We start from the raw sequence: 115,343 nt of genomic DNA, 5'->3' as shown, positions 1-115,343 counted from the left end.
GAGTCTTTGAGTCTATGCTGTGAACCTGCCTGTAGCCAAGCCCTGCTGCCCGCCATGTCTGTGAAGACCTTGTTGATCGTGTACCACTCGCTGACCGATGGCACCCGCCAGATGGCCGAGGCGGCGCGCGCGGGTGCGGCCGCGGAGGCCGAGGTGGCGGTGCGGATGCTGCATGCGTCGCAGGCGGGACCGGGCGATGTGCTGGCGGCCGACGGGCTGGTGTTCGCGACGCCGGAGAACCTGGCGGCCATCAGCGGGCAGTTGAAGGATTTTTTTGACCGCAGTTACTACCCGGTGCTCGATCGGGTCAATGGCCGGCCGTATGCCAGCCTGATCTGTGCGGGCAGTGACGGGCACAACGCGGCGCGTCAGATTGAGCGCATTGCCACGGGCTGGCGGTTGAAGGCAGTGGCCGCGCCAGTGATTGTGTGCACGCATGCGCAGACGCCGGAGGCCATTCTGGCGCCCAAGCAGATTGCGCCCGAGGAGCTGGAACGCTGCCGGGCGCTGGGTGAGGCGATGGCGGCCGGGCTGGCGCTGGGGGTGTTCTGAATCAGTCGGACAGCGTGTCGACGATGTCCAGGCTCAGGCGGCGGGGGCTTTCAAAGACGCGTTCCTGCCCGGTGATGGGGTCGGTGAAGGTCAGGGTGCGGGCCAGCAGTTGCAACGGGCGGCTGAAGTCGGGCGGCACCTCGGGTGGCAAGGCGGGCTGCAGTTCCGGGTAGATCTGGTCGTGCAGGATGGGGATGCCGAGCGCGTTCAGGTGGGCGCGCAACTGGTGTTTCTGGCCGGTGACGGGCAGCAGGCGGTAGTGCGCCCAGCAGCCCCGTGCTTCGATCAGCTCGATGGTGGTTTCGGCGTTGGGCTCGCCCTCGACCTCGTGCATGGCCATGAAGCGTTCGCTCTCGGCCAGGCGGCTGCGGTAGACGAGGGGCAGGTTCAGGTCGGCGCGCCAGGGGGCGATGGCCTCGTAGGTCTTGCGCACGGCCTTGTCGCGGAACAGGGCCTGGTAGGCGTGGCGGGTGTGGGGCTGGATGGTGAAGGCGACCAGACCCGCGGTTTCGCGGTCAATGCGGTGCATGGGCACCAGGGTGTCGATGCCCAGCTTGCGTTTCAGGCGCACCAGCAGCGTTTCTTGCAGGTAACGGCCCTTGGGCGTGACAGGCAGGAAGTGCGGCTTGTCGGCGATGACCAGGAAGTCGTCCTGGAACACCACGGTTTCGTCGAACGGCACCGGGTGCTCGAAGGGCAGGGCGCGCCAGTAGTAGAGCTTGGTCTGCGGGCGGTAAGGTGTGTCGGGGGGTACGGGCTGGCCCTGCAGGTCGAGCACCTCACCCTGGCTCATGCGCTGAGCCCAGTCTGCGCGAGAAACGGCCGGGATGCGCTCGCTCAGGAAGTCAAGCACTGTGGCCCAAGGGCCACTGGGCAGCGCCACGGTGCTGGGGCTGACACCGTTTCGCGTGGGCGGGGTGTAGTCAGACTTGGGGCGCGACATGCTCAAGGGTGTGCGCGTTGGCGTCGCACTGTTCGCGGAACGGGGGGCTGATGCGTGGGTCTGCCGCGGCGCTGCGCCAGAAGGCCAGCGCGGCCACACAGGCGGTTTGCCAGTGCGCGCGCTGATGAGGCAGGGGCCACTCAGGTTGATAAATACGCGGGGGCACCTCGCCGCCGGGCAAGGGGGCATACATCATGGGCAACATGTCGTAGGCGGGCGCCAGTTGCAGCGTGGGGCCGGGCACAAAGCTGAGGTTGCCCAGGTGCATGTCGGTGTTGCCGATCAGACGGCCGAACCACCACAGCACGGTGATGCGCTCGGCGTCTTGTTGGGACAGGAGCTTGAGCGCCACGAGGCGAGCGGCGAGCACGGGCCATTCCGTGCTGCGTTCGCCCAGGAGAGCGCCTTGCAGGCAGTCGAGGCTGCTCAGGCGGCTGCGGCCCCATTCGCCGTGGCGATCGAAGCGTTCTAGTTCCAGGAAGGTGCGACCGGCGTGTTGCACGATGCGGCTGCGTGCGCTGTGCAGGCCGGGCAACGTGGCTGCTTGGGCGAGGGCGAGGTGCTCGCACACCAGCAAATCAGACCAGCGGGTGACGGCGGGCGAGGTGTCGGCGCCCGAGAACTTCACCAGCACGTGCGGCGTGAGGCTGCACGGCAGGGTGCGGCGTGCGGCGAATTTCGGGAACTCACCGGCCGCGCTGGAGCCGGCCACGCCACTGGCGAGGGCGTCTTCGGCCAGCTGTGCATAGCTGGGCCCGATGGCGTCTTCGTCCAAAGGTGCGGTGATGTCTTGATGGGCCTGCTGCCACAGCGCGCAGGCCGTCTCACCCAGGATCAGGTTGCCGCTGAGGTCGTGGCCGCGTTGGCGCAGCACATGGAGGATGTCGTCGTCACTCCATTCGTTGGGCGCGGCGGGCACACCCAGGTGGCGGTGCTCGGCACGCGCGAACTGGCGGCCCATGTAGCCCTGAGGGCGCATGTCGTAGAGCGGGTAGGGCAGGCCGTCCCACCAGCCGTCGCGGGCCTCGTCGGGCAGGGGCCAGGGCGGGTGACCGGCCGGCAGGTTCAGGTGCAGGCAGCTGCCTTGGGGGTGCAGGGCGGCCAGGGTGCCGATTTGCTCGATGCGGCCGGCATAGTTGACCTCGTACAGCGGCAGATCTTGCAGGTCGCCGCGCAAGGGGCGACGCAGGGCGTAGCGGGTGCGACGGGCCTTGCCAGCGCTCACGATGTGCGAGGCGTATGTCAGCAGGACCCGGTGCAAGGTGGGCACACTTACGCCCAACTTCGCAGCCAGGTCGGGCGCGCTGATGCCGGGGTGTCGGCCGAGGACGCTGAGCAGTTGATCGCGTGCCGCTTGCAGTGGGGGAGGCATGGCCGGCGCCGTCAGGTAATGGTTGAAATGATCATTGAGAAGATTCTACGTCTTCTTGTTCAATCAAATCAATCACTTGTGAGGATTTGCTTTACTTTGTTGAGATCTTTCTGATCGACTTCGGATTGACCGAATCCAGTCGATGCGCTCGTTCCAGTCGCCAGGCTTCGTCTGGGCTGTCGTTGTAGACCTCGTCGGCGGTGGTGGGCGTTTCCCGCAGTTTCGTGTCGATGGCGATGCGGTTGTCGAACACGAAGCACTCGCCTTGCCAGTCGCGGTCGGCGTCGGGCAGGGACTGGAAGAAGTTGAGGATGCCGCCGTCCAGCTGGTACACGTCCAGGCCCAGGTTCTCCATCCACATGCCGGTTTTCTCGCAGCGGATGCCGCCGGTGCAGTACATGGCGACCTTCTTGCCTTCGGCCTTCCACTGCTCGGCGTGGGCCTGCACATAGCTGGGGAAGTCGCGGAAGTTGTCGACCTGAGGGTCGATGGCATCGCGAAAGCGGCCCAGGCGGTATTCGAAGCTGTTGCGGTTGTCGATGACGACGACGTTGTCCTGCGCCATCAGTTCGCGCCAGGCCTGAGGGCTGAGGTGGCGGCTGCGGTCGGGGTTGGGCGCAACCCCGGTGACGCCCGGTACGCCCAGGGCCACGATCTCGTCCTTCTTGTGCACGCGCACTTTCCAGAAAGGTGGCGTGTCGCAGGCGCTGTGCTTGAAGGTGATGTGCTGAAAGTGGCCGTCCAGGCGCGGGTCGGTGCGCAGGGCGTGTTCGAACGCGGCGATGCGGTCTGCCGGGGCGGCCAGGGCGCCGCTGATGCCTTCCCGCGCGACCAGCACGCTGCCCGTCAAGGGCTCGACCAATTCACGCACGATGGCGACCACCGCATCGGGGTCGGGCAGGTCGGCGAACTGGTAGAAGGAGGTGTGAACGAGGGCTTCGGCAGGCGTGTCGGGCATGGGCGCGATTATCAGGGCGTGTGCGGGGCTGCGCTGGGCGGCGGGCCTTTGCGGTCCAGGGGCCGCAGGCTGATCGCCACGGCCAGCGCCAAGAGCATCAACGCCCCACCCAGGGCGGCCACGCCGGGCCAATGGCCGTACTCCCAGAACCAGCCGCCCACCGAGCCCATGGTGCTGGAGCCGATGTAATAGGTGAGCAGGTACAGCGACGAGGCGTGTCCCTTGGCACCTTGCGCCAGCCGCCCGACCCAGGCGCTGGCCACGGCATGCGCAATGAAGAAGCCGGCCGTTAACACCACCACGCCCAGCAGCAGCACAGCCAGATTCGCGTGCAGGCTCAAGGCCAGGCCTAGAAGCATGCAGACGATGCCGACGATGAGCACCGGTGCGCGGCCGTGGCGGTCGGCCAGTCCGCCAGCGATGGACGAGGACACGATGCCAAAGATGTTGGCCATGAAGATGATGCCGATCTGCGTCTGGCTGAGCAGATAGGGCGCCTCCATGAGGTGAAAGCCCACGTAGTTGTAGATGGTGACGAAGCAGCCCATCACCGTGAAGCTCATGAGGAAGAGGCGGGGCAGACCAGGTTGGCGCAGGTGGGCGCCCCACAGTCCGAGGTGATGGCGCAGGCCCTGAGGCGGGCGCGGCGTGAAGTTGCGCGAACTGGGCAGCAGGGCGATGAAGCCCACGGCAGTCAGCAGGTTGACGATGCCGAGCACCAGCATGGCCGCGTGCCAGTCAAAGTACTCACTGAGGCCGGCGGCTGCCACCCGTCCGAACAGCCCCCCAACGCCGGTGCCGGCCACATACAGCCCCATGGCCATGCCCAGGCCACGGTGGTCGATTTCTTCGGCCAGGTAAGCCATGGCCACCGCGGGGACGCCGCCCAGCACCAGGCCGGTCAGGGCGCGTGAGGCCAGCAGCGTGTGCCAGTCGGGCACGAGGCCCGCCACGATGTTGAGCACCGAGGCCAGCACCATCGACGTGCCCATCAGCAGCCGGCGTTTGACGCTCGACGAGATGATGGCCGCGACCAGGATCGCAAAGGCCAGCAGGCTGGTGGACAAGGACATGGCCAGCGAACTTTCAGCCGGGCTGACCTGGAAGGTCCTGGCGAAGGCAGGCAGCAGGGGCTGGACGCAGTACAGCAGCGAGAAGGTGGCGAAGCCGGCGAGGAACAGCGCCAGGTTGGCGCGCAGAAAGGCCGGGGTGCCGCGTTGGATGGCAGAAGGCATGACGGACGACATTGTGCCGGGCTCACGGCCAGCTTGGGCATGTCGTCAATGACACCGTACAACGCGTCAGGGTGTAGGGCCTCGCGCTGTTGCGCTCACGCGGACCTTACGTGGCCACACGCAGGTGGTTCGTGCCGGCTTCTTGGGCGGCTTGCAAGGCGCCGCGTGCACGGGCGATCAACTCATCGGGCTCATCGCGCAAGTTGGGCACGCCACACCACAAGCCCACGCTGATGCTCACGGGCAAGACATCGGCGCCATCCGCCGGTGCAGGGGCGTCCAGCATGGACTCGCGCAAGGCATGCAAGACCTGACGCGCACCGGGCGTCGGGGTGTTGGGCAGGAGGAGCAGGAAGGTGTGCGCGCCGTGGTGCCCCAGGCTGTCGGAGCGACGGATGCGTTGCGCGAGGTGGGCGGCGGTGTGCTGCATGGCCTGTTCGGCGGCTTCCCGTCCGTGCTGGGATTGCAGGGCGGCCAGCTGGTCGATTTCGATGAGGGCGATGCCCAGCGGGGAGCCGGATCGGCGGGCGTGATCCACCTCGGCGGCGCAGCGTTCGACCATGGCCGTGTGGTTGGCGATGCCGGTGTTCGGGTCGCGCAAGGCCTGGCTTTGCAGTGCCAGGTCGCGGTCTTCACGAGACATCAGCAGCAAGGCCAGCGGGGGAAGGAAGGCCAGCACCCAATCGGCGAACAGGCGCAAACGTTCGTCCCAGGTGAGGCTCAGGGGCTCGGTCGTGGGGACGATGCCTTGCAGGACCAGCCAGCCGTGCAGCAGATGGGCCAGCATCCCCAGGGAGGTGCCCAGCATCAGCACCCGGTGCAGGCGACTGTCCGGCGTGGCCAGGCGCTGGGCCCAGATCAGCAGGACCAGGCATTGCACGATGAGCACCCCATCGAGCGACAGGGCGCGTGCCGTGGGCAGATCGGCCAGGAACACCATGAGCACGCCCATCAAGGCGGGCATGACGGTCAGGTTCTGCCAGGGGGCGACACGGGCGTGCAGGCGAAGCAGGCCCCAGGTGCAGAGCGACAAGGCCGTGGCCTGGGCCACCGGGGCGGCCACGTCCACCGACCAGTCTGGCCCGGTGCTCACCAGCGCCGCGCACCCGAACGCGATGGCGCTGGACAGCAGGCCCAAGGCGGCACCGGGCAAGGCGTCGCGCCGGGGGCGCAAACAGGCCAGCAAGGTGCCCAGAGCCCAAATCAGCGCGATCAGGGCAGCGGCGGCGGCCAGGCTGGGGGTGTGCAAAGGCATGTCCCCCAGTGTAGCGAACTGACCTGGGCTTGTGGGGGCAGCGGCCTGCGGTCAGCGCAGGAGGTCGAGCAGCGTGCGTGCCACCACCTTGGTGGCCTTGCGCAGGTCGTCCAGCACCAGGTGTTCGTCGGCCCGTTTGGCGTTGGACTCGAACACGGTGCGGGGGCCGGCACCGTAGATCACGGCGGGGATGCCCTGGGCGCAGTACAGGCGCACGTCGGTGTAGAGCGGGGTGCCGCAGGTGGGGATGGCTTGGCCGAACACCGCTTCCCCATGCTTCTGGATGGCCTGCACCAAGGGCGCGTTGCCGGGCAGGGGTTGCAGCGAGTGAGCCAGCAACAGCCGTTTGATGTCGATGCGGATGCCAGGCACGTTGGCCGCGGCTTCGGTGATGACGCGGCGGATGTCGGCTTCGACCTCGGTGGGGTTCTCTTCCGGGATCATGCGGCGGTCGAGCTTGAGGACGACCTTGCCGGGCACGACGTTGGTGTTGGTGCCGCCTTCGATGCGGCCCACGTTCAGGTAGGGGTGGGTGATGCCCGGCACCTGCGAGGTGATGCCCTGGTAGCGTATGTTCTGGGCATACAGCGCGTTGAGGATCGCGACGGCACCTTGCAAGGCATCGACCCCGGTGTGCGGGATGGCGGCGTGCGCCATCTGGCCGTGCACGGTGACTTCCATCTGTAGGCAGCCGTTGTGGGCGGTGACCACTTCGTAGCTGAAACCGGCCGCGATCAGCAGATCGGGTTTCGTCAGGCCTTGGCTGAGCAGCCAGCCGGGGCCCAGTTCGCCGCCGAATTCTTCGTCGTAGGTGAAGTGCAACTCGACCGCGCCGGTCAGCGCGGGGGCGTCCGGGCCTTGTTGCAGGGCTTCGAGCGCACGCAGGGCAAAGCTGTAGGTGGCGAAGTCGCTCTTGCTGACGGCGGCAGCCCGCCCGTAGAGCTTGCCATCGACCACTTCGCCACCATAGGGTGCGTGGGTCCAGCCTTCACCGGGGGGGACCACATCGCCGTGGGCGTTCAGGGCCACGGTGCGCCCGCCTTCGCCCAGGCGCCGCCGCACGATCAGGTTGGTGAGGCTTTGCAGGCCGTAGGCGTGGACCTGTTCGCTGGGCACGGCGTGCTTTTCGGCCTGCCAGCCAAAGGTGGACAGCAGCTCGGCGGTGCGCTCGGCGTGCGGTGCGTTGTTGCCAGGCGGGGTGTCGGTGGGCACCTGCACCAGCGCTTGCAGAAAGCGCACTTCTTCTTCGAAGTGGGCGTCGATCCATTGGTCGAGTGCGGCATAGGCGGCATCAAGGGTGCCGGAGGCGGGTTGCATGGCCATGGTCAGATTGCGTCGAGCAGGTGCATGAAGGCGTCCACACAGAGTTGGGCGTCGTCGTTGGTGATGGTTTCCAGCGGGTTGTGGCTGATGCCGTCATGCCCGCCGCGCACAAAGAGCATGGCCTGCGGCATCACCTGGTGCAGCTTCATGGCATCGTGGCCGGCGCCGCTGGGCAGGTGGAACACGGGCAGGCCCAGGCTGGTCACGGCGGCTTCCCAGCGGGCTCGCCATGCGGGGTCCGAGGGGGCGGCCGAAGCCTGCAGGTTCTGGATGAGCTCGATCTCCACCCCTCGGCGGCGTGCGACGGTGTAGACAAAGGCGTCCACGTCTTCCACCAGTTCGTCACGCTGACGGTTGGTGGGCGCGCGCAGGTCGAGGGTGAACTGGCAGCGACCTGGGACCACGTTGACCGAGCCTTGGGTCACCTGCATCACCCCCACGGTACCCACGGAGGGGCCGTGCGGCGAGTCTTGGTCCTGCAGGGCGCGGCGCTCGGTGTACAGCGCGATCTCGGCCACCGCGAGGGCGGCGTCCTGGCGCATCGCCATGGGCGTGGTCCCCGCATGGCAGGCCACGCCGGTGACTTCGCCGCTGAAGCGGGCGCTGCCATTGATGCCGGTGACGATGCCCAGCGGCAGGTCGCGCGCATTGAGCACGGGGCCTTGTTCGATGTGGACTTCAACGTAGCCCAGGTAGCGGGCCGGGTCGCGCTTGAGGGCCGCGATGTCGTCCATCTTGGCGCTCAGGCCGGCGTCTTTCATGGCTTGGCGCAGGCTGATGCCCTTGGCATCGACCAGGTCCAGCCAGCCGGGTTGGAAGTCGCCCACCAGGGCACTGGAGCCCAGGAAGGTGGCAGGGAAGCGCTGGCCTTCTTCTTCGGCAAAGGCGACCACTTCGATGCCGTAGCGCAGGCGGCGGCCTGCACGGGACAGGCTTTGCACGCACATCATGGGCACGAGGATGCCCAGGCGACCGTCGTAACGGCCGCCGTTGCGCACGGTGTCGTAGTGTGAGCCCGTGAGCAGCCGGGCGGCCGTGGGTTCGCTGCCGTGGTACACGCCCACGACATTGCCGACCGCATCGAGCTTGACCTCGTCAAAGCCACAGGCGCGCATCCAGATCTGCAACTGTGTGGCGGCCGATTGGTGGGCAGGCGTGAGGTAGGTGAGGGTCAGGGGCGGGCGCTCATCCACACCATTGCTGCCTTGGCCTTCGGTGTGTGCGGCCAGGGCGTCGGCCCAGTCGAGGATCTGGTTGCCCTCGGCCGGCAGCACGCCGAACTTGTCGTTCAGGCGGATTTCGGCGATGCGGTGAATTTGGCGCAGGCATTCGGCGCGCTCGGCATCGGGCTGGGCCTGCAGGCGGCGCGCGAAGGTGGCGATGATCTGGGTGCGACTCAAGCCAGTGCCACGGGGGCCGCGGACGGCCAGGATGAAGGGCCAGCCAAACCGCGCGTTGTACTCGGCGTTGAGCTGTTGCAGGCGGGCAAACTCAGCGGGGGTGCAGTGCGTGAGCCCGGCCTGGCTTTGCTCGTTCGTGGATTCGGCGGTGAGCTGACCCGCCACCGCGGCTTTGCCGGCCAGCTCCGGGTGGGCACGGATCAGGTCGAGCTGTTGGTCGACGCTGGCTTCGCGCACGGTCTGCGCCAGGGCGTGTTTCAGGTGCGCCAGGCTTTGAAAGGGCCGCTGTGCCCAGGCGGCTTCGGCAATCCAGGGCGAATGCTCGTAGATGCCGTCCAGCAGGGCGGTGAAGGCGGGCTGGTCGGCGGCGTTGAGCTGGGCCAGCGTGAGGTTGGGGATGACCAGCATGGGTGTCAGGCTTGGTAGGGGTGAACGGCTTGCCAGTGCCGGGCGATGTCGATGCGGCGGCACACCCAGACGTGTTCGTGGCGGGCCACGTGGTCCAGGAAGCGTTGGAAGGCGCGGAAGCGCCCGGGGCGGCCGAGCAGGCGGCAGTGCATGCCCACGCTCATCATCTTGGGGGCGTTGTCACCTTCGGGGTCGCCTTCGGCATAGAGCAGGTCGAAGGTGTCTTTCAGGTAGGTGAAGAAGTCTTCACCCTGGGCATAGCCCTGGGGTAGCGCAAAGCGCATGTCGTTGACGTCCAGCGTGTAGGGCACGATGAGGTGGGGGACGGTCTGGCCGTCGGTACGCTGCACAGTGGTCCAGAACGGCAGGTCATCGCCGTAGTAGTCGCTGTCGTACACGAAGCCGCCATCGTCGGCCACCAGGCGGCGCGTGTTGGGGCTGTCGCGGCCGGTGTACCACCCCAGGGGGCGCTGGCCGGTCAGCTCTTCGATGATCTGCATGCCGATGCGCATGTGCTCGCGCTCGGTCGCCTCGTCGAACTGCTGGTAGTGGATCCAGCGCCAACCATGGCAGGCGATTTCGTGGCCCAGCTCGACGAAGGCTCGGGTGAGTTCGGGGTGGCGTTGCAGGGCCATGCTCACGCCAAACACCGTCAGGGGCCAGCCGCGTTTCTCAAACTCGCGCAGGATGCGCCACACGCCCACGCGCGAGCCGTATTCGTAGATCGACTCCATGCTCAGGTGCCGGTCGGCGAAGGCGGGCGGGTTGGCCATTTCGCTGAGGAACTGTTCGCTGCCGGCATCGCCATGCAGCACGCAGTTCTCGCCGCCTTCTTCGTAGTTGAGCACGAACTGCACGGCGATGCGGGCGCCGTTCGGCCACTGCGCATGGGGCGGCGTGCGGCCGTAGCCGATCAGGTCGCGGGGGTAGGGGGCGTCGGTCATGGCCGGGTTCATGGCGTCAGGTCGGTGTGGTTTTGGCTCGCACGGGTGAGGCCGCTGTGCGCGGGTGCTCGGTCAGCTGGCGTTCCACGGTGGCCAGGTGCTCGTGCAGCAGCTGCACGGCGCGGTCGGCATCGCGGGCTTCGATGGCCTGGAGGATGTCCACGTGTTCGGCGTTCGAGGTTTCGGCGTCGTCGGCCGATTGGTACATCAGCGAGATCAGCGAGCAGCGCGACACCAGCTCCTGCATCAGGTCGGTCAACACCTGGTTGCCCAGGACGTGTGCGAGCTTGACGTGGAAGTCAAACAGCAGCTTGGTGCGCGTGGGCACGTCGATGCGTTGCACGGCCTCGCGTTCGGCCTGGATGTGGGCGTGGAGTTCACGCAGGTCGGCCTCGGTGATGCGGGCAATCAATTCACGCAGCATCTGCGACTCGACCATGCGGCGCACGGCGAAGACCTCGCGCGCTTCCTGGATGGAGGGCGCGGCGACGAAGGCACCCCGTGCGGGCTCAAGCTTGACCAACTTCAACTCGGACAGGCGGTACAGCGCCTGCCTCACGATGGTGCGTGACACCCCGAAACGGTCACCCAGCTTTTGCTCGACCAGCTTGGTGCCGGGCTGCAAGCGGTGCTCGACGATGGCGCGCGTCACCGACAGCACGATCTGCTCGGTGCTGGAGGTGTCGGCATCCAGATGCTCGGCCGTGTCCGCGACCACATCGGTCGGGATGGCGTCCACATCGACCTTGCGCTGTTTGGGCGCCCGGCGTGTTGGCACGACAGGTGCATCAGGTGGCTTGCGTGCGTCACTCATCATGGTTAAAGTGTATACAGTTTTGCAAATGCTGTGCAAGATGTCGATGCCGCACTGGCCATTCCTGTCGCACAGGGTTTCATCCTTGCCCCATCATGACCTCGTCCACCACGCTTGAACCCTCCACAGCGCCCACCAGCGGGCGCCTGACCACCCATGTGCTCGACACCGTGCATGGTGCCCCCGCCGCCGGCATGGCCATCGCCTTGTATATGCGCGACGACGCACCGGACGGCGTAGGCAGCTCCACCTGGCGTTTGCTGCGCGAGGTGGTGACCAATGCCGATGGCCGGGTCGACGGCCCCATGCTGGCCGGCGCGGACTTGCGTCCGGGCGTGTACCGCCTGGTGTTCGAGGTGGAACGCTATTTCCGTGCCAAGGGCGTGGCCTTGCCCACGCCGGCTTTTCTGAGTCAGGTACCGTTGGAGTTTGGCTTGGCTGATGCACACGCCCACTATCACGTGCCCTTGCTGGTCAGCCCCTGGGCCTATTCCACCTACCGCGGCAGCTGAAAGAGACCGACATGCTCGAAGCCAGCCCCTTGCTGACCTACGCCCTCGATTGGGTCAACCTGCTGCTGCGCTGGACGCATGTGATCGTGGCGATCGCATGGGCCGGTGCCTCGTTTTACTTTGTCTGGCTGGACAACCACCTGACCCCGCCCACCGACCCCAAGCTGAAAGAGCAGGGCGTGAGTGGCGAGCTGTGGGCCGTGCACGGTGGCGGTTTTTACAACCCGCAGAAGTATCTGGGCGCCCCAAAGGCGCTGCCCAAGCACCTGCACTGGTTCTATTGGGAGAGCTACTCCACCTGGCTCACGGGCTTTGCCCTGTTCACGGTGATGTACCTGTTCAACGCCGGCACCTTCCTGATCGACAAGAGCCGTTTTGACTGGTCGCCCGTGGCGGCGGCCCACACGGCGGTGGGCTTTCTGGTGGGGTTCTGGCTGATCTACGACGTGCTGTGTCGCACGGTGGGCCGACGCCCGGGCAGTGAGCGCCTGCTGGGGGCGCTGGTGGCCGTCGTGATCGTGGGCGCCAGCTGGCTGGCCTGCCAGCTGTTTGCCGGGCGAGCTGCCTTCTTGCTGGTGGGGGCCATGGTGGCCACGGCCATGAGCGCCAATGTGTTCTTCTGGATCATTCCGGGGCAGCGCAAGGTGGTGGCCGCCATGCAGGCCGGCCAGCCGGTGGACCCGGTGCACGGCCAGCGTGGCAAGCAGCGCAGTGTGCACAACACGTACTTCACGCTGCCGGTGCTGTTTGCGATGCTGAGCAACCACTACGGCTGGGCTTACAGCCATGATCACAACTGGCTGGTGCTGGCGCTGATCATGCTGGCCGGGGCCTTGATCCGTCAGTTCTTTGTGGCGCGCCACAAGACGGAAATGGCCGGAAAGCGTGCCCCGTGGGGCTGGGCGGTGGCCAGCGTGGCCATCTTGCTGGGTGTGGCGGTGTGGCTGGCGCCATCTCCCACGGCGTCTTCAAGTGTGGTGCCCGCTGCGGCCGTGGAGACACCTGCTCAGCGCCTGGCCCAGGTGCAGACCGTGGTGCAGCAGCGTTGTCTGATGTGTCACAACGCTCAACTCGCCAGCAAGGGTGTGCGTCTGGACAGTCCCGAGGCGCTGACCCAGCACGCGCAAGCCGTTTACCAGCAGGCGGTGGTGCTCAAGGCCATGCCGTTGAACAACGCCACGCAGATCACCGATGCCGAGCGCGCGGTGTTGGCGCGCTGGTTCACGTCCCTGTGATGCTGAGCCACTGCCGCCGAGCCGCCGCAGCCTGAATCGATACCCGCTTGGCTTGGGCGCTCATGCCTTTCCAGGAGCGGATGTCGTCGATGGTGCGCCCGCAGCCGCCGCACAACCGGGTGAGGGCATCGCTGTCATCCAGCGGCAGTTCAACAACCTTGCATTGCTTCTGGCAGGGGCTGGGGGGATCTTCGGCAGGCGTGGTCGGAGGCAGGGCAGACACGGGAGGGAAGGCAGCTCAGAAAAAAGAAAGCCCACTCATCTGCAGACGAGCGGGCGAATGTGCAGAAAACAAGATTGTGCTGCACACCGGCTCAGGGAGGAAAAAGCCGGGTCTCATTGCTGAGACACCTCAATCCTACACGTCACAAACAGATACATCCAGAGGGGCGACTTGGGGATGTGTCCGAAAAGCGGAACTCGTCACGGATTTGCCTTATTTTGAGGCAATCCAAGGTCCTCCTCTAGGGCGGACCTTGAAACCCCAAGCTTGCCAACAAGGTTGTCCACAGGAAGCGGGGATAAGTCAGGGCTGCCTTTCCTCTCGGTCTGCATCCTTGGTCTTGGACTTGTGGTGTGGGCCGTCACTGGCCTCACCATCTTCCGCCTCATCTTTCTCTTCCCACAGTTCGGTCAACGCCTTCAGGCGTGCCATCACGCGCTGGTTGAGGGTCCCCTCGGGGTACTCGCCTTGCGCATCCGGCGCACCGGCTGGCACGCCTGTGAGCAAGCTGGCGGCCTGGTCCACGTTCTCCACAGCCCAGACATGGAAGCGACCGGCCGCCACCGCGGCCACCACATCGTGGCGCAGCATCAAATGCTGCACATTGGACGCGGGGATCAGCACGCCTTGCTCACCGGTCAGGCCACGGGCGGCACAGGTATCAAAAAAGCCCTCGATCTTTTCGTTCACACCGCCAATCGCCTGCACCTGCCCCAACTGGTTGATCGAGCCGGTCACCGCCAGCGACTGCTTGATCGGCGCGGCAGCCAGGTCGGACAGCAGGGCGCACGTTTCGGCCAGGGAGGCGCTGTCGCCGTCCATATGCCCATAAGACTGCTCGAACACCAAGCTGGCCGACAGAGACAAGGGCTGGTTGCGGGCATAGCGTCCGGCCAGGAAGGACGACAGGATCAGCACCCCTTTGGAGTGCAGCGCCCCCGAGAGCTTGACCTCGCGCTCGATGTTGAGCACCTCGCCTTCGCCCATGCGCGTGATGGCGGTGATGCGGCTGGGCTGGCCGAACGCAAAGTCGCCCATGTCCAGCACCGACAGCCCATTGACCTGGCCCTGCACCGCGCCCTCGGTGTCGATGAGGATGATGTCGCGCTGGATCGCCTCCTGCAGTTCGGAGCGGATGCGATCGTGTCGGCGGATGTGGGCGTCCATGGCCTGTTGCACATGGGCAGCGGCCACGGTGCCGTGGCCAGAATGCCGCGCCCAGTAATCGGCCTCGCGCATCAGGTCGGCCACGCGGCCGATGTGGGTGCTCAGCCGGTGGGCGTCCTCGACCATGCGGGCGCTGAAGTCAATGACCCGGGCCACCGCACTGCGGTCGAACGGCAGCAGCTTGTCCTTGCGCGTGAGCGTGGCCACCATGCGGGCGTACAGCATGTGGGTGTCGGCATTGCGTTCGATGCGGTCTTCGAAATCGGCCGAGACCTTGAACAGTTCGCTGAAGTCAGGGTCGTACTCTTGCAGCAGGTAGTAAAACAGCCGGTCGCCAAACAGGATGACCTTCACGCGTAGCGGGATGGGCTCGGGCTCCAGCGAGACCGTGCTCACCAGGCTGTACATCTGCGCCAGCGACTCCAGCCGGATCTCGCGCGACTGCATGGCGCGCTTGAGGCTTTCCCAGGCGAAGGGCTGCATCAGCAGCTTGCGCACGTCCAGCAGCAGGTAGCCGCCGTTGGCGCGGTGCAGGGCACCGGCCTGGATCAGCGTGAAGTCGGTGACCAGGGCGCCGAACTGCTGCAGGTGTTCGATGCGCCCGATCAGGTTGCCGTAGGTGGGGTTGTCTTCGGTGACCACGGGGGCGCCGGTCCCCGCTTTCTGCGTCACCAGCACGTTCACCTGGTAGCGGTGGAAGGACTCGTGCGTCACGAAGGCCAGCCCGCCGCCCAACTGGGTCGTCTCCTCCGGGTTCTTGAAGTCGTCGGCGTGCTCGACCATGTCTTGCTGCACCACGTCCAGGTAGGCCAGCACGGCTGGCAGGTCGGTGAAGCGGGCGCGCACGTCGTCGATGACGTGCTTGACGGTCAGCAGGGTGTTGTCCTGTGTCAGTTGCTTGAGCTGTTCGGCGCGTTCCTTGCGCCAGCGCGGCAACTCTTCCAGGATCTTACCCAGTTTCTCTTGCAAGCCGCTGATGGCCGTGGCGATGTGGTGTTTTTCATCGTCGGGCAGCTTGCTGAACTCGTCGGGTGGGACCACCTCGCCGTTGCGGGTGGGCACGAAGGTGAAGCCGCTGGGCGTGCGCAGCAGAAAGATCTGCTGGCTTTCGGCCTCATCCCCCAAGGCCTTCAGGGCCGCCTCTTCGCGCTGGCTGAAGGCATGTTGGATGGCCTCGGCCTTGGCGCGGTACTCGTCGCTTTCGAACAGACCCGGAATGGCACTGCGCAGATAGTCCACCAGCTTGGCCATCTGGTCACGCAACTCGGCGCCACGACCCGGCGGCAGGCTCAGGGCCTGAGGCTTGTGCGGTTGTTTGAAGTTGTGCAGGTAGCACCACTCGGGGGGATCGGGTTCCGTCGGGGCCTGGCGGGCCAGCCATTGCCGCACCATGCTCCGCTTGCCCAGGCCCGACGGGCCTTGCACAAACAGGTTGTAGCCCTCGTGGCGCATGCCGGTGCCAAACTGAACCGCTTCCATGGCACGCATCTGGCCAATCAACTCTCCCAGGTCTTCCAGCTCGGCGGTGGTCTGAAAGTCGAACTGCTGCGGATCACAGGTGTGGTGCAGTTGTGCGGCAGACAGAGCGGGCAGGGCGGTCACCGAGGTCATGGCAGGTGGGGCCACTGCCGGAACAGTGGCTAAGCAGCGATGTGACCAGTTTGCACCAAGGTGGGCTCGACGCACACACGATCGCGTCCGCCGTTTTTGGCACAGTACAGCGCCTGGTCGGCCCGGGCCAGCAAGGCATCCGAGGTGTCTCCGGCAGCCCGCCACTGCGCCACGCCAATGCTGACGGTGCAACGCAGGTCTTCGCCACCCCAAGGGATGGGCAGCCTGCGCACGCCTTCACACAGCTTCTCGGCCAGGTGGCTGGCCTCCGCGCGTGACGTGGCAGGCAGCAACACCAGGAACTCCTCGCCCCCCCAGCGAGACACGACATCGGTGGCGCGCAGGTGCCGCCGCAGGTGTTGCGCCACCGTGCGCAAGGTGTGATCACCGGCAGCGTGCCCCAGGCGGTCGTTGACCTGCTTGAAGTGGTCGATGTCGACCATCAGCGCAGAAAAGGGGGGGGCCATTCGCCGCGCACGCTGTCGCTCCAGCGTCAGCACATCGTCCATGGCATGACGGTTGAGCAGACCGGTCAAACGGTCGTGGCGTGCCGCTCGGCGCAACTGCCCGCCCAGCTTGAAGATGACCAGCCCGAACAGCGTTAATTCCAGACTCAAAGACAGCAAGACCCACAGCATCGCCGAGGTCAGGCTGATGGAGGTGCCTGCCATGCTGGCCTGGATCAATCGCTCGGGCTCCAGCAGGGCCATCACCGCACGGTGGGCCAGCACCGCGGCACCCAGCAGGCTGGGCAGGGTGAACAAGGCCATCCAGCGGCTGCGCGCGATCTCGCGGCGCATGTAGCGGAAGATGACCATGGCCGTCCACAGACAGCACAGACACGACAGGGCGGAGATGGTGGCCACCCGCCATGGGGCGTCGGCATGGCTGGGCCACAGCCAGAGCGCGCCCATCAACAGTGCCATGGCCCCGATGGACAGTCGATCTTGCAGTGGCTGACGGGTGAACAGCAGCAAGCCGCGTGTTTGCAGCAAAAGCGCACCCATGAACAAGGTGTTGCCCAGCAGGCGCACGAGCTCCAGCTGCGCATGGGCGCTGACAACAAAGTTCAGGAACGATCCACCACTGAGCAAGGAAAAGCCGGCCCAGTGCAGGGCAGGGCGACGCACGTTATTGAGCAGCCAGCCCGTGGTCAGCCACCCCAGCGCAATCACCAGCTCTTGGAGAAAAGCCATGGCCAAGCCGATCTGCGCGGGTTGCCAGTCGTTCAAGGTGGGCATGTGAGGGGCCGGTAATGCGGGAGGGCGTCGGGAAAGGCCGCTGACCCACAGGCCATGTCAGACAAAGGAGGCATGACAGTCATCGCGGCGGCCAAACTTCGTTTGTACCAGATTGTTGTGAAGATTGGTACATGAGGGCGCAGCGCCATCCACGGCAGGACGGCTGCAAATGTCAGGCACGCACGGCGTGATCCGGCTGACTGTCGGTGTAACGGGCGTGGATGTCCGCCACGGCCGCACGTTGATTCACCAGTGCGTTGACGCAGTCTGCATCTAGCTTGCCTTGTGCGCTCAGTCTGTGCAGTTCAGCGAACGCATCGTCCAGCGACCATTCCTGCTTGTAGGGGCGATGGGCGGTCAGCGCATCAAAGATGTCGGCCACCGCGACCACGCGTGCCTCGATGGGGATGGCCTCTCCTGACAAGCCCTGTGGGTAACCGGAGCCATCGAGCATCTCATGGTGGCACTGCACGATGTTGCGCAGCAGTTCGCTCTCGGGGAAGTGGCGATCGCCCTCTTTGCCGATGATGCGCTCGATGATCTCGACCCCCTTGGCCACATGGCTGTCCATGATGACGCGCTCTTCGGGGTCCAGGCGGCCAGGCTTGAGCAGGATGCGGTCGGGGATGCCGATCTTGCCGATGTCGTGCATGGGCGCAAACAGGTAGACCCCTTCGACGAACTCGTCGTTGAGTCCGTGCAACGGGGCAATGGCCCGGGCGATGAGGCGCGAGTAGCGCGCCATGCGGTCCAGGTGGGCGCCGGTTTCGAAGTCGCGCAACCCGGTCAACTCGCGGGCGAGCTTGGTGGACTCGATCATGGCCCGGATGGTGGCGATCTCGCTGGAGATCATCATGCTGATCAGGCTGGTGTAGAGCACCAGGTCGCGTTGCACCTGGGGGGTGAACGCTGCCCGTAGGCAGGAGTCGAAAAAGATGAATCCGAGCAACTGCCCGTGATCGAACAAGGGCACCGTGAACGAGGACTGGTAGCCCTGGGCCTTGAGCCACTGACTGTGCGCCGTATCGGAATGGATGGCCGAGGCGATGTCGTCCAGAACCCGGAAATCACCACTTTGGGCCAACTGACTCAGGGCGTGGCTGTTGGACAGGGAGGCTTCATAGCCGGCGATGGCCTCACCTGTGCGAGTGCTGTTGATGAAGGTCTTGAGTTGGTCGTCCTTGGCTTCGTAGAGCGCACAGGCAATCCGGTCGACCATTGGCACGGTTTCAAGCAGGCGTGTGTGCAGGGCGCCCAGACGCTCGGTCAGGGTGCCTGAGTTGGCGATGACCGCCAGGGAAGCAAGGTTCATGGTGACTTTTCGGAAGAACGGGCGCGTTTATACAAGCATCCGAAAATCCAAGCCCGTGCGTCGGGGATGAGGGGCAAGTTGTCCCCCGAAGCTGTGGACAACCTTGTGAGGAACAGTTGTATGACTGGCACTGCCCCTGGGAAACCACCTGGATTGCTCAAAAAAAGGGCAGTGTAACGGTGCTCAGGCCGTGACGTGAGCTTGTCCATGCTGGCGTCGGTGGCGTCCCAGTCGGTTGAGCCACAGGGAGGTCAGGATCACCGCGCCACCTGCCGCCAGGCGTGGCAGGTCGGTGTCACGTTGCCAGATCAGCACATTGACCAGCAGTCCGGCAGGGACATGCAATTCGTTCATGACCGCCAGAGTGCCTGCGTCCACTCGCGTGCTGCCTCGCACCCACCAGTACATGCCCAGCGCGGTGGCAAAGACACCCATCCAGGCCAACACTCCCCATTGCATGGCGGTGTGGGGGAGTTTGTCGGGATCGCCCCAGATCAACCAGGCGGGCAGGGCCAGCGCCAGTGCGCCCAGGAAGAAATGTCCGAAGAAGCGGTGCAATGGGTAGACCGTGGGATGGCGAGCCAACAGATGTCGGCACAGCACCTGGCCCGCGGCAAAAGTCAGGTTGGCCACCTGCAGCATCACGAAGCCCCACAGATAGTCGCCCGTGAGGGGTTGAAAACGGATGATGATGCCGCCGCCAACGGCCACAGCCGCCGCCAGCAGGGCCCAAGGATTGAAGCGACGGACCAGGGCGTCGTCGATCAGCGTGACATAGATGGGCGTGAGCACCGTGAACAGCAGAACCTCCTGCACGGTCAATACTTCAAAACTGCGGTACAGGCACAGATAGGTGATGCCGAACTGCAGGGCCCCCGCCAACCAGAAGCCCCCGAGCAGGGCACGCGGCAGGCTGCGCCAGAGTGTGAAGGGGGCAAAGAGCAAGGCCGCAATGCCCACGCGAACCAACACCGCAAAGTCACTGTCCACCTGACCGGCCAGATATTGCCCAATCAGGCTGAAGGAGAAAGCCCACAGGGCGGTGACGATCAGAAGGTGAGACATGGACGCGGAGGATGCGCGCAAGGGCGCACGGTAAATGGATCAAATCGTGACAAAGATGGCAGGGTGCCATGGCCGATCTTGCATACACTGACGGGCGGCTCATTCCGCCCAACCGGGGGCGCATTCTTCATCATCTTTCCTGCTCATGGCGCGCCACCCCTTTGCTCAAGCGCTGCTGGTCTGCCTGCTGGGCTTGGTGATCACCTTCGGAGTTGACCGTTACGGTCACCAACGCGCCGAGCAGGCACTGTACCGTCAGGCTCAAGCCCAACTCGATGCAGCCAGCCATCGGCTGGCGCTGGAATTGGCCGACGTCTTGCAGGTCAACAAGGATTTCGCGGCGCGGGTGTCGGCCCAGTCCGGCGCGGGGCAGTTGGACGAGGCGCAATGGCAGCGTCTGGCGGCCGAAACCTTGACCCGACAGCGCCGGCTCAAGAACCTGGCCCTGACGCGCGGTCTGGTGGTCACCCACGTCTACCCGGTGCGCGGCAACGAGGTGGTGCTGGGCCTGGACTATCGTCAGCATCCCGATCAGTTGGCAGGCATTCAGGCCGCCATCGATGCCCGGCAGGGTGTACTCACCGGTCCGGTGATGTTGGCGCAAGGCGGTTTGGGGATGATCGGCCGTGTGCCCATGTTCGAGCCACCCCGCAACGGTCGCCCGGGGCCCATGGTGGGTGTGGTGTCGGCCGTGGTTCAGCTGGAAGGTTTGCTGCTTGATGTGGGGCTTGATCCTGCGCGCGTGCCCTTTGTTTACGCATTTGCCGCAGACGACGGCGGGCGTGCTTTTCGAGAGGCCTTTCAAGGTGATGCCCGCTTGTTTCGGTCGGGGCGTTTGAAGGCCGAGATCTCTTTGCCTCAAGGGCGCTGGCATGTGGCGGCAAACCTGAAGCCAGAGGCCTTGGCACGGGCGTGGCAGCCTTGGCCGGTGCGCATGGCGGGTCTGGGTCTATCGATCGGGTTGGCCGTGTTGGTCTTGGTGGTGGCGCGGTCCTTGCCTCAGCGCAAGGGGGCGGCTGTCATGGAAAGCCGTGGGCGCGGCATCGGATTGCAGCCCATCATCATCGGGGTGCTGCTTTTGATGGCGCTGCCCACCGTGGTCCTTCAGGGTTGGTTTGCCTACCGGGCTGCCTCCACGGCGGCCGAGCGCTTTCAGGAGGACCTTGCCAGCGAGGTGGGCGCTCGCGTGTACGACAAGGTGGTTCAGTTCTTCGAGGTGCCGCGCCGCGTGCTGGCGTTCAACGCAGAGCAGTTTCGCTCTGGTGCCATTGACCCCCGAAACACCGAAGCGGTCAGCCGCAACTTTCTGCTGCAGATCCGCCAACATCCTCTGCTGACTTTCCTGTCGATCGGGACCGCAGAGGGCGAGTACCTGTCTGCCAGTCGCCCCCCCGTGGGCCGAGACAAGGCTTTGCGTGTGCTGGAGGCACGCATCGATGCCGCGCGCGTCATGCACATCTATCGTGCCGATGAGGTGTACGTGCGTGGGGAGTTGCTCTCGCGTGGGAGACAGCACTTTGACACCCGTACGCGCCCGTGGTTCAAGGCGGCGGTCGAGGCCAATCGGCCGTCCTGGTATCCCGCCTATCGCTATGCGATCGAGGACGAGGCCGGCAACTACAACGCCGTCGGCGTTGGCATGTCCGCCCCCGTGGTGGATCGCCAGCACCGATTCGTCGGTGTGGTCACCGCCGATGTGGCCTTGTCACAGTTGAACCTGCTGCTGTCCGGCATCACCAAAGACATTGGTGGTGTGGCGTTCCTGGCCGAAAGCAATGGGCTGCTGTTGGCCGCCTCCACCGACGATCCGGTTTACCGCTTGTCGGGCAAGTCCATGCAGCGCATCGCGGTGCGGGCCAGCGACAACCCCTTGATCCGTGTGGCGGGTGAGGTGCTCGCTGAGCAGGGGCATGCCAGGGGACGGACGTTCCATGATGTCGACGGAGAACGACACCTGATTGACTGGTGGACTTATCAGTTGCCCGACGGGCCCAGTCTGACCATCGGTGTGGTGCTGCCACAAAGTCGCTTTGCCGCGCCCAGTGAGGGCTTGCTGGGGAATGCGGTGCTGGTGGCCTTGCTGCTGCTGGCAGCGTGTGTGGTGGCAGCCTGGGTGCTCAGTGAGCGCCTGGCGCGTCCTCTGGTCACTCTCAGCCAGTGGGCTGCGCGCCTGGGGCAGGGGGACTGGGCTCGCCCGCACCAGACCGGCAGCGCCATTGCCGAGGTGAGCACGCTGTCGCACGCCTTGGGCCAGATGGCCGCTCAGTTGCGCGATCACACCGAGGAACTGACGCGGCAGGTGGCCGAACGCACCACCGAGCTGGAGGAGGCCAATCGGGTTTTGTCCAAGCTGTCGCACACCGATGGCCTCACCGGGGTGGCCAACCGCCGCCGTTTTGACGAGTTGCTGAGCCTGGAATGGTCGCGTGCGATGCGGGCGGAGCAGGCCTTGGCCCTGATCATGCTGGACGTGGACCATTTCAAGCTCTTCAACGATCGCTATGGCCACTTGGCCGGCGATGACTGTTTGCGAAGCATAGCGCGGGTGCTGACCGAGCAGTGCCGCCGTGCGGGTGACCAGCCGGCACGCTATGGGGGTGAAGAGTTCGTCATCCTGGTCGCGGAGGACGATGTGGCCGGTGCAGTGCAACTGGCCGAACGGGTGCGCCTGGCCATCCAAGCGCTGGGCATCCCTCATGTGGACAGCGCCCACCACGTGGTCACCGTGAGCTTGGGCGTGGCGGTGGCGCACCCCGTGTTGGGAGAGCAGGCGCAAACGCTCATCAGCCGTGCTGATGCGGCCCTGTATCGGGCCAAACACAGTGGCCGCAACCAGACCAATCTGGCAGACGTCGAAGACGAGCACCCAACTGCAACCGAAGTCTGAGCGGCGTATGGCACCGCCGATGGGCGGTTGCAAGGATCAGGCAGCGTGGGCGGCCAGCAACTGCGCCACCACCGCGATGGCGATCACGGCCGGCTCCTTGCCTGGGATGTCGGGCAGGCCGATGGGGCAGGTCAGACGGGCCAGGGCCTCAGCAGGAATGCCTTGTTCTGCCAGTCGGTGCAGAAAGCGCGCCCGCTTGGTCTGTGAGCCGATCAGGCCCGCAAAACGGAAGTCGCCGCGGCGCAGCACGGCGTCGATGATCCTCAGGTCCAGATCGTGCCGATGCGTCAGCACCAGGTGACAGGCTTTCGGCGGGGCGTCAAGCACCTCGCGTTCGGCCGCCTCGGTGGGCAGCCACTGGATGTGGTCGGGCAGGGCAGCCAGCATTTCGGGCGCCGGCAGCCCAGCTTGGGCATCCCACTGCGGCAGATCGTCGGCACGCTCGTCAATCCAGCGCACGCTGCAATCCAGGTCACTCAGCAGCTTGACGATGGCCTGGCCCACATGGCCGGCGCCATGCAGTTCGACATGAAAGCGGGGCGGCGGCACCTGCCAGGCGGCCAGACTGGCCGTGCTCAGGGCTTCAAAGCGCAGGGTGACGACCCCACCGCAGCATTGGCCCAGGGTGGGGCCCAGGGGGAAGGTGTGGGTCCAGCTTGCTGCCGGCAGGCCTTCGCGCAGCGCCTGACGCGCCAGATCAACGGCCCGCCATTCCAGATGCCCGCCACCCACGGTGCCGCGCACCTCGTCGGGCGCGACCAGCATGCGGGCGTCCTGATCGCGTGGTGTCGAGCCCCGGATGGCGTCCACGCTGACGAGGCAGGCGGCGCGCCCGTCTCGCAACCAACGCGTGGCGCTGGCGTGCAGGCTGCGTGGCGTCAGGCGGTCGGGGGCGCTGGATGCGGTGAGGCTCATGCGCTGAGCGGGTCCAACGCTTGCGCCTGGCGTTGCACAGCCTGGATGGCATCCAGAATGGCCTCGGGCGTGGCCGGCGCCCGCAGCGGCGGATCGACCCGGTGGCCGCCCACACTGGAGATGGCATCGCGCAGCGCAAAGAACACCGAAAACGGCAGCAACAGTGGCGGCTCACCGACCGCCTTCGAGCGATAGATGGTGTCCTGCACATTGCGGTTCTGGAAGAGCTTCACGCGGAAGTCCACCGGGCAGTCATTGGCCGTCGGGATCTTGTAGGTGGACGGGGCGTGCGTCATCAGCTTGCCCGTATCGGGGTGCCACCACAGCTCTTCGCTGGTGAGCCAGCCCATGCCCTGCACGAAGGCACCTTCGATCTGGCCGATGTCCAGAGCCGGGTTGATCGACTGCCCCACGTCGTGCAGCACATCGGCGCGCAGCACGCGTGATTCGCCGGTGAGCGTGTCCAGCAGCACCTCGCTCACGGCCGCGCCGTAGGCGAAGTAGTAGAAGGGGTGGCCCTGCATGGTCTGGCGGTCCCAGCTCAGGCCGGGGGTGGCGTAAAACCCGTCTGACCAGAGCTGGATGCGGTTCAGATAGGCGTCGTTGACCACATCCTCGAAGCTCAGCGTGTGCTCACCTGCCGAGACCTGGTCATCGGCAAAACGCACCTCGCTGACGGACACGCCCAGGCGGGTGGCCGTGCGCTGGGCCAGTCGGTCCACGATCTGCTGGGCCGCGTTGGCGGCGGCCTTGCCGTTCAGGTCCGAGCCGGTGGAGGCGGCCGTGGCCGAGGTGTTGGCCACCTTGCTGGTGTCGGTGGCGGTCACGCGTACGCGGTGGGCGCTCACGCCCAGGGTGTGGGCCACCATCTGCACCACCTTGGTGTTGAGGCCCTGGCCCATCTCGGTGCCACCATGGTTCACCAGCACGCTGCCGTCGCTGTACACATGCACCAGCGCGCCGGCCTGGTTCAGGTGCACCACATTGAAGGAGATGCCGAACTTCAGCGGGGTCAGAGCCAGGCCCTTTTTCAGGACGGGACTGCTGGCGTTGAAGGCCGCCACGGCTTCGCGGCGGGCGTGGTAATCGCTGCTGGCCACCAGGTCGCGGATCAGGGTGGGCAGCACGTTGTCGACCACTTTCTGCCCATAAGGCGTGGTGTCGCGCTCACCCACGCCGTACAGATTGGCCAGGCGCACCTCCAGCGGGTCGCGCCCCACCTTGCGGGCCAGTGAATCCATGATCAGCTCAATGGCCATCGCGCCTTGGGGGCCGCCAAAGCCCCGGAAGGCCGTGTTGCTCTGGGTGTTGGTGCGGGCACAAAAGCCCTGGGCATCGACCGCGGGCAGCCAGTAGGCATTGTCGAAGTGGCACAGCGCGCGCGTCATCACCGGCGCCGACAGGTCGGCCGAGAATCCCGCTCGCGACACCATCTCGATGCGGGTGCCGAGGATGCGGCCGTGCTCGTCGTGGGCCACGTCGAAGTCGTGGACGAAACAGTGACGTCGCCCAGTGATCAGGATGTCGTCATCGCGGTCGGGGCGCAGCTTGACCGGGCGTTGCAGCGTGTGCGCGGCCAGGGCAGCCACGCAGGCGAACACGGCCGATTGCGACTCCTTGCCGCCAAAGCCACCGCCCATGCGGCGCGATTCCACCTGCACGTGGTGGGCGTGCAGGTTCAGCGCGTGCGCAATCGCGTGCTGCATCTCACTGGGATGCTGGGTGGAGCTGTGCACCAGCAGGCCGCGATCTTCGCGCGGGATGGCGTAGGCGATCTGGCCTTCAAGGTAGAAATGCTCTTGTCCGCCCAGGTGGAAGCGGCCTTGTAGCCGCTCGGGCGCTTGCGCGAAGGCGGCGTCCACATCCCCACGGCGCAGGCGCATGGGCGGCACCACATACTGGCCGGCCGCATGGGCCTCTTCCGGTGTCAGCAGGGCGGGCAGGGGTTCGATCTGAACAAAGTCCTTCGTGCGTGCAGCGGCCCGGCGGGCCAGCTCGCGCTGGCTGGACAGCACCACCAGCACCGGCTGCCCCAGATAGTGCACTTCACCTTGGGCCAGGATGGGGTCATCGTGGACCAGAGCGCCGCAATCATTGAGGCCAGGGATGTTGGCGGCGGTCAGCACGGCCACCACGCCAGGCAGGGCTTTCAGGCCGGCCACGTCGATGTGTGTCAGGCGGCCATGTGCCACGGGCGACAAGCCCAGCGCGGCATGCAGCGTACCGGCCAACTCGGGTAGGTCGTCAATGTAGGGCGCGCGCCCGGCCACATGCAGGTGGGCCGATTCGTGGGGCAGGGGCTGGCCCGCCACCCGGTCGGGGCTCACAGAGTTCGGTGTCATCAAAAGCCCTCCTTGTCACACAGGTGCCGGCCAGATCTGGGTCTGGGTCGATGGCAGGGGCGCGTCCGGACGGGTCTCCATCCAGAAACGCTTCAACAAATTCGCGGCCACGGTGTGGCGGTAGTCGCGGGTGGCGCGCAGATCGGTCAGCGGCTGAAAATCCTGCGCCAAAGCGACTTGGGCGGCCTGCAGCGTGGCCTCGGTCCAGGGTTGTCCCACCAAGGCTGCTTCGGTGAGCGTCGCCCGACGCGCCGTCGCCGCCATGCCGCCCCAGCCCAGTCGCGCTTCGGCAATGCGGCCATCTTCCAGGCGGATCATCAGCCCCGCGCACAGGGCCGAGATGTCGCTGTCACGCCGCTTGGACACCTTGTAGGCGCGCAGCACTTCACCCTGCGAAGCCTGAGGCAGCGGCACGCGCAACGCCTGCACGAACTCACCGGGCTGCAGCGCGTTCTGCATGTAGCCCAGGTAGAACGCGCTCAAGGGCAGCTCGCGGGTCTGCTCGCCCTGGCGCAGCACCAGCGAGGCATCCAGGGCCAGCAAGATGGGGGCGCCATCGCCAATGGGCGAGCTGTTGGCCACATTGCCGCCCAGCGTGCCGGCGTGGCGCACCGGCGGCGAGGCAAAGCGCAGCCAGATCTCGCGCAAGGCGGGCACATGGCGGCTCAAGGTGGACCAGGCTGCCTCCAGCGACACACCGGCGCCGATCTCCAATCCTTCAGGCTGTGCAGGATCGGCCCCCCAGGGGGTGACCTGCTGCAGCTCGCGCACGCGGCCGACATACAGGATGTCGCCCAGCGCCTTGAACTGCTTGTTCACCCACAAGGCCACGTCGGTGCCACCGGCCAGCACACGGGCCTGGGGCAGGGCCGCCCGCAGCCGCGCCAACTCGGCCAGCGTGGTGGGGGCAAAGAAACGGGTGGTCTGGCCGGGGGCGGCGGGGTCCGGACCTTCGTAGACCAGATCGGGTTGATCGGCCAGGGTGCTCAGGGCATGCAGGTAGGCCGAGGGGTCGAAGTCGACGCGCGGCGCATCGAACATCTGCTCCCCGGCATCCAGAATTGGCCGGTAGCCCGTGCAGCGGCACAGATTGCCCGTCAACGCATCCGCCAGGTCCGCACGTGGCGGCGCCTGCTCATGGTGCTCGTACAGGTTCCACAGCGACATCACGAAGCCCGGTGTGCAAAAGCCGCACTGCGAGCCGTGGCAGTCCACCAGGGCTTTCTGACACGGGTGCATCGGGGCATCCGCGCGGGGTTGCAGGTCTTCCACCGTCAGCAAGGCCTGTCCGTCCAGCGTGGGCAGGAACTGGATGCAGGCGTTCACCGTGCGCTGCTGCCAGGCGCCGGTGGTGTCGCGCTCGCCCAGCACCACGGTGCAGGCGCCACAGTCCCCCTCGGCGCAACCCTCTTTGGTGCCGGTGCAGTGCGCTGCTTCACGCAGCCACTGCAACACCGTGGTGGTGGCGGGCACGCCGCTGACCTCCTTCACCTCGCCTCGGTGAACGAAGCGAATGGGGCGGGAGGGCCGGGGCTCGGCAGGGGCGCTCATCAACAGGTCTCCTTTTGTACAGCTCATTATGGCGAGGATGGAATGCAAGCGGCGTGCCGACGCATTGACGCCAGGGTGGCAAAGTTGGCCCGATCAGTGCTTGTGCATGCTCTACCATCCACGATGCTCACCGGTCCGCTGTTCTTTGTCTTGTATGAATGCCCCTGATCCTGTGTCGCTGACAAGCGAAGCCCCTCAGACAGACGCTGCCTTGCGGCGCGTGCTGCGGGCGGACCTGCTCGACTTCACCGCCGACCCTGGCTTTGCCTTGCCCCAAGAGGCCACCGGGGTGCGCTGGCGCCCGGATCACCTGGTCCTGATCGAAGATGGCCGCATCCACGCCGTGCAGCCGGCCGACCAGCCTGTCCCCGCTGGCTGGCAGTCCGTGCCGCAGGAGGACCATGGCGGCCGCCTGTTGATGCCCGGCTTCATCGACACCCATGTGCACTGCCCGCAACTGGACGTGATCGCCAGCTTTGGCACGGCCTTGCTGGACTGGCTCAACACCTACACCTTCCCGGCCGAGAAGCGCTATGCCGACCCCGAGGTCTCCCGCCAGGGCGCCCAGCGCTTCCTGTCGGCCCTGTGGGCGCATGGCACCACCAGCGCGGTCGTGTTCCCCACTGTGCACAAAGTCAGTGCACAGGCCCTGTTCGAAGCCGCTCATGCACAAGGCATGCGCCTGATCACCGGCAAGGTGCTGATGGACCGCCATGCCCCCGATGGCCTGCGTGACGACGTGGTCCAGGCCGAGCGCGACTGCATTGATCTGATCGACCGCTGGCACGACCAGGGCCGTCAGGCCTTTGCCGTGACCGTGCGTTTTGCCCCCACCAGCACGCCTGCGCAACTGGCCATGGCCGGTCTGCTGTGCCAGACCTATCCCGGCACCTACATGCAGACCCATGTGGCCGAGAACCAGGACGAGATCCGCTGGGTAGCCGAGTTGTTCCCGGATGCCCGCAGCTATCTGGATGTGTACGACCGAGACGGCCTGCTCGGCCCGCGCGCCGTCTTGGCCCACGGCATCTGGCTGGACGCCAACGACCGCGCCGTGTTGCGCGAACGCGGCGCCCAGATCGCGCACAGCCCGTCGTCCAATCTCTTCCTGGGCAGTGGCCTGTTCGACTGGGCCCAGGCGCAGCGTGAAGGCGTGGCCGTCAGTCTGGCCAGCGACGTGGGGGGCGGCACCAGCCTGTCCATGCTGCGCAACATGCAGGACGCCTACAAGATCCAGGCGATGCTGGGCAACCGCCTGACTGCTTGGAAAGCCCTGCACGCCGCGACCCTGGGGGCCGCGCAAGCCCTGGGCCTCTCTCACGAAATCGGCCAGATCGAGCCCGGCCACATGGCTGACCTGGCGGTGTGGGACTGGGCCCACGGCCCTGTGGCCGAACACCGTGACCGCCTGGCACGCGACTCGCATGCATCCTTGCACGAACGCGCCTTCGTCTGGATGACCCTGGGTGACGAACGCAACCTCGTGGAAACCCTGATTCGGGGTCAAACGGTGTTCCAATCTCCGCTTTGACCGAGCGCCCCTGTTCTTTGGCTTGACCCATTTCTGACCACCAACCTCATGAGCTACCGTCTTGAACTGAGGCGCATCACCAAGCAGTACCCTGGCGTGCGCGCCAACGATGCGGTGAGCCTGAAAGTGCGACCCGGCGAGATCCACGCTGTGCTCGGCGAAAACGGCGCAGGCAAGTCCACGCTGATGAAGATCATCTTTGGCGCCGTCAAACCCGACGAAGGCGAGATCCTCTTCAACGGCCGCGAGGTGCACATCAAGTCACCGCAAGAGGCGCGTGCCTTGGGCATCAGCATGGTGTTCCAGCACTTCTCGCTGTTCGACACCCTCAGCGTGGCGGAAAACGTTTGGCTGGGCCTGGACAAGTCCATGAGCCTGGCCGAGGTCACCGCCCGCATCCGCGAGGTGGCCGGCGAATACGGCCTCGACATCGACCCCACCCGCACCGTGCACGACCTCAGCGTGGGCGAGCGCCAGCGCGTCGAGATCGTGCGTGCCCTGATGACGAACCCGCAGCTGCTGATCTTGGACGAGCCCACCTCGGTGCTCACGCCCCAGGCTGTCACCCGCCTGTTCGTCACCCTGCGCCACCTGGCCGAAAAGGGCTGTGCCATCCTCTACATCAGCCACAAGCTCGATGAGATCCGCGCCCTGTGCCACCACTGCACCGTGATGCGTGGCGGCAAGGTCACCGGTGAGGTGGACCCCACCAAGGAAAGCAACGCCAGCCTCTCGCGCCTGATGATCGGCGCCGAGCCGCCTGAGTTGCGCCGTGCCGCGCCCGTGCTGGGCGACGTCGCCTTGTCAGTGCGCCAGCTCAGCGTGTCGCGCAACGACCCCTTTGGTGTCGACCTGAAAGACCTGGCTTTCGAGCTGCGTGCCGGTGAAATCCTGGGCATTGCCGGCGTGTCGGGCAACGGACAGCAGGCCCTGATGGCGGCGCTCAGCGGAGAAGACCTGCGGGCCCAGCCGCGCAGCATCTTCCTGTTTGGCAAGGACATCAGCCGGATGTCGCCACGCCACCGTCGCCGCCTGGGTCTGAACAGCGTGCCAGAAGAACGCCTGGGCCGCGGCGCCGTGCCCACCATGTCGCTGGCCCAGAACACCTTGCTGACCCGCACCGATGCCATCGGCCCCGGCGGCTGGCTGCGCATGAACGGCGTGGTCGGCATGGCGTCCGAGCTGATCGAGCGCTTCAAGGTCAAGGCCGCCGGCCCGCAGGCGCCCGCACGCAGCCTGTCGGGGGGCAACTTGCAAAAGTTCATCATGGGCCGCGAGATCGAAGCCGAGCCCAAGGTGCTGCTGGTCTCCCAGCCCACCTGGGGCGTGGACGTGGGCGCGGCCGCCCAGATCCGGGGCGAATTGTTGAAGCTGCGCGATGCCGGCTGCGCCGTGCTGGTCGTCAGCGAGGAGTTGGACGAATTGTTTGAAGTCAGTGACCGCCTGATGGTGATGGCGCAAGGTCGCCTCTCGCCCAGCCTGCCCGTGGCCGAGGCCACCATCGAGCAGATCGGTGCCTGGATGAGCGGCCTGTGGGACGCCCCCGCCGCCGTGAACGAGGAGGGCGCCCATGTTCAAGCTTGAGCCCCGTCCCGTTCCCTCGAAGGCACTCACCTTCGCCTCGCCCCTCATCGCGCTGCTCATCACCGTGCTGATCGGCGTGGGCCTGTTCGTGGCCCTGGGCAAAGACCCGGTGGCGGGCCTGCGCATGTTCTTCATCGAGCCGCTCAAGAGCCCCTACGCCCTGTCCGAGCTCAGCCTGAAAGCCACCCCGCTGATCCTGATCGGGCTGGGGCTGGCTGCGTGTTTCCGCGCCAACCTGTGGAACATCGGCGCCGAAGGGCAGTTCGTCATGGGCGCCATCTTCGCCGGCGGCGTCGCCATGCAGGCCACGCCGGACACCGGACGTTGGATCGTCGTGGCCGTATTGGCCGCTGGCATGCTGGGCGGCATGGTCTGGGCCGGCATTGTGGCTGGCTTGCGTGACCGTTTCCACGCCAACGAAATCCTCGTCAGCCTGATGCTGGTCTACGTGGCCGAGATGCTGCTGAGTTACCTCGTCTACGGCCCCTGGAAGGACCCGGCCGGCTACAACTTCCCGCAAACCATCACCTTCCTGGAAGCCACGCGCGTGCCCAAGCTGATGACCGGACTGCGTATGAACATCGGCATCATCCTGGCACTGGTGGCGGTGGCGGGCTTTGCCATCTTCCTGTTCCGCACCTACGCGGGCTTCCAGTTGCAGGTGGGCGGCCTGGCACCCCAGGCGGCGCGTTATGCCGGCTTCTCGTCGCGCAAGGCGCTGTGGACGGCGCTGCTGCTGTCGGGCGGCATGGCCGGCCTGGCCGGGGCGCTGGACGTGGCCGGCCCCCAAGGCCAGCTCACGCCCTATGTGCCGCTGGGCTACGGCTTCGCGGCCATCATCGTCGCCTTCGTCGGCCGCCTGCACCCGGTCGGCATCGTCTTCTCGGCCATCCTGATGAGCATGTTCTTCATCGGTGGCGAGTTGGCGCAATCGCGCCTGGGCCTGCCCAAGGCCATGACCGGTGTCTTCCAGGGCCTGTTGCTGTTCACGCTGCTGGCGTGTGACACCTTCATCCACCAACGTCTGCGCTGGGCGAACGCCAAATGACCGAAGTCATCTCCTTCATCACTGCCGATTCGCTGGCGCTGCTGATCGCCGCGACCCTCAACGCGGGCACCGTGGTGGCCCTGGCCGCCCTGGGGCTCTTGCTCAACGAGCGGGCCGGCGTGCTCAACCTGGGGGCCGAGGGCATGATGCTCGTGGCCGCCATCGCCGGTTTTGCCACCGGCGTCTCCACGGGCAACGACTGGTTGGCCTTCGGTACGGGCGCCTTGGCCGGGGCCGTCATGGCGGCGGTCTTTGGTCTGCTGGTCATCTGGCTCAACACCAACCAGTACGCCACGGGGTTGGCGCTCAGTCTGTTCGGATCCGGCTTGAGCGCGTTCGTGGGCATCCGCTACACGCAAGAGCGCCTGCCCGAGCGCCCGCATTTCGACATCCCCTGGCTGTCTGACCTGCCGTTTGTGGGCACCGCCTTCTTCAAGCACCATCCGTTGGTCTACATCGCGGTGCTGCTGGCGCTGGGGATGACCTGGTTCCTGATGCGTTCGCGCCCCGGCTTGGTGCTGCGCGCGGTGGGCGAATCCCCCGAATCGGCGCATGCCCTGGGCTACGCCGTGCGTCCGATCCGCCTGCTGGCGGTCACCTTGGGCGGTGCGCTGTGCGGCCTGGCGGGCGCCTACATCTCGGTGGCCTACACACCCATGTGGGTCGAAGGCATGGTGGCCGGCAAGGGCTGGATCGCCCTGGCGCTGACCACCTTTGCCACTTGGCGCCCTGGGCGTGTGCTGCTGGGGGCCTACCTGTTTGGCGGCGTCACCATGCTGCAGTTCCAGATGCAAGGCCAGGGCGTGGCGATTCCCAGCCAGTTCCTGACCATGTTGCCGTATCTGGCGACCATCGTTGTGTTGGTCCTGATCTCGCGCAACCCGACCTGGATCCGCCTGAACATGCCAGCATCCTTGGGAAAGCCCTTCCATCCTGGGCACTAAAACGGCATCATCACCCGGCATGATCATTGCTGTATACAACTTTGTCATTGGCTTGGGTCGCCGTCCGGCCCGCTTTCACACCTGGAGATGAGATGACTACACCTTTGTCCAAGCGTTCTCTGCTGAAGATGGGCGGCTGGGCCGCCCTGGTTGCCACCGCTGCCTTGGTCGGCTGCAGCAAGTCCGAAACCGAACCTGCGGCCGGTGCCGCATCGGAGGCCGCTTCGGTCGCGGCCAAGTCTGAGCCCCTGCAAATCGCTTTCGCCTACGTCGGCCCGGTGGGTGACGCGGGCTGGACCTACGCCCACAACGAGGGTCGTCTGGCCGTCGAGAAGGAATTCGGCGACAAGGTTAAGACCAGCATCGTCGAGAAAGTGCCCGAGGGCCCCGAGGCCGAACGCGTGATCCGTGACCTGGTGGGGCAGGGCGCCAAGCTGGTGTTCGGCACCACCTTCGGCTACATGGAGCCCATGCTCAAGGTCGCCGCCGACCACCCCGACGTCAAGTTCGAGCATGCCACCGGCTACAAGACCGCCGCCAACATGCGTACCTACGACGCCCGTACCTACGAGGGCGCCTACATGGCCGGTGTGATCGCGGGTTCGATGACCAAGACCAACACCCTGGGTGTGGTGGGCTCCATCCCCATCCCCGAGGTGATCCGCAACATCAACTCCTTCACCCTGGGCGCCCAAAGCGTCAACCCCAAGATCAAGACCAAGGTCGTATGGGTGAACGCCTGGTTCGATCCTCCCAAGGAAACCGAAGGCGCGCAAAGCCTGCTGAACCAGGGCGCCGACGTGCTGTTCCAGAACACCGACTCGGCCGCTGTGCTGCAGACGGCTGAGAAGGCCGGCAAGTACGCCTTCGGCTGGGACTCCAACATGAGCCACTTCGGTCCGAAGGCTCACCTCGCCTCGGCGGTGATCAACTGGGGTCCGTACTACATCAAGGCCACCAAGGAGGCGCTGGAAGGCACCTGGTCCACCGGTGGCGTGTGGTGGGGCGTGAAGGAAGGCGCCATCGACCTGGTGGCGATGTCTGACGCCGTGCCTGCCGAGGTCAAGACCAAGGTTGAGACCATCAAGGCTGGCCTGAAGGACGGCAGTTTCACCATCTGGAAGGGTCCGATCGTGGGCACCGACGGCAAGGAAGTGCTGGCCGCTGGCGCCACAGCCGACGACAAGTTCCTCGGCGGCATCAACTTCTACGTCAAGGGCGTGGAAGGCTCGGTTCCCTCCAGCAAGTGATGACCCTGGGGTCGTGTGAAACACGGCCCCAAATCATGTCATTCACGCTATAACAGGCTGTCCCGTGCGGACGGCCTGTTGTTCTTTCCGTCTGCCGTTTTCGTCGAGCCCCCTCGGCTTGACGCCTTTGTTTCGATTCATCAGCCGCGACAGCGCGATACCGCCATGAGCCAGTCTGCCTTCACCATCTCTCATGACCAGTTGCCCGCCTTGGTGCAGGCCATGCCCAAGGCCGAGTTGCACATGCACATCGAGGGCTCACTGGAGCCTGAATTGATCTTCGCTCTGGCGCAGCGCAACGGCGTCACGCTGAGCTATCCCAGCGTCGAAGCCCTGCGTGCGGCTTACGCTTTCACCGACCTGCAAAGCTTCCTCGACATCTACTATGCGGGGGCTTCCGTCTTGCTGAAAGAGCAGGACTTCCACGACATGGCATGGGCCTATTTCCTCAAGGCCAAAGCGGACAACGTCGTGCATGCCGAGCTGTTCTTTGATCCGCAAACCCACACCGGCCGGGGTGTGCCCTTTGAGGTCGTGATCCAGGGCCTGCACAGCGCCTGTGAGCGCGCCCGCACCGAACTGGGCGTCAGCTCGGCCCTGATCATGTGCTTCCTGCGCCATCTGAGCGAAGAAGACGCCCTCAAGACGCTGGAGCAGTCGCTGCCCTATCGCCACCTGTTCATCGGCGTCGGTCTGGACTCCAGCGAGCGCGGCCATCCACCCGAAAAGTTCGCCCGCGTTTTCGCGCGCTGCAAGGAGTTGGGCCTGCACCTGGTTGCCCACGCTGGCGAAGAGGGCCCGCCCGAATACATCATCAACGCGCTGGACGTGCTGCACGTGGAACGCATCGACCACGGCGTGCGCTGCGTCGAAGATCCGGAATTGGTCAAACGTCTGGCTCGCCAGGGCACGGCGCTGACTGTCTGCCCGCTGTCCAACATCAAGCTGTGCGTGTTCAAGACCATGAAGGAGCACAACCTCAAGACCCTGCTGCAGCACGGCTTGAAGGTCACCATCAACTCCGATGACCCGGCGTATTTTGGCGGCTACATGAACCAGAACTTCCTGGCCACCTTTGCCGACCTGGACCTGGACGCCAACGACGCCTACACCTTGGCTTGCAACAGCTTCGAAGCCAGCTTCGTGAGCGACAGTGTCAAGGCCGGCTGGATCGCCCAACTTGACCAGACCTTTGCCCGCTTCAACGCTCAGAGTTGATACAGCCTGGTGAGATGGCCTGCACGCAGGCCTGTGCCTGATCCTGCGCGGCCTCAGGCCTGTTCGTCCACCGGCACGGGCAAGCGCTTGCCGGGGCGCGCGTCGGCGTTGCGATCTGGAATGAACTGCAGCGATGACAGTGCGGCCAGCACCAAGGCCGGCGGCACCGTGGCGATGTAGCCCAGGTGCTTGAACCCCAGCGCCCCCAGCAGCCCGCCCAGGAAGAACATCAGCACCAGGCTCAGGTGCAGGCGCAGGCGTTTCAGGTTGGCCCGAACGGCGGGGTGTTCCGGGCTGTCGGGCGTGCGGTTCCAGTAAAGCATCCGTCCCAACTCGATCCCGATGTCTGTCACCATCCCGGTGACGTGCGTGGTGCGGATCACCGAGTTCGACACCTTGGTGATCATGGCGTTTTGCAAGCCCATGATGAAGCACAGCAGCACCACGGTGAGGATCAGCGATGAGCCGATCACCCGGTGATAGGCGCCCAGCACCCCGAACACCAGCATCAGGATCGCCACCAGCAGCAAGGGCGCGGAATATTCGTGGCGTGAGCGCCGCCGCCGCGCCCAGTTGATCATGACGGCCGAGGTGGCCGCGCCCCCCAGGAACGACAGGACGGAAATCAGGGCGCCCTTGACCAATTCGAACTGACCCAGCGCGAGGTTGTCGGCCATCTCGGACACCAGCCCGGTCATGTGCGACGTGTACTGGCTCACCGCCAGAAAGCCGCCCGCATTGATGGCGCCAGCGTTGAAGGCCAGAAACAGTCCCAGGTGAACATCGGTACGCCGGGTGCGTTCCGGCGCGGTCAGGGTCCGCAGGTACTCGACGGGCATGGCTTGAGCAAACTTCCGCTAAAGCTGACATCATCGCTCAATTGCATGCGTTGCCGAGTACAAACCGACATGGCCGATCCGTTTTTCCACACCATTCCCGCCTGGCGATGGGCCCTGATTCAGACCCGTCGTGACCTGCGTGCCACCAGCATGCGCGTGCTGCTGGTGGCCGTGACCCTGGCTGTCGCCGCGCTCACCGCGGTGGCCTTCTTTGCCGACCGCATCGAGCGCGGCCTCAGCCGTGACGCGGCGCAGTTGCTCGGGGGGGACGCCGTGGTGGTGGCAGATCAACCTCTGCCTGACGACTTTGCGCGTCGAGCCCAGGCCAATCAGTTGCGCACTGCACGCACGGCCAGTTTCCCCAGCATGGCGCGGGCACCCGACGACCTCGGGGGGGAGGCTCGCCTCGCCAGCCTTAAGGCTGTCAGCGGCGGCTACCCCTTGCGTGGTCAGCTCACCCTGGGCGATCTGCTGGCCGATGGCCGTGTCCAGACCCGTGGCCCGGCCCCCATGGGGGGGCCGGCGGCTGGCGAAGTCTGGGTGGACCCTGGTTTGCTCCTTGCGCTCAACCTCAAGATGGGCGACGCCATCTGGCTGGGCGAGGCCACCTTCCGCATCAGTGCGGTCATTGTCAACGAGCCTGACCGCGGCTCGGGCTTCAGCACCTTCTCTCCCCGTGTGTTGATGCGCGAGGCCGACCTGCCGGCCACCGAACTCATCCAGCCAGCCAGCCGCGTCACCTATCGCCTGCTCGTTGCCGGCCCGGCCCGCCGTGGGGACGTGGGTGCGCCCCCCAACCTGAAAGCCGCTCCAGCGGGTGAGGCCGCTGCCCAGAGCGCGCTGCGCCGATTCGTGCAAGACAGTGAGCAAGCCGCCGAGAAACTTCGCGGCGTCCGGGTTGAAACCTTGGATCAGGGGCGCCCGGAGATGCGTGCCACGCTCGACCGTGCCGCCCTGTTCCTGCGTCTGGTGGCCCTGTTGGCCGCCTTGCTCTCGGCCGTGGCCGTGGCCGTGGTCTCGCGCGATTTCGCTCAGCGTCGTCTTGACGACTGCGCCTTGATGCGGGTGCTGGGCGTGTCCCAATCGGTCATGGCCTGGTCGTACGCGCTGCAGTTTCTGCTCGTTGGCGTGCTGGCCAGTGCGCTGGGTCTGATGATCGGCTGGGGTTGCCACCACATCTTTGTCCACATTTTGGCCGACCTGGTCAACGTCAGCCTGCCTTCGGCAGGCTGGCAGCCGGTGTTGCTCGGTGTGGGCACGGGGGTGCTGCTCACCCTGGGCTTTGGCCTGCCCCCGGTGTTGCAACTGGCTCAGGTGCCACCCTTGCGTGTGCTGCGGCGCGACCTGGGGCAGGTGAGGGTGCTGTCTCTGGGTATGGCTGCGCTGGGCATCGGCGCCTTGTTCGGTCTGTTGCTGGTCGTGGCCCAAGACCTGAAGCTGGGCGGCATCGCCCTGGGTGGCTTTGTTCTCGCCATGCTGGTGTTCGCGGTGTTCGCGGCCGGTACGGTGTGGGTGCTGCGCCAGATGGCTCAAGCGTGGGCGGGGCGTTTGCCTCCCTGGCTTACCTTGGCCACACGCCAGCTCACCGCGCAGCCGGGCCACACCATCGTTCAAGTCTGCGCGTTGGGGGTGGGCCTGCTGGCCCTGATGCTGCTCATCTTGATCCGCACCGATCTGGTTGCCAGTTGGCGTGCCGCGACCCCGCCCGACTCCCCCAATCGTTTCGTCATCAACATCCAGCCTGACCAGGTGGAAGCCTTTCAGGCTGCGCTCAAGCAGGCAGGTGTCACGCAGTACGACTGGTACCCGATGGTCCGGGCCCGCTTGCTCAGCGTCAACGGCCAGCCGGTTCGGGCGCAGGACTACGCCGAGGAGCGCGCGCAACGCCTGGTCGAGCGTGAGTTCAACCTCAGTTACGCCGAGCAGGTGCCCGCTCACAATCCGGTCGTGGCAGGGCGCTACCAGCCCAACGAACCTGATGCTTTCAGCGTGGAAACGGGGCTGGCCGAAACCCTGGGCCTGAAGATGGGTGACCGTCTTCGCTTTGACATGGCCGGTGTGCAGCACGAGGGGCGCATCACCAGCTTGCGCAAGGTTGACTGGGCGTCCATGCGCGTCAACTTCTTCGTAATGGCGCCGTCCAAGGCCATGCCTGATTGGCCTTCCACCTACATCACGGCTTTTCGCATGCCCGATCAGTCGTCGCTGGACCGTACCCTGATCCAGCAGTTCCCCAACCTCACGATCGTGGACGTGTCCGCCACACTTAACCAGATCCAGCGCGTGCTGGCGCAGGTCATCACCGCCGTGGAGTTCCTGTTCATCTTCACCCTCGTGGCGGGCCTCATTGTGCTGATGGCGGGCCTGATGACCTCGCGCGAGAGGCGGGCTCGCGAGTGGGCCATCCTGCGCTCACTGGGCGCCACGCAAGACCTGCTGGGACGCGTGCAGCGCATCGAATTGCTCGGCGTGGGGGCCTTGGCGGGGGCCTTGTCGGCCGCGGCCGCGTTGGGCATCGGCGCCGTGCTGGCTGCCAAGGTGTTTGACTTCGCGTGGCAGGCACCCCTCTGGTGGCCGCTGCCCGGTGCCTTGGCCGGTGCCTTGCTGGCATGGCTGGCCGGTTGGTGGAGCTTGCGCGGCGTGGTGCAGCGTCCGGTGTCGCTCACCTTGCGCCAGGCCGAATAAGGATGAGCTCCAACATGGAGAAAGCCGGCTCTGGGCCGGCTTGCCTGGGAGGAGGGCGCGCCACGGAGGCGCGTTCAACCTTGTGTCATTCTGCGCTCAGGCTGTTGATCAGGCCCATTTCAGCGCTGCCCATCAGCGACTCGATGTCCATCAGGATCAGCAGGCGGTCACTCACATTAGCAATGCCTGTGATGTAGGTGGTGTCCACAATGGAGTTGCTCATTTCGGGCGCAGGCTGAATCATTTGCTCGTTCAGCTGCATCACGTCGCTCACCGAGTCCACCACAGCGCCCACCACGCGACCGCGCACATTCAGTACGATCACCACGGTGAAGCTGTTGATCTCGGCCTCGCCATTGGCATTCAAGCAGTTGAACTTGATGCGCAGGTCCACGATCGGCACGATCACACCACGCAGGTTCACCACACCCTTCAGGTAAGAGGGGGCATTGGCAATCTTGGTGGGCGGCTCATACGAGCGGATTTCCTGTACCTTCAGGATGTCGATGCCGTACTCTTCGCTGCCCAGACGGAAGGTGAGGTATTCACGACCGGCTGGCGCATGGCGCACCTGACGCGAAGGCGTGTTGCGCAGGGCCAGGGAAGATGTCTGAGATCCACCTTGCGTGGATGCACCCGTCAGGGTCTGGGGGGCGGTAGCTTGCAGGGTGTCCATGCTCGTCCTCGGTCGGTTCACCGGCGCCAGACAACGGCGCGCTCATTGAAACTCTATCCCGCTAGTATCGGCCAGATATCCGGAAAGACAAGTGCAAAAAGCACGGTCGGCGACCCGTGGGTGGATTCATGCGCCTGAGCGTTGTTTGCGCCACTCACTCAGCGGTGCGGGGCGGTGGAACAGATAGCCCTGGTAAGCCAAGCAGCCCATGGCTGCCAACTCGGCACGCTGGGCATCCGTTTCCACGCCTTCGGCAATCACCTTCAGACCCATGCTGTGGCCCAGCGCGACGATGGTGCGCGCAATGGCTGCATCGTTGGGGTTGGCGCAGATGTCGCGCACGAAGCTCTGGTCGATCTTCAACTGATCCAGCGGCAGGCGCTTGAGGTAGGACAGCGACGAGTACCCCGTGCCAAAGTCGTCCAGGGAGAAGCGAACCCCGATGTCCTTGAGGGCGGTCATCTTGGCGATGATGTCATCCACATTGGCCACCAGCATGCTCTCGGTCAGCTCCAGCTTCAGCCTGTCGGCCCGCGCGCCGGTCCGCGTCAGCACGCCCTTGACCTGATCCACGAAATCAGCCTGACGGAATTGCCGTGCGCTGATGTTGATGGCCAGGGTGTGATGGGCGGTCTCAGGCTGGCCGGCCCATGCCAGCAAGACCTGGCATGCGGTCTCCAGCACCCACAGGCCAATCGGCACGATCAGCCCCATCTCCTCGGCGACCGGTATGAACTGGTTCGGCGGCACCATGCCGCGCTGTGGGTGTGGCCAACGCAACAAGGCTTCGGCGCCGGTGGTCTGCCCGTCGGCATCAACCTGGCCTTGGTAGTACAGCTGGAACTGAGACTCGCTCACGGCGGCTCGCAAGTCGGCCTCCAGTTGGGTGCGAGCCATCAGCTTGGCCTGCATCTGAGGGTCAAAGAAGCGGAAGGTGTTGCGTCCCGAACTCTTGGCCTGGTACATCGCCAAGTCGGCTTGCTTGAGCAGATCGTCCAGACTGTGCTCGTGGTCGATGAACAAGGTCACGCCAATGCTCGGACTGTTCAGGTAGTAGCGGTCACCCAGGCGATAGCGCTGTGACAAAACCTGATGGATCTTCTCCACCACCCCCTCGGCCCGGGTGGCCGCATGCTCTGCATCGGCGTGCAGACCTTCCAGAATCACCACGAACTCATCGCCCCCCAGACGGGCAATCGTGTCGCCTTCGCGCAGGGTGCTGACCAGGCGTTCGGCCACCTGTTGAAGCAGTTGATCCCCCACGGCGTGTCCAGCGGTGTCGTTGAGGTTTTTGAAGTTGTCCAGATCCATGAAGAGGAGCGCGCCATACTGGCCGCTGCGCTTGCTGGTGCTCATGGCATGCTGGAGGCGGTCCATCAACAGCCGGCGATTGGGCAGTTTCGTGAGCGGGTCATAGAACGCCAGACGCTCGATTTCCTGCTCGGCGGCTTTGCGACGGGTGATGTCTCGAACCAGCCCCACGAACATCGGCACACCGCCGCGCGTCACCTGCGAGACGGCCAGCTCGATCGGGAAGAGTCGGCCACTCTTGTGCTGGCCACGCAATTCCCGACCGATGCCGATGATGCGGGAGTGTCCGTTGTCCTCGTAATCGCGCAGGTAGCCATCGTGGGCTTCGCGGTGAGGCGAGGGCATCAGCATCTTGACGTTCTGGCCAATCACCTCCTGCGCGGCGTAACCAAAGATCTGTTCCGCCGCCGGGTTGAACGACACCATCATTCCCCGACGGTCGATGGTGATGAGGCCATCGACGATGTTGTCCAGCACGGCCTGTGTGTAGTCCGCCTGCTCCTGCAGCGCGATGCGGGCCTGCTGCTGGGCACTGATGTCGATCTGCGTACCGAACATCAGACCTGGTTGCCCCTCAGGGGTCCAGGTGGTGACCCGACCTCGGGTGTTCACCCATACCCAGTGACCCTCTTTGTGACGCATCCGGCACTGCGTTTCGAAGTCTGCGCGCACGCCTTTGAAATGCTGCTGCAGCAGTTCATTGGCCACAATCAGATCCTCGGGATGAACCAGTTCTTGCCAGCGATCCACATGGTGGGGGTGCAACTCGTCCGGTGTGTAGCCCAGCATGGTTGCCCAACGTTCGTTGAACACCGCCGCTCCGCTGGGAATGTGCCATTCCCAGGTCGCAATCCGCGCGCCGTCAATGACAGCGGCCAGGCGTTGCTCGCTTTGCTTGATCCGTTCGGCATCATGCTTTTCGCGCGTGATGTCCGACTCGATGGCCATGAAACCCTGCAGCGTGCCGCTCGGATCCCGCATGGGATTGCAACTGATGCGCACCCAGTACGGCTCGCCGCTCTTGGCGTAGTTCACCACGTCCACCGTGAAGGCTTCGCCACGGTGCAGGGCCGCGCGCATCTGTGCCACCGTATCCGGGTTGGTGCGCTCGCCTTGGAGCAAGTCACCAGGTTTGCACCCCATGAGCTCGTTCAGGGTGTAGCCCGACAGACGTGTGAAACCCTCGTTGATCCACTCCACTCGGCCTTGGGCATCGGTGATCAGCACCCCATTGGTGGTTTCGCTGGCCACACGCGAGAGGCGCGCCAGCTCGATCAGCGCGCGGTCGTGCGTGTGCTGCACCCGCGCTGCACTCACCAATTGACCAATGGTGGTCAACAGGGGGTGGAGAAACTCAACCACGGCCGGGTCGTAGCCGCCCGGACGATTGGCCAGTCCGAGCATGGCCACCATCTTGCCGCCGTGGTGAATGGGTATCCCCAGAAAGGCGTTCAACGCAGGGTGACCAGGGGGAAGTCCGCCGCGTCTGGCATCCTCGGCGGGATGGTTGGCAATCACCACCTCGCCGCTGGTCATGGCCACACCAAACAAGGTGTTCAGGTTGGTGAAGGTCAATCCCTTCGTGGCCCGCGAGTCGTAAAAAGCCTTCGAGGCGGCATCCCAGGCAATGTTCGTGATGGCGTGTGTGAGCAGGTAGGGCTCGCCGTTCTCATTGCTCAGCACTTCACCGACGAAACCATAGGCGCTTTGGGTGAGCGCGAGAATGTCGTCGAGCAGCGTGTTGAATGCCTGCTTGCGGTCACACGCCTGGATGAAGGTGAGTTGGGCCCGCGCCACGACCTCGCCCAGACGCTGTGCCGAGTGCAAGGCCACGCTCTGCTCATGCAGGTCAACGTGGCCGATGGCTTGCTCGACGCAGTCTGCCAGATCGCGCAGTGATTGGCGCTCCTCAGGTGTCAGAGGGCGCCGGGGGCAGTCGTCGAGGATGCACAAGGCGCCAATGCGATGACCATTGAGCGTCAAGGGCGCGCCGGCGTAATAGCGGACATGCGGAAAACCGGTGACCAGAGGGATGTGCTGAAAACGCGGATCCTGCAGGGCGTCGGTCACCTCCATGATGTCCGACTGCAGGATGGCGTGCGCCGTGAAGGTCACCTCGCTGGGGGCGCCATTGATGTCAGCCGGCCCCTGGCGGGATTTGAGCCACAAGCGGTCTCCCGCCACCACCGAAACCAACGCAACCTTGACGCCGAACATGCCCCTCGCCAGGCGTGTCAGGCGATCAAACTTGTCCTCGGGCTGCGTGTTGAGCAGTCCTGTGGCCTTCAAGGCAAGCAGGCGAGCGTTGTGGTCGTCGGGTGACTCGGATTCTTGCATGGGGTCCGGGATACGCGGTGGCACACCGCCCCTCACGCACCCGTCATGGTGTGAATTGCCGTAGTGTATCGGCGCGTGTCCCGACGAGTCGGTTACTCAGGGATTCGGTCCGCCCTTGCCGCCGCGGCGGCTCTGGGACTGGTTGTGCCCGCCGACGTGTGCTTCGCGGTCACTGCGACTTTCGGGCGTGTGTTGACCCTGGTTCAACTGTGTGGGCGCATGCTCGCCCATCTTGTTGCAGTCGTTGGCCACCTTGCCCGAGTGAGGGGCTTGTGCGTCGCGGGGATTGGGATGACGGCTCATCATGGACCTCCTGTTGGTGTCACGATGCGTGCCCAACGATCATATTGAGCTCGCCGTGGAACGTCCAGCATCCAGCTGCTTGGCACCATGTGTCGAGTTTTCTTACACCGATCGGGTTGGATTGTCGTGTTAAGAGGCTATGTATTTGATTCGAAATGGCATTTCGGTGCTGGCGCGAGGTTTGCTTATTGCGGGCGTAGTCTCCGTAGTCTCAATTGGATGTACCCACCATGAAGTTCCGTCACCTTGTTCTCAGCGCGCTGTTGGCATCTGCCGGTGTGGCTCAGGCCGTGCCTGTCACCCTGATCGCCGCCGACGATTTCGGTTCCGGCTTGCCTACTGTGGCCTCTGTCAACCTGAGTGGCCAGAATACCGGGACGGGTTGGGGTGGCGCCTGGACGGGCTCATCGGTTGCCAAGGTGGTGAACGCTTCGGTGGCCGACGCAGGCATGTCCGGTGGCGCCTTGCAGGTTTCCGGCAACAACAACACCGTGGCCACGCGCCAATTGGCTTCTGCCGTCTCGCGTGACGTGCTGGTGGAGTTCATGTTCCAGTTCGACGCTGGCAGCATCTCCAACAACGACTTTCTGGGCCTGTGGTTTGACAACAGCAACGGCCCCAACATTGGCCTGAAGGCCAACTGCGGCACTGGCGGCAGTTGCACCAGCGACCTGTTTGTTCGCACCAACGGCACGGCCGGTGCGTTCAGCACGAATCTCACGCTGGGCAGCACGGTACGCATCGTGGGCCTCCTGGAAAAGACCGGCACCTCCACCGTCTACAACAAGTATTCGCTGTGGGTGGACCCCAGTGCCAACGAGTTCGACACCTTGACCGGGGCCGATGCCGTGTTCACGGGCAGTTCCGGCCTGTCTTCCTTCGACAAGATTGGTTTGCGTTCCGCCACGCTGGCTGGTGGCGACCGTCTCCTGATCGACAACCTGAAGATCAGCGTGATCCCTGAGCCGGCTGCGCTCGGGTTGCTGGGGGCGGCCTTCCTGGGCGCTTCGTTCGCCTCTCGTCGCAGCAAGAAGGCCTGAAGGCCGGGTTCGGTCGGCCCGTCCGCCGAGCCCTTGGATGAGCCTGCCCGGGTGGCAGGCTTTTTTGTGCCTGTGTCGCGCTCAGAGGGTGGGGCGCCACAGCACCACACGGTTGCGGCCCTCTTGTTTGGCTTGATACAGGGCTTGGTCGGCCGTGCTGAGCACGTCGCTGGCCAGCAATCGACCTGTAGCCAGTGCCACGCCAATGCTCACCGTCACCCGGATATCACCTGCCGTGGTCGAGAAGGGCAGGGCGGCGATCCGCTCCCGAATGGCGTTGGCCTTGTTCAAGGCATCGGCTGGCGCCATCTCCTCCAGCACGATGGCGAACTCTTCGCCTCCGAGGCGGGCAGCGGTGTCCCCTTGGCGCAAGCTGGCTCGCAAGCGCGCGGCCAGCTCCTGCAGCACCGCATCACCGACTGGGTGGCCATGCGTGTCATTGACCTGCTTGAACCAGTCGATGTCCAGCATCATCACGGCGCATCCCGTTCCGGGGCGGCTCTGGGCCCGTCCGAGGGCGTGCTCCAGTGTGGCCATGAACGAGCGTCGGTTGGGCAGGCCAGTGAGCGAGTCCGTGGAGGCGAGGGCAGTGAGGTGGCGTTCCCGGCGTTTGCGCTCGGTGATGTCGTACAGCAGCCAAACCCGTCCCAACGGTTCATCGCTGTCGCTGATCTCGATGCGCTTGATCTCCAGCACCCTGCCTGCTGGGCCCTCCACCTCCAAGGTGGTGCCGCTTTCCCGCCGCTCTTGCGGATGGGCGGCACTCAACCAGGCGGCTCTTTGCGGATCCAGTCGCTGCAGGAGTTGCTCGTGCGTCAACCCGATCAGTGCCTTGTCAGGGACGGACAGGCCCATCCATTCCATGGCGACGCGGTTCAACAGCACGACCCGGTCGGCGGTGTCTTCCATCAGCACGCCGCCAGGAAAGCGTTCCAGCAGCACATCGAGTCGCCTGCGCTCGATCAGCAAGGACTCGTCGACCGCATGCCGATCGGTGATGTCGGTATAAGTGCCGACCACCCAGGCGGGCAAGCCGGCAGCATCTCGCTCAACAGCGCGCGCACGCACGGCCACCCATTTGATGCCGCCTGAGCCCGTGCGCATGCGCACCTCTGCCGCGAAGACACCATCTTGCGGGTGTGTCAGATAGTTTTCCCATGCTTGCAGCAGGCGGGGCAGGTCTTGTGGGTGTACAAAAGCTTTCCAGTCCGTTTGCCGTCTGCCGTCAACGCCTTGGTGGTCGGCTGGAGGCACCTCCAGCATGTCCCACAGTCCCCCGTCCCACTCGACGGCCTGGCCTTGTCCGTGCCATGACCACACACCGTTGTGGGCCGAGTGCAGTGTCAGGTGCATGCGCTCGTGGGCCACGCGCAGTTGCGTTGCTTGCCGTGCGGCTTTCCAGCGCAGATGGCTGACGACCAGCATCATCAGCACCAACACGACACTGCCGATGGCATTGCGGCGCCAGGCGTCCTGCTGCGCCAAGGTCACCGGCGCCAGCGCTTTGGCCTTGCTGATGCCCACGCTCACGATCAGAGGATAGTGTGGCAAACGGTGCCACGCGTAGTAGCGTTCCACACCGTCGATGGGGGCCGTGATCAGGTACTGGCCGTGCGTTTGCTGCGGCCGCTGCAGGAAGTCGCGGTCCCGGGGCACGGCCTTGCCCAGCACCTGATCGATGAGGTGAGAGCGTGCGATGTAGCTGCCGTCGTTGCGCACAATCAGCGCTGCATCCTGCGGGTCGGTGTAGACCTGTGACAGGGCGCGGGACAGGTATTTGGCGGAGACCGACAGAATCAGGACGCCCAGGCGCTGTCCGTCTCGGTCGATCGGCCGGCTCAGCACCACGGCCCACTCGTGACTGAATCGGCCCAGAATGGGCTTGCCCACGTGCAGATGATTCGGTGAGCGTGGGGTTTGAAAGTGCGCCTGGAAATATTCCCGATCGGCCATTGACACGGCCGAGATGGCGGTGCCGGGATGCGGGTCGAGTGCCGAGAAAATGAAGCGCCCCTGGGCGTCCGAGACACCCACGTTCAAGATGGCGCCCTCAGGCAGCGCTTGTTGCGCATGTCGCGCGGCCTGCCTGAAAGCTTCATGCGGCTTGTTCAGCCAGTCGTCCGCCAGCTGCTCCGAAACGTAGTCCAGCTTTCGCAGCATGGTCTCGGTCTGGAGGGCCAGGGCATGCGAGGTCTGAGCGATCCCGCGTCGGGCGAGGTCTTCGGCCAGTTGGGTTTGTCGCGTGGCGGTCGACAGCGCCTGTGTCCAGTAGATCGCCATGAAGGCGATCACCACGACCCAACTGGCAAGCAGCAAGAGATATTCAGGGTACTGAGGACCCAATGGCTTTTGCATCAGCGGATACTACTTGCTGCGCGGCGCGTTTCAGGGTGAGGGTCAAACGTTGAACAGGAAATTCAACACGTCACCGTCCTTGACCACGTATTCCTTGCCTTCGGCGCGCATCTTGCCGGCATCCTTCGCACCAGCTTCACCCTTGTACTGGATGAAATCATCGAAGGCGATGGTCTGTGCGCGGATGAAACCCCGTTCGAAGTCGGTGTGGATCACGCCGGCGGCCTGAGGGGCCGTGTCGCCCACATGGATGGTCCAGGCGCGCACTTCCTTCACACCGGCGGTGAAGTAGGTTTGCAGGCCCAGCAGCTTGAAGGCTGCGCGGATCAGGCGATTCAGGCCAGGCTCGTCCTGCCCCATCTCGGCCAGGAACATGGCGCGGTCTTCGTCGTCCATTTCAGCGAGTTCGGCCTCGGTCTTGGCACAAATGGCCACCACCTCGCCCTTTTGACCAGCGGCGTATTCGCGCAGACGGTCCAGGAAAGGGTTGTTTTCAAAGCCGGTTTCGGACACGTTGCCCACGAACATGGCGGGCTTGGCGGTGATCAGGCACAGCGGCTTGAGAATGGCCAGCTCTTCCTTGCTGAAGTCGATGGAGCGCACCGGCTTGGCTTCGTCCAGCGCGGCCTGGCATTTCTCCAGCACCTTCACCAAGGCAGCGGCTTCCTTGTCGTTGCCCGAGCGGGCGGCCTTGGTGTAGCGGTGCAGGCTCTTTTCCACGGTGCCCAGGTCGGCCAGGCACAGCTCGGTCTGAATGACCTCGATGTCGGCGATCGGGTCGACCTTGCCGGCCACGTGGATCACGTTGTCGTCTTCAAAGCAGCGCACGACGTTGACGATGGCGTCGGTTTCGCGGATGTGCGAGAGGAACTGGTTGCCCAAGCCTTCACCCTTGGAGGCGCCGGCCACCAGGCCTGCGATGTCCACGAATTCGACGATGGCCGGCAGGATCCGCTCCGGCTTGACGATCTCGGCCAGCTTGTCCAGGCGGGGGTCAGGCACTTCCACCACGCCCACGTTGGGCTCGATGGTGCAGAAGGGGTAGTTTTCAGCCGCGATGCCGGCTTTGGTCAACGCATTGAAGAGGGTGGACTTGCCGACGTTGGGCAGACCCACGATGCCGCACTTGAGGCTCATGAAAATTCCTTGTGTGTGTCAAGCCCCAACTGCACCATCGAGCCCAACGTGGGCGCGGTCGAAGTGCCCGAGCAGCGTCAGCACTGACTTGGCGGTGATCGACTCAACCAAACACAGAGCTGCCCGCAATCCCGGGAGCTTTGTCCTCGTTTTGCCTGGGGAAACTGATGCCGATTGTACTGATCACGGAAGCGTTGCTTCAGAAAAGCACCGTCAGGGATGCTCGAATCCTGCGTGACCGCATGCTTTCAGGTTTTTGCGTGCGCATGAATGCCCGAACCCGCACCTTTCGGGTGGCCACCAGCGTGGCAGGTCAGCAGTTTCGCTTAACGCTGGGGCACTGGCCGCTGATTAGCGTGGATGAAGCGAGGGCGCAGGCCATGCAGGTGTTACGCGAATGCAGGGCAGGGCGGTTGCCTGCTCGAGAGATCAAGAAGAAGCTGCCGACCCTGGCGGAGGCGTTGGTTGCCTACTGCTCAGCCAAGGGCATCAAGGCGTCGAGCAGCAAGCGATACGACTCACTTATGCGAACGCATTTTGGGCAGTGGCTGGGGCGTCCAGTTGACGATCTCCAAGACGGGGCTTTTTCAGAGCACTGCAGCGATTTTGCTCAGAGCAAGGGGGCTGCCTTGGTCGAGGTTGCCAGAGGGCTCTGGGGCGCTCTGATCAAGTATTTGAACGCGGTGCATGGGCTGGAGCTCGATAGCCCGTTTGCCAAGCTGGCTGCGGTGGGGTTGATGCCTGAACGTGCGCAGCCCCGGGCCCGAGTGCTACAGGAGCGTGATTTGCCCGCGTGGCGGGCGGCGTTGGACAAGCTAGGGGAGCGGCAGCGCGATTTCCTGCTGTTGACGCTCTACACGGGCTTGAGACGCAACGAGTGCCGTGAACTACAGCGCCAGCAGATTGACCTTGCCAAGGGCGTTCTAAGCGTTCTTGAGACCAAGAATGGGAAGCCGCATTCGCTGCCCATCACACCGATGATGGCTGAGATTCTCCAGCGACGCTGTGATGGGCTGGAGCCCGGGGATGAACACAGGAGGTTCAGGCAGCCTGGCAGGCCCTGCGTGATGCCCTGGCCCGCAATGACATGCAGGCGTACGTGCTCTGGCGACAATGGGGGGTGCAGTTCCGCGCCATCTTGTCGCCCGAGGCCTGCAGCCAGTTGCAACATGACGTGGAGACCTTTGACTTTCCATCGGCCCACGCTTTGCTGAGCACGCTGACGCCTGGGTCCGCATGAGGCACCTCAAACCGCATGGTTGCGAATTCATATTAGATTAACGGGCCTGCAGTGCTGCCTGGCGGCGCGCTGCATCCCCTTCAGTCTGGATGGTTCTCATGAGTGCGACCGGTTTCGATGTGTGTGTGAGTGGTTCGGGTGCCGTCGCCATGAGCCTGACGCTGGCCTTGTCGGCCGAGGGGTGGCGGGTGGCATGGGCCAAGGCGCCTGACTCTGCCCGATCTGCGCAAGCTGATGTGCGCACCTATGCCCTCAATGCCCGCGCCATCGCCTTGCTGGAGCGCCTGCGCGTGTGGCCTGCACTCAAAGCCTGGTCGGCCCCCGTGTTCGACATGAAGATCGCTGGCGATGCGGGCGGGGCTGTGTCATTTTCGGCCTGGCAGCAGCGCGTGCCGGAGCTTGCGTGGATTGTCGACGCGGCGGCTCTGGAGCGTTTGCTGGGGGAGGCCTTGCGCTTTGCGCCGCGTGTGGAGCTTGTCTCGCCCTTGCAGGGCGGGCGCGCCCCCGTCCAGTCTGCATTGTTGGCCATCTGTGAAGGCAAGCACTCCGGCACCCGTGCAGATTTGGGGGTTGAGTTCACCCGCCAGGACTACGGGCACTGGGGTGTGGCCACCCGCCTGAGGGCAGAGCGCCCTCACAACGGGGTGGCCCGTCAGTGGTTCCGTTCGCCCGACATCCTGGCGCTCCTGCCCTTCAATCAACCTGATCCCGGTGCGTCCTACGGGCTGGTCTGGTCTGTACCCAAGGAGCGTGCGCAACATCTGTTGGCCTTGAGCGCCGCCGATTTCGAGTTGGAACTCAACGACGCTGTGCTGCAATCCTCCCCTGAGGCTGCCGAGCAGGTCGGCCATCTCAGCGTGGCCTCCGAGGTGGCCGGATGGCCGCTCGCACTCGCTCAGGCCGATCGCTGGATCGGGCCCGGCTGGGTCTTGCTGGGAGATGCCGCGCATCAGGTGCACCCTCTGGCTGGGCAGGGTCTCAACCTGGGCTTGGCCGATGTCGACACCTTGGTCGAGGTTTTGCGCGAAGCGCGCGCGCGAGAACCCTGGCGATCCCTGGGCGACGAACGCACGCTGCGTCGCTACGTCCGCCGGCGCGAGGCGCCGACACGGGCCATGGCTGGCCTCACCGACAGCTTGTTGCACCTGTTTGCGGACCAGCGCGGGCCCATGAAAGACCTCCGCAACGCCGGCATGACCTTGGTGGAGCGACTGGGACCTGTCAAACAATGGTTGGTGGGTCGTGCGCTGGATGCGTGACCCTCTCTCACCGATCACTCACAAAGGAACAAGATGAACGGTCTGTTTCGTGGCCTGACGCTGGCTGCACTTTCTCTTTCACTGATGAGCGCTGGTCAGGCGCAGACGACCGACATTCCAGCAGCCCAACTCAAGGCCCTTCAGCAGAAGTTGGCTCAACGGCTGCCCACGCTGCCCCCCGTTGAGTCGGCACGCACCACTCCCATGAGCGGGCTGATCGAGTTGAAGGTCGGTAATTCGGTGTTCTACAGTGATGCCACGGGTGACTACCTCATTGAGGGTCACATGTTGGAAACCCGCACCCGGCGTGATCTGACCGCCGAGCGCCTGGAAGACATCAATCGTGTGGCGTTCGACACCTTCCCCTTCCAGGACGCGATCGTTTGGAAGAACGGCACAGGCAAGCGGCGCCTGGTGGTGTTTGCCGACCCGAACTGTGGCTACTGCAAACAACTTGAGCGCGAACTGCAGAAGGTCAAGGACATCACGGTGTACACCCTGTTGATCCCCATCTTGGGCGCAGACTCACGCGCCAAATCTGAAAGCATCTGGTGCATGAAGGATCGCACCAGTGCCTGGTTGGACTGGATGATTGACAACAAGGCGCCTGCCCGTGCTTTCGGCAAGTGCACCACCCCCATGCAGCGCAACCTCGCATTGGCGCAGCGCTTGGGCGTCAACGGCACGCCGGCCATGTTCTTTGAAGACGGTACCCGTCTCGCGGCTGCGGCGCCTCTGGCCACCATCGAGCAGCGCCTTTCCCAGGCCAGTGCCAAGGCAGGACGCTGATCGAGCTGGCGCCTCGGCGGCTCAGACCTTCAGCCAGTTGGCGCGGCGCGCGAGCGCTTGCTCATCCACTGGGTCGTTCGCCAGAGCCAGGGCCACGGTTTCCCCGCCCGTGTTTGGCAGCACCGGCAGGGTCAGGCTCAGCACGCGTTGATCGCGGCAGACCAGCAGCGTCTGAGGCCGGCTGGCGTCGTGCCATTGGGCGAGGTCCTCGGCACGCTTGATGCGCCATTCGCCCAACGCCAGCAATTCATCGCCAGCACTCAACCCCATCTGCTCGGCCGCGCTGCCGTGCATGACGGCCAGTACCTGTTGGACCCCGCCACGCTCTCCGATGCGTGCACCCAGCCGCTGAGCCAAGCTGCCTGCTTGCGTGTGCCAGTCCACGCCCTGCGTGCGCAACAAGGTCGCCAGGGGCAGGTCTTCGCATCCCTCGGTCCAGTTGTCGAGCAAGGCACGCCAACAGTTTGGCATGTCAGCCCCATGGGGTGAAGCGAATACGGATGTCGGCGGAGGGTGCCCTGCCTCATCGGCCAGCGCCTGAGCCACATCATCCTGGGTGATGGGACGCCCCAGTTTCCACAAACGCAACATCACGCCATCCAGCGTGGGGCCTGCGCCCAATTCGGTCGTGGATGGCAGTTGGCGCAGGGTCAGGTCCAGTGCCAAGCCCACCAACGCTCCCTTGGTGTAGTAGCTCACCGTGGCATTGGCGGTGTTTTCATCCTGGCGGTAGTAACGTGTCCAGGCATCGAAACTCGCCTGCGCCACGCTGTAATCCAGGCGCCCAGGCGTGGCGAGCACCTGGTTGATGGTCTTGCTCAGCAACTTCAGGTAAGTGTTTGGGTCGACCAGGCCGGTGCGCAGCAAGAACTGATCGTCGTAGTACGAAGTGAAGCCCTCGAAGAACCACAGCATGCGGGTGTGGTTCTCCTGCGTGTAGTCGTAAGGCGCAAACTCCACCGGCTTGAGCCGCTTCACATTCCATGTGTGGAAGTACTCATGGCTGATCAGACCCAGCAAAGTGGTGTAGCTGTCCTTGTTCAGCGCGTGACCTCGTCGCGGCAGGTCACGCCGTCCACAAATCAAGGCCGTGCTCTGACGGTGCTCCAGACCGCCATAGCCGTCGTCCACGACATTGAGCATGAACACATAGTGCGTGAATGGCACCTTGCGGCGACCATGCCAGAAGCTGATCTGGGCCTCGCAAATGCGCTGGGTATCGTCCAACAGGCGTTGGCCATCAAAGTCGTCCGTGGCGCCCGCCACGACGAACTCGTGCCGCACACCGCGCACCGTGAACTCACCATGCCAGAACGTGCCCAGTTCGACCGGGTGATCAATCAGTGTGTCGTAATCTGGTGCCTCGTAGTCGCCCAGCCCTTGCGCATTCACTTTCACGGCAGGCATGGCCGTTGCCACGCGCCAGCCCTTGGGCAGACCGGTGATCTTCACGCGCTGGGCCTGGCATTCGAATCCCTCGGCTTTGAGGAACACGCTGGTGCCGTTGAAGAAGCCCCGTCGCGCATCCAAAAACGCCGTGCGCACCGAGGTATCGAATGCGTAGACCTCGTAGCGCAAGGTCAATGGGCCCGTTCCGGTGTTCTCGACACGCCATGTGCATTTGTCCAGGGGCGCGACAGGTACCGATGCCCCGTTTTGCGTGGCAGCGATCGGTGACAGATGCCGAGCGAACTCCCGCACCAGATAACTCCCGGGAATCCACACTGGCAGGCTCACAACCTGACCCGGTTGGGGGCGGGCCATGCGCATCGTGACTTGGAATCGATGGGTGTGGGCGTTGCCCACTTCAATGCGGAAATCAATCATGACAAGTGCGCGTACTGGCGGTGACGTTCAGATCTGGGCTGCGGCAAGGAAGCAGCACAGGCTGGCCACCACGGTCAAACGAAAACGCAGGGTCAGCCAGCCTGCAGTGCCCATGGCGGGATACAGCTTGCGGTCGATCAAATAGCAGGCAATCAGCACAAAGCCAATCAGTGCCAAGCCCGCGTAGGGGGGCATCACCACAGCCACCAGGCCCGCCAATGAGTAGGCAATACCCACCCACAGCGCACGTTGATGCAAGCTGGATTCTGGGGCGCCGACGCCCGACTGCCACATCAGCATTCCCCAGTGCAGTCCGCCCAGGAAGGACACCACCAGTGCAGCGTAGGCGGTGAGGCCACGCACCACGAAGAAGAACGGGTCATCATCCATGCGTGTGCCCAGCAGCCACACAAACAGGGCGCCGGCGATGAAAGGCAGCAAGCCAAGGTAACCCAGGCGTCGGGCCAGCGGGCCTGGCTCGGCATGGTGGTGGGCGGGCAGGGGGGCAGAAGCGGAAGACATGGCAGACAAACCTGTCAGGAAGCGGTGAATGAAAAAACGTTGCCCGTCATTGTGGCAAGAAGAGCCAATCCTGAGCGTTGTGCAGGACGATGGCCTGCATCGCGCCCGAGCTTGACCGCGTCATGAAGCCAGCCAGCTGAACACAGCCGGAACCTTGTCTGGCAGATTCAAAGGGCGCTTGCGCCATTGCTCCACTGTCGCAGTGCGGCTCCAGCCATCCGCCAGAGTCAGGCCGCAACTCACGCTCAGCAGGGTGTCGAGCTGCAGGTGCTGCACCAATGCTTGCCACAGTGCGGCATTGCGGTAGGGCGTCTCGATCACCAGCTGGGTCTGGTGGCTCTTGCGCGAAAGCAGCTCCAGCTCCCTGATGCGTTGCACACGCTGACTGGCTTCCACTGGCAGATAGCCTACAAAGGCGAAACTCTGTCCATGCAGACCGCTGGCGGCCAAAGCCAGCACCAGAGAGCTGGGGCCAGCAAAGGGCACCACCTCAATGCCGGCGCGGTGTGCCGCCAGCACGACCGCTGAGCCGGGATCTGCCACCGCGGGTAAGCCAGCTTCCGAGATCAGCCCCACATCATGTCCAGCCAGGGCCGGGGCCAACAAGGCACGTACCGCCTGATCTTGCCCACTGCCCGGCTTCTTCTGCCCCCCCTTGGGCGGCCGAGGCAGCACTTGAATGTCTTGCTCCTGAATGGGCGTGAGCAACGCTTGTACCTCTGCCACACGTTTGAGAAAGGCGCGGGTGGTCTTGGCGTTTTCTGCCACCCAGTAACGCAGCCCGGCCGCTGCTTGCAAGGCACCGAGGGGCAACACCTCACGCAGGTCGGGCAAGGGGCCCTCACCTGGCTCCCCCGTGCACCCCAGATCCAGTGTGTTGGGGATCAGCAGCAGGCGCCCTTTTTTCTGTGCAGGGCTGACAGATGTGTCATTCAAAGGCATGGCGCAATGTGGTTCATTCAAAAAGGTGAGGGCGGTCCAGGACATTCAGTCCCGCAGCGTGGAGCAGTCCGGTCGTGGCGATCAGTGGCAAGCCCACCAGCGTCGTGGGGTCGTCGGAGTCAATGCGCTCCAGCAGTGCAATCCCCAGCCCTTCGCATTTGGCGCTGCCGGCGCAGTCATACGGCTGCTCCAGGCGTAGATAGGTCTCGATCGCTTCGTCGCTGAGTGCGCGGAATTGCACCGCCACCGTGTGAAGTGCTGTCTGCTCAAAGCCGGTGGCGGCGCGCTTCACGCACACAGCCGTGTGAAAGCGCACCGTCTGGCCCCGCATGGCTTGCAACTGAGCCTTGGCGCGCGCATGGTTGCCCGGCTTGCCCAAGGCCTGCCCCGCCAGATCGGCCACCTGGTCAGACCCAATCACCACCGCATCGCCTTCGCACTGTTGTGCCACAGCCCGCGCCTTCAAGGTCGCCAGCCTCAATGCGGTCTGCACTGGCGCTTCGCCAGCCAGGGGGCGTTCATCCACCTCGGGTGACTTGACCTCAAATGGCCATTGCAACCGCGCCAGTAACTCGCGGCGATATGGGGAAGTCGAACCCAGTACCAGACGAGGTGACGGGTGTGTGGGGGATGGGGTGGGGGGCAAAACAGCGTGCATGCCACCATTGTCCTCGCAGCCTCTACACTGGCGGCCATGAAAGCACGTACTTTTGTTCCCCGCAAACTGGACATGGGGGCCTTCCTGGAGTCGGGCGAGGCACTCTCGGGGGATTTGCCTGTGGGTGAGCTTCCGCGTTTGAGCGAGGGGCTTTGCCCGGATTTTGACTTGACCAGTCTGCCGCACGTCACCTGGTCTGCCCAAGGGCGCCTGGTGCCCCAGCGCATGAGCCCACCTCAGATGTGGCTGGATTTGGAGGCGCGGGCCGTGTTGGCGTGGGAGTGTCAGCGTTGCCTGCAGCCCGTCACGGAGTCGGTGCATGTGTCTCGCAGCATCCGGTTTGCCAAGGACGAAGCGGAGGCTGCCGCACTCGACGCCGAGTCCGACGAGGATGTGCTGGCCCTGTCTCGCGTTTTCGATCTGCTTGAACTGGTGGAAGACGAGCTCATCATGGCGCAGCCCATCGTGCCGCGTCATGACGTGTGTCCGACCGATGTGAGCACCTTGATGCACAATGACGCCGAAACACCGGTACCAGGCGCTGCACCTGAACCTGCCGAAGCGGCCGCAGATGCTTCCGCCACCACTGCCTCAGGACGCCCCAATCCCTTTGCAGTGTTGGCTGCTCTGAAAAAGGATGGCAAGTAATTTGTCGACACGACCTGTCTCGTGCTAGAATTGCAAGCTTTCCGGGTAGGCCGGAATCAAATCAATACTTTTCCTTAACACTTGCGGACTGCAAGGCGGCCAGTATCCAGAGGCGGTTTTCACCCTCTTGAAGCTGGTGACGGTGTGGTCTGACAACCCACGGGCTGCCTGAAGCCCGTTTATCGGAGTTCCATCATGGCCGTTCAGCAAAACAAGAAATCGCCCTCCAAGCGTGGCATGCACCGCTCGCACAATGCACTGGTGACCCCGGGCACGGCCGTTGAAGCCACCACCGGTGAAACCCACCTGCGTCACCACATCAGCGCCACCGGTTTCTACCGTGGTCGCAAGGTCCTGAAGACCAAGGCTGACGCCTGATCAGTCTGCCCGGCACGTCCGGGCGTGACGCAAGCCGCAAAAGGCTGGACAAACCGATCATCGGCTTGCCAGCCTTTTTCTATTGCCGCCTCCCTTTTTGTCCGCGTTCCTCATGACTGCTACCGTTTCTGCCCTGACGCCTGTTCGCCTTGCTGTGGACTGCATGGGGGGCGACCATGGCCCGTCCGTGACCCTGCCTGCTTGCCGCGCCTTCCTCGACAAGCATCCGGAGGCCGAGCTGCTGCTGGTCGGTTTGCCGGAAGCCTTGGCGCCAGCCAAAGATTGGGCTCGTGCCACGATCGTGCCGGCCAGTGAGGTGGTCACCATGGAAGATTCGGTCGAAGTGGCGCTGCGCCGCAAAAAAGATTCGTCCATGCGTGTGGCCATCAGCCAGGTCAAGGCTTCGGGAGATGTTCCGGCAGCCGCTCAAGCTTGCGTGTCCGCGGGCAACACCGGCGCCCTGATGGCGGTGGCGCGTTACCTGCTTAAGACGGTGGAGGGCATTGACCGCCCCGCGCTGGCCACTGTCATGCCCAACCAAAACGATGGTTTCACCACCGTGCTGGATTTGGGTGCCAACGTCGACTGCACCGCTGAACACCTTCTGCAATTCGCTGTGATGGGCAGTGCGCTCGTTTCTGCGGTCGACGGCAAGGACAGTCCCAGTGTGGGTCTGTTGAACATCGGCGAAGAGGTCATCAAAGGCAGCGAGGTCATCAAGGAAGCCGGTGAACTGTTGCGCAAGGCCTCAGATCGGGGATTGATCAACTTCCATGGCAATGTTGAAGGCAACGATATTTTCAAAGGAACGTCCGACATCGTGGTCTGCGACGGCTTCGTTGGCAACGTGGCTTTGAAGACCGCAGAGGGCTTGGCGGGCATGTTTGCCTCCTTCATCAAGCAGGAGTTCACGCGCACATTGGGTTCTAAAGTGATCGCTTTGATCGCGATGCCGGTGCTAAATCGCTTCAAAAAGCGTGTGGACCACCGGCGCTACAGCGGTGCCGCGCTGCTCGGTTTGCGGGGTCTGGTGTTCAAGAGTCATGGATCTTCGGACAAGCTGGCCTTTGAGGTCGCGTTAAATCGGGCTTATGATGCGGCCCGTCATCGACTGCTGGAGCGGGTTCACGACCAGATTGCAGCCACACTCGACAGCCTGCCACCAGCGGGTGCCTTGAGTGATGGGGCAGAGGCTGGGCGCGGGGCCTGATCCCTTTTCCAATGTCATCAGGCCAGACAGGCACACAAACCACCTCATCGCCAGTTGCGGGCGCACGTTATTCCCGCATTGCCGGCACCGGCAGCTTCCTGCCTCCCAATCGGGTCACCAATGAAGACATGGTGGCCCGCCTGGCGCAGGACGGCATCGAAACCTCCAACGACTGGATCGTCGAGCGCACCGGTATCCGGGCGCGTCATTTCGCCGATCCGGCGGTCTCGTCCAGCCACCTCGGTCTGGCTGCAGCGCGTCAAGCTATTGACGCAGCTGGCGTGCAAGCCTCCGACATCGACCTGATCATCTGCGCCACCTCGACGCCGGACATGGTCTTCCCGTCGACGGCTTGCCTCATTCAGCGCGACCTCGGCATCCAGGGCTGCCCCGCCTTCGACGTGCAGGCCGTCTGCTCCGGCTTCATTTACGCGCTCACGGTGGCCGACTCATTGATCCGCAGTGGCTCGGCGCGTCGCGCACTCGTCATTGGCACCGAGGTGTTCTCCCGCCTGCTCGACTTCAAGGACCGCACCACCTGCGTGCTGTTCGGCGACGGGGCAGGGGCCGTGGTGTTGGAGGCTTCCGAGCAACCTGGCATCGTGTCAACATGTTTGCATGCTGATGGCCAGTTTTCCCACATCCTGAACGTGCCCGGCACCATCGCGTGCGGCTCGATCCTCGGCGACCCGACCCTGAAAATGGACGGCCAAGCGGTGTTCAAACTGGCGGTGAGCGTGCTCGACAAGGCCGCTCACGAGGTGCTTGCCAAGGCTGGCCGCGATGCTTCATGCATCGACTGGTTGATCCCGCACCAGGCCAACCTGCGCATCATGCAGGGCACCGCCAAGAAGCTGAAACTTTCTCCTGATAAGGTAGTGGTGACGGTGGACCAGCACGGCAACACGTCGGCGGCCTCCATCCCGCTGGCGCTTGACCATGCGGTGCGCAGTGGTCAGGTTCAGCGCGGCCAGACCCTCATGCTGGAAGGCGTGGGGGGCGGCTTTACCTGGGGTGCTGTACTGGTGGACTACTGACCACCGGGCTTGACCGCCGCGCGCTGCCACCGTTGAATCCATCACAAGGACATTTGCACACATGACCGCATTTGCATTCGTTTTCCCCGGCCAGGGCTCCCAGGCTGTGGGCATGCTCAATGCCTGGGAAGGCCACGCTGCCGTGCGTGACACCCTGGCTGAAGCGTCTGACGCCTTGGGCGAAGACATCGGCAAGCTGATTGCCGAAGGTCCCAAGGAAACCCTGGACCTCACCACCAACACCCAGCCTGTCATGCTGACGGCCGGTGTGGCCTGCTGGCGCGCCTGGCAAGCCGAAACCGGCCTGGTGCCGGCTGTGGTGGCAGGGCACTCTCTGGGTGAGTACAGCGCCTTGGTGGCCGCTGGCGCTTTGACGCTGAAGGACGCGCTGCCTCTGGTGCGCTTCCGCGCCCAGGCCATGCAAGAGGCGGTTCCCGTGGGCGTGGGCGGCATGGCCGCCATCCTGGGCCTGGACGCCGAGGCCGTGAAGGTCGGCTGTGCTGAGGCCTCAGCCGCCGTGGGCGAGCCGGTCGAAGCTGTCAACTTCAATGACCCCAAGCAGACCGTGATCGCCGGCACCAAGGCCGCGGTCGAGAAGGCCTGCGAGGTGCTGAAGGCTGCCGGCGCCAAGCGTGCGCTGTCGTTGCCGGTGTCGGCCCCGTTCCATTCCAGCCTGATGAAGCCGGCTGCCGAGCGCCTGAAGGACAAGCTGGCTGCCACCCCGTTTGCCGTGCCCGCCATCAGCGTGCTCAACAACATCGATGTGGCCGTGGTCACCGAAGCCGACGCCCTGCGCGATGCGCTGTATCGTCAGGCCTTCGGTCCGGTGCGTTGGGTGGAAACCATCCAGGCCCTCAAGGCCCGCGGTCTGACCCATGTGATCGAATGCGGCCCTGGCAAGGTGCTGGCTGGCATGGTCAAGCGCATCGACGGTGACCTGGTCACCACCACCATTTTTGATCCGGCCTCCCTGGCCGAAGCGAAGGGTCTGCTGGCATGAGCACCGACTACAAAGGACAAATCGCCCTGGTGACGGGCGCCAGCCGCGGTATCGGCCGTGCCATCGCCGTGGCCCTGGCCCAGCGTGGTGTCAAAGTCATCGGTACGGCCACCACCGAAAGCGGTGCCCAGGCCATCACCGAGGGTCTGTCTGCCTACGAGGGCTCCAAAGGCGTCGTGCTGAATGTCACAGATGCCGCGGCCGTCGAGGCCACGCTGGACGCCATCGTCAAGGAGCACGGCGCCCTGCACATCCTGGTCAACAATGCGGGCATCACCCGTGACACCTTGGCCATGCGCATGAAAGACGAAGACTGGGATGCCGTCATCGACACCAACCTCAAGGCGGTCTTCCGCATGAGCCGTGCCGTGATGCGCCCGATGATGAAGCAGCGCTACGGCCGCATCGTCAACATCACCTCGGTGGTGGGCGCCAGCGGCAACCCCGGTCAGGCCAACTACGCAGCCGCCAAGGCTGGCGTGGCCGGCATGACCCGCGCCTTGGCGCGCGAGCTGGGCAGCCGTAACATCACTGTCAACTGCGTGGCCCCTGGTTTCATCGACACCGACATGACCAAGGCCCTGTCAGAAGAGCAGTATGCCTCCCTCAAGACCCAGATTCCGTTGGGGCGCCTGGGGCAGCCTGAAGACATCGCCGAGGCCGTGGCTTATCTGGCATCGCCTCAGGCCGGTTACGTGACCGGTCAAGAGATGCATGTCAACGGCGGCATGTTCATGAATTGAATTTGAGATGATTCTGGGGAATCTCAATTCCTTTTTCACATCGGTCAACGTGTCGACACGTTGAGCCGGTAAAATCCCTAGTTTGTTTGCACCACCTCCTGGAGGAGTCATGAGCGATATCGAAGCACGCGTCAAGAAAATCATTGCAGAACAACTCGGTGTGGCCGAGTCGGAAGTTACCCCTGAGAAGGCTTTCGTGGCCGACCTGGGCGCTGACTCCCTGGACACCGTTGAACTGGTGATGGCCCTCGAAGACGAGTTCGGCATCGAAATCCCGGATGAAGAAGCTGAGAAGATCACCAGCGTTCAACTGGCGATCGACTACGCCAAGGCTCACAGCAAGGCCTAAGCCTACTGAGCAATGCCAAGGCCCTTCGGGGCCTTGTTCGCATCGAATCCAACCTTTATTACCTACGCAAGCATGACCCGTCGTCGCGTCGTCGTCACAGGCCTGGGCCTGGTTACCCCTGTGGGCAACAATGTTCAGGATTCCTGGTCGAACCTGGTTGCAGGCCAGTCAGGCATTCAAACCATCACCAAATTCGACGCCTCGGCGTTAGCCTGCCAGTTTGCAGGCGAGGTCAAGGGCTTCAACATCGAGGACTACATCCCCGGTAAAGAAGCTCGTCACATGGACACCTTCATCCATTACGGCCTGGCTGCTTCGATGCAAGCCGTCCGTGATGCAGGCCTGCCCACGGGCGAGGCTCTGACACCGGAAGTCGCTGAGCGCATCGGTGTCATGGTGGGCTCCGGCATCGGTGGCCTGCCCATGATCGAGCAAACCCACAAGGACTACATGGAGCGCGGCCCGCGTCGCATTTCTCCGTTCTTTGTGCCCGCTTCGATCATCAACATGATCTCGGGCCATGTCTCGATCCAGTTTGGTTTCAAGGGCCCCAACATTGGTGTGGTCACTGCTTGTACCACTGGTCTGCACGCCATCGGTCTGGCCGCGCGCATGATCGAGTGCGGTGATGCCGATGTGATGGTGGCCGGTGGCGCCGAGTCCACTGTGTCGCCGCTGGGCGTCGGTGGCTTTGCTGCGGCCCGCGCGCTGTCCACCCGCAACGACGATCCCAAGACGGCCTCGCGCCCCTGGGACAAGGACCGCGACGGCTTCGTGCTGGGCGAGGGCGCCGGTGTCATGGTGCTCGAAGAGTACGAAAGCGCCAAGGCGCGTGGCGCCAAGATCTACGCCGAGTTGGCTGGTTTTGGCATGAGCGGTGACGCGTACCACATGACCGCCCCGGACGTAGACGGCCCGCGCCGGTCCATGCTGAACGCGCTGCGCAATGCAGGCCTGAACACCGATCAGGTGCAGTACCTCAACGCGCACGGCACTTCCACACCGCTGGGCGATGTCAACGAAACCAATGCCATCAAGGCCGCCTTCGGTGACAGTGCCAAGAAGTTGGTGGTCAACTCGACCAAGTCGATGACCGGTCACCTCCTGGGTGGTGCGGGCGGCATCGAGTCGGTGTTCACTGTGCTGGCCATCCACAATCAGGTCTCGCCTCCCACCATCAACATCTTCAATCAAGACCCCGAGTGCGATCTGGACTACTGCGCCAACACCGCTCGTGAGATGACGATTGACGCCGCCGTGAAGAACAACTTTGGCTTCGGCGGCACCAACGGTTCGTTGGTTTTCAAGCGCGTCTGACCCTTTGATGCGGGCGCCATGCGCCCGTGTCTGCCTGCCATGGCGCCGTCTCCTCTGCTTGCTCCGTGCGTCTGGCGCTTGCCGTCAGGGGTTGCCCATTTGCCTGCGGTACGCATCGCGGGCGCGGTGAGCTTGCTCGGGCTGGGCTTTTTGTCCCTGGCTTGGGTTCTGGCCATCACGCAAGATGTGCATCGTGGCGGCCGATCACCATGGGTGTTGTTGGTGTGCGCCCCGGTGGTGTGGGTTGCTTGGCGGCAATGTCGCGCCGCCTGGATGCGATGGCATGCCGTGATGCCTGAGTTGACGCTCATCTGGGCGGGGCCTGTGCAAGCCGAGCCGCCCGCTGGTGGCTGGCGTTTGGATCATCCCGACGGTGTGCCTGCAGAGGTGCGTTGCCTGCTCGATTTCCAGGGCTGGTTGCTGTGCCAAGTCCGGCCGTTTGGCGGGGCAGCGTCATCATGGTGCTGGTTCTGGCTGCGCGCTGGGCACTGCCCAGACCTTCACCGTTTTCGCACCCTGATGGCCTTGCCCACTCGTGCGACCACCGCAGTTGGGGGGGGGGCAGGCCGGCCTCGGTCAGCGATGGCATCATGGGCGTCCAATCGACAGCCATCGGGAATTGCCTTGCGGGGATCATCACAGTCGTTCATGACCACCCAGCCCTCGGATGGTGATGCCGTAACCGCAAGCAAGGTTGTCAAGGACCTGACGTGAGTGACACTGAACCTCCCATTCCCGCCCCGGATGTGGATGCGCCTTTGGTCGAGCGGGTCCAGATGGGTGATCAGCGTGCTTTCGAGATGCTGGTCGTCAAGTACCAGCGACGCATTGAACGTTTGATCGCGCGCATGGTGCGCGATGTGGATCTGGTTGAAGACATCGCACAGGAGACGTTCATCCGTGCCTACCGGGCATTGCCAAATTTCCGTGGCGAAAGCGCTTTCTACACTTGGCTTTATCGGATCGCAGTGAACACGGCCAAGAAGGCCATGATCGGCCTGGTGCGGGATCCCGTGTTGACCGAGTCGGCCATGGCTTCGCTGGCAGAAGAGGAGGACGGTGGCTCTCGTGTGGAAAACGAGTTGACCACTGGCGAGACGCCAGAGTCCCTGTTGGCCAGTCAACAGATCGGCGAAGCGGTGAATGCGGCCATCGAGGCGCTGTCTGAAGACCTTCGCCAAGCCATCACCCTCCGTGAAATTGAAGGGTTGAGCTACGAAGAGATCTCAGAAATGATGAACTGTCCGATCGGGACCGTGCGCTCGCGCATTTTCCGAGCGCGTGAGGCGATCGCCGCGCGTTTGCGTCCCTTGCTTGACGCCCGGCAGGGTGAGCGCTGGTGAGCCCCTTTCATATACGGTGCTCTTTCTCCATTGCAAAGTTAAGTGAACTTTCGCGGTGCATGAGGGTCAGACGGGCGAACGATGCGCACAGCACCGCCCCCTCCATGTGAAGCAGGAGTCTCCCCATGTCAGATCGTCATTCCCGTCACACCGATGCCGCCCATGAGGCCTTGTCTGCGCTGGTCGATGGTCAGGCGCATCCTGATGAGTTGTCTCAGATCTTGCGTGAGTGGAAGACCGATGCCGCGATGAGGGCCGCTTGGCGTGATTACCAGTTGGTGGGCGATGTGATGCGCTCTGCCGATTTGGCGCAAGGGGCTGACAGCGATCGTTTCCTGCAGAAACTGCGTGCGAATCTGGTTGATGAACCTGTGGTGCTGGCGCCCGCTGCTGCTCGCACTGTCATGCCTGCCCGCACCAAGCCGATGGCGCCGGTGGCGGCTTTGCGGCGCCGTCGCTGGCTGGGGCCCACGGCGGTGGCCGCAGGTTTTGTCATGGTGGTCGGTGCCATGGTGTCCGCTTTGGCGCCGGATGCATCCGTGCCTGCTGATGTGTTGGCGTCTTCTGGGCCCCGCATCGAGTTGGCCGCCCAGGAGACTGATCCCGCTCTGGGTGTTGCGGCTGTGGTGCCGGTGGCCAGTGCCCTGGTTGCGACCAACGCATTGGCGCCAGCTTCGGGTGGCGTGCCCTCGGTGAGTGTGACCGGGGACTCGTTCAGCCGGCCAGCACGGCCCAGCGCCATGCTCATGCGTGATCCGCGTCTGGATCAGGCTTTGCTGATGCGCGGGCACCCGTCGCAGCAGGAGGCAGCGTTTGCCTCTCACCACCCCTTGAGTCAGGCCGTGGTGTACGAACTGCCTTGATGCGCTTTCGGTTGAGGTTCTGTCAACCGGGTGGCCTGGCTTTACATTGATTGACCATATTTCCGTGAACCATCTGGCTTCCAAGGGGTCCAGACGGTTCCGGTTGATTTCGTTTGTGACTCCCGCTTCAACGAGGTGATTGCCCATGTCGGTTTCTCAACAGTCTGCATCTTCCAAGTCATCGGTGGTGCGCCGCACGCTCGTCGTCGGGGCCGTGGTGTCGGCGGTGGGGCTGGTTTTGAGTTCAAGCTTGTTTCCGCATGCATCGCAGGCGCAGCAGCCCACTGCAGCGCCCCAGATCGCTGCGCCAACGAACCAGTCGCCCGTGCTGGTCACGGGATTGCCCGATTTCACACAGTTGGTTGATCGGGTCGGCCCCTCGGTCGTCAGCATTCGAACCACCCAACGGGTTGGAGGGGATCAGGGGGAGGAGTCTGACGAGGCCGAGGCGCAGATGCGGGAGTTCTTCCGCCGCTTTTTTGGCACGCCGTTGCCCGAGCCGGATGCGCGTCGCGGCACACCGCGCCCTGGGCAGGGTGGGCAAGGGGAGGAGCGCCCGCGGGGGCTCGGGTCGGGGTTCATCGTCAGTCAGGACGGTTATGTGCTGACCAACGCGCATGTGGTGGACGGAGCCGACGAGGTGTACGTCAATCTCACAGACAAGCGTGAGTTCAAGGCCAAGGTGGTGGGGGCCGACAAGCGCACGGACGTGGCGGTCCTCAAGATCGACGCCAGCAAGCTGCCGCCCCCTGTGCGTGTGGGGGACGTCAATCGTCTGAAGGTGGGTGAGTGGGTGATGGCCATCGGCACCCCCTTCGGATTGGAGAACACCGTGACCGCTGGCATCGTGAGTGCCAAGGCGCGTGACACGGGCGAGGAGATTCGATTCATCCAGACCGATGTGGCCGTGAACCCTGGTAACTCGGGTGGGCCGCTGATCAACATGCGCGGCGAGGTCGTGGGCATCAACTCTCAGATCCTGAGCCGCTCGGGTGGGTTCATGGGTATTTCTCTGTCCATTCCCATCGATGACGCCATGAAAGTGGCCGATCAGTTGCGCACCAGTGGCAAGGTCACGCGCGGTCGCATCGGCGTGTCGATTGCGCCCGTGACCAAGGAAGTGGCCGAATCCATTGGCTTGGGCAAGGCCATGGGTGCGCTGGTGCAAGGGGTCGAGCCCGGGACACCTGCTGACAAGGCGGGATTGGAAGCAGGCGACATCATCACCCGCTTCAACGGTACCGCCATCGAGAGCGTCGCAGATCTGCCGCGGTTGGTGGCAGCCACCAAGCCCGGGACTGCTTCCACGGTGCAGGTGTTCCGTCGCGGCGATTACAAAGATCTGAAGGTCACTGTGGCGGAATTGGACGCCCCCAGCACGGCCGAGAAGGCGTCCCCAGCCAAACTGGCCGCCAATGCCCTGGGCTTGACGCTGGCGGACCTGAGCGCCGCACAAAAGCGTGAACTGCGTCAAAGCGGCGGCGTGCTGGTGGAGAAGGTGCAGGGGCCGGCTGCGCGTGCAGGACTGCGACCGGGTGATGTCATCCTGTCGGTTGCCAACGTGCAAGTCGCCGATGTGAAGCAGTTCGAAGCGACGCTTGCCAAGGTCGACAAATCACGCCCCGTCAGTGTGTTGGTGCGCCGCGGAGAATGGGCACAGTACGTGGTCATTCGCCCCGCACAATGACGGCGTTTTTCACCTACCGGTAATGGTGGGTTTGACCCTGATCGGTGGCCCTCCGTCGGTCAGGGTCTTGCGCGTTGGGCGTCGTGTCATGTCGCTGTGCAAGATCCGACAAGTCAGCGACATCCGCCTCTGTTGATAACTCGCCGGGGAGTGGGCTGTTTGTCGCTACAATCGCGGCTCCGGCGCACCCCCTTCAGAGCCGTCCGTTTCACCTCGTCGGCTTGTCCACAATGGCTTGTTGATAAGTTGTGAATTGTTGAGGCAGGGGGTCCGCAACGACCTTGTCGAGGGCTGTGACGCGGCTTTCTCGAGATGGGCATTCGATACAATGAAAGCCCAACAAGCAGTTGCCATACGTTTTTGTTGGAAGGCGCGTCGCACTTTTGCACGTGCCTTTTTTTTATGAATCACATCCGTAATTTCTCGATCATTGCGCACATCGACCATGGGAAATCGACCCTGGCCGACCGCATCATTCAACGCTGCGGGGGCTTGAGTGACCGTGAGATGGAAGCGCAGGTGCTTGACTCGATGGACATCGAGAAAGAGCGCGGCATCACCATCAAGGCGCAAACCGCCGCCCTGGAATACAAGGCCCGCGACGGCAAGGTCTACAACCTCAACCTGATCGACACCCCTGGCCATGTCGACTTCTCGTACGAAGTCAGCCGCTCGCTGTCGGCGTGCGAAGGCGCGCTGCTGGTGGTGGACGCCAGCCAGGGCGTGGAAGCGCAGACCGTGGCCAACTGCTACACCGCGCTGGATCTGGGCGTGGAAGTGGTGCCCGTACTCAACAAGATGGACCTGCCGCAGGCCAATCCGGATGGAGCGAAGGCCGAGATCGAAGACGTCATCGGCATTGACGCCACGGATGCCATCCCATGCTCCGCCAAGACCGGCATGGGTGTGGAGGACATCCTCGAGGCCGTGGTGGCCCGCATGCCGCCCCCCAAGGGCAATCCCGATGGCCCTCTGCGCGCCATGATCATCGACGCCTGGTTCGACAACTACGTGGGCGTGGTCATGTTGGTGCGTGTGGTCGACGGCCAGTTGAAGAAGGGCGAGCGCATTCGCCTTATGGCCACCAACTCGGTGTACCCCGCCGATCACCTCGGCGTGTTCAGCCCCAAGGCGACCGATCGCCCCGCACTGAAGGCTGGCGAAGTGGGCTTCGTGATCTGCGGGATCAAGGAACTGGCCGCCGCCAAGGTGGGCGACACCATTACCATCGAAAAGAAGCTGCCCAACAACGAAGGCCCGGCCAGCGAAGCCTTGCCCGGCTTCAAGGAAATCCAGCCGCAGGTGTTCGCGGGCCTGTACCCCAGTGAGTCGAGCGAGTACGACCAGCTGCGTGATGCGCTGGAGAAGCTCAAGCTCAATGACAGCTCGCTGCGCTACGAGCCGGAAGTCTCTCAGGCGCTGGGCTTCGGCTTCCGCTGCGGCTTCCTGGGCTTGCTGCACATGGAGATCGTGCAGGAGCGTCTGGAGCGTGAGTTCGACCAGGACCTGGTGACGACCGCGCCCAGCGTGGTCTACGAAGTCGAGATGAACGACGGCACCATCATCGAGGTGGAGAACCCCTCGAAGATGCCGGACGTGGCCCGTATCAAGGAGATCCGCGAGCCCATCGTGACCGTGCACCTGTACATGCCGCAGGACTACGTGGGTCCGGTGATGACGCTGGCCAACCAGAAGCGTGGCGTGCAGCTCAACATGGCCTATCACGGCCGCCAGGTCATGCTGACCTACGAGATGCCCTTGGCCGAAATCGTGCTGGACTTCTTCGACAAGCTCAAGTCGGTCTCGCGTGGTTATGCGTCGATGGACTACGAGTTCAAGGAGTACCGCGCTTCTGACGTGGTCAAGGTGGACCTGCTGATCAACGGCGACCGGGTGGACGCGCTGTCCATCATCGTGCACCGGGCGCAGTCGCAATACCGTGGCCGGGCCGTGGCGGCCAAGATGCGTGAGCAGATTCCCCGCCAGATGTACGACGTGGCGATTCAGGCCGCCATTGGTGGCAACATCATTGCGCGCGAAAACATCAAGGCCCTGCGCAAGAACGTGCTGGCAAAATGCTACGGTGGTGACATCACCCGTAAGCGCAAGCTGCTCGAAAAACAAAAGGCTGGCAAGAAGCGCATGAAACAGATTGGCGCTGTCGAGGTGCCGCAAGAAGCTTTCCTGGCCATTTTGCAAGTGGACGATTGATGAGTTTGATCACGGGTGTGTTGTATGCGATCTTGATCGCATACCTGGGGGGCTGGTACACCGGTCAGTGGCAGGGCAACTTCTCGTTGCTGCTGTTCCTGATGACCGTGGTCACGCTGGTGTACTGGTTGGCCGAGCGCTACAAGTTCAAGCCGGCCCGTGAAGCCGCGGCTGCATCGCTGCTGGAGCAGGATCACGCACGCCGTGCCCAGCTGGCGGCGCAGGGCATCACCCAGGTTGATGGCGATGTGTCGGCTGCGCGCGAGCGCCTGCTGATGCAGCCATGGTGGCTGGACTGGACCGCCGGTCTGTTCCCGGTTATTTGCGCCGTGTTCCTGATGCGATCCTTCTTGTTCGAGCCGTTCAAGATCCCTTCAGGCTCGATGATCCCGACGCTGATGGTGGGTGACCTCATTCTGGTCAACAAGTACCACTATGGCGTGCGCCTGCCGGTCATCAACAAGAAAATCATCGCCAACAACGACCCGCAGCGGGGCGACGTGATCGTGTTCCGATATCCCGTCAATCCCAGTCTGGATTACATCAAGCGCGTGGTGGGTTTGCCCGGTGATGAGGTGGCCTACATCAACAAGCAATTGACCATCAATGGCAAGCCTGTGGCGCAAACGCCGCTGCCCGAGTTTTATGACCCGGACAGCCTGCGCTATGCCTTGCAGTACACCGAACAGCTGGACGGCCAGCCGCATCGCATCTTGGTTGACAAGGACCGGCCGCCTTTTGTGCCCCCGCAGGCGATCGAAGATTTCCCTTTCAAGGACAACTGCCGATACAGTGGCGAAGGAGTGGTGTGCAAGGTGCCGGCCGGTCACTACTTCATGCTGGGTGACAACCGCGACAATTCACAGGACTCGCGGTTCTGGGGTTTTGTGTCAGATGAGTACATCGTGGGCAAGGCCTTTGTGATCTGGATGAATTTCGGCGACATCAAGCGCATTGGCTTTTTTCATTGATTCAAGATTGAGAGGATGACCGTCATGCTTCGTACTTCCACTTCTCCTCGTCGTCAGTCGGGTGTCACGCTGATCGGTCTGCTGTTCTGGGCCGTGTTGATCTCGTCTGTGGCGCTCTTGGCCATGAAAGTTTTCCCGGCCGTGAGTGAATACCGTACGATTCTCACGATGGTTAACAAGATCTCCGAGTCCGGTGGTTCGACCGTGCCGGAGATCCGCGCGGCCTTTGAGCGCGCCGCTTCTGTCGAGTACGGCGTGACCTCCATCACCGCCAAGGATCTGGACGTGACCAAGGAAGACGAGAAGGTGGTGATCCGCTTTGCTTACGACAAGGAGATCCCTCTGTTCGAGCCGGTGTATCTGCTGATCAAGTTCGAGGGGCGCTCTCGCTGAACACGCCGCTGGCATCAAGCTGAAAATGGTTCCCGGGCCTGAGATCAGGCCCGATTTGCTTTCTGGCCCATTGGCCCTGTCTTCTTCTCTGCCCTGAAATGTCTCGTCTCTTGTCGCCTGCCTTGCAGGCCCTACAGCAACGTCTGGGGCACGTGTTTGCCGATCCGGGCCTGCTCTCCCGCGCGATCACACACAAGAGTTTTGGGGCTGACCACTACGAGCGCTTGGAGTTTCTGGGCGATGCCGTGCTGAGTTTGGGCGTTTCGGCGTTGTTGTACCGACGCTTCGATCGCAGCGACGAGGGGGATCTGACCCGCGTTCGTGCCCACCTGGTGCGGCAGGACACCTTGCATCGTTTGGCGTTGCAACTGAGCTTGCCGGACGTCATGCGCTTGAGCGAGGGTGAAGCCAAAGGCGGGGGGGCTCAGCGTGCATCGATCCTGGCAGATGCGCTGGAGGCCATCATTGGTGCTGTCTATCTGGACGCGGGGTTCGATGCTGCCCGCGATCTCGTGCTGCGCCTGTTCGAGCCGCTGGTGGCCGAATCCACCATGGAGGTTTGGCGCAAGGACGCCAAGACCGCCTTGCAGGAATGGCTGCAGGCGCGCAAGATGGCGGTGCCGACCTACCGCATTCAGGCCACGCGAGGCAAGGCGCACGAGCAGACCTTTGTGGTGGCTTGTGACCTGCCGGAGTTGTCTTTGAGCATGCAGGCCGAGGGGCTGTCGCGCCGTGCGGCCGAGCAAGCGGCGGCCGAGTTGACGATGGCGCATCTGCAATCCCTGCCGTCCAAGGCATTGCCAACAGGCAAAACGGCCCCGAAAGTTGTGGTCAAAAAATCTCGCAAGCCCCAACACGGCTGAGCCCCTTCCCGAGCGATTCCTGAGAAACGTCATATCCCATGTCGAAGAAAACCCCTGCATCCACGCCAGCCACCGCGGGTACCGATGAACTCAACCCATCGCTGGACGCCATGCTGTCCAACCTCGCCATGGCACGTAAGGGGGGGGATGCCGCGCCAGGGGGGCAACCACAAACGCAGCGCTGTGGCCTGATCGCCATCGTGGGCCGTCCGAATGTGGGCAAGTCCACCTTGTTGAATGCGCTGGTGGGCCAGAAAGTGTCCATCACCTCTCGCAAGGCTCAGACCACGCGCCATCGCATCACGGGTATCCGAACCGATGGCGATACGCAGTTCGTGTTCGTCGACACCCCAGGCTTCCAGACACGTCACACGGTGCGTGGCACGGCCGCGCTGAACCGCAATTTGAACAAGACGGTGCAGGCCACCTTGTCAGACGTCGATGTGGTGCTGTTCCTGGTGGAGGCCGGTCGCTATGGGCCAGACGATGCGCAGGTGCTGGCGCTCTTGCCCAAGGACAAGCCCGTCATTCTGGTGGCCAACAAGCTGGACACGGTGCATCGCCGAGAGGACCTGTTCCCCTGGCTGCAGACCATGCAGGGGCACCACCCGTTCGCCGAGTTCATCCCTCTCACTGCCACGAAGGACGAGGACGCCAAGCGCCTGGCCGATGTGGTGCGTCGCTATCTGCCCGAGCAAGGCTGGTGGTACGACGCCGAGGCGCTCACCGACCGCACTGACCGTTTCATGGTCAGCGAGATGATCCGCGAAAAGCTGTTCCGTCTGACCGGTGACGAGTTGCCGTATACCTCGACCGTGGTCATCGATTCCTACAAGGAGGAGCCGCCGCTGCCCGGCAAGCCCAAGTCGACGGGCCTCGTGCGCGTCGCTGCCACCATCATTGTCGAGCGTGAGCAGCACAAGGGCATGATCATTGGTGACAAGGGTGAAAAGCTCAAACGCATTGGCACCGAGGCGCGCACCGAACTGGAGCGACTGATCGGTTCCAAGGTGTTTCTGGAGATCTGGGTGAAGGTGCGTTCGGGCTGGGCCGATGACGACGCGCGGTTGCGCACCTACGGCTACGAGTAAAGGCCAGTTGTTGTCACCATGGCCCGCGCCGCTTCGCGCCCCGGTACCGCCGCGTATGTGCTGCACAGTCACGACTGGAGTGAGTCCAGTCTGATTCTGGAGCTGTTCACGCGCGACCATGGCCGCGTGGTGGCGGTGGCCAAAGGAGCCAAGCGACCGTATTCCCAGTTGCGCCCGGTCTTGATGCCGTTTCAGCGTCTGGTGGTGAGCTTCGGCGTGAAGCGCTCCGAAGATGCAGAGGTGTGGCTGTTGCGTCAGGCTGAGTGGGCCGGCGGACCTGCGTGGCCGGGTGGTGGCGCCTTGCTGCCTGGTTTTTACCTCAACGAGTTGCTGATGCGCCTGATGGTGCGACACGATCCGCATCCGGCCTTGTTCGACGCTTACGCTCAGACGCTGCAGGCCATGGCCGATCCGACCTTGTTGCAAGCGGCCTTGAGGTCCTTCGAGCTCATTTTGTTGCGTCAACTAGGGCACTTGCCAGACCTGTCTGCCCAAACCGTCAATGGGCAATCTGTGCTCGCCGGTCAGCGCTACGAAGTCCACCCTGAGTTGGGGGTGCTGGCGGCACGTTGGGTCGGTGAGCCCGGGGGCGGGCCGGTGGTGATCGATGGGGGGGTGCTGGCGCACATGGAAGCCGCGCTGTCCCGCCCTGTACCGCAACCCGATGCACTGACGGCTCACTCTGATTTGCGGCCCTCAAGCCCGGTACCCTCTGCTGTGCCGTCTTTGATGGCAGCCTGCATGCCGGTTTTGTCCGAACTCAAGTCCGTGCTGCGTGCGCTGATTCACTATCATCTCGGTTCCCAGACGCTGCGCACACGCCAGCTGATGATGGAACTCCAACAATCATGACCTTCTCCGGCTCCCAACTGACCGCTCTGGACGCCCCCTTGCTGGGCGTGAACATCGACCATGTCGCCACCTTGCGCAATGCGCGTGGCGGGCGTTTTCCGGATCCTGTGGCGGCCGCGCTGTTGGCCGTGGAGGGGGGAGCAGACATCATCACCTTCCATTTGCGTGAGGATCGCCGGCACATCCGTGATGAAGATGTCGTCCGCCTGAAAGAGGCCATTGCTGTGCCGTTGAACTTCGAGGCGGCCGTGACGGACGAGATGCTGGACATCATCGAGCGCACGGCGCCCGAGCATGTGTGTCTGGTACCCGAGCGTCGCCAGGAGGTCACCACGGAAGGTGGGCTGGACGTGGCAGGTCAGTTCAACCGTATTCAGGATGCGTGTGCGCGACTGGCTGCCGCTGGCAGCCGGGTTTCCTTGTTCATCGGTGCCGACCCGGTGCAGATCGAAGCCGCGGCCAAGGCCGGGGCCCCTTGTGTGGAGCTCCATACGGGCCCCTTGGCTCATGCCTGGTGGGATGCTGATCAGGCTGGCCTCCAGCGCGAACTCACGCGCATCCAGGAAGGCTTGCGCTTTGCGCGCAGCCTTGGCCTGCGCACCCATGCCGGTCATGGTTTGGCCTTGACGCAAAGTGAGCCCGGGCAGATCGGGCACGTCAGCAGCACGGCCTTGGTGGCGGCCTTGCCAGACGTGGCCGAGTTGCACATTGGTCACGCGCTCATCGGTCATGCCGTGTTCGTGGGCCTGCGTCAGGCCATTGCCGATTTCAAGGCCGAGGCCATCCGCGCGCGCAAGTCGTCGCCCGCTTGATCCGGGCAAGGCTGAATCCAGCATGATTGCGGGCATTGGAACCGACCTGTGCGACGTGCGCCGCATCGAGGCGGCTGAGGTGCGACTGGGAGAGCGCTTTGCGCGTCGCATTCTTGGTCACGCCGAGCAACAGGTGTACGCGGAGCGTCGCCAGGCTCACGTACAACGTGCTTCCCGCTATCTGGCCAGCCGCTTTGCGGCCAAAGAGGCGTTTGCCAAAGCCATTGGGCTGGGTGTGAGGCACCCCATGAACTGGCATGATTGCCAGGTCGTCAGCGATGAACGGGGACGACCCCATTTCCAACTCAGCGGTGAGCTCGCCCACTGGTTTGCCAGCCGGTCGTGGTGTGCGCACCTTTCTTTGTCCGACGAGGGCGACCATGCCCTGGCCTTCGTGGTCATCGACCTACTTCCTTCTGCAACATGAGCACCAGCAAACGATCCAAGTCCGTCGCCGCCCACTCTGTTCATGACGATCACGACGCCGTGCTGCATGCCCCGGTGGTGCTGGACATCGAAGGCCTCAGCCTCAATGACGACGATCGTCGTCGCCTGGCGCATCCGCTCACGGGCGGTTTGATCCTGTTTGCGCGCAACTGGGCCTCACGAGCCCAGCTGACGGCACTGTGCGCCGAGATCAAGTCCATCCGCCCGGATGTGCTGATCTGCGTGGACCACGAAGGCGGTCGTGTACAGCGCTTCAAGACCGATGGCTTCACACATGTCCCCACGATGCGCCGCCTGGGTGAGATGTGGATGAAGGACGGCAAGGGTGGGGAGGGTGCAGGGGCCATGCAGGCCACCGACGCCGCCACGGCCTGTGGCTACGTACTGGCCAGCGAGTTGCGCGCGTGCGGTGTCGATCTCACGTTCACACCGGTGCTTGACCTGGATTGGGGTGAAAGCGGCGTCATCGGTGACCGAGCCTTTCACCGCGACCCCCGCGTGGTCACGGTGCTGGCCAAGAGCGTGATGCACGGCCTGCTGCTGGCCGGCATGGCCAACTGCGGCAAACATTTCCCTGGCCACGGTTTCGTCAAGGCGGACTCCCACGTGGACGTTCCGGTGGACAAGCGCAGTCTCAAAGCCATCTTGGCCGACGACGCCAAGCCTTACGAGTGGATGAGCACCTCGCTGACCAGCGTCATGCCCGCTCATGTCATCTACCCCAAGGTCGACAGCCTGCCCGCCGGCTTCTCGCCGCGTTGGCTGCAAGACATCCTGCGGGGGCAGATGGGCTTCACGGGGGCCATCTTCAGCGATGACCTGAGCATGGAGGGGGCCAGCGTGGCGGGCAACCATACCCAGGGTGCCATTGCTGCCCTCAATGCCGGGTGCGACATGGTGCTGCTGTGCAACCAGTCGCTCAATGGTGGCAAGGCCGTGGATGAGCTGCTAGACGGCCTGACCAATGCCCTGGCTCGTGGTGAGTGGGAACTGAGCCCCGACAGCGAGGCGCGTCGCCTTGATCTGCTCCCGCAGACGGCGCCCTTCCCATGGGACGACCTGATGCACCTGCCTCAGTATCAGCAGGCGCTTGCCAAGTTGCCACGCTGACGCAGATCTGCCTGTGGGCCAGAGGCGACCCAACTGAGTCGCCTCAGTGATTGCCGTTGGCGTACATTGCATCGATCAGCGCGCGCTGACGCTCCATCACGACCTTGCGTTTCACCTTGAGCGTGGGAGTCAGTTCACCTGCTTCCACGGTGAGTGTGGTGGGCAAGATCGTGAACTTGCGCACCTGGCACACCCGCGTCAATTTGGCATTGACCTGGTCAATCTCTGCCTGTACCTGTGCCAAGACCCGGGGATGGGTGAGCAGCTTGTCGCCGCCGCTGATTCTCTCGTTCTTGGCGAATGCGGCCAGTGCCGCAGCGTCCAGTGTCACCAGGGCGGTCAGGTAGTTGCGCCCGTCACCACACACCACGGCATGCTCGATCATGTGGGTGTCCATCAGCGAAGCCTCGATGTTGCCAGGCGAGATGTTCTTGCCTCCCGAGGTGATGATGAGGTCCTTTTTGCGTCCGGTGATGTAGACGTAGCCATCCTCGTCCACGCGCCCGAGATCACCGGTCAACAGCCAGTCACCGTCCATGGTCTCGGCCGTCGCCTCAGGCTGTCCCATGTAGCCCTTGAACACATTGGGGCCGCGCACCAGCAGTTCACCATCCGGCGCCACGCGAATTTCCATCCCTGGGATCACCCGGCCGACCGAGCCCATGCGTGTGGCACCGTCGAGGTTCATGGTGGACGGCCCACTCACCTCGGATTGCCCATACAACTCCCGTACAACCAGATCCAGCCCGGTAAAGAATGACAGACTCTCCGGGGCAATCGGTGCAGCGCCAGAGCTCAGAATCCGTGCGTGTTGAAAGCCAAGCGCTTCATGTACTTTGCGATAGATGAGGCGTCGTGCCAAACCTTTCTGTAAGGACAACCATGGCCCCACAGGTTGTCCGGCCAGATCTCGCTCATGCCAGGCCCGGCCTACGCCGAGTGCCCTACGCGCCATATGGACCTTGAAGCCGGTGGCAGCCGCCAACTTCGTTTCGATGGCCGCTTGCATCTTCTCCCAGACACGAGGCACCCCGAAAAAGACCGTAGGCTTGACTTCCTTGAGATGGTCACCCAGCGATTCCATGCTGCTGGCGTAGTAAAGCTGAAAACCCGCATGAGCCTGGTTGTGCATGCTGCCCATCTGTTCGGCCGCGTGGGCCATGGGGAGGTAGGAGATCAATCGCTCGTTCTCATTGGCCTCGCAGATCTTGACCATGGTGGTCGCCATCCACCACAAATTGCCCTGACTCAGGGCCACCGCTTTGGATGGTCCTGTCGTGCCCGAGGTGTAAATGAGGGTGCCGATGTCGTCGGGATTTAGCTCGGCCATGCGCGCATCCAAGATCTCATCCGGGACGGTTTGAGACGAGGCCAGGAAACCGGACCACGGCAATTGAGGCAGTGGTAAGTCGGAGGAGGGGGGGCCGTCTTGAACATCACCACCTGGCGCAGGTGGGGCACGCGACCTGCGCAGGCCTGAACGCCCGCCAACCTCTCAGCGTTCTCCACCATCAGCACCTTGGCCTTCGAGTGGTTCAGAACGTAGGCCATGTCGTCGACCGAGCTGGTCCAGTAAATACCAGCAGGCTTGGCGCCAATCGACATGGCCGCAAAAGCGGTGATGGCCCACTCAGGCCGGTTGAAGCTGAGAATGGCAACGGCGTCACCGCGCTGAACGCCCATGCTGATCAGCGCGCGGGCTGCTTGTCGGACCTGTAGGCCGTACTCGCGCCACGATGTCCCTTCCCAACGCTCTGGACCACGCACGAAGTAGGCCGGTTTGTCCGAGAGTCGCGCGGCAGTACGTTGCAGCACCACGGGGGGCGGGACGAAGCCAGCCAAAGGGTCCGTCCGGTCGCTCGCCTTGGCATGAAATGTCTGGCGTTGGATATGCTCGCCGGATGGAATTGCTCGAGAATGGGCCACGCATGCCTCCTTGGGTTTGATTCATTAAAAACCAAGGTGACGTATGCGTCAATTGATTGTCTAATAGGTAAAACCCTTTGGCAGCACAGGCTGGGGGCCCAAATGCGAAAAGCCCGGCCAAGGCCGGGCTCGCGTGACGGAGGGCGAGCCCTCCAGCATCAAGTCGTCAGGCGGAAGCCTGCTCCTCAAAAGGCAGCACGACGTCCTTCAAGTCCTTGCGTGTTTCCACCAGAATCAGAGGGCCCTCGTCCAGTTGAACCGGGGGTTTGCGCTCACGTGGGACATGCACGGCCTTGGGTTCGTTTGCAATGGCCTCTTGAGCGGCGCGGATCTTGTCCGCATCCGAGTTCACCCACTCCAGTCCGGCATTGCGGGCAATCGCCTCCAGATCCGCCAGTGGAAGCACGAACGGTGCCTCCATCATGGTGGCGGGCACCTCGGCTTGTGCGCCAGGATCGGTGCTGGGGGCAATGCTGACCTCGGTCGCAGGAGCTTCCGGTGCCAAGGCCACAGCAACTTCCACAGGAGCCGTCGCAGCCGGGGCTGATGCCTGCGCAACCGTCTCTTCTGTCGCACCGGCCGCGGTCGGTACGTTCAGTGTCGCAGTGCTCACCGCCTCGGTGAGCACGTCAGCACGCATGGCCTCTGCTTCATTCGCCACGCCTTCGGTGCGAGGTGCTCGTTCAGAACGGTTGCGATCACGGCCACCACGGCGGCGGCGTTCGCCTTCTGCGGCCTCGACTTGGTCGACCGGCGCCTGGACAGCGTTCTCGGTGTCCTGACTCCCGGCTTCGGAAGCGTTCAGACCTTCCAGCTGGCCTTGTGCATCATCGCGCTCGGCTCGGCCGCGACCACCACGGCGGCGGCGGCGGCCATTTTCACGTTCAGCTTCCGAGGCGGTGGCACCCTCGACCGACACTTGGTCCGCGGCCAACGCTTGCGCCTCCGCTGCGATGGCCTCACGGTTGATGGCTGTGCGTTCACCATTGCGCTCACCACCGCGACCACCACGGCTGCGGCGGCCACCTTCGCGTGCAGCGTCCTCGGTGCGGGAGGCGTCAACGCCACCTTCTGCATTCACCGGACGGTCTTCGCGTGGCTGGCGACGACCTTGGCGGCCTTCGCCCTTTTCGCCACGCTCACCTTGGCGCTCGCCGCGACGGCCTTCGCCGCCACGTTCACCGCGTTCGCTGCGTTCACCACGTTCGCCGCGGCGTTGACCTTCGCGGCGGCCACGGCCTTGACCCTTGCCAGCATCCTTGGCCTCCTCGGTCGGCGCCACGGTGGGCGCCGTTACCACGGGCGTGGCCTCTGCAGCAGGCGTACCCATGCCGAACAGACGCTTGAGCCAGCCAAAGAATCCCCCCGAAGCCGCTTCAGTGACCGGTGCAGCTGGTGCGTGGGCCACATGCGGAATCTCGACGTTGGCCTCCAGCACCGGCTGGTGCTGGGGCATGGCCATCGGGGCGGGTTGATCCGGCAGCACGCCCTTGATGATGGGCTCCTGCTTGGCCTTGGCCTTTTCGCGACGGGTGATGCCCACCTCGTCGTCCGGCTCCTCGATCATCGAGTAGCTGGTCTGGATGTTTTCCAGACGCGGATCGTCGTGGCGCAGGCGTTCCAGCTTGTAGTTCGGCGTTTCAATGTGCTTGTTGGGGATCAACAGCACGGTCACGCGTTGCTTCAGTTCGATCTTGGTGATCTCGGTACGCTTTTCGTTCAGCAGGAAGGAAGTCACTTCCACCGGCACTTGCACGTGCACAGCGGCGGTGTTGTCCTTCATGGACTCTTCCTGGATGATGCGCAGGATCTGCAGCGCCGACGACTCGGTGTCACGGATGTGGCCAGTGCCGTTGCAACGCGGGCAGGTGATGTGCGAGCCTTCCGACAGGGCTGGGCGCAGACGCTGACGCGACATTTCCAGCAGACCGAACTTCGAGATCGAGCTGAACTGCACGCGGGCACGGTCGGTGCGCAGGGCGTCACGCAGGCGCTGCTCCACCTCGCGGCGGTGCTTGCTGTCCTCCATGTCGATGAAGTCCATGACGATCAGGCCGCCCAGGTCGCGCAGGCGCATCTGGCGGGCGATTTCGTCGGCTGCTTCCAAGTTGGTGCGGAAAGCCGTTTCTTCGATGTCGCTGCCACGGGTCGCGCGCGCCGAGTTCACGTCCACAGAAACCAGAGCTTCGGTGTGGTCGATCACGATGGCGCCGCCCGAGGGCAGGTTCACCGTACGGCTGAAAGCCGTTTCAATCTGGTGCTCGATCTGGAAGCGTGCGAACAGGGCGGCATCGTCGCGGTAGCGTTTGACGCGGTTGGCCGTGTCGGGCATGACGTGCAGCATGAACTGCTTGGCCTGCTCGTAGATGTCGTCCGTGTCGATCAGGATCTCGCCGATGTCGGCGGTGAAGTAATCGCGGATGGCGCGGATGACCAGCGACGACTCCTGATAGATCAGGTAGGCACCCTTGCCAGCCTGGGCCGCATCGTCGATGGCGGTCCACAGCTTGAGCATGTAGTTCAGGTCCCACTGCAGCTCGGCCGGCGTGCGACCGATGCCAGCGGTGCGGGCGATCAGGCTCATGCCCTTCGGGTACTCAAGCTGGTCCATCGCCTCCTTGAGCTCTTCGCGCTCGTCACCCTCGATGCGACGGCTCACGCCACCGCCACGCGGGTTGTTGGGCATCAGCACCAGGTAACGGCCGGCCAGCGAAACGAAGGTTGTCAGGGCGGCGCCCTTGTTGCCACGCTCTTCCTTTTCGACCTGGACCAGCAGTTCCTGGCCTTCCTTGATCACGTCCTGAATGCGGGCCGAGCGAACCTCGACACCTTCCTTGAAATACTGGCGCGAGATTTCCTTGAAAGGCAGGAAACCATGGCGCTCTTCGCCGTAATCGACGAAACAGGCTTCCAGGGAGGGTTCAACGCGGGTGACGACCGCCTTGTAGATATTGCCCTTGCGTTGTTCACGCCCTTCGATTTCGGTTTCGAAGTCGAGCAGTTTTTGTCCGTCAACAATGGCCAGGCGCCGTTCTTCCGGCTGCGTGGCGTTGATCAGCATGCGCTTCATGTGTTCTCCACAATCCAAGCGAGGCCCGACCGGGATGGCGCCAGGCAAACCTCGACTCACCCCTGATCCGAAGATCAGAGGCAGCTTTCATGCACGAGCAACGAGCTAGAACCGTGAAGGAATTGCCTGGGGCCGACAAGACGCGAGAGGCGTCAGGACAGCAAGGGCGCGCGCGCCGAGACTTGGACACGGGCCTGCCGCCATCCAGGCCCATCCAGACAGGCGAGCGCGATGCGCGCTGCGGTCGGCTGGATGGGGAGGAGGGGGGCAGGGGGCGCCGTCAGCCACACATCGCCGCGCACCCAATGCGGCGCGCTCCCTTCCATCCACTGGAAGAAAGCCGGCACAAAGGCGAGGCGATTGAGAAGCTGAATGGGCCAGGACACGTGGGCAGTCACTCGACGCAGATCCCAGCGCGACGTCGGTGACATGTCACCGCGACATCGCTGAGACCCGGAAAACCTTGAATTGGGGTTCGATCTACGTTGGCTCTGACAACCTTGACCTTGAGGCAAAACCACACCTTGGGTGGTTTTCTCCGGCAAGTCGGGGTTGTTGCATCACCATCAATTGGCGGGACACCCCGCCGGGCTTTGTCATGCAGCGCCACCAGATCGGCTCGAAAGGTAAAATGCCTTCTGGTCTTGCCTGTTGGTTGTCGCTGATACCGCACAAGCCATATCAACACACAACGAATTCACAACGTGGCCAAGACCATTATAGGTGCGAAAAACACATCCCGACCGGCAGGGAAAACCTCCGGCAAAACCTCATCTCGCCCTGCGCGGCAAGGGGTGATGGTGCGGGTGACCAAGCCCGCTCCAACTCCGGCCCGGGACCCTTTAGTCGAATTGCCGGCCGCCGTCCAACGCCTCACGATCGACGAGGGCAGCGCCGGGCAACGCCTCGACAACTTCCTCATCAAAGTACTCAAGGGTGCGCCCAAGACCCTGGTCTACCGCATCATCCGCAGCGGCGAGGTGCGGGTCAACAAGGGTCGGGCGGCGGCCGACACCCGTCTGGATATGGGCGACGAGGTGCGCGTGCCCCCCTTGCGTCTGACGGAAAAGAATGACGAGCGGGCCGCCGCGGTACCCGCCCGCGAGTTTCCGGTGTTGTTCGAAGACGATGCCCTGCTGGCCATCAACAAGCCGGCCGGCGTGGCCGTGCACGGGGGCAGCGGCGTGAGTTTCGGTGTGATCGAGCAATTGCGCCGGGCCCGGCCACAGGCGCGCTTCCTGGAGTTGGTGCACCGCCTGGACAAGGAAACCTCCGGGATCTTGCTGGTGGCGAAAAAGCGCAGTGCCTTGACCACCCTGCAGGATGTGTTCCGCAACCGGCAGGTGCAAAAGACCTATGCTGCCTTGGTGATCGGTGGGTGGCCCGCATCCCGCAAGGTCATCGACGTGTCCTTGCACAAATTCCTCACGCCGGAGGGGGAACGCCGGGTCATGGCGGTGAAGGACGAAGACGAAGGGCGTCGCTCCATCAGCCTCGTTCACGTCGTGCAACGTTATGCAGAATTCAGTCTGCTGGACGTCACCATCAAGACGGGGCGCACCCATCAGATCCGCGTGCACCTCCAGCACGAGGGGCACCCCATTGTTGGCGATGACAAGTACGGAGACTTCACCTTGAACAAGGCCCTGGCGCGTGGGCACCTCAGCGAGCCACTGGCCGGGGTGGACCGTCGGCAGTTGCCTGAGGGACGGTTTGCCCGCATGTTTCTGCATGCACGTTATCTGCGCCTGGATCACCCTGTCACTGGCGAGCCTTTGACGCTGGAGGCCCCCTTGCCGGCAGACTGTGCGCAATTGCTGACGGCGCTCGTGCCGTTCGACCCCGCATCCGCGAAAGCCCGAACATGAACTTTTCCGACGATGGTGACCTGCGCCCACGTGCCTACGACCTCATCGTGTTCGATTGGGATGGCACCCTGTTTGACTCCACCGCGCTGATCGTTCGCTCGATTCAGTTGGCGTGTGAGGACATGGGGTTACCGGTGCCGGCCCGTCACGAGGCGGCCTATGTCATTGGCTTGGGGCTGCACGATGCCCTGGCTCATGTGGCCCCGACCTTGCCGCCCGAGCAGGTGCCCGCCATGGGGCAACGCTACCGTCATCACTATTTCCGTCAGCAGGGCGAATTGAGCCTGTTTGACGGCACTGTCGAGTTGCTACAGGCGCTCAAGGCGCGCCACCATTGGCTGGCCGTGGCCACGGGAAAGAGTCGACAGGGTCTCAACGAGGCTCTGACCCACGTCGAGCTCCGAGGCATGTTCGACAGCACTCGGACGGCCGATGAGACGGCGTCCAAGCCCCATCCGCTGATGTTGCAAGAGTTGATGGCCGAGTTCGGTGTAGAGCCTGAGCGCACCCTCATGATTGGTGACACCACCCACGATTTGCAACTCGCGCTCAACGCAGGCACGCACAGTGTCGCGGTCAGCTACGGCGCGCATGAGCCAGCTGCGTTTGGCGACTTTCCCGCTCGTTTCGTTGCCCACTCGACCGCAGAATTGCGTGATTGGTTGCTGCGGCATGCCTGAGTCCTGGGGCGAGCCTGAGTGGCTGTGCGCGTCTGCGGACCTGCGGGAATGCGGGGATGCCGTGATGTTCGAAGTGCTGGAGAACGGGCTGAGCGTTTCGGCTTTTGCGGTGCGATTCCGCTCGGTCGCCGTGGCCTACCTCAACCGATGCGCTCACCTGCCGGCTCAGATGGACTGGCAGCCGGGGCGTTTCTGGGATGTTGAAGGCCGCTACATTGTGTGCGCGATGCACGGCGCGCTGTACGATCCGCCCGACGGCCGCTGCGTTTTGGGGCCTTGCCGTGGGGCGCATCTGACCGCCATCACCCTGACCGAGAAAGACGGGCAGGTCTATTGGTATCCTTCGCAACATCTACAGCCTGTTTTCTGAACAAGCTGTCGCTTGATGCACCATCACCGACCTTTCAGGCCATTTCATGAGCATTGATGACCCCCGCAACCCAGACCTGCCCAAGGCTACCGAGCAAGCCTTGCTGACGCAGTTCGCCCGCGCTTATCTGCAGCAGCAGCGCAGTGAGCAGCGTTGGCGCTGGTTCTGGCGTCTGGTCTGGTTGCTCGTCGCGGCGTCCATCGTCGTTGGAACCCTCCAGACGGTGCCTTCGGCCAAAGCGCCTGTGACTGCGCACACCGCGCTGGTCGAAGTGCGTGGCGCCATCGCGACCGATGCCGAAGCCAATGCGGACAACCTGATGGCCGCACTGCGTAGCGCGTTCGAGGACCACGGCGCTCGCGCTGTGGTCATGCGCATCAACTCGCCCGGTGGCAGCCCGGTGCAGGCGGGCTTGGTGCATGACGAGATCGTTCGTCTCAAAGCGCTGCACAAAAAGAAGATCTACGCAGTGTGCGAGGAGATGTGCGCCTCCGCAGCCTATTACATCGCTGTGGCGGCCGATCAGGTCGTGGTTGACAAGGCTTCCGTGGTGGGATCCATCGGTGTGTTGATGGACGGTTTTGGCTTCACGGGTGTGATGGACAAGATTGGTATTGAACGCCGTTTGATGACGTCCGGTGCCAACAAGGGCATGCTGGACCCATTCTCGCCGCGTGACCCCGTGCAAGAAACCTATGCGCAGGCCATGCTGGATCAAATTCATCGGCAGTTCATCGCGGTCGTTCAAAAGGGACGAGGCCAGCGTCTGAAAGACAACCCTGAGTTATTCAGTGGGCTGTTCTGGAACGGCGAACAGGCCGTCAGCATGGGGTTGGCCGACAGGCTCGGCAGTCTGGATCAGATTGCCCGCGATGAGGTGAAGGCCGAAGACATCATCGACTACACCCAGAAAGAGAATCTGGCTGAGCGTCTGGCCAAGCGTTTTGGTGCCGCTGTTGGCGCAGGCGCCGTGCAGGCCATGCGCGAATCCGTCAGTATTCGCTGACCAGCAGGCTGTTTCAGCCGTCCAACCCCATCACCAGGCGCGTGGCCGCATCCTGAGACAACGTCAGCAGTTGCGCGACGCCGGCGATGTCGTCCTTCAGCGCGGCTTGGGCGTTGGGGGCGTCCCACCCGTTGCGGGAGTGTCTTGCCAGTCGCACGGCCAGCATGACGTTGCGAACCTGGGGGTCGTTTGCGCGGCGCTCATCGGTGCACTTGATGAGCATGTCCGGCAATTGCCACTCGCGCATCAGTTCATGTGCCAACGTGTTCAGTGTGGTGCCCAACACGGCCTTTTGTGCAGCAGCTGATCGCAAGGTTGGATCAGCTTGCTTGAGGTGGTCAATTTCCTTGGCCAATTTCGGGGCGTGACACCACAGCAGCATCTCGGCGAAATCGTGCAGCAGGGCGGCTTCGTAAAGGATGCCTGCGTCCTCATCCTGCCGTCTGATGGCAAAGTTCAGAGAGAAGTTCGCGGCGCGACGCGCGCGGGTGATCACTTTGAGCAGGCCGCTCGCTGCTTCAGGGTCTGATTTGAACCACTCGATGAACGTGGGCGCATTCAAAAAGGTGTTGAAAAAGGGCGAAATGCCCATCATCACGATTGCGCCGGTCAGGGTTTCGGGGGGCTCCACACCCAGTCGCGTGCAGTAGCGCGAAACGTGAGCGATGACCTTCAGCACCATCAGCGGGTTGGCGCCCATGGCATCTGCGAGTGTTCTGGCGTCGACCGTGCCGCGCGTCTCTTCTATTTCGCGCAATTGCTGCAGTTCCACCATGGCGTGTGGCAGAACCGGAATTTCTGCATCTGCCAAGGCGCGCACCCAAGCAGATACGCTGGGTAGGGGGGAGTCGATCATGTGGCAACCTCAAGCCGGTCTGATGTCCTCTTATCCCCCGTTTTCCGCATATTGACAAGCCGGGAAGCCCCGGTGCTTGTCAAATTTTTCACTTTTTGAGGTGAGGCGAGTCAATCACTTGCCGCCGAGCAAAGCCTTCTTCAGGTCGGAGTCGACCGGCGAGTTGCCCAGCCAGATCTTCAGGAGGGCGTTGTAGAAGTCGTCACCAGCGATGTCGCGACCCTTCTGGGTGCCATCCACCAGAACACGCAGGCCCGAGCCGGGAACCAGGTTCATGTGGATGGTGGTGCCCTTCTTGACGGAGCCGAAGCTCTTCATCAGCGAGAGCAGTTCATCAACGCGCGGCTTGAACTTGGCCATTTCGGCGTCGCTGTGGTTCTTTTCGAAGCCGGCGATCATGGCTTCTGCAAACTCTTCACCAGTGAGGTTACGCAGAAGCACGATCTGCATGCCCTTGGCACCCGATTGGGAGATGATGCCAGCGGCGTTGCTGTCCTTCTTGGTCACATACAAACCAGCTGCGTAGACGTCAAACACCATCTTGACGCGGACGCCAGCGCCGTTGAGTTGCAGAGATTGGTTGGCGACCTGGTAGGTGTCACCGAACTTGGCGCCTTTGATTTCGAGGGCCATGGCGGGCAGGGCTGCGGCCAAGGCGGTGCTCAGGATCAGGGCGCGGGCAAAGGATTTCATGGTTTCTCCGGGAAATACGCTGGATCCACGACCCAGCAAGATACATGTGACAAAGATTGTGGCCCCGTGTTGACGCACGTATCCATCGGGATATCACCTTGGTTTCTCAGAAAAATTGTCCGAAATTGTGTTGCGGCGTGGCGATATTGCCGCACGGTTTCCCCGGTTCTGAGGATGACATGGCGCAGAATGTCGACTCCAAAGAGTTCAGGGTTTCTACTTCTGCGAGACGGATGCATGTCCTTTCTGGTTATTGACATAGGCAATACGCGCCTGAAGTGGGGCCTGTACGCAACGCCTGCGCCGGGTTCCGAGTTGTTGGCGCACGGTGCCGTGGTACTGGAGGACATTGATTACCTCTGGGACCTGTACTGGAAAAATCTGATGCACAAGCCCACCGGCATGCTGGGTTGCGTGGTGGCGGGTGAGGCCATCAAGCGTCGTGTCGAAGAGCAGTTGGTCGAGGGCTGGGGGTTGACGCCGCGATGGGTCTCGTCCAGCAAGGAGGCCGGTGGCGTGATCAACAGCTATGAGCATCCTCAGCGGCTGGGGTCAGATCGCTGGGCTGCGATCATTGGGGCGCGCCAGCATGCGCTGCGCACTCACCCGGACCATGTGCCTCCCGTGCTTGCCGTGATGGTGGGTACGGCCGTGACCGTGGATGCCGTGGATGCGGCAGGACGTTTTCTTGGTGGCTTGATCCTGCCCGGCTTTGGCTTGATGTACCGTGCTTTGGAGAGCGGCACAGCGGGTCTCAAGGTACCCACTGGGGAGGTGCGAGACTTCCCGACCAACACCAGTGATGCGCTGATGAGTGGTGGTACCGACGCCATTGCTGGCGCCATCGAGCGCAGTCTGCGCCGCCTGCAGGCTCACACAGGGGAGCCCCCCCTGCTGATCATGTCGGGCGGTGCCGTGTCACGCTTGTCTCATGTGATCGAGCTGCCAGCTCTCGTCGTGGAAAACCTCATCTTCGAGGGCTTGCTGACGCTGGCATCCGCCATCACAGAATGAAGCGAGAGAGGTCCTCGTTGCGGGCGAGTTCGCCCAGGCGTTGATCGACCTCGGCAGCATCGACCACATGGGTCTGTCCACCCAGGTCCGGCGCTTGGAAGGACAGTTCATCGAGGAGTCGCTCCATCACCGTGGACAGGCGGCGTGCGCCGATGTTTTCGGTGCGCTCGTTCACCTCGAATGCAATCTGAGCCAGGCGCTGGATGGCCTCAGGGGTGAAGTCGAGGGTCACGCCCTCCGCCGACAGCAAAGCCTGATACTGTTTGATCAGGCTCGCGGTGGGTTGGGTGAGGATGGCCTCGAAGTCCTGCACTGAAAGCGAGGACAGCTCCACCCGAATCGGGAAGCGTCCTTGCAATTCCGGGATCAGGTCGCTGGGCTTGCTGAGGTGGAAGGCACCCGAGGCGATGAAAAGGATGTGGTCGGTCTTGACCATGCCGTACTTGGTCTTGACCGTGGTGCCCTCGACCAGAGGCAGCAGATCGCGCTGCACGCCCTGACGCGACACCTCGGCGCCGCTGCCATCGGCGTTGCGGCTGGCCACTTTGTCGATCTCGTCAATGAAGACGATGCCGTTTTGCTCGGCGCGCTCCAGCGCTTTGGCGCGGATGTCATCTTCGTTGAGCAACTTGGCGGCTTCTTCCTCGATCAGCTGGGTGCGGGCTTCGGCCACCGTCACCTTGCGTGACTTGCGGTTTTGCTGCCCGATCTGCGAGAACATGCCGCGCAGTTGCTCCGCCATGTCTTCCATGCCGGCCGGGCTCATGATCTCGACGGCCGGCGCCTTGGCGTCGCTCAGTTCGATCTCGATCTCCTTGTCATCGAGTGCGCCTTCGCGCAGGCGCTTGCGCATCACCTGACGCGCGGTGTTATCAGCTGGTGGAGCGCTGATACCGAAATCCGTACGGGGGGGCGGAACCAGCACATCAAGGATGCGGTCTTCGGCCGCATCTTCGGCGCGGGCCCGCTGGGCCTGCATCTGGTGTGTGCGCTCCTGCTTGACGGCGCTCTCCACCAGGTCGCGAATGATGGTGTCCACGTCCTTGCCCACATAGCCCACTTCGGTGAACTTGGTGGCCTCGACCTTGATGAACGGCGCATCGGCCAGCTTGGCCAGGCGGCGGGCGATCTCGGTCTTGCCCACGCCGGTGGGGCCGATCATCAGGATGTTCTTGGGTGTGATTTCGCTGCGCAGCTTCTCGTCGACTTGCTGGCGGCGCCAGCGGTTGCGCAGGGCAATGGCGACAGCGCGCTTGGCATCGTGCTGACCGATGATGTGTCGGTCGAGTTCGCTGACGATTTCTCGGGGTGTCATGCTCATGGTGTGCTCAGCCCAGCGTTTCGATGGTGTGGTTCTGATTGGTGTAGATGCACAGGTCGCCGGCAATCTCCAGCGACTTCTTGACCATGACGGCCGCATCCAGCTCGGTGTTGGCCACCAGGGCCCGCGCGGCGGCCTGCGCATAGGCGCCTCCCGAACCAATGGCGATGATGCCGTGCTCAGGCTCCAGGACATCGCCATTGCCGGTGATGATGAGCGATGTTTCGCGGTCGGCCACCGCCAGCATGGCTTCGAGCTTGCGGAGCACGCGATCGGTGCGCCAGTCGCGTGTCAACTCAACGGCTGCGCGGGTGAGGTGGCCTTGGTGCTTTTCCAGTTTGGACTCAAAGCGCTCAAACAGGGTGAAGGCATCCGCAGTAGCGCCTGCAAAACCGGCCAATACCTGGTCACGGTAGAGGCGGCGTACCTTGCGAGCCGAGGCTTTGACGACGATGTGGCCCAAGGTGACTTGGCCATCGCCGCCCATGGCGACTTGCCAGCCAGTGGGGGTCTGGCGCCGGATGCTGACGATGGTGGTGCCGTGGTAGGAGTCCATGACGCGTAGCGGAGTTCAGTGAACTACGTTACATGCGGTCAGGCTTGGCCAATTCAAGGTGGCGCCCGTGTAAAGAGCGCACCTGTGTGACGATCACACCGTCTGAAGCTTGACGTGAGCGTGCTCGTTGATCCCCATGGCATCGAAGAACAGGGCGATGAGGCGGTGCGGGTTGTTGAAAATCACGGTGCGGTTCTCACCGCGCCGCGCCAGCACCCAGTTGAGGAGGTCGCCTGCAGCGATGAAATCGACGCGCAGCAAGTGCTGGCAATCAACTTCCAGCGAGACGCTGGCGCCCAGTTGGCTGTCAAGTTGTGTCAGCGTGCTGCTGATGTCGCCGACCAGTTGTCCGGAGAGATTCAGCGCAGCCACCTGCACAAACTCGACTTCATTGTGGAACTGGGATTCGACGAAGCTGGTGATAACTTTGGAGACGTGCGTGAGTGGGCGGGTTTGCGGGCTGACGCCATCGTTGCTCAGGCGGACCTTGCAAGCCGTGGGCTCCCAGGAGGGCGGCGACAGTTCGTAGGTGACGCAGTAGTCGATGGCCACCTCATCAAACTGGATGGGGTTATTGCACATCCGCAGCACGTCCAGGTGCAGCATCCAATAGGCCGGATCTACGCTGCGGCTCCCGGTTGGTGCCAAATCGCCGAGCACATGCAACAGCTGATCAGTACCCAGCCAGTGAAGTTCGATCGGCTCGCGGGCCCATTGTCGAATGAGTTGGCCGAGATGGTCGGCGCCTTCCGGCGTCAGGTTGTGGACCCTGCTCCAGTCCATGACCCAGGGGCGTGGCAGCTGCAAAATCTCCGTTCGCAACTGAGACACGGCGTCGCCATCGATGTTCTCGGGTGCAATCCAGCCATGCGCGGGTTCGGGTGGTGCCGCAGGTGAGTCAGCAGTGACGCTGGCCGCGGCCCCGTCGGTCGAGGCTGGCTTGGCGGTGGCGGGCTTCTGCTGCGCCAGGAAGCTAGCCACCTTGTCTGGCAGCGAGTACCACTGAGGGGCCGACAGGCCGAATTTTTGCGCAAAGGTGACCGCGAGGTTGTCAAACTGCTGCGGCAGGTCGAGGGCGCGGTAGTAGTCGAACAGCGCCATCCAAGTTTCAGTGTGGTCGTGTCTCGCTGCACCTGGCTGAATCAGGTCAAGGAGACAGCGTTCACATTGCTCGAAGTCTGCGTTGGCAAACGCGATGACCGCCTCGTCAAGCTCCGGGTCGTGCACCATTTCGGCCACATGGAAGTCTTGCTGAGGCATGAAACCGCTGGCAGCCAGCAAAGAGGAAGATGCGGGCTGGGCGACCGCAGTGGGCGCAGTCGTTGATGCTGGAGCGGTGTCTGGCGTCGGTGACGCTGGCGGAACCAAATCCAGCGCAATGGCGATGTCCGTTGACAATCCCGCTGCCTGCGTTGGACGTGCCGCTGCTGCGCTGTCCGCTGGCTGTCCGAAGTCGAGCGGCAAAGTCGGGACGTGGACAGGGGGCTTGGGTGTCGTGCGCGTGCTGCCAGCGCCCACCATCTGCTGCTCGATCTCGTCGATCTTGGCTTTGACCGCAATGTCGGACGGGGCGCCGTTGGTGTGAGGCCGCGAGTCTGGGTCGAGGTTGGAGGGTGTGTTGAGCGCCAGCGCCGCGTCGGCACTGAGTCCTTCACGGCGGATCTTGCGGAGCATGTCGAATTCGCGCTTGCGCACGAAGTCGTTGCGCCGCTTGCGTTCGATCATCGCCTTGATCTCGGACTTGGCGTACTCGCTTTCGCCTGCGTCAGCGTCTTGCGTGTCCAGCGAAGACCACTCGGTCGTCGGGTTGGCGACAAAACGCACCACCTTGCGGAAAAAACCACCGGTTTCCTTGCTCATGATGCGAGTATGCCCTCCCTGTTCACTGTCGGGTGTCCTCTGCGCTCAGTCCCCGAACATCTTTTGCTTGAGTTCGCGACGTTGTTGCGCTTCGAGTGACAAAGTGGCGGTAGGGCGAGCCAGCAGTCGTCCCAAGCCGATGGGCTCACCGGTCTCGTCGCAGAAACCGTACTCGCCGGACTCGATGCGGGCGATGGATTGCGAGATCTTCTTGAGCAGCTTGCGTTCGCGGTCGCGGGTGCGCAATTCCAGGGCATGCTCTTCTTCGATCGTGGCGCGGTCAGCCGGATCGGGCACGATGGAGGTGTCTTCACGCAAGTGCTCGGTGGTTTCGCCCGCGTTGGACAGCAGGTCGGCCTTCTGGGCCTCCAGAACCGTGCGGAAGTACTCCAGCTGCTTGTCGTTCATGTACTCCGACTCAGGCATGGCCAGCAACTCGGCTTGGGTCAGGTCACGACCAGCTTTGTTCTTCCAGGCGTTGGCGAGTTTGGGGTCAACCTTGGTGGCGTTAGTGGGCATGTTCTCTGATGGACTGATGTGCGACGACGAGCGTCCTGGCGCCACAGATGTGGCAGCGGTGGTGACCGCGTTTGTCAAGGCCGGCGTACGGGCGCAACACCATGGCCGTGGCCTTGACTTCAGTTCGGTGTGCGCTTTCCGTCAAGACAGATCCTGATGGGAAGCGCGCGGATTGTAGCGATGCTTGAGGACAGATTTCACCAGACTATCCCTCAAGTGTTCGCAGACGTTACGCGAGGCACTGATCCAGGCCGGCTTTGAACAGGTCCTGGGGCAATTCAATGCCGATGAATACCATTTTGCTGATCTTGGGTTCACCTGCCGCCCATTTCGGCCCGACGTCACTGCCCATGAGTTGGTGCACCCCTTGGAAAACCACTTTACGATCCATGCCGGAAACGTGCAGCACGCCTTTGTAACGCAGCATGCGGGGGCCGTAAATCTGCACCATCGAGCCGAGGAAATCTTCCAGCTTGGTGGCGTTGAAGGGCTTGTGGGATTTGTAGACGAAGGACTTCACGTCATCGTCGTGGGCATGGTGGTGTGGGTGGTGGCAGGCCTCACCGTCTGCGTGGTCATGGCCGCAGTCGTGGCTGTGTTGGTGACCGTGATGGCTGTGTGCATCGTCCTTCAGGAAGTCGGGGTCGATGTCCAATTTGGCATTCAGGTTGAAGCCCTTCAGGTCAAACACTTCGGCAATCGGCACTTCCCCGAAATGCACGCGCTTTTGGGGTGCGCGCGGATTCATGTGCTTGATGCGGTGGGCCAGGGCATTTGCTTCGTCTTCGGTGACCAGATCGGTTTTGCTGATGAAAATCTGGTCGGCAAAACCCACTTGGCGGCGTGCTTCCTGGCGCTGGTCGAGTTGCTGTTCACCGTGCTTGGCATCGACCAAGGTCAGGATGGAGTCGAGCAAGTAAAGCTCGGCAATCTCGTCGTCCATGAAGAAGGTTTGCGCGACAGGGCCGGGATCGGCCACGCCGGTGGTTTCGATCACCACGCGTTCGAAATTCAGGGTGCCTGCCTTGCGCTGCTTGGCCAGGTCGGCCAAGGTCTCGCGCAAATCTTCCCGGATGGTGCAACAGACGCAGCCATTGCTCATCTGAACAATGTGCTCCTCGGTGTCGGCCACCAGAATGTCGTTGTCGATGTTTTCTTCGCCGAATTCGTTCTCGATCACAGCGATGCGCTGGCCGTGGGCTTCGGTGAGGACGCGTTTGAGCAGCGTGGTCTTGCCGCTGCCCAGAAAACCGGTGAGGATGGTGACAGGAATCAGGCTCATGAGCGCAGTGTAGTCTTGACGCCCCGGATGCAGGGGCAGTAATGCAGGGATGTGGGCCGGAATTCTTCCGACCATGGGGTATTCTTGCAGCATATCAACCACGACACCGCTCCTGTGTCCGATTCCCCTCCTAGTCGCCCGCCGCGAGGCGACCGACCCCACGCTTCCGCCGCACGGCGGGACAAAGACCACCGTAGCCTGTTTGTTCGTTTGGTGGAGTTCATCTCCCCCGGGCCGGATACGACGGCTGAACTGATCGAGACCCTGGCCGATGCCGAGCATCGCGAGTTGATCGAACCCGAATCTCGGGTGATGCTCGAGGGGGTGATCCGCATGGCAGGCATGACGGTGGCCGATGTGATGGTGCCCGTGCGTCGCATGGACATGCTTGACATCGACGCACCCTACGAAGAGTTGCTGGCCCAGATCATTGAGGACGGTCACTCTCGCTTTCCTGTGTATGAGGGCGAGCGAGACAACATCATCGGCGTGCTCATGTCCAAAGATTTGCTCAAGCTGCAGCGTGCGCCAGAGTTGAATCTGCGCACCTTGCTGCGACCTGCTGTCTTTGTCCCTGAATCCAAGGGGCTCAACGAGTTGTTGCGTGAGTTCCGATCTAACCGCAGCCATTTGGCGATGGCCATCGACGAGTTCGGCATGACATCGGGGCTGGTCACGATCGAGGATGTCCTGGAAGAGATCGTTGGCGAGATTGAGGATGAGTTCGATGAAGAAGATCGGCAGTCGAGCATCTTCACACTGGCTGACGGGAGTCAACGTGTCGCCGGTGATGCCTTGATTGATGCTGTCAATGAGGTGTTCGGGACCCAGCTGCCCGATGACGAGTTCGAGACCATTGGCGGCTTGGTGGCCCATGAGCTGGGCCGGGTGCCGCGGCGAGGGGAGTCCGTCGACGTGGGCGGGTTACGGTTTTTCGTGATGCTGGCCCGCGGCGGCGCAGTGCGTTGGTTCAAAGTGACGCGTGCGCCCGATGCTGCACAGGCGGTTGAGGCTGGATGAGTGCGCCTGGTTCGCTGAAGGTGTGGCCATTTTGGGCCTCCTTGATCGGGGGGGCACTGCACGCGCTTTCTCTGTCGCCTTGGTGCGCTCAGATGGGGCACTTGGCGCCGCCGCTCTTGCAAACGCTGGCCCTGCTGATCCTCTTGGCAAGCTTGGCGCGCCAGTCGGGTCCACGCGGGGCGGCGCTAGCGTGCTGGGTGTACGGCACGGTCTGGTTACTCGGGGCGACTGGCTGGATGTTTGTCAGCCTGCACGATTTTGGGGGCTTGCCTGCCTGGATGGCGGTGGTGGCCGTCGCATTGTTGTGTGCGGCCTTGTCGTTGTATTTGGCTTGGGCCGGTTGGGCATGGGGGCGTTGGCGAACTGGCGTGATTGGGGTGGACGCTGGCTTGTTTGGCGCCCTGTGGCTGCTGGCCGAGTTGGCGCGGGCGCTGGTGTTCACGGGTTTTCCGTGGGGTGCGAGTGGTTATGGTCTCTTGGACACACCGTTGCGACACTTTGCACCTTGGCTGGGCGTTTATGGAATGGGGTGGGTATGGGCCACCCTGTGCGCTTGGGTTCTGTGGTCTGCCAATGCCGCTCGAGAACGGCGGCTGAGTCGTTGGGCGCCTCTGGGCTTGGTTGTGGTGCTCACGACCGTCGGGGCATGGTGGAGCGGTGTCAGCTACACCCGCGAGGTCGGGCAGCCTCTGAGGGTGACTTTGCTGCAAGGTAATGTCCCGCAGGACGAGAAGTTCAGCCCTGAACGTCAGGTTGAGATGCTGGTGTGGCATGCCCGCCAATTGCTGGCAGCTCGCGGCGATCTGGTGGTGGCGCCTGAAACCGCCATCCCTTTGTTGCCGAGTCAGTTGCCTGAAGCGTATTGGTCACAGATCCAATCTGCTTTCGAGCGTGATGGGCGACATGCCCTGATCGGTGTTCCCTTGGGTGATTTCACCGTGGGCTATACCAATTCCGTGGCGGGTTTGTCGTCGGACACGGCTCGCTTGCCTGGGCAGATGTATCGCTATGACAAACATCACCTCGTGCCGTTCGGTGAGTTCATTCCCACAGGATTCCGCTGGTTTGTGCGGATGATGAACATTCCCCTCGGTGATTTTTCGCGTGGACCCTTGGCCGCGCCGTCGTTTGAGGTGAAGGGGCAGCGGGTGGCGCCCAATATTTGCTACGAAGATTTGTTTGGCGAGGAGATTGCCGCCCGGTTCGTGCAAGCCGATCGGGCGCCCACCATTTTGGCCAACGTGAGCAACCTCGCCTGGTTTGGTGAATCGGTTGCCATCCATCAGCATTTGCAGATTGCCCGTTTGCGCTCCTTGGAGTTTCAGCTGCCCACCATTCGTGCCACGAACACTGGCGCCACGGTGGTGATCAATCACCAAGGCGAGGTGACGGCTGCTCTGGCGTCCAACATGCGCGGAAGCCTGCAAGCCGACGTGCAGGGCATGAGCGGCGTCACGCCTTATGCCTGGTGGGCCGGTCGCTGGGGGCTGTGGCCTCTGATTGGTCTGGGCTTGCTGTGGGTTGGTGCTTCAGCAATCTGGGGCCGGCGGCGGGCCGAGGGCGCAGGCATTTAATAGAATCGTGCTTTTGCGTTTTGTCTTTTCACAGGGCAGGGCGCGAGACCATACATCCATGACACCCCTGGTGACGCTGCGGTCCACGTGGCTCTGCGCACCCAACAAGGCAACAACATGCTGACTTTCCAGCAATTGATTCTGCGTTTGCAAAGCTACTGGGATGCCCAGGGCTGCGCGCTGCTGCAACCTTACGACATGGAAGTGGGGGCCGGAACCAGTCATACCGCCACTTTCCTGCGTGCTCTGGGTCCTGAGCCCTGGAAGGCCGCCTATGTGCAGCCCAGCCGTCGTCCCAAAGATGGCCGTTATGGCGAGAACCCCAACCGTCTGCAGCACTACTATCAGTATCAGGTGGTGCTCAAGCCGGCTCCGGCCAACATTCTGGAGCTCTACCTGGGCTCGCTGGAGGCGTTGGGTTTTGATCTCAAGAAGAACGATATCCGCTTCGTGGAAGACGACTGGGAGAACCCCACTCTGGGCGCTTGGGGGCTGGGTTGGGAGGTGTGGCTCAACGGCATGGAAGTGACCCAGTTCACCTACTTCCAGCAGGTCGGCGGCATTGACTGCAAGCCCATCACCGGCGAGATCACGTATGGTCTGGAGCGTCTGGCCATGTATCTGCAAGGTGTCGAGAGCGTGTACGACCTGGTCTACGCACCGGGCGTGAAGTATGGTGACGTGTTCCATCAGAACGAGGTTGAACAGTCCACCTACAACTTCGAGCACAGCAACGTTGAGTTCCTGCTGGACGCCTTCACCAACTACGAAACCCAGGCCAAGTACCTGATGGAGCAGCAGTTGGCCTTGCCAGCCTATGAGCAGGTGCTCAAGGCGGCTCATACCTTCAACCTGCTGGATGCTCGTGGCGCCATCTCCGTGACCGAGCGCGCTGCCTACATCGGCCGCATCCGTAACCTGGCCCGCGCCGTGGCGGCCAGCTACCTCGACAGCCGCGCCCGTCTGGGCTTCCCGATGGCCCCCAAGGCCTGGGCTGACGAAGTCATTGAACAACTGAATAAGAAAGCAGCCTGAGCATGAGCACCGCCAACCTCCTGGTTGAACTGTTTGTAGAAGAGCTGCCCCCCAAAGCACTCAAGAAGTTGGGCGAGTCCTTCGCCACTGTTCTGGCAGATAGCCTCAAGGCACAGGGGCTGGCCCCTGCCGACGCCGTGGTGACGCCCTTTGCGTCGCCACGCCGGTTGGCCGTGCATGTGAGTTCGGTGGCTGCGAAGGCCGCTGATCAGGCCGTCCAACAGAAATTGATGCCTGTGAGCGTGGCGCTGGACGCCAGCGGCCAGCCCGCTCCAGCCCTGCTCAAGAAACTGGCATCGATGGGCTTAGGCGCCGACGTGGTGCCGCAACTCAAGCGCGCTCCCGATGGCAAGGCAGAAGCCTTGTTCCTCGACAGTGTCAAGCCAGGCGCAGTGCTGGCCGAGGGGCTTCAAAAAGCTCTGGAGGACAGCCTGGCCAAGTTGCCCATCCCGAAGGTCATGACCTATCAACTGGAGCAAGGCGAGGGCGCCGACTTCCAGCCGGGGTGGAGCAGCGTGAATTTTGTGCGTCCAGCCCACGGTCTGGTTGCGCTGCACGGCGAGCAAGAGGTGCCGGTTTCCGTGTTGGGCTTGAAGTCTGGCCGTGCCACCCAGGGTCATCGTTTTGAGGCCCGTGTCAGCCCGGTGATCCTGAAGACAGCCGACACCTATGCAGAGCAACTGCAGCATGAGGGCGCCGTGATCGCCAGTTTTGCTGAGCGCCGTGCCGAGATCGTGCGTCAGTTGAATGCGGCAGCTGCCAAGGCTGGCAGTGGCCTGAGTCCCATTGAAGACGAGGCCCTGCTGGATGAGGTGACCGCTCTGGTTGAGCGCCCGAACGTGCTGACCGGTCGCTTTGAGGAGGCCTTCCTTGACGTGCCGCAAGAGTGCCTCATCCTGACGATGAAGGCCAACCAGAAGTATTTCCCGCTGCTGGATGCCTCTGGCAAGCTGACGAACCAGTTCCTGATTGTCAGCAACATCAGTCCGGAAGATCCGAGCGCGGTGATCGGTGGCAACGAGCGCGTGGTCCGTCCGCGCCTGGCTGATGCCAAGTTCTTCTTTGATCAAGATCGCAAGAAGACCCTGGAGTCCCGCGTGGCTGGCCTTAACAAGGTGGTGTACCACGGCAAGCTGGGCACCCAGGGCGAGCGCGCGGAGCGCGTGCGCACCATCGCCCACGCGATCGTCAGCCAGTTGCGCCTGGGTACGCTGCCATACACGGTAGATGTCAAGGCCCACTTTGACGTGCTCGACAGCAAGGCCCAGCAGGCCGCGCTGCTGGCCAAGACCGACCTGCTGACCGACATGGTTGGCGAGTTTCCCGAGCTGCAAGGCATCATGGGCGGCTACTACGCTCGCCACGAAGGCCTGCGCGACGGTGTGGCCATCGCCATCGAAGACCATTACAAGCCCCGCTTTGCCGGTGATGCGCTGCCACGCAACAACACGGGCACCGTTGTGGCCCTGGCCGACAAGCTCGAAACCCTGGTCGGCTTGTTCGGCATTGGTCAGTTGCCCACGGGCGACAAGGACCCGTTCGCGCTGCGCCGCCATGCGCTGGGCGTGATCCGCATCCTGATCGAAAAGAACCTGCCGCTGGACTTGCCGGCCTTGGTTCAGGCCGTCTTGCCGGCCTTCGGTGAGTTGATCAGCAATCCCGCCGAGCATCTGCTGGTGTTCTTCTCTGACCGTTTGGCCGTGTCGCTGCGTGAGCAGGGCTACAGTGCCCAAGAGGTCGATGCCGTGCTGGCGCTGCAACCGGCCCGACTGGGTGAGGTGCCACGTCGCCTGGCCGCCGTGCGTGCGTTCGCTGCTTTGCCTGAGGCCACAGCCCTTGCTGCAGCCAACAAGCGCGTCGGCAACATCCTCAAGAAGGCTGACACCCAGGTCGAGGCCAATGTGGACGAAGCGCTGCTGCAGGAAGCGGCCGAGCAGGCCCTTTACGCCGCATTGAAAGCCGTGGCACCGCAGGCGCAGGCTGCGTTTGAGCAAGGTGACTACACCGCGTCTTTGCAGGCTTTGGCCGCGTTGCGGACACCGGTTGATGCGTTCTTCGATGGGGTCATGGTCAATGCCGAAGATGCGGCGTTGAAGGCCAATCGCTTGGGGCTGCTGGCCACCTTGCACCAGGCCATGAACCAGGTCGCCGACATCTCCAGACTGGCGGCTTGATCTGAGCGGACGCAGCCACCACCACCCCGGAGAGGCCATGAAACTCGTCATCCTCGACCGCGACGGCACCATCAATCACGAACGGGAGGACTACATCAAGTCGCCCGAAGAGTGGGTGCCGTTGCCCGGGTCGCTGGAAGCGATCGCTCGCCTCAACCACGCGGGGTGGCACGTGGTGGTGGCCACCAACCAGTCCGGGATTGGTCGCGGCTTGTTTGACATGGTGGCGCTCAACGCCATGCATGCCAAGATGAATCAGTTGCTCGCCCGAGTGGGCGGGCGTGTCGAGGCCGTGTTTTTCTGCCCGCATACCCCGGAGGACCATTGCACCTGCCGCAAGCCCATGCCGGGGCTGTTTCAGATGATCGGGCAGCGCTTTGGACGCAGTCTGGACGGCGTGCCCATGGTTGGCGATCTCCCTCGTGATGTGCTGGCCGCCCAATCGGTGGGGTGTGAGCCCCACCTCGTGCGCACAGGGCAGGCGGCAACCATGCCCGAATCGGAGTTGCAGGCCTTGCGTCAGCAAGTTCCAGGTTTGACCATTCATCCGAACCTGTCCGCCTTTGCAGACTACCTGATCCTGCGTGAGCGCCGTGTTCAGGGTGAAGACAGCCCGGTGTCTACCCACACCGGAGAAATCCGTTGACGCCTGATCACCCCGCTCAGTTGGGTTTGTGGGGAGATTCGCCTGCGCGCGAGGCGGCGCAAGACACCTTGGCGACCTGTCCCACGCATGAGCAACTGGCGATGGCGCATTTTCGCCATCCGCAGGCTGAACGCGAGATCGTACTCGGTAAAGCCGTGGTGGCCTACGCGGTGCAGCGCGCGCGGCGGCGTAGCATCGGGATGGTCGTGGGGGTCGAGGGGCTCACGGTCCGGGCACCTCGCTGGGTGGCTTGGGCAGACATTGAAACGGCCTTGCGCGCCAAGGAGCGGTGGATATGCAAGAAGCTGAGTGAGCAGCGTGAGCGAGCTCATCGCCAACAGGCTGCGCGCATTGAGTGGTGCGAAGGCGTGTCCGTGCCATTCCTGGGGGAGTCGGTGGTGGTGGTGCTGGAGCCGGGCCTGAGAACGCCAATCCTGAGGGATGGGCATGCCACCCAGGCTGGCTTGCCCGGTGCTGCGCAACGTGCTTTGCACATCGGCTTACCCCATGCGTCGCCGCCTGAGAGCATCCGTGATGCGGTGTTGGCCTGGATGCGTCAGCATGCGCGCAGCCACTTCAGTGCAAGGGTGCAGCATTACGCAGAGCGCTTGCAGGTGCGTGTGACACGCATTGCCTTGTCCTCAGCACGGACACGCTGGGGAAGTTCCAGTGTCGATGGCTCCATCCGCTTGCATTGGCGCCTCATCCATTTCAGCCCGACCATCATCGATTACGTGGTGGCGCATGAGTTGGCGCATCTTCATGAAATGAACCACAGCCCGCGCTTCTGGGCGGTGGTCCGCTCCGTCATGCCGGAATACGAGCACGCACGCGAACAGTTGCGGCATGTCATCCTCCCCGAATAGCGCTTTCGCATGGGGATGACTGCCGTGCCGGTCGGGAGAGTCACACGGCTTCAAAGCGCCAGATGCCCTCGCTGTCTTGCCAGCGGCGCACCTGTCCCAGGTGCCAGAGGTGGTTGAGGTGTGCCACGGCCTCGCCCATTGCAAACGTGGTCTGGTGCAGATCCAGGCTGCGCTGGAACAGGATGGGCAGCATGTCGGCTGCGGTGCACGGGGCCTTGCGGCACGCTGTCATGACATCGTGCAGGCGATCGCGATGATGGTCCTCCAGTTGCCGGATGCGTGTGTGGATGCCCGTGAATGGCAAACCATGTGAAGGCAGAGCCAAGGTATCGGTCGGTAACGCCTTCATGCGCTCCAGTGATGACAGGAACAGGCCCAGGGCATCTGCTTCCGGCTCCATGTCGGTCACGCTCACGTTGGTCGAAATGCGAGGCAGCAACATGTCTCCCGAAATCAGGATCCCGTCACGCTCGTTGTACAAAGACATGTGCTCTGGAGCGTGGCCGTAGCCTGCGAGGCAAGTCCAGTTTCGCTCGCCGATCTGAACATGCATGCCATCCATCAAACGGCGATATGCGTAAGGGACATCGGGGACCATCGAAGCATAGTAGCCACCCCGCTCGCGAATCTTGGCCATGCCTTCCGGGTGGTGCAGTCCGTGACTCTGGAAGTAGTCAGCTGCGCGGTCCCCGCCGTAGCCGCTCGTTTCGCGACTGGCCAAGGTGGCGGCCAGGTGATCCGCAGCGCTCATCCACAGGCGAGCGGGTTCCTTGCCACTGAAGTGCTCAATCAGCCACTGCGCGTTGCCGACATGGTCCGGATGCATATGGGTCACCAACATGCGGCCGAGCGGCTTGCCGGCCAGTTCGCCCGTCCACAGCGTGTGCCAGAGTGTCCGAATCGCCTCTGTGGCCACGCCGGCATCGATCACGGTCCATTTGGGGCATCCATCCAGCACGTCATCGAGTGCCCACAGGTTGATGTGGTTGAGCGCGAAGGGGAGGGGCATGCGTACCCAATGCACACCCGGTCGCAGCGTGAGCGTGTGACCTGGGTGTGGCAAGGTGTCGCCCCATGGGTAGTTCAGGGTGGGGTGATCTGTCGTGGTGGCGGCCATGTTGGAGGTCTGTCGTTCAGCGGGGCAGAGAAATGAATTGTGACGTCATTGCGCCTGATCGATGTCCGATAAATGGATTGGGGTGGGGCGCAATCCGTGGCTCAGGGTGTCTACACTCTGGGTATGAACCTTGATCATCTGTTTGAAAGCAACCGCGCGTGGGCGCGGGACGTAGAGCGTCGCACCCCTGGTTTTTTCTCGCGACTTCAGCAGCAGCAGTCCCCAGAGTACCTGTGGATTGGCTGCAGTGACAGTCGTGTGCCTGCCAACGAAATCTGTGGCGTGCTACCCGGTGAAATGTTCGTCCATCGCAACGTGGCGAACGTGGTGGCGCACTCCGATCTCAACTGTCTGTCGGTGATGGAGTTCGCCATCGACATGCTCAAGGTCAAGCACATCATGGTGGTGGGTCACTATGGTTGTGGTGGGGTACGTGCCGCCATGGATGATCTGCGTATCGGCATCGTGGACAACTGGATCCGTCACGTCAAGGATGTGCGCAACAGCCACTTGGACTGGTTGAACACCGTGCCCGAGGGCTCCATGCGCTACGACGCCCTGTGTGAACTCAATGTGCTGCAGCAGAGCTTCAATGTATGTCAGACCACGATGGTTCAAGACGCTTGGGCTCGCGGTCAGGAAATCGTCGTACACGGCTGGGTCTATGGGATTCAGAATGGTCTCATCAATGACCTGCGCATGTCAGTCAAGAGCAGCGATGACGTTGTGCCCGCCTATGAGAAGGCTGTGGCCCAATTGCGTGATCGTTACGCCGCATTGGCGGCATCTTTGTCTTCCCAGTGAGGTTGTCAATGGACCGCAGCGCCATGTTTCCGCAACAGCTGACCGATCCGCGCGTGTTCGAGATTGCGCGGGCCTTGCTGGATGGATTTGATCGTCACTACAAGATCTTCAGTGAAACCAGCGCGCAGTCCAAGCGACGATTCGAAGAGGCCGATTGGCACGGTCAGCAGACTGCCCAGCGCGTCCGCATCGAGTTCTACGACCTGCGGGTGAAGGAAGCGGTCGAGCGGCTGGAGAATGATTTTGGAGCGAGCACCCTGCCGATGGAGGTGTGGCACCAGATCAAGCTCTTCTACATCGGCTTGCTCACCGGTCACCGTCAGCCTGAGTTGGCAGAGACCTTTTTCAACTCGGTCACCATCAAGATTCTCGACCGCCAGTACTACCGTAACGACTTCATCTTTGTGCGTCCTGCGGTTTCCACCGAGTACATCGATGATGACGAGGCGGATGGTTACGGTACCTTCCGGGCTTACTACCCAACACGTGAGAACCTGCTCGGCACGCTCAAGCAGATTGTCCTGAATTACGAACTGCGTGTGCCCTTCGACGATCTTGATCGTGACGTCAGGCTTGTGTATGAGTCGCTGATCGAGCAGATCGGTCATGTTCGTCTGCGTACGAACTTCCAGATTCAGGTGCTGTCGTCGCTGTTTTATCGCAACAAGGGTGCCTACATCGTGGGGAAGATGGTCAACGGCTTCCGCAGCCTGCCTTTTGCCATCCCCATTCTTCACAACTCCAAGAACCGGCTCTACATTGATGCAGCCCTCTTCGGGGAGGATGACCTGCTGGCCTTGTTCAGCTTTGCGCGTGCCTACTTCATGGTGCACATGCCGGTGCCATCGGCTTATGTCCAGTTCTTGCGCTCGTTGATGCCACGCAAGCCTCGCGCCGAGTTGTACAACGCCATTGGGCTGCAGAAGCACGGCAAGAACCTTTTTTACCGAGACTTCCTCTTCCACTTGCGTCACTCAGGCGACAAGTTCCGTATCGCGCCCGGCATCAAGGGCATGGTGATGCTGGTGTTTGATCTGCCGTCCTATCCCTTTGTCTTCAAGGTCATCAAGGACTACTTTCCTCCGCAGAAAGAGATCACGCGCGAAGGCATCATGGGCAAGTATCAGCTCGTGAAGCAGCACGATCGGGTTGGGCGCATGGCGGACTCGCTGGAGTTCACCAACGTGGCTTTTCCTCGGCACCGTTTTGACGATGAGTTGATCGAAGAGCTGAAGAAATTCGCCCCCAGCGTGATGGAGGAGGAAGAAGACGGTCAAGTGTTGATCGTCAAGCATCTCTACATCGAGCGACGCATGATTCCGCTCAACATCTACATTCAGGAGGCTGAGGGGGAGTCACTGGAGCACGCAGTCATCGAGTATGGCAACGCGCTCAAAGACCTTGTGGCTGCCAACATCTTCCCCGGCGACATGCTGTGGAAAAACTTCGGCGTGACGCGCAACGGCAAAGTCGTGTTCTACGACTACGACGAAATCGAATACGTCACCGACTGCAACTTCCGCAAGGTGCCCACACCTCGCAACGAAGAGGAAGAGATGTCTGGTGAGATTTGGTATTCGGTGGGGCCGCGCGACGTGTTCCCCGAGACCTTCGGCCCATTCTTGTTGGGCGACCCACGCGTGCGCGAGATTTTCATGCGCCACCACGCTGATCTGCTGGAGCCCGAGTTCTGGCAGCAACACCAGCAGCGTATCCGCGAGGGGTACGTCCACGACGTGTTCCCGTATGACCGGGCGCGCCGCTTCATCCACAAGATTCAGGACCAGCAGGCACTCAAGGAGCCTTCGGACGAGGTTGCGCCCGTGGAGGAGCCGGTGGACGTGCCCCCCTTGGGGAGCGCCGTTCACGACCAGGGGACTTTGTCGGGCTTCCAGTCAGGCGGCACGAGCAGCGCCGATTGAGCCCGCCTCGTTGGCACGAGTGTGTCAACGAGGTCAGGGAAGGTCAGGTCACCAGAGTTGCCACCAGGGCTTGTCTGCAGGCTTCAAGGCCTCCCCGCTGAGGTAAGCGCTGTCAGGGAAGCTTTGTTTGAGCACCCGGGTGGCGTCATCACGCAGTTGCACCAGCCCCAGCTGGTCATACGCTCGAGACATGATGTAGAGCGCTTCCTCGATGGCGGGTGATTGTGGATAGTCCTTGATGGCCTGTTGGGCACGGTTGGCTGCAGCCAAATAGGCGCCGCGGCGCAGGTAGTAGCGTGCCACGTGCACCTCGCCAGCAGCCAACGAGTTCACCACATGGTTCATTCGCAGGCGCGCATCCTCGGCATACTTGGACTCGGGAAAGCGGTCCACAACCTGCTTGAACGACTCATAGGCATCACGCGAGGCCTGTTGGTCGCGCTCGGACAGGTCTTGGCGAGCCAGGCGGCCAAACAGCCCCAGGTCTTCATTGAAGTTGATCAACCCTTGCAGGTAGTAGGCGTAGTCCATTGCCGGGCTGGTGGGATGCAGGCGGATGAACCGTTCTAGCTTGGCCAGGGCTTGCGCCTTTTCCCCGCTTCGGTAGTAGGCATAAGCCAAGTCCAGTTGAGCCTGTTGGGCCAGCAGCGTGCCGGAAGCGCGAGCTTCTACCTTCTCGAGCATCTTGACCGCGGTCTCGAAGTTGCCGTCGGCCTGTTCTTCTTTCGCGTCTGCGTACAATTTGTCCGAGTTGACGTTCGCGTACTCGTCTTGTGGCGCGGTACCGCAAGCCGCCAAGGCGGCGCTCAAAGCCAGTGACATCAGCCCGGCACGACGGCCGGTCCAGAAGCTTGAGGATGTGTTCTTCAGCAGTTTCACGTTGAGTTTCTTGCGGATGAGTCCGCTCACAGTCACGCCATCCGGCGCCACAATGCGCAGTATAGAAGCCCTGCGCCTCTACTTTGCGCCCACCCCTGTTTTGATTGCCATATGGCCCGACCTACTCGTTCTGCATCCTCCCGTCCGCTCACCGGTTCCGAGCCTGATCTGTCTGAACCCATGGCGCTCGCCCAACTTGCCGACGACGATTGGGGGGATGAAGAGGCCGTCGATGAGGTGGTGGGGGCCGCAGTTCGGGTAGGGCGCCCTGTCCCCGAGTCGCGCAGCCTGGAGGTCCCTCTCTCTGCCCAAGGCCAGCGCCTGGACGCCTACCTCGCCGCCTGCATTCCCGAGTATTCCCGCAGTCATCTCAAGACTTTGATTGATGAGGGGTGCGTCCAGGTCAATGCCCAAGTCGCCACCTCGGCGTCTCGCAAGGTCATGTTGGGGCAGTGTGTAGAGATCTTGCTGAAGCCCACGGCGCAGAGCCAAGCGTTTGTGCCCGAGCGGATGGACCTTGATGTGGTGTTTGAAGACGAGCACCTCATGGTGATCCATAAGCCGGCGGGCTTGGTCGTGCATCCGGCCGCGGGCAACTGGAGTGGCACCTTGATGAACGGTCTGCTGGCGCATCACCCGGCAGCGGTTGATTTGCCGCGTGCCGGCATCGTTCATCGCCTGGACAAGGACACCAGTGGTTTGATGGTGGTTGGTAAATCACTGGTCGCAGTCACCGCGCTTGGGCGGGCAATCGCTGCCCGCGAGGTCAGTCGCCAGTACTTGGCTTTGGTTCAGGGCGTGGTTGCAGAAGAGTTCACTGTCGAGTCGTCGATTGGGCGTGACCCTGTCACTCGTGTCCGCATGGCCGTGGTTCCGGCGGGCAAGCCTGCTCGCACTGACGTGAGGCGTCTGTTGTGGGGGGAGTGGGCACCTGACCAAAGTGGGGTGAAAGCTGACGATCGTCGGCCTGCGCGAGCGTACAGCGGCGTGCTCTGTACCCTGCACACGGGGCGCACGCATCAGATCCGGGTGCATCTGAGCAGCCGGCGCCATCCTTTGGTCGCGGACACGCTTTATGGTGGCGTGCCTGCGTTGGGTCTGACGCGCCAGGCCCTTCATGCCGCGCGCTTGTCCTTTGTGCACCCCATCACAGGAGAGAGGCTGCGTTTCGAGGCGCCTTTGCCACCCGACATGGCACAGGCTTGGGCCCTGTTGGAGAGCTCCGCGCGTGACGCTGCACAAAATTTAGCTTCTGGTGCATAATGTCAACCCAGATGCAGGGCGAAAAGCCCTGACACCAGTGGCTTTGAGAAAAGCGCGACTGACTGGCCGGTATCCTTATGTGTTGCTGGCCATCGCCTCTGACGAGGCCTTCTGTTCAGACTGATGCCCGCGTGCTCGCCCGATTTGCCCTGTTCGGCCGCGTAACGGGCTTGTAACGAATCCCTCTGTGCCGGCCCGATTGCTGGCGTTTGGTTTGGTTGACGGTGCTGCAGACGTGGCCGTCGTAGACCTTCACGATTGAAGAGATGGAAGTCCTCGATCCTCAGGATGCCGAGCGCATCCTGGAAGCCGCACTGCTGTGCGCCAGTCAGCCGATGACGGTGCGAGACATGCGTCAACTGTTTGACAACGCCGTGTCGGCAGACGCGGTGCGTGGCATGTTGGACAAGCTGTCTGCGCAGTGGGTTGGTCGTGGGGTGGAATTGCGCGAATTGGCCTCAGGGTGGCGGTTTCAGACGCGGGCCGATGTCCAGGCTCATTTGGATCGACTCAATCCGGAGAAGCCGCCCAAGTACACGCGAGCCACGCTCGAAACGCTCGCCATCATCGCTTACAAGCAGCCTGTGACACGAGGTGACATCGAAGACATCCGGGGCGTGACAGTCAGCTCCAACATCATCAAGCAACTTGAAGACAGGGGCTGGGTTGAGGTGATCGGCCACCGTGATGCGCCGGGGCGACCAGCTTTGTTCGCCACGACCAGGCAGTTTCTCGATGATCTGGGGCTCGCATCGCTCGCGCAGCTGCCCACGTTGGAGGGGTTGCCCGTCAGCCAGGGCCTGTTGCCGGGGCTGGATGACCTGATGCCAGATGCCGCCTCTGACGATGCCGGATCAAATGCCGAGCAGTCGTCCATTCTTGAAACCGAACTCGGTGCGATTGAAGCACCCCTTGAGCCTGCTTCGGCAGCCACCTTTGCTGATGCGCAGTCCGATGTGGTCGGCGCGTCCATGACATCGTCTGATGCTTTTGAATCGCCAGGCTCTGATGTCGTCTCTTTTCCTTCCGCATCATGACCGCTGAAAACGTGCCCATGCAAGATCCTCAAGAACAGTCCCTGGTCACCGAAGAGGTGGTCAAGCCCAAACGTGTGCGTCGCACCAAGACGGCCGAGCCGGCTCAGGCCTCCGCCGCCGTTGTTGCCGATGTGAGTGAAGCCGTGCCTGCCGCGAAGCCCAAGCGTGCGCCGCGCAAGAAGGTTGCCGCGGCGGTTTCCGGTGATGTGGAGGTCGATGCGACTTCCAGTGCTGCCGTGTTGGTTGAGGCTGTGGCGCCATCCTCCGAAGCCGAGCAGCCTGTCAAGCCCAAGCGCGCGCCGCGCAAGAAGGTCGTGGAGTCCGTTGTCGCCGAAGCAGCTCCGATGGTGGCTGAGGTCGTCGGCTCTGTGTCCGAGGTTCAGCCCGTTGCGGCGCCGGTCGACGTGACAGTTGAGGCTGCCGATGCTGTGCCAGCCGTCGCTTCCGAGGAGGCGGCACCGCGCGGAGAGCGAGGCCGTCGTGAGCGTGGTGATCGCCGGGGTCCTCGTGCAGATCGTCCCTCTCGTGAAGAGCGCCGCCCTCGCATGGCAGAAGGCGAGCAGGCAGATGACGCCGCAGATGAGGCTGAGGAGGGTGTTGAGCCGCGCCAGGGCTCGCGCCGTGCAGCCATCGCCGCCGAACAGGCCACTGAGGTCTTCGCCGAATTGATCTCGGGTGATTTCGACAAGGAGCGGGAGGAGGCCGAAGAGGCAGCGACCGAAGAGGGTGGCGTCTACAAGCGTGTGCTGCTGCCCGAGCCGGACGCGCCCAAGCTGCAGAAGGTGCTGGCTCAGGCTGGCGTGGGATCACGTCGCGACATCGAGCAAATGATCGAAGACGGCCGCATCGAGGTCAACGATCAGGTGGCTCACATCGGTCAGCGCATCTCCTTTGGGGATCGCATCAAGGTGGCTGGCCGTCCGATCAAGGTCCGCATTGCACCGCCCGCCGCTCGCATCCTGGCCTATCACAAGCCCACCGGTGAGGTGGTCACCCATGACGATCCGCAAGGTCGCCCGACCGTGTTCCGTCGTCTGCCGCGCCTGCACAATGGCAAGTGGATGTCTGTCGGTCGCCTCGACCTGAACACCGAAGGCCTGCTGCTGTTCACCAACTCCGGTGAGCTGGCCAACCAGTTGATGCATCCCCGCTTTGGCGTGGAGCGCGAGTACGCGGTGCGCGTGCTGGGCTCGCTGGGTGAAGATGCCCGCAACAAGCTGCTGACCGGCGTCGAGATCGACGGCCAGACCGCCTCGTTCGTGTCCATCAGCAACGGCGGTGGCGAAGGCGTGAACCAGTGGTATCGCGTGGTCATCACCGAAGGCCGCAACCGCGAAGTGCGCAAGCTGTTCGACGCCGTGGGTTTGACCGTCAACCGTCTGATCCGTGTGCGTTACGGCGCCATCGTGCTGCCGCGCGGCCTCAAGCGTGGCGTTTGGGTCGAGCTGGGCGAGTCCGACGTGCGTGCGGTCAAGGCCCTGGCCGGTATGGACCGCCAACAAGAGCAAGGCCAAGGTGGCCGCGGCGGCCGTGGGCAACAAAAGCCCGCGAAGCCCCGTCCGGTGCCCGTCGGTGGTCAGGCGCCTCAAGGCCGTGGCCCGCAGCAAGGGCAGGGCGGTCGTCCGCAGGGTAAGCCATTTGGTGGCGAGCCTGGAGCCTTTGGCAACAAGCAACGCCAGGAGCGTGACCGCGATCGTCAGGCCGGCCCGCGCCATGATTCGGAGGATGACGAGCACTTTGCCCGCATCCCTAACCCCCTGGAGCAGACCTTTGACCGTCGCTTCGTGAAGGGTTCCAAGCGCATCACCGCGGGTTTTGGTCGCCCGGACCAGAACCAGGGGCAGGGCGGTCAGGACCGTCAGAAGGGTCCTCGTCAGCCTGATCCGCTGCAAACTTCCGTGGGCTACATCGGCGCCGATGCCTTCTTTGGCAAACCCGGTGGCGGCGGTGGTGGCCGTCGAGGCGGCGGTGGTGGCGGCGGACGCGGCCGTCGCTGATCCCCTTTGCGGGAACAGGAAAACATCTTTCACAGACAAGGCTTGGTCATGTCCGCACAGTAGAATGTGCGGTTTTGTCAAGCTCACTGAACCAGGAGAATCACATGGCTATCGAACGTACCCTCTCGATCATCAAGCCCGACGCCGTTGCCAAGAACGTCATCGGCCAAATCATCAGCCGCTTCGAAGGCGCTGGCCTGAAGGTCGCCGCTGCCAAGCTGGTGCAACTGTCGCGCGCTGAAGCCGAGCAGTTCTACGCTGTGCACGCTGCCCGTCCTTTCTTCAAGGACCTGGTTGACTTCATGATCTCCGGCCCCGTGTTCGTGCAAGTGCTCGAAGGCGAAGGCGCCATCCTGAAGAACCGCGACCTGATGGGCGCCACCGACCCGAAGAAGGCCGAAAAGGGCACCATTCGCGCTGACTTCGCTGACAGCATCGACGCCAACGCCGTCCACGGTTCCGACGCTCCTGAAACGGCTGCCGTCGAGATCGCTTTCTTCTTCCCCGCTCTGAACGTCTACAGCCGCTGAGCTGCCGACCTCGCTGAGAGTTGAAGAAGTATGAGCGCCGTCAACCTGCTGGATTTCGACCTGGATGGGTTGACCGCGTTCTGCGAACAACTGGGTGAAAAGCGCTTCCGCGCCACCCAGCTGTTTCGCTGGATTCATCAAAAAGGTGCGACCGATTTCGATCAGATGTCGGATCTCGCCAAATCACTGCGCAGCAAGCTCAAGGGTGTGGCCACCCTGCAAGACCTGCCTGTGATCAGTGAACACGTCTCGTCCGACGGCACCATCAAGTGGCTGTTCGACGTTGGCGCGGGCAATGCTGTCGAGAGCGTCTACATCCCCGAATCCGATCGCGGCACGCTGTGCGTGTCCTCGCAGGCCGGTTGTGCCGTGGGATGCCGTTTTTGCTCGACCGGCCACCAAGGCTTCAGCCGCAACCTCACCACCGGCGAAATCATTGCCCAGCTCTGGCATGCCGAGCACGCGCTGCGTAAGCGCCTGGGCACCACCGAGCGCGTCATCAGCAACGTGGTGATGATGGGCATGGGCGAGCCGCTGCAAAACTACAGCGCGCTGGTGCCGGCTCTGAAGATCATGCTGGACGACCATGGTTATGGTCTGTCGCGTCGCCGCGTCACGGTGTCGACCTCGGGCGTGGTGCCCATGATCGAGCGCCTCCAGAAAGATTGTCCGGTGGCCCTGGCGGTGTCGCTGCACGCGCCCAACGACCCGCTGCGCGACGAGTTGGTGCCGCTCAACCGCAAGTATCCCATCGATGAACTGCTCACGGCCTGTCAGAACTACCTGACCGCCGCGCCGCGCGATTTCATCACTTTCGAATACTGCATGCTCGACGGCGTCAACGACACCGACGAGCATGCCCGTCAGTTGATTGCCCTGGTCAAGGGGCGCATCAACTGCAAGTTCAACCTGATTCCCTTCAATCCCTTCCCGGCATCGGGGCTGCATCGCTCGAACAATGAGCGCGTCCAGGCCTTTGCGCGCATCCTGGCCGATGCCGGCATCGTGACCACGGTGCGCAAGACCCGGGGCGACGACATCGATGCCGCCTGTGGCCAGTTGGCGGGGGAGGTCCAAGACCGTACCCGTGCGGCGCAGCGGATGCTGCGTCAACCTGTGGCTGTGAAGGTGGCGATGCCCAAGCCGGGTGAGCGCAACCCTTCTGCGCGTTGAGTGTGGGTCAGCCGCGTCTGGCACCGCACTACACTGGCATTTTTGACATGGAGATTGCCGCATGAGGACGTTCCGCTCGGTGCTGACTGGTTTCTGGATGGCTGGCCTGCTGGTAGGCACTCTGAATCTGGCTGGCTGTGGCGCTACGATGCCGACGGCGACAGCAGGCAGTCAGGGGGATATCGCCACAGCCTCCGACGAAAGCGAAGTGCGCAAGCGTGCGCGCATTCGCATGGAGTTGGCGTCAACTTACTTCAGCCAAGGCCAGTTCACCACGGCACTCGATGAGTTGAAGCAGGCGGAGGCCATCGATCCCAGCTTGCCTGACACCCACGAGATGCGGGCACTGATTTACGATGCCATGGGCGACGCAGCACGGGCCGAGGCGAACTACCGTCTCGCGGTCGATCGCGAACCCAACAATGGCAGCGTTTTGCACAACTACGGTTGGTATTTGTGTCGCAAGGGTTTGTATCCGGCGGCCGACGCCATGTTTGAGCGCGCGTCCAAGTTGCCTCAAACCGTGGCAACCAGCAAGACTTTGCTCGCCCGAGGGGTTTGCCAGATGCGGGCGGGCCTCTATCCCGAAGCGCAGGTCACGCTGGCGCGTTCTTACGAAATGGACCCGACCAATCCCGCGACTGCTTTCAACCTGGCGTCCGTTTTGTTGCGCCGAGGTGAGCTGGAGCGCGCACGTTTCTACATTGCACGCGTGAACAGCCGCGACGAGCAAATCACTGCGGAGTCGCTGTGGCTGGCCACACGCGTTGAGCACCGCATGGGTAATCGTGAGGGCGTGCGCGACTTTGGTTCTCGCCTGCGCAGCCGTTTCCCGGCTTCCCGTGAGACCAACCTTCTCGAGTTGGGACGATTTGATGACTGATGGCACATCCCGCCTTCTCGTGACACCTGACGAGGGCGGCGCACAAGCCGGAGATGTGTTGCGACGTGCGCGTGCCGCGCAGGGCCTGACATTGGAGCAGCTTTCCAGCCAGATCAAGGTGCCGGTTCACAAGCTGGATGCCCTGGAGCGCGGACGGTACGAGAGCCTGGGCGATAGCAACTTCACGCGTGCCCTCGCGATGACAGTCTGTCGTGCGCTGCACATCGATGCCACACCCGTCTTGGCCGATCTGCCGGCGGCCCGTTTGCACACCTTGGGTCAGGAGAAGTCGCAGATCAACGCGCCTTTTCGAGACCACAGCAGTGTGCCTCCGCTCTTTGATCGCGGCCAGCGTTGGCATCTGGGTGTTTCGTTGAAGGCCCTGTTGGCGCCACGTTGGTTGGCTCCGCTCGCTTTGCTAGGGGCGGCAGCCATCATTTACGCGCTGCCTGACTCGGTGGAGTGGCCATCTTGGTCGGTCGGGTCAGGTGCTGCGGGCCCAGACGGCTTGGCGCAAGAGGCTGTTGGCGATACCGCTTCCATGCCCTCGTCCATCGAAGTCTCCGCAGAGGACGCGCTGGAGTCCGCTGGGCCCCTGCCTGCTCCTGCGAGCAGCGCCGCCAGTGTAGCGAGCGCGGCCAGTCAGGCTGATCCGGTATCGGCTCAGCCATCCAGCGCAACGGCCATCAACACCCCGGCATCTGGCGCTGCAGCGGCGCCTGTTCCCATGGCTGCTATGGCTCAGGATCCCGTTCGCATGGTGCTCACCGACAGTTCTTGGATTGACGTGCAGGACGGGACAGGTGCCAAGCTGTTTTCGCGCATTGCTCGCGCTGGTGAGGTTGTTTCCTTGCAAGGGCAACCGCCGTTCAGGGTTCGGATCGGCAATGCCAGCGCCGTGCAAGTGAGTTTCAACGGACAAGCCGTACCGCTGACGGACATCTCACGCAACAATACCGCACGTCTCGAGCTGAAATGACTCTCGAAAACTTCTCCTTCATTGACGTTTCGCGACCTGCTGCCCGGCGCTCCCGGCAGGCCAGGGTGACATGGGGCTCTCGTGTGGTCACCATCGGTGGGGACGCGCCAGTGCGCGTGCAGTCGATGACCAACACCGATACCGTCGACGTCATTGGCACCGCCATCCAGGTCAAGGAGTTGGCACTTGCCGGGTCTGAAATGGTCCGCATCACGGTCAACACCCTGGAGGCCGCCGAGGCCGTGCCGCACATCCGTGATCAACTCGACCGGATGGGCATTGACGTTCCCCTGGTCGGTGACTTCCATTACAACGGCCATCGCCTGCTCACTGAGGTGCCTGCTTGTGCTGAGGCCCTTTCCAAGTACCGCATCAACCCTGGCAACGTGGGTAAAGGCGAAAAGGGTGACAAGCAGTTTGCTCAGATGATCGAGGTGGCTTTGCGCCACGACAAGCCTGTGCGCATTGGGGTCAACTGGGGCAGTCTGGACCAAGAACTGCTGGCCGCGATGATGGACGAGAATGCGCGCAGTGCGCAGCCTTGGGACGCGCAGCAGGTCATGTACCAGGCGCTCATCAGCTCCGCCTTGCAGTCAGCGCATGACGCTCGGCAGTTGGGCATGCGCCCAGAGCAGATCATCCTGTCATGCAAAGTCAGCGGTGTGCAAGATCTCATCAGTGTGTACCGAGGTCTGGCTGCCCGTTGCGACTACCCCTTGCACCTGGGTTTGACCGAAGCCGGCATGGGCACCAAGGGCACCGTCGCATCTGCAGCGGCGCTGTCCATCTTGCTTCAGGAAGGCATTGGCGACACCATTCGGGTTTCGCTCACGCCGCAACCTGGTGAAGCTCGCACGCAGGAAGTCGTGGTGGCTTTGGAGATCCTGCAGGCCTTGGGTTTGCGCACTTTTGTCCCCAGTGTCACGGCTTGTCCCGGTTGCGGTCGCACCACCAGCACCACCTTCCAGGAGCTGGCCAAGCAGATTGACGATTTCCTGCGCGCACAGATGCCTGTCTGGCGCAGCCAGTACCCTGGCGTGGAGAACCTCAAGGTGGCCGTGATGGGGTGCATCGTCAACGGTCCTGGGGAGAGCAAGCACGCCGACATCGGCATCAGCCTGCCTGGCACCGGCGAAGCGCCGGCCGCCCCGGTCTTCATCGACGGCGAGAAGGCTCTCACTTTGCGCGGCGAACGCATTGCCGAAGAGTTCCAGCAACTCGTCCAGACCTACATCGATCGCCGTTTTGGCGGGGCCGTTCAGGCCTGATCTTTTTCAAGAAAACAAGAAACTGACGCTCTCATGGCAGAAAAGCTGACCGCCATCAAAGGCATGAACGACATCCTGCCGCCGGAATCGGCGCGCTGGGAATGGCTCGAAGACAAGGTGCGACAACTGATGCGCCGCTACGGCTATCAGAACATGCGCACGCCCATCGTCGAGCCCACCGCCTTGTTTGTGCGCGGCCTGGGCGAAGTCACTGACATTGTCGAAAAGGAGATGTACTCCTTCGAAGACAGCCTCAACGGCGACAAGCTCACGCTTCGTCCCGAGGGTACGGCCGGTTCGGTGCGTGCCATCAACGAGCATAATTTTCTGTACGAAGGTGGCAAGCGCCTGTACTACATCGGGCCCATGTTCCGTCACGAGCGTCCGCAGAAAGGGCGTTATCGTCAGTTTCATCAGGTTGGCGCCGAGGTGCTGGGCTTTGCCGGCCCTGATGTCGATGCGGAACTGATCCTCATGACCGCTGCGCTGTGGCGCGATCTGGGTTTGAGCATCGGTCAGGACGTGAGTTTGCAGATCAACAGCTTGGGCCAGCCTGAGGAACGCAAGGCTCACCGTGCTGCACTCATCACCTACTTGGAAGAAAACATCGACCAATTGGACGAGGAAGCGCGTCGACGCCTGCACAGCAATCCGTTGCGCATTCTCGATACCAAGAATCCGGCCATGCAGGCCCTGGTCGAAGCGGCGCCCAAGCTGATCGACTTCCTGGGTGAGGCATCTCTGGCTCATTTTGGCGCAGTCAAGTTTGCGCTGGAGGCTGCGGGCATTCCTTATCAGGTCAACACCCGCCTGGTGCGGGGCATGGATTACTACAACCTGACGGTTTTTGAGTGGGTGACCGACAAATTGGGTGCCCAAGGGACCGTGTGTGGTGGTGGTCGTTACGACGGGCTGATCGAACAGTTGGGTGGCAAGCCTGCTCCCGCAGTGGGCTGGGGCTTGGGCATGGAGCGTCTGCTCCTGCTCTTGCAGGAGATCGGTGTCGAGGCGCCGTCTACAGCGCCCGATGCCTACGCCATGGTCTTTGCAGGCACGCCCATGCCTGTCGTGTTGGCGACGCTTGAAGTCTTGCGTGCACAAGGTGTTTGCGTACAACTGCATCCCGCTGGCAAGGACGGCCCAGCCAGCCCCAAGTCACAGTTCAAGAAGGCTGACGCCAGCGGCGCACGGTTTGCCCTGGTGTTCGGGCCGGACGAGGTGGCTCAGGGCTTGGTCGCCGTAAAGCCCTTGCGTGATGGCGGCGAACAGACCTCGCTTCAACTGGCTGAAGCTGCCGGGTGGGCCCACCGACTCCTGGCGCAGCCACAGGCTTCCTGACCGTCATAATCGGCGGATCAACCTCTTACATCTTTTTTGCGGCAGACATGGCGACCTACGACAACGAACAACAGGAACAGTTGGATCAGTTCAAGCACTTCTGGAAACAGTACGGCAACCTGATCACTTGGGTGCTGGTGCTTGTCCTGGGCGCTTATGCCGCCTGGACGGGGTATCAGTACTGGCAGCAAAAGCGTGGTCTGGCTGCTGCGGGGCTGTATGAAGAGATGGATCGGGCCGTGAGCGGGGGACAGTCTGACAAAGCGGCCCAGGCGTTTGCCGATCTCAAGAAAGACTATGCGGGCACGACATTCGCTGCGCAAGGTGCGCTGTTGGCGGCCAAGGTGGCTTTGGAGCAGCAAAAAACCGATGATGCCAAGTCTGCTTTGCAGTGGGCCGTAGATCAGGGCAAGAACCCTGACCTGGTCGCCATTGCCCGACTGCGCTTGGCTGGCGTGCAAATGGATGCGCAGGCGCACGATGAGGCGTTGAAGACCCTGTCTGCCAGTGTGCCCGCCGAGTTCGCTCCTCTTGTGGACGATCGCCGAGGCGACATTCTGGTCGCGCAAGGCAAGAAGGACGAGGCCATCAAGGCCTATCGTGCTGCCTGGGATGCCATGCCGCCAGAAGTGGAGTACCGTCGCTTCATCGAAGGCAAGTTGACCGCTTTGGGGCAAGCCCCTGTTGCGGTGGCTGCCGAGGCTGCGTCCTCAGTCGCCGCATCGGCCCCGTGACCCTTGATTCGAGAGTGACCTCATGACTTTTCCTCTCTCCACATCGTTGACCTGGTCTCAGCGCTCGACCCGTCTGCTCGCTGCGACGCTGAGCGTGCTGGCTGTCGCTACTTTGACGGCCTGCGGCTCCAGCAAGCCTTCCCCAGCCCCGCTGGAATCGTTGAAGTCCGAAGTCACCGTGGCCACCGTCTGGTCTCAGCGACTGGGGGCGGTCAGCAGTGCATTGACGCTGTCTGCCAACCAAGGTGTCATCACCACAGCCAGCACGGATGGTGAGGTTGTGGCACTCGACGCTGCGACCGGAACAGTGAAATGGCGTGCCCAGGCCAAGAATGATCTGTCGGCGGCTGTGGGCAGTGATGGGCGCCATGCCGCTGTGGTGACGGACAACAACGAACTTCAGGTGTTTGATCAGGGCAAGTGGGTCTGGACCGCGCGTCTGCCGGGCCGCGTTGTCACCGCGCCTTTGGTGGCGGGAGAGCGTGTGTTTGTTCAGGCCGTGGACCGCAGCGTGCGTGGCTACGATGTGCTGGATGGCCGTTGGTTGTGGCAATACCAGCGTCCTGGCGGAGAGCCTCTTGCGCTCGCCACGTCAGGCGTGTTGGCAGCCTTCCGTGACACCTTGCTGGTGGGGCAGGGCGCTCGTTTGGTCGGGTTGGACCCTGTCAAGGGCAGTGTGCGTTTTGATGTGAACGTCGGCACGCCGCGTGGCACCAACGAAGTAGAGCGCTTGGCTGACCTGATCGGGCCATTGGCGCGCGCAGATGACGAAGTCTGCGTTCGAGCTTTCCAACTGTCCGTGGCTTGCCTGGAGTTGAATCGTGGCAGCCTGCGGTGGAGCCGTCCGCAAGCTGGTACCCAAGGCGTGGCGGCCAATGACCGCTTGGTGGTGGGCGCAGACAGCGCCGATCGCTTGACGGCCTGGAAAGCCGAGAATGGCGATGTCATGTGGCGCGTTGACCGGTTCACCCACCGTGGTCTGAGCGCGCCTGCGATCC

The 115,343-nt window shown here is 63.1% G+C and carries 99 protein-coding genes (1 of these 99 only partly in view); 59 read left to right on the top strand and 40 right to left on the bottom strand.

Features of this window, described 5'->3' with window-relative positions; translation table 11 throughout:
* Positions 1-54: 54 nt before the first annotated feature.
* Positions 55-552, top strand: coding sequence for a flavodoxin family protein (locus tag WIT60_RS03385; protein WP_339582542.1), 498 nt, complete (start codon positions 55-57; stop codon positions 550-552).
* Position 553: 1 nt separating this feature from the next.
* Here the strand turns inward: WIT60_RS03385 and WIT60_RS03380 are convergent, their stop codons facing one another.
* The 9 genes from WIT60_RS03380 to WIT60_RS03340 form a co-directional block, all read right to left on the bottom strand.
* A complete protein-coding gene (locus WIT60_RS03380) occupies positions 554-1,495 on the bottom strand; it encodes a pseudouridine synthase (protein ID WP_339582541.1) in 942 nt (313 codons plus the stop codon).
* The gene (gene yjjJ, locus WIT60_RS03375) at positions 1,476-2,867 is read right to left on the bottom strand and encodes a type II toxin-antitoxin system HipA family toxin YjjJ (RefSeq protein ID WP_339582540.1); all 1,392 of its coding nucleotides are present in this window, start codon (positions 2,865-2,867) and stop codon (positions 1,476-1,478) included. The genes WIT60_RS03380 and yjjJ overlap by 20 nt, the downstream gene beginning before the upstream one ends.
* Positions 2,868-2,958: 91 nt before the next feature.
* A complete protein-coding gene (gene trhO / locus WIT60_RS03370; protein ID WP_339582539.1) occupies positions 2,959-3,825 on the bottom strand; it encodes an oxygen-dependent tRNA uridine(34) hydroxylase TrhO in 867 nt (288 codons plus the stop codon).
* 11 nt (positions 3,826-3,836) lie between these two features.
* Positions 3,837-5,060 carry an MFS transporter gene (locus tag WIT60_RS03365; RefSeq protein WP_339582538.1) on the bottom strand — a complete coding sequence of 408 codons (1,224 nt, stop codon included), beginning with the start codon at positions 5,058-5,060 and terminating at the stop codon, positions 3,837-3,839.
* A 106-nt stretch (positions 5,061-5,166) separates the two neighbouring features.
* Positions 5,167-6,315: a GGDEF domain-containing protein gene (locus WIT60_RS03360; RefSeq protein WP_339582537.1), complete on the bottom strand. Its 1,149-nt coding sequence runs from the start codon at positions 6,313-6,315 to the stop codon at positions 5,167-5,169.
* 51 nt (positions 6,316-6,366) lie between these two features.
* A complete protein-coding gene (locus WIT60_RS03355) occupies positions 6,367-7,638 on the bottom strand; it encodes a M20 family metallopeptidase (RefSeq protein WP_339582536.1) in 1,272 nt (423 codons plus the stop codon).
* Between the two features lie 2 nt (positions 7,639-7,640).
* On the bottom strand, positions 7,641-9,446 hold the full coding sequence (gene uraD / locus WIT60_RS03350) for a 2-oxo-4-hydroxy-4-carboxy-5-ureidoimidazoline decarboxylase (RefSeq protein ID WP_339582535.1): 1,806 nt from the start codon (positions 9,444-9,446) through the stop codon (positions 7,641-7,643).
* A 5-nt stretch (positions 9,447-9,451) separates the two neighbouring features.
* Positions 9,452-10,390, bottom strand: coding sequence for an allantoinase PuuE (gene puuE / locus WIT60_RS03345; protein ID WP_339582534.1), 939 nt, complete (start codon positions 10,388-10,390; stop codon positions 9,452-9,454).
* Between the two features lie 16 nt (positions 10,391-10,406).
* A complete protein-coding gene (locus WIT60_RS03340; RefSeq protein ID WP_339582533.1) occupies positions 10,407-11,204 on the bottom strand; it encodes a GntR family transcriptional regulator in 798 nt (265 codons plus the stop codon).
* A 95-nt stretch (positions 11,205-11,299) separates the two neighbouring features.
* On the opposite strand from WIT60_RS03340, the gene uraH reads away from it, so the two are divergent.
* Positions 11,300-11,716, top strand: coding sequence for a hydroxyisourate hydrolase (gene uraH, locus WIT60_RS03335; protein ID WP_339582532.1), 417 nt, complete (start codon positions 11,300-11,302; stop codon positions 11,714-11,716).
* 29 nt (positions 11,717-11,745) lie between these two features.
* Complete coding sequence (locus WIT60_RS03330) at positions 11,746-12,951, top strand: urate hydroxylase PuuD (protein ID WP_339582739.1); 1,206 nt, start codon at positions 11,746-11,748, stop codon at positions 12,949-12,951.
* On the opposite strand, the gene WIT60_RS03325 is transcribed toward WIT60_RS03330, so the two are convergent.
* From WIT60_RS03325 to WIT60_RS03305, 5 genes are all read right to left on the bottom strand, one after another.
* Positions 12,938-13,174, bottom strand: coding sequence for a DUF1289 domain-containing protein (locus tag WIT60_RS03325; RefSeq protein ID WP_339582531.1), 237 nt, complete (start codon positions 13,172-13,174; stop codon positions 12,938-12,940). The genes WIT60_RS03330 and WIT60_RS03325 overlap by 14 nt on opposite strands.
* A 303-nt stretch (positions 13,175-13,477) precedes the next feature.
* Positions 13,478-15,952, bottom strand: a complete 2,475-nt coding sequence (locus tag WIT60_RS03320; protein WP_339582530.1) for a Lon protease family protein — start codon at positions 15,950-15,952, stop codon at positions 13,478-13,480.
* Positions 15,953-15,981: 29 nt separating this feature from the next.
* Positions 15,982-17,193 carry a GGDEF domain-containing protein gene (locus tag WIT60_RS03315; RefSeq protein WP_339582529.1) on the bottom strand — a complete coding sequence of 404 codons (1,212 nt, stop codon included), beginning with the start codon at positions 17,191-17,193 and terminating at the stop codon, positions 15,982-15,984.
* 172 nt (positions 17,194-17,365) lie between these two features.
* Positions 17,366-18,505 carry an HD domain-containing phosphohydrolase gene (locus tag WIT60_RS03310; protein WP_339582528.1) on the bottom strand — a complete coding sequence of 380 codons (1,140 nt, stop codon included), beginning with the start codon at positions 18,503-18,505 and terminating at the stop codon, positions 17,366-17,368.
* Between the two features lie 183 nt (positions 18,506-18,688).
* The gene (locus WIT60_RS03305; protein WP_339582527.1) at positions 18,689-19,570 is read right to left on the bottom strand and encodes an EamA family transporter; all 882 of its coding nucleotides are present in this window, start codon (positions 19,568-19,570) and stop codon (positions 18,689-18,691) included.
* A 145-nt stretch (positions 19,571-19,715) separates the two neighbouring features.
* Between WIT60_RS03305 and WIT60_RS03300 the strand changes: the two genes are divergently transcribed.
* Complete coding sequence (locus tag WIT60_RS03300) at positions 19,716-22,457, top strand: diguanylate cyclase (RefSeq protein ID WP_339582526.1); 2,742 nt, start codon at positions 19,716-19,718, stop codon at positions 22,455-22,457.
* Between the two features lie 36 nt (positions 22,458-22,493).
* On the opposite strand, the gene xdhC is transcribed toward WIT60_RS03300, so the two are convergent.
* From xdhC to xdhA, 3 genes are read right to left on the bottom strand one after another with little or no spacing between them, the layout of a single operon-like run.
* Positions 22,494-23,372: a xanthine dehydrogenase accessory protein XdhC gene (xdhC, locus tag WIT60_RS03295; RefSeq protein ID WP_339582525.1), complete on the bottom strand. Its 879-nt coding sequence runs from the start codon at positions 23,370-23,372 to the stop codon at positions 22,494-22,496.
* On the bottom strand, positions 23,369-25,714 hold the full coding sequence (gene xdhB, locus WIT60_RS03290) for a xanthine dehydrogenase molybdopterin binding subunit (protein ID WP_339582524.1): 2,346 nt from the start codon (positions 25,712-25,714) through the stop codon (positions 23,369-23,371). Before xdhB ends, xdhC begins: the two co-directional genes overlap by 4 nt.
* 15 nt (positions 25,715-25,729) lie before the next feature.
* Positions 25,730-27,265, bottom strand: a complete 1,536-nt coding sequence (xdhA, locus tag WIT60_RS03285; protein ID WP_339582523.1) for a xanthine dehydrogenase small subunit — start codon at positions 27,263-27,265, stop codon at positions 25,730-25,732.
* Between the two features lie 154 nt (positions 27,266-27,419).
* Between xdhA and guaD the strand changes: the two genes are divergently transcribed.
* The 6 genes from guaD to WIT60_RS03255 all read left to right on the top strand — a co-directional run bounded on the left by guaD (position 27,420) and on the right by WIT60_RS03255 (position 34,840).
* Entirely contained in the window at positions 27,420-28,796 is a 1,377-nt protein-coding gene (guaD, locus tag WIT60_RS03280) for a guanine deaminase (RefSeq protein WP_339582522.1), read from the top strand.
* Positions 28,797-28,844: 48 nt separating this feature from the next.
* Positions 28,845-30,380, top strand: coding sequence for an ABC transporter ATP-binding protein (locus WIT60_RS03275; RefSeq protein WP_339582521.1), 1,536 nt, complete (start codon positions 28,845-28,847; stop codon positions 30,378-30,380).
* Complete coding sequence (locus tag WIT60_RS03270; protein WP_339582520.1) at positions 30,367-31,428, top strand: ABC transporter permease; 1,062 nt, start codon at positions 30,367-30,369, stop codon at positions 31,426-31,428. The genes WIT60_RS03275 and WIT60_RS03270 overlap by 14 nt, the downstream gene beginning before the upstream one ends.
* Positions 31,425-32,372, top strand: a complete 948-nt coding sequence (locus WIT60_RS03265) for an ABC transporter permease (RefSeq protein ID WP_339582519.1) — start codon at positions 31,425-31,427, stop codon at positions 32,370-32,372. Before WIT60_RS03270 ends, WIT60_RS03265 begins: the two co-directional genes overlap by 4 nt.
* A gap of 92 nt (positions 32,373-32,464) precedes the next feature.
* Positions 32,465-33,622, top strand: coding sequence for a BMP family ABC transporter substrate-binding protein (locus WIT60_RS03260; RefSeq protein ID WP_339582518.1), 1,158 nt, complete (start codon positions 32,465-32,467; stop codon positions 33,620-33,622).
* 165 nt (positions 33,623-33,787) lie between these two features.
* Positions 33,788-34,840, top strand: coding sequence for an adenosine deaminase (locus tag WIT60_RS03255; protein ID WP_339582517.1), 1,053 nt, complete (start codon positions 33,788-33,790; stop codon positions 34,838-34,840).
* Between the two features lie 53 nt (positions 34,841-34,893).
* Here WIT60_RS03255 and WIT60_RS03250 read toward each other — a convergent pair whose 3' ends face one another.
* Entirely contained in the window at positions 34,894-35,679 is a 786-nt protein-coding gene (locus tag WIT60_RS03250; protein ID WP_339582516.1) for a YoaK family protein, read from the bottom strand.
* 69 nt (positions 35,680-35,748) lie between these two features.
* Between WIT60_RS03250 and WIT60_RS03245 the strand changes: the two genes are divergently transcribed.
* Entirely contained in the window at positions 35,749-38,364 is a 2,616-nt protein-coding gene (locus WIT60_RS03245; protein ID WP_339582515.1) for an ABC transporter permease, read from the top strand.
* 85 nt (positions 38,365-38,449) lie between these two features.
* Here the strand turns inward: WIT60_RS03245 and WIT60_RS03240 are convergent, their stop codons facing one another.
* The 3 genes from WIT60_RS03240 to WIT60_RS03230 all read right to left on the bottom strand — a co-directional run bounded on the left by WIT60_RS03240 (position 38,450) and on the right by WIT60_RS03230 (position 42,991).
* Positions 38,450-39,040, bottom strand: coding sequence for a chemotaxis protein CheW (locus WIT60_RS03240; protein WP_339582514.1), 591 nt, complete (start codon positions 39,038-39,040; stop codon positions 38,450-38,452).
* A gap of 126 nt (positions 39,041-39,166) precedes the next feature.
* Positions 39,167-42,688 (bottom strand): EAL domain-containing protein, encoded by a 3,522-nt coding sequence (locus tag WIT60_RS03235; protein WP_339582513.1) that lies wholly within the window; start codon positions 42,686-42,688, stop codon positions 39,167-39,169.
* Positions 42,689-42,784: 96 nt separating this feature from the next.
* Complete coding sequence (locus WIT60_RS03230; protein ID WP_339582512.1) at positions 42,785-42,991, bottom strand: hypothetical protein; 207 nt, start codon at positions 42,989-42,991, stop codon at positions 42,785-42,787.
* A gap of 230 nt (positions 42,992-43,221) precedes the next feature.
* Between WIT60_RS03230 and WIT60_RS03225 the strand changes: the two genes are divergently transcribed.
* The gene (locus WIT60_RS03225; RefSeq protein WP_339582511.1) at positions 43,222-44,031 is read left to right on the top strand and encodes a PEP-CTERM sorting domain-containing protein; all 810 of its coding nucleotides are present in this window, start codon (positions 43,222-43,224) and stop codon (positions 44,029-44,031) included.
* Between the two features lie 81 nt (positions 44,032-44,112).
* On the opposite strand, the gene WIT60_RS03220 is transcribed toward WIT60_RS03225, so the two are convergent.
* Both WIT60_RS03220 and ychF read right to left on the bottom strand, forming a co-directional pair.
* The gene (locus WIT60_RS03220; RefSeq protein ID WP_339582510.1) at positions 44,113-46,347 is read right to left on the bottom strand and encodes a diguanylate cyclase domain-containing protein; all 2,235 of its coding nucleotides are present in this window, start codon (positions 46,345-46,347) and stop codon (positions 44,113-44,115) included.
* A gap of 81 nt (positions 46,348-46,428) precedes the next feature.
* Positions 46,429-47,523, bottom strand: coding sequence for a redox-regulated ATPase YchF (ychF, locus tag WIT60_RS03215; RefSeq protein WP_339582509.1), 1,095 nt, complete (start codon positions 47,521-47,523; stop codon positions 46,429-46,431).
* Between the two features lie 167 nt (positions 47,524-47,690).
* Between ychF and WIT60_RS03210 the strand changes: the two genes are divergently transcribed.
* The 3 genes from WIT60_RS03210 (at position 47,691) to WIT60_RS03200 (ending at position 50,811) form a co-directional block, all read left to right on the top strand.
* Positions 47,691-48,737, top strand: a complete 1,047-nt coding sequence (locus WIT60_RS03210) for a tyrosine-type recombinase/integrase (protein WP_339582508.1) — start codon at positions 47,691-47,693, stop codon at positions 48,735-48,737.
* Between the two features lie 124 nt (positions 48,738-48,861).
* Positions 48,862-50,022, top strand: a complete 1,161-nt coding sequence (locus WIT60_RS03205; protein WP_339582507.1) for an FAD-dependent monooxygenase — start codon at positions 48,862-48,864, stop codon at positions 50,020-50,022.
* A gap of 33 nt (positions 50,023-50,055) precedes the next feature.
* Positions 50,056-50,811 carry a DsbC family protein gene (locus tag WIT60_RS03200; RefSeq protein ID WP_339582506.1) on the top strand — a complete coding sequence of 252 codons (756 nt, stop codon included), beginning with the start codon at positions 50,056-50,058 and terminating at the stop codon, positions 50,809-50,811.
* Between the two features lie 21 nt (positions 50,812-50,832).
* On the opposite strand, the gene WIT60_RS03195 is transcribed toward WIT60_RS03200, so the two are convergent.
* The 4 genes from WIT60_RS03195 to WIT60_RS03180 form a co-directional block, all read right to left on the bottom strand.
* The gene (locus WIT60_RS03195; protein WP_339582505.1) at positions 50,833-52,638 is read right to left on the bottom strand and encodes a M61 family metallopeptidase; all 1,806 of its coding nucleotides are present in this window, start codon (positions 52,636-52,638) and stop codon (positions 50,833-50,835) included.
* Between the two features lie 27 nt (positions 52,639-52,665).
* Positions 52,666-53,160: a DUF3429 domain-containing protein gene (locus tag WIT60_RS03190; protein WP_339582504.1), complete on the bottom strand. Its 495-nt coding sequence runs from the start codon at positions 53,158-53,160 to the stop codon at positions 52,666-52,668.
* A gap of 120 nt (positions 53,161-53,280) precedes the next feature.
* A complete protein-coding gene (locus WIT60_RS03185) occupies positions 53,281-54,102 on the bottom strand; it encodes an SAM-dependent methyltransferase (protein WP_339582503.1) in 822 nt (273 codons plus the stop codon).
* A gap of 13 nt (positions 54,103-54,115) precedes the next feature.
* Positions 54,116-54,760 (bottom strand): Maf family nucleotide pyrophosphatase, encoded by a 645-nt coding sequence (locus WIT60_RS03180; protein WP_339582502.1) that lies wholly within the window; start codon positions 54,758-54,760, stop codon positions 54,116-54,118.
* 36 nt (positions 54,761-54,796) lie between these two features.
* On the opposite strand from WIT60_RS03180, the gene WIT60_RS03175 reads away from it, so the two are divergent.
* The 20 genes from WIT60_RS03175 to nagZ all read left to right on the top strand — a co-directional run bounded on the left by WIT60_RS03175 (position 54,797) and on the right by nagZ (position 74,085).
* Complete coding sequence (locus WIT60_RS03175; protein WP_339582501.1) at positions 54,797-55,408, top strand: YceD family protein; 612 nt, start codon at positions 54,797-54,799, stop codon at positions 55,406-55,408.
* 195 nt (positions 55,409-55,603) lie between these two features.
* Complete coding sequence (gene rpmF / locus WIT60_RS03170) at positions 55,604-55,786, top strand: 50S ribosomal protein L32 (RefSeq protein ID WP_290728134.1); 183 nt, start codon at positions 55,604-55,606, stop codon at positions 55,784-55,786.
* 112 nt (positions 55,787-55,898) lie between these two features.
* Positions 55,899-56,996 (top strand): phosphate acyltransferase PlsX, encoded by a 1,098-nt coding sequence (gene plsX, locus WIT60_RS03165; protein ID WP_339582500.1) that lies wholly within the window; start codon positions 55,899-55,901, stop codon positions 56,994-56,996.
* An 11-nt stretch (positions 56,997-57,007) separates the two neighbouring features.
* Positions 57,008-58,033 (top strand): beta-ketoacyl-ACP synthase III, encoded by a 1,026-nt coding sequence (locus WIT60_RS03160; protein WP_339582499.1) that lies wholly within the window; start codon positions 57,008-57,010, stop codon positions 58,031-58,033.
* A gap of 61 nt (positions 58,034-58,094) precedes the next feature.
* Positions 58,095-59,033 (top strand): ACP S-malonyltransferase, encoded by a 939-nt coding sequence (gene fabD, locus WIT60_RS03155; RefSeq protein WP_339582498.1) that lies wholly within the window; start codon positions 58,095-58,097, stop codon positions 59,031-59,033.
* Positions 59,030-59,776: a 3-oxoacyl-ACP reductase FabG gene (gene fabG, locus WIT60_RS03150; RefSeq protein ID WP_339582497.1), complete on the top strand. Its 747-nt coding sequence runs from the start codon at positions 59,030-59,032 to the stop codon at positions 59,774-59,776. The genes fabD and fabG overlap by 4 nt, the downstream gene beginning before the upstream one ends.
* Before the next feature lie 109 nt (positions 59,777-59,885).
* Positions 59,886-60,125: an acyl carrier protein gene (gene acpP, locus WIT60_RS03145; RefSeq protein ID WP_300153313.1), complete on the top strand. Its 240-nt coding sequence runs from the start codon at positions 59,886-59,888 to the stop codon at positions 60,123-60,125.
* Between the two features lie 72 nt (positions 60,126-60,197).
* Positions 60,198-61,442 carry a beta-ketoacyl-ACP synthase II gene (gene fabF / locus WIT60_RS03140; protein ID WP_339582496.1) on the top strand — a complete coding sequence of 415 codons (1,245 nt, stop codon included), beginning with the start codon at positions 60,198-60,200 and terminating at the stop codon, positions 61,440-61,442.
* A 710-nt stretch (positions 61,443-62,152) separates the two neighbouring features.
* Complete coding sequence (gene rpoE, locus WIT60_RS03135) at positions 62,153-62,785, top strand: RNA polymerase sigma factor RpoE (RefSeq protein WP_339582495.1); 633 nt, start codon at positions 62,153-62,155, stop codon at positions 62,783-62,785.
* Between the two features lie 125 nt (positions 62,786-62,910).
* The gene (locus WIT60_RS03130; RefSeq protein WP_339582494.1) at positions 62,911-63,648 is read left to right on the top strand and encodes a sigma-E factor negative regulatory protein; all 738 of its coding nucleotides are present in this window, start codon (positions 62,911-62,913) and stop codon (positions 63,646-63,648) included.
* 145 nt (positions 63,649-63,793) lie between these two features.
* Entirely contained in the window at positions 63,794-65,335 is a 1,542-nt protein-coding gene (locus tag WIT60_RS03125; protein ID WP_339582493.1) for a DegQ family serine endoprotease, read from the top strand.
* 402 nt (positions 65,336-65,737) lie between these two features.
* Complete coding sequence (lepA, locus tag WIT60_RS03120) at positions 65,738-67,546, top strand: translation elongation factor 4 (protein WP_339582492.1); 1,809 nt, start codon at positions 65,738-65,740, stop codon at positions 67,544-67,546.
* Positions 67,546-68,517 (top strand): signal peptidase I, encoded by a 972-nt coding sequence (lepB, locus tag WIT60_RS03115; RefSeq protein WP_339582491.1) that lies wholly within the window; start codon positions 67,546-67,548, stop codon positions 68,515-68,517. The genes lepA and lepB overlap by 1 nt, the downstream gene beginning before the upstream one ends.
* A gap of 24 nt (positions 68,518-68,541) precedes the next feature.
* Positions 68,542-68,910 carry a DUF4845 domain-containing protein gene (locus WIT60_RS03110; RefSeq protein ID WP_339582490.1) on the top strand — a complete coding sequence of 123 codons (369 nt, stop codon included), beginning with the start codon at positions 68,542-68,544 and terminating at the stop codon, positions 68,908-68,910.
* A gap of 98 nt (positions 68,911-69,008) precedes the next feature.
* A complete protein-coding gene (gene rnc, locus WIT60_RS03105) occupies positions 69,009-69,773 on the top strand; it encodes a ribonuclease III (protein WP_339582489.1) in 765 nt (254 codons plus the stop codon).
* 38 nt (positions 69,774-69,811) lie between these two features.
* On the top strand, positions 69,812-70,864 hold the full coding sequence (gene era / locus WIT60_RS03100; RefSeq protein WP_445207635.1) for a GTPase Era: 1,053 nt from the start codon (positions 69,812-69,814) through the stop codon (positions 70,862-70,864).
* Positions 70,865-70,882: 18 nt separating this feature from the next.
* The gene (gene recO / locus WIT60_RS03095; RefSeq protein WP_339582488.1) at positions 70,883-71,716 is read left to right on the top strand and encodes a DNA repair protein RecO; all 834 of its coding nucleotides are present in this window, start codon (positions 70,883-70,885) and stop codon (positions 71,714-71,716) included.
* Positions 71,713-72,528 carry a pyridoxine 5'-phosphate synthase gene (locus WIT60_RS03090; RefSeq protein WP_339582487.1) on the top strand — a complete coding sequence of 272 codons (816 nt, stop codon included), beginning with the start codon at positions 71,713-71,715 and terminating at the stop codon, positions 72,526-72,528. Before recO ends, WIT60_RS03090 begins: the two co-directional genes overlap by 4 nt.
* A gap of 22 nt (positions 72,529-72,550) precedes the next feature.
* A complete protein-coding gene (gene acpS, locus WIT60_RS03085; protein ID WP_339582486.1) occupies positions 72,551-72,955 on the top strand; it encodes a holo-ACP synthase in 405 nt (134 codons plus the stop codon).
* Positions 72,952-74,085: a beta-N-acetylhexosaminidase gene (gene nagZ / locus WIT60_RS03080; RefSeq protein WP_339582485.1), complete on the top strand. Its 1,134-nt coding sequence runs from the start codon at positions 72,952-72,954 to the stop codon at positions 74,083-74,085. Before acpS ends, nagZ begins: the two co-directional genes overlap by 4 nt.
* A 43-nt stretch (positions 74,086-74,128) precedes the next feature.
* Here the strand turns inward: nagZ and WIT60_RS03075 are convergent, their stop codons facing one another.
* The 4 genes from WIT60_RS03075 to WIT60_RS03060 form a co-directional block, all read right to left on the bottom strand.
* Entirely contained in the window at positions 74,129-75,415 is a 1,287-nt protein-coding gene (locus WIT60_RS03075) for an AMP-dependent synthetase/ligase (protein ID WP_339582484.1), read from the bottom strand.
* Entirely contained in the window at positions 75,403-75,900 is a 498-nt protein-coding gene (locus WIT60_RS03070; RefSeq protein ID WP_339582483.1) for an AMP-binding protein, read from the bottom strand. Before WIT60_RS03070 ends, WIT60_RS03075 begins: the two co-directional genes overlap by 13 nt.
* A 277-nt stretch (positions 75,901-76,177) precedes the next feature.
* On the bottom strand, positions 76,178-79,081 hold the full coding sequence (locus tag WIT60_RS03065) for an Rne/Rng family ribonuclease (protein ID WP_339582482.1): 2,904 nt from the start codon (positions 79,079-79,081) through the stop codon (positions 76,178-76,180).
* A gap of 152 nt (positions 79,082-79,233) precedes the next feature.
* Positions 79,234-79,467 (bottom strand): hypothetical protein, encoded by a 234-nt coding sequence (locus WIT60_RS03060; protein ID WP_339582481.1) that lies wholly within the window; start codon positions 79,465-79,467, stop codon positions 79,234-79,236.
* 411 nt (positions 79,468-79,878) lie between these two features.
* Here WIT60_RS03060 and WIT60_RS03055 point away from each other — a divergent pair, with 411 nt between their 5' ends.
* Genes WIT60_RS03055 through WIT60_RS03040 form a run of 4 tightly spaced genes read left to right on the top strand, consistent with a single transcriptional unit; the run spans position 79,879 to position 83,005 of the window.
* Positions 79,879-80,949: an RluA family pseudouridine synthase gene (locus WIT60_RS03055; protein WP_445207645.1), complete on the top strand. Its 1,071-nt coding sequence runs from the start codon at positions 79,879-79,881 to the stop codon at positions 80,947-80,949.
* Positions 80,946-81,629 carry an HAD-IA family hydrolase gene (locus tag WIT60_RS03050; RefSeq protein ID WP_339582479.1) on the top strand — a complete coding sequence of 228 codons (684 nt, stop codon included), beginning with the start codon at positions 80,946-80,948 and terminating at the stop codon, positions 81,627-81,629. Before WIT60_RS03055 ends, WIT60_RS03050 begins: the two co-directional genes overlap by 4 nt.
* Entirely contained in the window at positions 81,622-81,999 is a 378-nt protein-coding gene (locus tag WIT60_RS03045; protein WP_339582478.1) for a Rieske (2Fe-2S) protein, read from the top strand. The genes WIT60_RS03050 and WIT60_RS03045 overlap by 8 nt, the downstream gene beginning before the upstream one ends.
* 46 nt (positions 82,000-82,045) lie before the next feature.
* Positions 82,046-83,005, top strand: a complete 960-nt coding sequence (locus tag WIT60_RS03040) for a S49 family peptidase (RefSeq protein ID WP_339582477.1) — start codon at positions 82,046-82,048, stop codon at positions 83,003-83,005.
* A 13-nt stretch (positions 83,006-83,018) separates the two neighbouring features.
* On the opposite strand, the gene WIT60_RS03035 is transcribed toward WIT60_RS03040, so the two are convergent.
* Positions 83,019-83,861 (bottom strand): HDOD domain-containing protein, encoded by an 843-nt coding sequence (locus WIT60_RS03035; protein WP_339582476.1) that lies wholly within the window; start codon positions 83,859-83,861, stop codon positions 83,019-83,021.
* A 114-nt stretch (positions 83,862-83,975) separates the two neighbouring features.
* Positions 83,976-84,554, bottom strand: a complete 579-nt coding sequence (locus WIT60_RS03030) for a chalcone isomerase family protein (protein ID WP_339582475.1) — start codon at positions 84,552-84,554, stop codon at positions 83,976-83,978.
* Between the two features lie 237 nt (positions 84,555-84,791).
* On the opposite strand from WIT60_RS03030, the gene WIT60_RS03025 reads away from it, so the two are divergent.
* Positions 84,792-85,568, top strand: a complete 777-nt coding sequence (locus WIT60_RS03025) for a type III pantothenate kinase (protein WP_339582474.1) — start codon at positions 84,792-84,794, stop codon at positions 85,566-85,568.
* On the opposite strand, the gene hslU is transcribed toward WIT60_RS03025, so the two are convergent.
* The 5 genes from hslU to WIT60_RS03000 all read right to left on the bottom strand — a co-directional run bounded on the left by hslU (position 85,558) and on the right by WIT60_RS03000 (position 91,106).
* On the bottom strand, positions 85,558-86,889 hold the full coding sequence (hslU, locus tag WIT60_RS03020; protein ID WP_339582473.1) for an ATP-dependent protease ATPase subunit HslU: 1,332 nt from the start codon (positions 86,887-86,889) through the stop codon (positions 85,558-85,560). The two genes, WIT60_RS03025 and hslU, sit on opposite strands and share 11 nt — an antisense overlap.
* 7 nt (positions 86,890-86,896) lie before the next feature.
* Entirely contained in the window at positions 86,897-87,445 is a 549-nt protein-coding gene (gene hslV, locus WIT60_RS03015) for an ATP-dependent protease subunit HslV (RefSeq protein WP_339582472.1), read from the bottom strand.
* Positions 87,446-87,538: 93 nt separating this feature from the next.
* Complete coding sequence (locus WIT60_RS03010; RefSeq protein WP_339582471.1) at positions 87,539-89,305, bottom strand: STAS domain-containing protein; 1,767 nt, start codon at positions 89,303-89,305, stop codon at positions 87,539-87,541.
* A gap of 45 nt (positions 89,306-89,350) precedes the next feature.
* On the bottom strand, positions 89,351-89,947 hold the full coding sequence (dksA, locus tag WIT60_RS03005; protein ID WP_445207644.1) for an RNA polymerase-binding protein DksA: 597 nt from the start codon (positions 89,945-89,947) through the stop codon (positions 89,351-89,353).
* 106 nt (positions 89,948-90,053) lie between these two features.
* Positions 90,054-91,106, bottom strand: coding sequence for a CobW family GTP-binding protein (locus WIT60_RS03000; RefSeq protein ID WP_339582469.1), 1,053 nt, complete (start codon positions 91,104-91,106; stop codon positions 90,054-90,056).
* Positions 91,107-91,220: 114 nt separating this feature from the next.
* On the opposite strand from WIT60_RS03000, the gene WIT60_RS02995 reads away from it, so the two are divergent.
* From WIT60_RS02995 to WIT60_RS02970, 6 genes are all read left to right on the top strand, one after another.
* On the top strand, positions 91,221-92,126 hold the full coding sequence (locus WIT60_RS02995; protein ID WP_445207634.1) for a CorC family transporter: 906 nt from the start codon (positions 91,221-91,223) through the stop codon (positions 92,124-92,126).
* Positions 92,123-93,700 carry an apolipoprotein N-acyltransferase gene (gene lnt / locus WIT60_RS02990; RefSeq protein ID WP_339582468.1) on the top strand — a complete coding sequence of 526 codons (1,578 nt, stop codon included), beginning with the start codon at positions 92,123-92,125 and terminating at the stop codon, positions 93,698-93,700. The genes WIT60_RS02995 and lnt overlap by 4 nt, the downstream gene beginning before the upstream one ends.
* A gap of 117 nt (positions 93,701-93,817) precedes the next feature.
* A complete protein-coding gene (gene glyQ / locus WIT60_RS02985) occupies positions 93,818-94,735 on the top strand; it encodes a glycine--tRNA ligase subunit alpha (RefSeq protein WP_339582467.1) in 918 nt (305 codons plus the stop codon).
* A gap of 2 nt (positions 94,736-94,737) precedes the next feature.
* On the top strand, positions 94,738-96,909 hold the full coding sequence (gene glyS, locus WIT60_RS02980) for a glycine--tRNA ligase subunit beta (RefSeq protein WP_339582466.1): 2,172 nt from the start codon (positions 94,738-94,740) through the stop codon (positions 96,907-96,909).
* Positions 96,910-96,946: 37 nt separating this feature from the next.
* Positions 96,947-97,555 (top strand): D-glycero-beta-D-manno-heptose 1,7-bisphosphate 7-phosphatase, encoded by a 609-nt coding sequence (gene gmhB, locus WIT60_RS02975; protein ID WP_339582465.1) that lies wholly within the window; start codon positions 96,947-96,949, stop codon positions 97,553-97,555.
* Positions 97,552-98,421, top strand: coding sequence for a M48 family metallopeptidase (locus WIT60_RS02970; protein WP_339582464.1), 870 nt, complete (start codon positions 97,552-97,554; stop codon positions 98,419-98,421). Before gmhB ends, WIT60_RS02970 begins: the two co-directional genes overlap by 4 nt.
* A 40-nt stretch (positions 98,422-98,461) precedes the next feature.
* On the opposite strand, the gene WIT60_RS02965 is transcribed toward WIT60_RS02970, so the two are convergent.
* The gene (locus tag WIT60_RS02965; RefSeq protein WP_339582463.1) at positions 98,462-99,538 is read right to left on the bottom strand and encodes an MBL fold metallo-hydrolase; all 1,077 of its coding nucleotides are present in this window, start codon (positions 99,536-99,538) and stop codon (positions 98,462-98,464) included.
* 123 nt (positions 99,539-99,661) lie between these two features.
* Here WIT60_RS02965 and can point away from each other — a divergent pair, with 123 nt between their 5' ends.
* Both can and aceK read left to right on the top strand, forming a co-directional pair.
* Positions 99,662-100,342, top strand: coding sequence for a carbonate dehydratase (gene can, locus WIT60_RS02960; RefSeq protein ID WP_339582462.1), 681 nt, complete (start codon positions 99,662-99,664; stop codon positions 100,340-100,342).
* A gap of 23 nt (positions 100,343-100,365) precedes the next feature.
* A complete protein-coding gene (gene aceK / locus WIT60_RS02955; RefSeq protein ID WP_339582461.1) occupies positions 100,366-102,264 on the top strand; it encodes a bifunctional isocitrate dehydrogenase kinase/phosphatase in 1,899 nt (632 codons plus the stop codon).
* A 48-nt stretch (positions 102,265-102,312) separates the two neighbouring features.
* On the opposite strand, the gene WIT60_RS02950 is transcribed toward aceK, so the two are convergent.
* Complete coding sequence (locus tag WIT60_RS02950; RefSeq protein WP_339582736.1) at positions 102,313-103,086, bottom strand: outer membrane protein assembly factor BamD; 774 nt, start codon at positions 103,084-103,086, stop codon at positions 102,313-102,315.
* Positions 103,087-103,323: 237 nt separating this feature from the next.
* On the opposite strand from WIT60_RS02950, the gene WIT60_RS02945 reads away from it, so the two are divergent.
* The 11 genes from WIT60_RS02945 to bamB all read left to right on the top strand — a co-directional run.
* A complete protein-coding gene (locus WIT60_RS02945; RefSeq protein ID WP_339582460.1) occupies positions 103,324-104,406 on the top strand; it encodes an RluA family pseudouridine synthase in 1,083 nt (360 codons plus the stop codon).
* A gap of 266 nt (positions 104,407-104,672) precedes the next feature.
* Entirely contained in the window at positions 104,673-105,443 is a 771-nt protein-coding gene (gene scpB / locus WIT60_RS02940) for an SMC-Scp complex subunit ScpB (protein ID WP_339582459.1), read from the top strand.
* On the top strand, positions 105,440-107,440 hold the full coding sequence (gene rluB, locus WIT60_RS02935; protein ID WP_339582458.1) for a 23S rRNA pseudouridine(2605) synthase RluB: 2,001 nt from the start codon (positions 105,440-105,442) through the stop codon (positions 107,438-107,440). Before scpB ends, rluB begins: the two co-directional genes overlap by 4 nt.
* Positions 107,441-107,544: 104 nt before the next feature.
* The gene (gene ndk / locus WIT60_RS02930; RefSeq protein ID WP_339582457.1) at positions 107,545-107,970 is read left to right on the top strand and encodes a nucleoside-diphosphate kinase; all 426 of its coding nucleotides are present in this window, start codon (positions 107,545-107,547) and stop codon (positions 107,968-107,970) included.
* A gap of 30 nt (positions 107,971-108,000) precedes the next feature.
* Positions 108,001-109,143, top strand: a complete 1,143-nt coding sequence (rlmN, locus tag WIT60_RS02925; RefSeq protein WP_339582456.1) for a dual-specificity RNA methyltransferase RlmN — start codon at positions 108,001-108,003, stop codon at positions 109,141-109,143.
* 61 nt (positions 109,144-109,204) lie between these two features.
* Entirely contained in the window at positions 109,205-110,026 is an 822-nt protein-coding gene (gene pilW, locus WIT60_RS02920; protein ID WP_339582455.1) for a type IV pilus biogenesis/stability protein PilW, read from the top strand.
* 19 nt (positions 110,027-110,045) lie between these two features.
* Positions 110,046-111,005 (top strand): helix-turn-helix domain-containing protein, encoded by a 960-nt coding sequence (locus WIT60_RS02915; RefSeq protein ID WP_339582454.1) that lies wholly within the window; start codon positions 110,046-110,048, stop codon positions 111,003-111,005.
* Positions 111,002-112,273: a flavodoxin-dependent (E)-4-hydroxy-3-methylbut-2-enyl-diphosphate synthase gene (ispG, locus tag WIT60_RS02910; protein WP_339582453.1), complete on the top strand. Its 1,272-nt coding sequence runs from the start codon at positions 111,002-111,004 to the stop codon at positions 112,271-112,273. Before WIT60_RS02915 ends, ispG begins: the two co-directional genes overlap by 4 nt.
* Before the next feature lie 33 nt (positions 112,274-112,306).
* The gene (gene hisS, locus WIT60_RS02905; protein ID WP_339582452.1) at positions 112,307-113,611 is read left to right on the top strand and encodes a histidine--tRNA ligase; all 1,305 of its coding nucleotides are present in this window, start codon (positions 112,307-112,309) and stop codon (positions 113,609-113,611) included.
* Positions 113,612-113,658: 47 nt separating this feature from the next.
* Complete coding sequence (locus WIT60_RS02900) at positions 113,659-114,345, top strand: YfgM family protein (protein WP_339582451.1); 687 nt, start codon at positions 113,659-113,661, stop codon at positions 114,343-114,345.
* 22 nt (positions 114,346-114,367) lie between these two features.
* A protein-coding gene (gene bamB, locus WIT60_RS02895) for an outer membrane protein assembly factor BamB (protein WP_339582450.1) crosses the window boundary here: on the top strand, positions 114,368-115,343 show its 5' portion. Its footprint extends 182 nt past the window's final position; only the first 976 of its 1,158 coding nucleotides appear in the window; its start codon is at positions 114,368-114,370; its stop codon lies off the right edge, out of view.

Source organism: Aquabacterium sp. G14 (assembly GCF_037482285.1).
Lineage (GTDB): Bacteria > Pseudomonadota > Gammaproteobacteria > Burkholderiales > Burkholderiaceae_C > Aquabacterium.
The sequence above is the reverse complement of the archived record's forward strand: the minus strand, read 5'-3'. Positions and strand labels throughout refer to the sequence as shown.

Bases quoted from the DNA above. Each gene is read 5' to 3' on its own strand.
- WIT60_RS03040 (WP_339582477.1), top strand. From the start codon at position 82,046: ATGAGCATTGATGACCCCCGCAACCCAGACCTGCCCAAGGCTACCGAG.
- WIT60_RS03185 (WP_339582503.1), bottom strand. From the start codon at position 54,102: ATGCCTTTGAATGACACATCTGTCAGCCCTGCACAGAAAAAAGGGCGC.
- plsX (WP_339582500.1), top strand. From the start codon at position 55,899: ATGACTGCTACCGTTTCTGCCCTGACGCCTGTTCGCCTTGCTGTGGAC.
- WIT60_RS03160 (WP_339582499.1), top strand. From the start codon at position 57,008: ATGTCATCAGGCCAGACAGGCACACAAACCACCTCATCGCCAGTTGCG.
- WIT60_RS03365 (WP_339582538.1), bottom strand. From the start codon at position 5,060: ATGCCTTCTGCCATCCAACGCGGCACCCCGGCCTTTCTGCGCGCCAAC.
- WIT60_RS03240 (WP_339582514.1), bottom strand. From the start codon at position 39,040: ATGGACACCCTGCAAGCTACCGCCCCCCAGACCCTGACGGGTGCATCC.
- WIT60_RS03200 (WP_339582506.1), top strand. From the start codon at position 50,056: ATGAACGGTCTGTTTCGTGGCCTGACGCTGGCTGCACTTTCTCTTTCA.
- uraD (WP_339582535.1), bottom strand. From the start codon at position 9,446: ATGCTGGTCATCCCCAACCTCACGCTGGCCCAGCTCAACGCCGCCGAC.
- aceK (WP_339582461.1), top strand. From the start codon at position 100,366: ATGTTTCCGCAACAGCTGACCGATCCGCGCGTGTTCGAGATTGCGCGG.
- WIT60_RS03035 (WP_339582476.1), bottom strand. From the start codon at position 83,861: ATGATCGACTCCCCCCTACCCAGCGTATCTGCTTGGGTGCGCGCCTTG.
- fabF (WP_339582496.1), top strand. From the start codon at position 60,198: ATGACCCGTCGTCGCGTCGTCGTCACAGGCCTGGGCCTGGTTACCCCT.
- ispG (WP_339582453.1), top strand. From the start codon at position 111,002: ATGACTCTCGAAAACTTCTCCTTCATTGACGTTTCGCGACCTGCTGCC.
- era (WP_445207635.1), top strand. From the start codon at position 69,812: ATGTCGAAGAAAACCCCTGCATCCACGCCAGCCACCGCGGGTACCGAT.
- xdhA (WP_339582523.1), bottom strand. From the start codon at position 27,265: ATGAGCGCCCCTGCCGAGCCCCGGCCCTCCCGCCCCATTCGCTTCGTT.
- WIT60_RS03065 (WP_339582482.1), bottom strand. From the start codon at position 79,081: ATGAAGCGCATGCTGATCAACGCCACGCAGCCGGAAGAACGGCGCCTG.
- WIT60_RS03210 (WP_339582508.1), top strand. From the start codon at position 47,691: ATGCCGATTGTACTGATCACGGAAGCGTTGCTTCAGAAAAGCACCGTC.
- WIT60_RS03360 (WP_339582537.1), bottom strand. From the start codon at position 6,315: ATGCCTTTGCACACCCCCAGCCTGGCCGCCGCCGCTGCCCTGATCGCG.
- fabG (WP_339582497.1), top strand. From the start codon at position 59,030: ATGAGCACCGACTACAAAGGACAAATCGCCCTGGTGACGGGCGCCAGC.
- WIT60_RS03180 (WP_339582502.1), bottom strand. From the start codon at position 54,760: ATGCACGCTGTTTTGCCCCCCACCCCATCCCCCACACACCCGTCACCT.
- rpmF (WP_290728134.1), top strand. From the start codon at position 55,604: ATGGCCGTTCAGCAAAACAAGAAATCGCCCTCCAAGCGTGGCATGCAC.
- WIT60_RS03030 (WP_339582475.1), bottom strand. From the start codon at position 84,554: ATGAAATCCTTTGCCCGCGCCCTGATCCTGAGCACCGCCTTGGCCGCA.
- hslV (WP_339582472.1), bottom strand. From the start codon at position 87,445: ATGGACTCCTACCACGGCACCACCATCGTCAGCATCCGGCGCCAGACC.
- trhO (WP_339582539.1), bottom strand. From the start codon at position 3,825: ATGCCCGACACGCCTGCCGAAGCCCTCGTTCACACCTCCTTCTACCAG.
- scpB (WP_339582459.1), top strand. From the start codon at position 104,673: ATGGAAGTCCTCGATCCTCAGGATGCCGAGCGCATCCTGGAAGCCGCA.
- WIT60_RS03130 (WP_339582494.1), top strand. From the start codon at position 62,911: ATGTCAGATCGTCATTCCCGTCACACCGATGCCGCCCATGAGGCCTTG.
- glyQ (WP_339582467.1), top strand. From the start codon at position 93,818: ATGCTGACTTTCCAGCAATTGATTCTGCGTTTGCAAAGCTACTGGGAT.
- acpP (WP_300153313.1), top strand. From the start codon at position 59,886: ATGAGCGATATCGAAGCACGCGTCAAGAAAATCATTGCAGAACAACTC.
- WIT60_RS03000 (WP_339582469.1), bottom strand. From the start codon at position 91,106: ATGAGCCTGATTCCTGTCACCATCCTCACCGGTTTTCTGGGCAGCGGC.
- WIT60_RS03300 (WP_339582526.1), top strand. From the start codon at position 19,716: ATGGCGCGCCACCCCTTTGCTCAAGCGCTGCTGGTCTGCCTGCTGGGC.
- WIT60_RS03260 (WP_339582518.1), top strand. From the start codon at position 32,465: ATGACTACACCTTTGTCCAAGCGTTCTCTGCTGAAGATGGGCGGCTGG.
- can (WP_339582462.1), top strand. From the start codon at position 99,662: ATGAACCTTGATCATCTGTTTGAAAGCAACCGCGCGTGGGCGCGGGAC.
- uraH (WP_339582532.1), top strand. From the start codon at position 11,300: ATGACCTCGTCCACCACGCTTGAACCCTCCACAGCGCCCACCAGCGGG.
- WIT60_RS03340 (WP_339582533.1), bottom strand. From the start codon at position 11,204: ATGAGTGACGCACGCAAGCCACCTGATGCACCTGTCGTGCCAACACGC.
- WIT60_RS03110 (WP_339582490.1), top strand. From the start codon at position 68,542: ATGCTTCGTACTTCCACTTCTCCTCGTCGTCAGTCGGGTGTCACGCTG.
- WIT60_RS03315 (WP_339582529.1), bottom strand. From the start codon at position 17,193: ATGCCCACCTTGAACGACTGGCAACCCGCGCAGATCGGCTTGGCCATG.
- WIT60_RS03255 (WP_339582517.1), top strand. From the start codon at position 33,788: ATGAGCCAGTCTGCCTTCACCATCTCTCATGACCAGTTGCCCGCCTTG.
- WIT60_RS03270 (WP_339582520.1), top strand. From the start codon at position 30,367: ATGTTCAAGCTTGAGCCCCGTCCCGTTCCCTCGAAGGCACTCACCTTC.
- WIT60_RS03055 (WP_445207645.1), top strand. From the start codon at position 79,879: ATGGTGCGGGTGACCAAGCCCGCTCCAACTCCGGCCCGGGACCCTTTA.
- WIT60_RS03275 (WP_339582521.1), top strand. From the start codon at position 28,845: ATGAGCTACCGTCTTGAACTGAGGCGCATCACCAAGCAGTACCCTGGC.
- fabD (WP_339582498.1), top strand. From the start codon at position 58,095: ATGACCGCATTTGCATTCGTTTTCCCCGGCCAGGGCTCCCAGGCTGTG.
- acpS (WP_339582486.1), top strand. From the start codon at position 72,551: ATGATTGCGGGCATTGGAACCGACCTGTGCGACGTGCGCCGCATCGAG.
- WIT60_RS03310 (WP_339582528.1), bottom strand. From the start codon at position 18,505: ATGAACCTTGCTTCCCTGGCGGTCATCGCCAACTCAGGCACCCTGACC.
- WIT60_RS02945 (WP_339582460.1), top strand. From the start codon at position 103,324: ATGGCGCTCGCCCAACTTGCCGACGACGATTGGGGGGATGAAGAGGCC.
- pilW (WP_339582455.1), top strand. From the start codon at position 109,205: ATGAGGACGTTCCGCTCGGTGCTGACTGGTTTCTGGATGGCTGGCCTG.
- WIT60_RS03225 (WP_339582511.1), top strand. From the start codon at position 43,222: ATGAAGTTCCGTCACCTTGTTCTCAGCGCGCTGTTGGCATCTGCCGGT.
- lepA (WP_339582492.1), top strand. From the start codon at position 65,738: ATGAATCACATCCGTAATTTCTCGATCATTGCGCACATCGACCATGGG.
- WIT60_RS03045 (WP_339582478.1), top strand. From the start codon at position 81,622: ATGCCTGAGTCCTGGGGCGAGCCTGAGTGGCTGTGCGCGTCTGCGGAC.
- rluB (WP_339582458.1), top strand. From the start codon at position 105,440: ATGACCGCTGAAAACGTGCCCATGCAAGATCCTCAAGAACAGTCCCTG.
- WIT60_RS03265 (WP_339582519.1), top strand. From the start codon at position 31,425: ATGACCGAAGTCATCTCCTTCATCACTGCCGATTCGCTGGCGCTGCTG.
- glyS (WP_339582466.1), top strand. From the start codon at position 94,738: ATGAGCACCGCCAACCTCCTGGTTGAACTGTTTGTAGAAGAGCTGCCC.
- WIT60_RS03090 (WP_339582487.1), top strand. From the start codon at position 71,713: ATGACCTTCTCCGGCTCCCAACTGACCGCTCTGGACGCCCCCTTGCTG.
- ychF (WP_339582509.1), bottom strand. From the start codon at position 47,523: ATGAGCCTCAAGTGCGGCATCGTGGGTCTGCCCAACGTCGGCAAGTCC.
- WIT60_RS03230 (WP_339582512.1), bottom strand. From the start codon at position 42,991: ATGAGCCGTCATCCCAATCCCCGCGACGCACAAGCCCCTCACTCGGGC.
- nagZ (WP_339582485.1), top strand. From the start codon at position 72,952: ATGAGCACCAGCAAACGATCCAAGTCCGTCGCCGCCCACTCTGTTCAT.
- WIT60_RS03050 (WP_339582479.1), top strand. From the start codon at position 80,946: ATGAACTTTTCCGACGATGGTGACCTGCGCCCACGTGCCTACGACCTC.
- WIT60_RS02965 (WP_339582463.1), bottom strand. From the start codon at position 99,538: ATGGCCGCCACCACGACAGATCACCCCACCCTGAACTACCCATGGGGC.
- WIT60_RS02900 (WP_339582451.1), top strand. From the start codon at position 113,659: ATGGCGACCTACGACAACGAACAACAGGAACAGTTGGATCAGTTCAAG.
- WIT60_RS03175 (WP_339582501.1), top strand. From the start codon at position 54,797: ATGAAAGCACGTACTTTTGTTCCCCGCAAACTGGACATGGGGGCCTTC.
- WIT60_RS03195 (WP_339582505.1), bottom strand. From the start codon at position 52,638: ATGATTGATTTCCGCATTGAAGTGGGCAACGCCCACACCCATCGATTC.
- WIT60_RS03385 (WP_339582542.1), top strand. From the start codon at position 55: ATGTCTGTGAAGACCTTGTTGATCGTGTACCACTCGCTGACCGATGGC.
- WIT60_RS03250 (WP_339582516.1), bottom strand. From the start codon at position 35,679: ATGCCCGTCGAGTACCTGCGGACCCTGACCGCGCCGGAACGCACCCGG.
- WIT60_RS03235 (WP_339582513.1), bottom strand. From the start codon at position 42,688: ATGCAAGAATCCGAGTCACCCGACGACCACAACGCTCGCCTGCTTGCC.
- puuE (WP_339582534.1), bottom strand. From the start codon at position 10,390: ATGACCGACGCCCCCTACCCCCGCGACCTGATCGGCTACGGCCGCACG.
- WIT60_RS02950 (WP_339582736.1), bottom strand. From the start codon at position 103,086: ATGTCACTGGCTTTGAGCGCCGCCTTGGCGGCTTGCGGTACCGCGCCA.
- WIT60_RS03305 (WP_339582527.1), bottom strand. From the start codon at position 19,570: ATGTCTCACCTTCTGATCGTCACCGCCCTGTGGGCTTTCTCCTTCAGC.
- WIT60_RS03380 (WP_339582541.1), bottom strand. From the start codon at position 1,495: ATGTCGCGCCCCAAGTCTGACTACACCCCGCCCACGCGAAACGGTGTC.
- lepB (WP_339582491.1), top strand. From the start codon at position 67,546: ATGAGTTTGATCACGGGTGTGTTGTATGCGATCTTGATCGCATACCTG.
- guaD (WP_339582522.1), top strand. From the start codon at position 27,420: ATGAATGCCCCTGATCCTGTGTCGCTGACAAGCGAAGCCCCTCAGACA.
- yjjJ (WP_339582540.1), bottom strand. From the start codon at position 2,867: ATGCCTCCCCCACTGCAAGCGGCACGCGATCAACTGCTCAGCGTCCTC.
- xdhC (WP_339582525.1), bottom strand. From the start codon at position 23,372: ATGAGCCTCACCGCATCCAGCGCCCCCGACCGCCTGACGCCACGCAGC.
- WIT60_RS03355 (WP_339582536.1), bottom strand. From the start codon at position 7,638: ATGGCCATGCAACCCGCCTCCGGCACCCTTGATGCCGCCTATGCCGCA.
- hslU (WP_339582473.1), bottom strand. From the start codon at position 86,889: ATGAGCATGACACCCCGAGAAATCGTCAGCGAACTCGACCGACACATC.
- hisS (WP_339582452.1), top strand. From the start codon at position 112,307: ATGGCAGAAAAGCTGACCGCCATCAAAGGCATGAACGACATCCTGCCG.
- gmhB (WP_339582465.1), top strand. From the start codon at position 96,947: ATGAAACTCGTCATCCTCGACCGCGACGGCACCATCAATCACGAACGG.
- WIT60_RS03190 (WP_339582504.1), bottom strand. From the start codon at position 53,160: ATGTCTTCCGCTTCTGCCCCCCTGCCCGCCCACCACCATGCCGAGCCA.
- ndk (WP_339582457.1), top strand. From the start codon at position 107,545: ATGGCTATCGAACGTACCCTCTCGATCATCAAGCCCGACGCCGTTGCC.
- WIT60_RS03125 (WP_339582493.1), top strand. From the start codon at position 63,794: ATGTCGGTTTCTCAACAGTCTGCATCTTCCAAGTCATCGGTGGTGCGC.
- WIT60_RS03075 (WP_339582484.1), bottom strand. From the start codon at position 75,415: ATGGCCGAGCTAAATCCCGACGACATCGGCACCCTCATTTACACCTCG.
- WIT60_RS03245 (WP_339582515.1), top strand. From the start codon at position 35,749: ATGGCCGATCCGTTTTTCCACACCATTCCCGCCTGGCGATGGGCCCTG.
- rlmN (WP_339582456.1), top strand. From the start codon at position 108,001: ATGAGCGCCGTCAACCTGCTGGATTTCGACCTGGATGGGTTGACCGCG.
- lnt (WP_339582468.1), top strand. From the start codon at position 92,123: ATGAGTGCGCCTGGTTCGCTGAAGGTGTGGCCATTTTGGGCCTCCTTG.
- WIT60_RS03010 (WP_339582471.1), bottom strand. From the start codon at position 89,305: ATGAGCAAGGAAACCGGTGGTTTTTTCCGCAAGGTGGTGCGTTTTGTC.
- recO (WP_339582488.1), top strand. From the start codon at position 70,883: ATGGCCCGCGCCGCTTCGCGCCCCGGTACCGCCGCGTATGTGCTGCAC.
- WIT60_RS03320 (WP_339582530.1), bottom strand. From the start codon at position 15,952: ATGACCTCGGTGACCGCCCTGCCCGCTCTGTCTGCCGCACAACTGCAC.
- WIT60_RS03025 (WP_339582474.1), top strand. From the start codon at position 84,792: ATGTCCTTTCTGGTTATTGACATAGGCAATACGCGCCTGAAGTGGGGC.
- rnc (WP_339582489.1), top strand. From the start codon at position 69,009: ATGTCTCGTCTCTTGTCGCCTGCCTTGCAGGCCCTACAGCAACGTCTG.
- xdhB (WP_339582524.1), bottom strand. From the start codon at position 25,714: ATGACACCGAACTCTGTGAGCCCCGACCGGGTGGCGGGCCAGCCCCTG.
- WIT60_RS03205 (WP_339582507.1), top strand. From the start codon at position 48,862: ATGAGTGCGACCGGTTTCGATGTGTGTGTGAGTGGTTCGGGTGCCGTC.